General features: G+C 71.2%; 95 protein-coding genes, 6 tRNA genes, 3 rRNA genes, 1 pseudogene and 1 riboswitch (2 of these 106 running past the window's edge). Of the genes and pseudogenes, 48 read left to right on the forward strand and 57 right to left on the reverse strand.

The window, feature by feature from the left end; all coding sequences use genetic code 11:
• From OG432_RS15165 to OG432_RS15175, 3 genes are all read left to right on the forward strand, one after another.
• Positions 1–1263: the 3' portion of an FAD-dependent monooxygenase gene (locus OG432_RS15165; RefSeq protein WP_328311469.1), read on the forward strand. The gene continues 267 nt to the left of window position 1, outside the view; only the last 1263 of its 1530 coding nucleotides appear in the window; its start codon lies off the left edge, out of view; its stop codon occupies positions 1261–1263.
• A gap of 240 nt (positions 1264–1503) precedes the next feature.
• Positions 1504–2730: a lipase gene (locus OG432_RS15170; RefSeq protein ID WP_328311470.1), complete on the forward strand. Its 1227-nt coding sequence runs from the start codon at positions 1504–1506 to the stop codon at positions 2728–2730.
• 46 nt (positions 2731–2776) lie between these two features.
• Positions 2777–3427 (forward strand): hypothetical protein, encoded by a 651-nt coding sequence (locus OG432_RS15175; RefSeq protein ID WP_328311471.1) that lies wholly within the window; start codon positions 2777–2779, stop codon positions 3425–3427.
• Positions 3428–3487: 60 nt separating this feature from the next.
• Here the strand turns inward: OG432_RS15175 and OG432_RS15180 are convergent, their stop codons facing one another.
• The 5 genes from OG432_RS15180 to OG432_RS15200 all read right to left on the reverse strand — a co-directional run bounded on the left by OG432_RS15180 (position 3488) and on the right by OG432_RS15200 (position 7253).
• A complete protein-coding gene (locus tag OG432_RS15180) occupies positions 3488–4030 on the reverse strand; it encodes a DUF4328 domain-containing protein (RefSeq protein ID WP_328311472.1) in 543 nt (180 codons plus the stop codon).
• Positions 4027–4173, reverse strand: a complete 147-nt coding sequence (locus OG432_RS15185; protein ID WP_328311473.1) for a hypothetical protein — start codon at positions 4171–4173, stop codon at positions 4027–4029. Before OG432_RS15185 ends, OG432_RS15180 begins: the two co-directional genes overlap by 4 nt.
• Positions 4174–4350: 177 nt before the next feature.
• Complete coding sequence (locus OG432_RS15190; RefSeq protein WP_328311474.1) at positions 4351–5610, reverse strand: GNAT family N-acetyltransferase; 1260 nt, start codon at positions 5608–5610, stop codon at positions 4351–4353.
• Positions 5611–5634: 24 nt separating this feature from the next.
• On the reverse strand, positions 5635–6600 hold the full coding sequence (locus tag OG432_RS15195) for an asparaginase (protein ID WP_328311475.1): 966 nt from the start codon (positions 6598–6600) through the stop codon (positions 5635–5637).
• Between the two features lie 59 nt (positions 6601–6659).
• On the reverse strand, positions 6660–7253 hold the full coding sequence (locus OG432_RS15200; protein ID WP_328311476.1) for an RsiG family protein: 594 nt from the start codon (positions 7251–7253) through the stop codon (positions 6660–6662).
• A 170-nt stretch (positions 7254–7423) separates the two neighbouring features.
• Between OG432_RS15200 and dtd the strand changes: the two genes are divergently transcribed.
• Positions 7424–7849 (forward strand): D-aminoacyl-tRNA deacylase, encoded by a 426-nt coding sequence (gene dtd / locus OG432_RS15205; RefSeq protein WP_328311477.1) that lies wholly within the window; start codon positions 7424–7426, stop codon positions 7847–7849.
• A gap of 3 nt (positions 7850–7852) precedes the next feature.
• Here dtd and ygfZ read toward each other — a convergent pair whose 3' ends face one another.
• The 6 genes from ygfZ to OG432_RS15235 form a co-directional block, all read right to left on the reverse strand.
• The gene (gene ygfZ / locus OG432_RS15210) at positions 7853–8818 is read right to left on the reverse strand and encodes a CAF17-like 4Fe-4S cluster assembly/insertion protein YgfZ (protein ID WP_328311478.1); all 966 of its coding nucleotides are present in this window, start codon (positions 8816–8818) and stop codon (positions 7853–7855) included.
• Between the two features lie 10 nt (positions 8819–8828).
• The gene (locus OG432_RS15215; RefSeq protein WP_328311479.1) at positions 8829–9266 is read right to left on the reverse strand and encodes a Fur family transcriptional regulator; all 438 of its coding nucleotides are present in this window, start codon (positions 9264–9266) and stop codon (positions 8829–8831) included.
• A 16-nt stretch (positions 9267–9282) separates the two neighbouring features.
• Positions 9283–9855: an FABP family protein gene (locus OG432_RS15220; RefSeq protein WP_100577809.1), complete on the reverse strand. Its 573-nt coding sequence runs from the start codon at positions 9853–9855 to the stop codon at positions 9283–9285.
• Positions 9856–10122: 267 nt separating this feature from the next.
• Positions 10123–11085: a hypothetical protein gene (locus tag OG432_RS15225; RefSeq protein ID WP_328311480.1), complete on the reverse strand. Its 963-nt coding sequence runs from the start codon at positions 11083–11085 to the stop codon at positions 10123–10125.
• Complete coding sequence (locus tag OG432_RS15230) at positions 11082–11960, reverse strand: hypothetical protein (protein ID WP_328311481.1); 879 nt, start codon at positions 11958–11960, stop codon at positions 11082–11084. Before OG432_RS15230 ends, OG432_RS15225 begins: the two co-directional genes overlap by 4 nt.
• A complete protein-coding gene (locus tag OG432_RS15235; RefSeq protein WP_328311482.1) occupies positions 11957–12847 on the reverse strand; it encodes a hypothetical protein in 891 nt (296 codons plus the stop codon). Before OG432_RS15235 ends, OG432_RS15230 begins: the two co-directional genes overlap by 4 nt.
• A gap of 142 nt (positions 12848–12989) precedes the next feature.
• Here OG432_RS15235 and OG432_RS15240 point away from each other — a divergent pair, with 142 nt between their 5' ends.
• On the forward strand, positions 12990–13355 hold the full coding sequence (locus tag OG432_RS15240) for a DsrE family protein (RefSeq protein WP_328311483.1): 366 nt from the start codon (positions 12990–12992) through the stop codon (positions 13353–13355).
• A 47-nt stretch (positions 13356–13402) separates the two neighbouring features.
• Here the strand turns inward: OG432_RS15240 and OG432_RS15245 are convergent, their stop codons facing one another.
• From OG432_RS15245 to OG432_RS15275, 7 genes and pseudogenes are all read right to left on the reverse strand, one after another.
• On the reverse strand, positions 13403–13663 hold the full coding sequence (locus OG432_RS15245) for a DUF3099 domain-containing protein (protein WP_328311484.1): 261 nt from the start codon (positions 13661–13663) through the stop codon (positions 13403–13405).
• Between the two features lie 172 nt (positions 13664–13835).
• A complete protein-coding gene (locus tag OG432_RS15250; protein WP_328311485.1) occupies positions 13836–14123 on the reverse strand; it encodes a DUF1416 domain-containing protein in 288 nt (95 codons plus the stop codon).
• A 57-nt stretch (positions 14124–14180) separates the two neighbouring features.
• Complete coding sequence (locus tag OG432_RS15255) at positions 14181–15026, reverse strand: sulfurtransferase (RefSeq protein ID WP_328311486.1); 846 nt, start codon at positions 15024–15026, stop codon at positions 14181–14183.
• An 886-nt stretch (positions 15027–15912) separates the two neighbouring features.
• A complete protein-coding gene (locus OG432_RS15260) occupies positions 15913–16662 on the reverse strand; it encodes an LmeA family phospholipid-binding protein (RefSeq protein WP_328311487.1) in 750 nt (249 codons plus the stop codon).
• Positions 16663–16767: 105 nt separating this feature from the next.
• Complete coding sequence (locus OG432_RS15265; protein ID WP_328311488.1) at positions 16768–18219, reverse strand: hypothetical protein; 1452 nt, start codon at positions 18217–18219, stop codon at positions 16768–16770.
• Between the two features lie 10 nt (positions 18220–18229).
• On the reverse strand, positions 18230–18511 hold the full coding sequence (locus OG432_RS15270; protein ID WP_328315117.1) for a MoaD/ThiS family protein: 282 nt from the start codon (positions 18509–18511) through the stop codon (positions 18230–18232).
• Between the two features lie 21 nt (positions 18512–18532).
• Positions 18533–19336 (reverse strand): annotated as a pseudogene (locus OG432_RS15275) (alpha/beta hydrolase); the annotation flags it as partial.
• Between the two features lie 246 nt (positions 19337–19582).
• Between OG432_RS15275 and OG432_RS15280 the strand changes: the two are divergent.
• From OG432_RS15280 to OG432_RS15300, 5 genes are all read left to right on the forward strand, one after another.
• Positions 19583–20347 carry a response regulator transcription factor gene (locus tag OG432_RS15280; RefSeq protein ID WP_443058391.1) on the forward strand — a complete coding sequence of 255 codons (765 nt, stop codon included), beginning with the start codon at positions 19583–19585 and terminating at the stop codon, positions 20345–20347.
• A 201-nt stretch (positions 20348–20548) separates the two neighbouring features.
• On the forward strand, positions 20549–21571 hold the full coding sequence (locus OG432_RS15285; protein WP_328311489.1) for a LacI family DNA-binding transcriptional regulator: 1023 nt from the start codon (positions 20549–20551) through the stop codon (positions 21569–21571).
• A gap of 147 nt (positions 21572–21718) precedes the next feature.
• Complete coding sequence (locus tag OG432_RS15290) at positions 21719–23023, forward strand: S1C family serine protease (RefSeq protein ID WP_328311490.1); 1305 nt, start codon at positions 21719–21721, stop codon at positions 23021–23023.
• A 159-nt stretch (positions 23024–23182) separates the two neighbouring features.
• Entirely contained in the window at positions 23183–23914 is a 732-nt protein-coding gene (locus OG432_RS15295) for a response regulator transcription factor (protein WP_328311491.1), read from the forward strand.
• A gap of 5 nt (positions 23915–23919) precedes the next feature.
• Positions 23920–25317 (forward strand): sensor histidine kinase, encoded by a 1398-nt coding sequence (locus OG432_RS15300; protein WP_443058574.1) that lies wholly within the window; start codon positions 23920–23922, stop codon positions 25315–25317.
• 751 nt (positions 25318–26068) lie between these two features.
• Here OG432_RS15300 and OG432_RS15305 read toward each other — a convergent pair.
• Positions 26069–27883, reverse strand: a complete 1815-nt coding sequence (locus OG432_RS15305; protein WP_328311492.1) for a bifunctional metallophosphatase/5'-nucleotidase — start codon at positions 27881–27883, stop codon at positions 26069–26071.
• 177 nt (positions 27884–28060) lie between these two features.
• On the opposite strand from OG432_RS15305, the gene mshD reads away from it, so the two are divergent.
• The 8 genes from mshD (at position 28061) to pstB (ending at position 37491) form a co-directional block, all read left to right on the forward strand.
• Positions 28061–28984 carry a mycothiol synthase gene (mshD, locus tag OG432_RS15310; RefSeq protein WP_328311493.1) on the forward strand — a complete coding sequence of 308 codons (924 nt, stop codon included), beginning with the start codon at positions 28061–28063 and terminating at the stop codon, positions 28982–28984.
• A gap of 247 nt (positions 28985–29231) precedes the next feature.
• Positions 29232–31457, forward strand: coding sequence for an RNA degradosome polyphosphate kinase (locus OG432_RS15315; RefSeq protein WP_328311494.1), 2226 nt, complete (start codon positions 29232–29234; stop codon positions 31455–31457).
• A 28-nt stretch (positions 31458–31485) separates the two neighbouring features.
• Positions 31486–32529 carry a CHAD domain-containing protein gene (locus OG432_RS15320; protein WP_328311495.1) on the forward strand — a complete coding sequence of 348 codons (1044 nt, stop codon included), beginning with the start codon at positions 31486–31488 and terminating at the stop codon, positions 32527–32529.
• On the forward strand, positions 32526–32972 hold the full coding sequence (locus OG432_RS15325) for an NUDIX hydrolase (RefSeq protein WP_328311496.1): 447 nt from the start codon (positions 32526–32528) through the stop codon (positions 32970–32972). The genes OG432_RS15320 and OG432_RS15325 overlap by 4 nt, the downstream gene beginning before the upstream one ends.
• A 258-nt stretch (positions 32973–33230) precedes the next feature.
• Complete coding sequence (gene pstS, locus OG432_RS15330; protein WP_328311497.1) at positions 33231–34373, forward strand: phosphate ABC transporter substrate-binding protein PstS; 1143 nt, start codon at positions 33231–33233, stop codon at positions 34371–34373.
• A 135-nt stretch (positions 34374–34508) separates the two neighbouring features.
• A complete protein-coding gene (pstC, locus tag OG432_RS15335) occupies positions 34509–35507 on the forward strand; it encodes a phosphate ABC transporter permease subunit PstC (RefSeq protein WP_328311499.1) in 999 nt (332 codons plus the stop codon).
• Positions 35508–35559: 52 nt separating this feature from the next.
• Complete coding sequence (pstA, locus tag OG432_RS15340) at positions 35560–36636, forward strand: phosphate ABC transporter permease PstA (RefSeq protein WP_328311500.1); 1077 nt, start codon at positions 35560–35562, stop codon at positions 36634–36636.
• 78 nt (positions 36637–36714) lie between these two features.
• The gene (gene pstB, locus OG432_RS15345) at positions 36715–37491 is read left to right on the forward strand and encodes a phosphate ABC transporter ATP-binding protein PstB (protein ID WP_328311501.1); all 777 of its coding nucleotides are present in this window, start codon (positions 36715–36717) and stop codon (positions 37489–37491) included.
• A 476-nt stretch (positions 37492–37967) separates the two neighbouring features.
• Here pstB and OG432_RS15350 read toward each other — a convergent pair whose 3' ends face one another.
• Together OG432_RS15350 and OG432_RS15355 are read right to left on the reverse strand one after the other, a co-directional pair.
• The gene (locus OG432_RS15350; RefSeq protein ID WP_328311502.1) at positions 37968–38966 is read right to left on the reverse strand and encodes an inorganic phosphate transporter; all 999 of its coding nucleotides are present in this window, start codon (positions 38964–38966) and stop codon (positions 37968–37970) included.
• A 7-nt stretch (positions 38967–38973) separates the two neighbouring features.
• A complete protein-coding gene (locus OG432_RS15355; RefSeq protein ID WP_053729022.1) occupies positions 38974–39594 on the reverse strand; it encodes a DUF47 domain-containing protein in 621 nt (206 codons plus the stop codon).
• Between the two features lie 263 nt (positions 39595–39857).
• Between OG432_RS15355 and OG432_RS15360 the strand changes: the two genes are divergently transcribed.
• Positions 39858–40283, forward strand: coding sequence for a metal-sensitive transcriptional regulator (locus OG432_RS15360; RefSeq protein ID WP_328311504.1), 426 nt, complete (start codon positions 39858–39860; stop codon positions 40281–40283).
• A gap of 124 nt (positions 40284–40407) precedes the next feature.
• On the opposite strand, the gene OG432_RS15365 is transcribed toward OG432_RS15360, so the two are convergent.
• Positions 40408–40608, reverse strand: coding sequence for a hypothetical protein (locus OG432_RS15365; RefSeq protein ID WP_328311505.1), 201 nt, complete (start codon positions 40606–40608; stop codon positions 40408–40410).
• A gap of 151 nt (positions 40609–40759) precedes the next feature.
• On the reverse strand, positions 40760–41551 hold the full coding sequence (locus OG432_RS15370; RefSeq protein ID WP_328311506.1) for a hypothetical protein: 792 nt from the start codon (positions 41549–41551) through the stop codon (positions 40760–40762).
• 636 nt (positions 41552–42187) lie between these two features.
• Between OG432_RS15370 and OG432_RS15375 the strand changes: the two genes are divergently transcribed.
• Positions 42188–43774 (forward strand): FAD-binding oxidoreductase, encoded by a 1587-nt coding sequence (locus OG432_RS15375; protein WP_328311507.1) that lies wholly within the window; start codon positions 42188–42190, stop codon positions 43772–43774.
• Positions 43775–43846: 72 nt separating this feature from the next.
• On the opposite strand, the gene OG432_RS15380 is transcribed toward OG432_RS15375, so the two are convergent.
• From OG432_RS15380 to OG432_RS15390, 3 genes are all read right to left on the reverse strand, one after another.
• Positions 43847–44551: a phosphatase PAP2 family protein gene (locus tag OG432_RS15380; RefSeq protein WP_328311508.1), complete on the reverse strand. Its 705-nt coding sequence runs from the start codon at positions 44549–44551 to the stop codon at positions 43847–43849.
• 202 nt (positions 44552–44753) lie between these two features.
• Positions 44754–45746: a bifunctional lytic transglycosylase/C40 family peptidase gene (locus OG432_RS15385; RefSeq protein ID WP_328315119.1), complete on the reverse strand. Its 993-nt coding sequence runs from the start codon at positions 45744–45746 to the stop codon at positions 44754–44756.
• A 109-nt stretch (positions 45747–45855) separates the two neighbouring features.
• On the reverse strand, positions 45856–46833 hold the full coding sequence (locus OG432_RS15390; protein WP_328311509.1) for a trypsin-like serine peptidase: 978 nt from the start codon (positions 46831–46833) through the stop codon (positions 45856–45858).
• 415 nt (positions 46834–47248) lie between these two features.
• On the opposite strand from OG432_RS15390, the gene OG432_RS15395 reads away from it, so the two are divergent.
• The 6 genes from OG432_RS15395 (at position 47249) to OG432_RS15420 (ending at position 54759) form a co-directional block, all read left to right on the forward strand.
• Positions 47249–47557: a hypothetical protein gene (locus OG432_RS15395; protein WP_053729027.1), complete on the forward strand. Its 309-nt coding sequence runs from the start codon at positions 47249–47251 to the stop codon at positions 47555–47557.
• A 192-nt stretch (positions 47558–47749) separates the two neighbouring features.
• Complete coding sequence (locus OG432_RS15400; RefSeq protein ID WP_328311510.1) at positions 47750–48613, forward strand: hypothetical protein; 864 nt, start codon at positions 47750–47752, stop codon at positions 48611–48613.
• Entirely contained in the window at positions 48603–49982 is a 1380-nt protein-coding gene (locus OG432_RS15405; RefSeq protein WP_328311511.1) for a hypothetical protein, read from the forward strand. Before OG432_RS15400 ends, OG432_RS15405 begins: the two co-directional genes overlap by 11 nt.
• Entirely contained in the window at positions 49979–51526 is a 1548-nt protein-coding gene (locus OG432_RS15410; RefSeq protein ID WP_328311512.1) for an SCO6880 family protein, read from the forward strand. The genes OG432_RS15405 and OG432_RS15410 overlap by 4 nt, the downstream gene beginning before the upstream one ends.
• A gap of 19 nt (positions 51527–51545) precedes the next feature.
• Complete coding sequence (locus OG432_RS15415) at positions 51546–52973, forward strand: ATP-binding protein (protein ID WP_328311513.1); 1428 nt, start codon at positions 51546–51548, stop codon at positions 52971–52973.
• A gap of 1 nt (position 52974) precedes the next feature.
• Positions 52975–54759, forward strand: coding sequence for a type VI secretion protein (locus OG432_RS15420; protein ID WP_328311514.1), 1785 nt, complete (start codon positions 52975–52977; stop codon positions 54757–54759).
• Positions 54760–54815: 56 nt separating this feature from the next.
• Here OG432_RS15420 and OG432_RS15425 read toward each other — a convergent pair whose 3' ends face one another.
• From OG432_RS15425 to OG432_RS15445, 5 genes are all read right to left on the reverse strand, one after another.
• Positions 54816–55370: a GNAT family N-acetyltransferase gene (locus OG432_RS15425; protein WP_328311515.1), complete on the reverse strand. Its 555-nt coding sequence runs from the start codon at positions 55368–55370 to the stop codon at positions 54816–54818.
• A gap of 147 nt (positions 55371–55517) precedes the next feature.
• Positions 55518–55634 (reverse strand): 5S ribosomal RNA (rrf, locus tag OG432_RS15430).
• 90 nt (positions 55635–55724) lie between these two features.
• Positions 55725–58849 (reverse strand): 23S ribosomal RNA (locus tag OG432_RS15435).
• Positions 58850–59137: 288 nt separating this feature from the next.
• Positions 59138–60663 (reverse strand): 16S ribosomal RNA (locus OG432_RS15440).
• The 16S, 23S and 5S rRNA genes sit together here, the layout of an rRNA operon.
• 690 nt (positions 60664–61353) lie before the next feature.
• The gene (locus tag OG432_RS15445; RefSeq protein WP_328311516.1) at positions 61354–61920 is read right to left on the reverse strand and encodes a MarR family winged helix-turn-helix transcriptional regulator; all 567 of its coding nucleotides are present in this window, start codon (positions 61918–61920) and stop codon (positions 61354–61356) included.
• Between the two features lie 187 nt (positions 61921–62107).
• Between OG432_RS15445 and OG432_RS15450 the strand changes: the two genes are divergently transcribed.
• Positions 62108–63388, forward strand: a complete 1281-nt coding sequence (locus OG432_RS15450; protein WP_328315120.1) for an MFS transporter — start codon at positions 62108–62110, stop codon at positions 63386–63388.
• A gap of 30 nt (positions 63389–63418) precedes the next feature.
• Here OG432_RS15450 and OG432_RS15455 read toward each other — a convergent pair whose 3' ends face one another.
• Complete coding sequence (locus OG432_RS15455) at positions 63419–65053, reverse strand: ATP-binding SpoIIE family protein phosphatase (protein ID WP_328311517.1); 1635 nt, start codon at positions 65051–65053, stop codon at positions 63419–63421.
• Positions 65054–65190: 137 nt separating this feature from the next.
• The gene (locus OG432_RS15460) at positions 65191–66549 is read right to left on the reverse strand and encodes an NAD(P)/FAD-dependent oxidoreductase (protein ID WP_328311518.1); all 1359 of its coding nucleotides are present in this window, start codon (positions 66547–66549) and stop codon (positions 65191–65193) included.
• 336 nt (positions 66550–66885) lie between these two features.
• Here OG432_RS15460 and OG432_RS15465 point away from each other — a divergent pair, with 336 nt between their 5' ends.
• Complete coding sequence (locus tag OG432_RS15465; RefSeq protein WP_328311519.1) at positions 66886–67698, forward strand: TetR/AcrR family transcriptional regulator; 813 nt, start codon at positions 66886–66888, stop codon at positions 67696–67698.
• 213 nt (positions 67699–67911) lie between these two features.
• Complete coding sequence (locus tag OG432_RS15470; protein WP_328311520.1) at positions 67912–69975, forward strand: sigma-70 family RNA polymerase sigma factor; 2064 nt, start codon at positions 67912–67914, stop codon at positions 69973–69975.
• A gap of 57 nt (positions 69976–70032) precedes the next feature.
• On the opposite strand, the gene OG432_RS15475 is transcribed toward OG432_RS15470, so the two are convergent.
• Positions 70033–73245 (reverse strand): BTAD domain-containing putative transcriptional regulator, encoded by a 3213-nt coding sequence (locus OG432_RS15475; protein ID WP_328311521.1) that lies wholly within the window; start codon positions 73243–73245, stop codon positions 70033–70035.
• 70 nt (positions 73246–73315) lie between these two features.
• Positions 73316–75454, reverse strand: coding sequence for an asparagine synthase-related protein (locus tag OG432_RS15480; RefSeq protein WP_328311522.1), 2139 nt, complete (start codon positions 75452–75454; stop codon positions 73316–73318).
• An 801-nt stretch (positions 75455–76255) separates the two neighbouring features.
• On the opposite strand from OG432_RS15480, the gene OG432_RS15485 reads away from it, so the two are divergent.
• From OG432_RS15485 to OG432_RS15500, 4 genes are all read left to right on the forward strand, one after another.
• Positions 76256–77671: an MFS transporter gene (locus OG432_RS15485; protein ID WP_328311523.1), complete on the forward strand. Its 1416-nt coding sequence runs from the start codon at positions 76256–76258 to the stop codon at positions 77669–77671.
• A 109-nt stretch (positions 77672–77780) separates the two neighbouring features.
• Positions 77781–78983: an L-2-hydroxyglutarate oxidase gene (gene lhgO, locus OG432_RS15490; protein ID WP_328311524.1), complete on the forward strand. Its 1203-nt coding sequence runs from the start codon at positions 77781–77783 to the stop codon at positions 78981–78983.
• A 273-nt stretch (positions 78984–79256) separates the two neighbouring features.
• The gene (gene trmB / locus OG432_RS15495) at positions 79257–80081 is read left to right on the forward strand and encodes a tRNA (guanosine(46)-N7)-methyltransferase TrmB (protein ID WP_328311525.1); all 825 of its coding nucleotides are present in this window, start codon (positions 79257–79259) and stop codon (positions 80079–80081) included.
• Positions 80082–80128: 47 nt separating this feature from the next.
• The gene (locus OG432_RS15500; RefSeq protein ID WP_328311526.1) at positions 80129–81655 is read left to right on the forward strand and encodes a PrsW family intramembrane metalloprotease; all 1527 of its coding nucleotides are present in this window, start codon (positions 80129–80131) and stop codon (positions 81653–81655) included.
• Positions 81656–81696: 41 nt separating this feature from the next.
• Here the strand turns inward: OG432_RS15500 and OG432_RS15505 are convergent, their stop codons facing one another.
• The 8 genes from OG432_RS15505 to OG432_RS15540 all read right to left on the reverse strand — a co-directional run bounded on the left by OG432_RS15505 (position 81697) and on the right by OG432_RS15540 (position 88365).
• Entirely contained in the window at positions 81697–82641 is a 945-nt protein-coding gene (locus tag OG432_RS15505) for an aldo/keto reductase (protein ID WP_328311527.1), read from the reverse strand.
• Between the two features lie 115 nt (positions 82642–82756).
• On the reverse strand, positions 82757–83179 hold the full coding sequence (locus OG432_RS15510; RefSeq protein WP_328311528.1) for a hypothetical protein: 423 nt from the start codon (positions 83177–83179) through the stop codon (positions 82757–82759).
• A gap of 109 nt (positions 83180–83288) precedes the next feature.
• Positions 83289–83549 (reverse strand): LuxR C-terminal-related transcriptional regulator, encoded by a 261-nt coding sequence (locus tag OG432_RS15515; protein ID WP_328311529.1) that lies wholly within the window; start codon positions 83547–83549, stop codon positions 83289–83291.
• A gap of 202 nt (positions 83550–83751) precedes the next feature.
• Positions 83752–84852 carry a M23 family metallopeptidase gene (locus OG432_RS15520; RefSeq protein WP_328311530.1) on the reverse strand — a complete coding sequence of 367 codons (1101 nt, stop codon included), beginning with the start codon at positions 84850–84852 and terminating at the stop codon, positions 83752–83754.
• A gap of 12 nt (positions 84853–84864) precedes the next feature.
• Positions 84865–85035: riboswitch (cyclic di-AMP (ydaO/yuaA leader) on the reverse strand.
• Between the two features lie 289 nt (positions 85036–85324).
• Positions 85325–86446, reverse strand: coding sequence for a PP2C family protein-serine/threonine phosphatase (locus OG432_RS15525; protein ID WP_328311531.1), 1122 nt, complete (start codon positions 86444–86446; stop codon positions 85325–85327).
• A gap of 451 nt (positions 86447–86897) precedes the next feature.
• On the reverse strand, positions 86898–87683 hold the full coding sequence (locus OG432_RS15530; RefSeq protein WP_328311532.1) for a MerR family transcriptional regulator: 786 nt from the start codon (positions 87681–87683) through the stop codon (positions 86898–86900).
• A 110-nt stretch (positions 87684–87793) separates the two neighbouring features.
• Positions 87794–87867 (reverse strand) — tRNA-Met (locus OG432_RS15535).
• A gap of 69 nt (positions 87868–87936) precedes the next feature.
• Complete coding sequence (locus OG432_RS15540; protein WP_328311533.1) at positions 87937–88365, reverse strand: ArsI/CadI family heavy metal resistance metalloenzyme; 429 nt, start codon at positions 88363–88365, stop codon at positions 87937–87939.
• A 99-nt stretch (positions 88366–88464) separates the two neighbouring features.
• Here OG432_RS15540 and OG432_RS15545 point away from each other — a divergent pair, with 99 nt between their 5' ends.
• The 4 genes from OG432_RS15545 to OG432_RS15560 are packed head-to-tail and all read left to right on the forward strand — an operon-like array spanning position 88465 to position 90869.
• The gene (locus OG432_RS15545) at positions 88465–88863 is read left to right on the forward strand and encodes an ArsR/SmtB family transcription factor (protein ID WP_328311534.1); all 399 of its coding nucleotides are present in this window, start codon (positions 88465–88467) and stop codon (positions 88861–88863) included.
• Positions 88860–89954, forward strand: coding sequence for an ACR3 family arsenite efflux transporter (gene arsB / locus OG432_RS15550; RefSeq protein ID WP_328311535.1), 1095 nt, complete (start codon positions 88860–88862; stop codon positions 89952–89954). The genes OG432_RS15545 and arsB overlap by 4 nt, the downstream gene beginning before the upstream one ends.
• Entirely contained in the window at positions 89947–90366 is a 420-nt protein-coding gene (locus OG432_RS15555; RefSeq protein WP_328311536.1) for an arsenate reductase ArsC, read from the forward strand. Before arsB ends, OG432_RS15555 begins: the two co-directional genes overlap by 8 nt.
• A gap of 29 nt (positions 90367–90395) precedes the next feature.
• Positions 90396–90869: a GNAT family N-acetyltransferase gene (locus OG432_RS15560; RefSeq protein WP_328315121.1), complete on the forward strand. Its 474-nt coding sequence runs from the start codon at positions 90396–90398 to the stop codon at positions 90867–90869.
• A gap of 357 nt (positions 90870–91226) precedes the next feature.
• Here the strand turns inward: OG432_RS15560 and OG432_RS15565 are convergent.
• From OG432_RS15565 to OG432_RS15585, 5 genes are all read right to left on the reverse strand, one after another.
• Positions 91227–91299 (reverse strand) — tRNA-Lys (locus tag OG432_RS15565).
• A gap of 191 nt (positions 91300–91490) precedes the next feature.
• Positions 91491–93035 (reverse strand): amino acid permease, encoded by a 1545-nt coding sequence (locus OG432_RS15570; protein ID WP_328311537.1) that lies wholly within the window; start codon positions 93033–93035, stop codon positions 91491–91493.
• Positions 93036–93194: 159 nt separating this feature from the next.
• Positions 93195–95483, reverse strand: a complete 2289-nt coding sequence (locus tag OG432_RS15575) for a DEAD/DEAH box helicase (RefSeq protein ID WP_328311538.1) — start codon at positions 95481–95483, stop codon at positions 93195–93197.
• 198 nt (positions 95484–95681) lie between these two features.
• Positions 95682–96227, reverse strand: a complete 546-nt coding sequence (locus OG432_RS15580) for a hypothetical protein (protein WP_328311539.1) — start codon at positions 96225–96227, stop codon at positions 95682–95684.
• A gap of 212 nt (positions 96228–96439) precedes the next feature.
• Positions 96440–96790 (reverse strand): metallopeptidase family protein, encoded by a 351-nt coding sequence (locus tag OG432_RS15585; protein ID WP_328311540.1) that lies wholly within the window; start codon positions 96788–96790, stop codon positions 96440–96442.
• Between the two features lie 247 nt (positions 96791–97037).
• Here OG432_RS15585 and OG432_RS15590 point away from each other — a divergent pair.
• The 3 genes from OG432_RS15590 to OG432_RS15600 all read left to right on the forward strand — a co-directional run bounded on the left by OG432_RS15590 (position 97038) and on the right by OG432_RS15600 (position 97326).
• A tRNA-Glu gene (locus OG432_RS15590) sits at positions 97038–97110 on the forward strand.
• 38 nt (positions 97111–97148) lie between these two features.
• Positions 97149–97223, forward strand: a tRNA-Asp gene (locus tag OG432_RS15595).
• Positions 97224–97249: 26 nt separating this feature from the next.
• A tRNA-Phe gene (locus tag OG432_RS15600) sits at positions 97250–97326 on the forward strand.
• A gap of 104 nt (positions 97327–97430) precedes the next feature.
• Here the strand turns inward: OG432_RS15600 and OG432_RS15605 are convergent.
• From OG432_RS15605 to OG432_RS15615, 3 genes are all read right to left on the reverse strand, one after another.
• Positions 97431–98270 (reverse strand): cytochrome c biogenesis CcdA family protein, encoded by an 840-nt coding sequence (locus tag OG432_RS15605; RefSeq protein WP_328311541.1) that lies wholly within the window; start codon positions 98268–98270, stop codon positions 97431–97433.
• Positions 98267–99079 (reverse strand): DsbA family protein, encoded by an 813-nt coding sequence (locus OG432_RS15610; RefSeq protein ID WP_328311542.1) that lies wholly within the window; start codon positions 99077–99079, stop codon positions 98267–98269. Before OG432_RS15610 ends, OG432_RS15605 begins: the two co-directional genes overlap by 4 nt.
• 86 nt (positions 99080–99165) lie before the next feature.
• A complete protein-coding gene (locus tag OG432_RS15615; RefSeq protein ID WP_328311543.1) occupies positions 99166–99591 on the reverse strand; it encodes a hypothetical protein in 426 nt (141 codons plus the stop codon).
• A gap of 84 nt (positions 99592–99675) precedes the next feature.
• On the opposite strand from OG432_RS15615, the gene hrpA reads away from it, so the two are divergent.
• The 3 genes from hrpA (at position 99676) to OG432_RS15630 (ending at position 104253) form a co-directional block, all read left to right on the forward strand.
• Positions 99676–103596, forward strand: coding sequence for an ATP-dependent RNA helicase HrpA (gene hrpA / locus OG432_RS15620; protein ID WP_328311544.1), 3921 nt, complete (start codon positions 99676–99678; stop codon positions 103594–103596).
• Between the two features lie 90 nt (positions 103597–103686).
• Positions 103687–103761 (forward strand) — tRNA-Asp (locus tag OG432_RS15625).
• Between the two features lie 318 nt (positions 103762–104079).
• A complete protein-coding gene (locus OG432_RS15630; protein WP_328311545.1) occupies positions 104080–104253 on the forward strand; it encodes a DUF6274 family protein in 174 nt (57 codons plus the stop codon).
• A 389-nt stretch (positions 104254–104642) separates the two neighbouring features.
• On the opposite strand, the gene bldC is transcribed toward OG432_RS15630, so the two are convergent.
• Together bldC and OG432_RS15640 are read right to left on the reverse strand one after the other, a co-directional pair.
• Positions 104643–104849: a developmental transcriptional regulator BldC gene (gene bldC / locus OG432_RS15635; protein WP_003949541.1), complete on the reverse strand. Its 207-nt coding sequence runs from the start codon at positions 104847–104849 to the stop codon at positions 104643–104645.
• Between the two features lie 485 nt (positions 104850–105334).
• A complete protein-coding gene (locus OG432_RS15640; protein ID WP_328311546.1) occupies positions 105335–106177 on the reverse strand; it encodes a hypothetical protein in 843 nt (280 codons plus the stop codon).
• A gap of 164 nt (positions 106178–106341) precedes the next feature.
• Between OG432_RS15640 and OG432_RS15645 the strand changes: the two genes are divergently transcribed.
• Both OG432_RS15645 and OG432_RS15650 read left to right on the forward strand, forming a co-directional pair.
• Positions 106342–107439 (forward strand): Leu/Phe/Val dehydrogenase, encoded by a 1098-nt coding sequence (locus tag OG432_RS15645; RefSeq protein ID WP_328311547.1) that lies wholly within the window; start codon positions 106342–106344, stop codon positions 107437–107439.
• Positions 107440–107719: 280 nt separating this feature from the next.
• Positions 107720–107983 carry a DUF3073 domain-containing protein gene (locus OG432_RS15650; RefSeq protein WP_267058462.1) on the forward strand — a complete coding sequence of 88 codons (264 nt, stop codon included), beginning with the start codon at positions 107720–107722 and terminating at the stop codon, positions 107981–107983.
• 166 nt (positions 107984–108149) lie between these two features.
• Here the strand turns inward: OG432_RS15650 and purM are convergent, their stop codons facing one another.
• Both purM and purF read right to left on the reverse strand, forming a co-directional pair.
• Positions 108150–109244, reverse strand: a complete 1095-nt coding sequence (purM, locus tag OG432_RS15655; protein ID WP_328311548.1) for a phosphoribosylformylglycinamidine cyclo-ligase — start codon at positions 109242–109244, stop codon at positions 108150–108152.
• A 34-nt stretch (positions 109245–109278) separates the two neighbouring features.
• The gene (gene purF, locus OG432_RS15660; protein ID WP_328311549.1) at positions 109279–110805 is read right to left on the reverse strand and encodes an amidophosphoribosyltransferase; all 1527 of its coding nucleotides are present in this window, start codon (positions 110803–110805) and stop codon (positions 109279–109281) included.
• A gap of 289 nt (positions 110806–111094) precedes the next feature.
• On the opposite strand from purF, the gene OG432_RS15665 reads away from it, so the two are divergent.
• Both OG432_RS15665 and OG432_RS15670 read left to right on the forward strand, forming a co-directional pair.
• Positions 111095–111187: a putative leader peptide gene (locus OG432_RS15665; protein ID WP_328311550.1), complete on the forward strand. Its 93-nt coding sequence runs from the start codon at positions 111095–111097 to the stop codon at positions 111185–111187.
• Between the two features lie 98 nt (positions 111188–111285).
• Complete coding sequence (locus OG432_RS15670) at positions 111286–112692, forward strand: sulfatase-like hydrolase/transferase (RefSeq protein WP_328311551.1); 1407 nt, start codon at positions 111286–111288, stop codon at positions 112690–112692.
• Between the two features lie 36 nt (positions 112693–112728).
• Here the strand turns inward: OG432_RS15670 and OG432_RS15675 are convergent, their stop codons facing one another.
• Together OG432_RS15675 and OG432_RS15680 are read right to left on the reverse strand one after the other, a co-directional pair.
• Entirely contained in the window at positions 112729–113526 is a 798-nt protein-coding gene (locus tag OG432_RS15675; RefSeq protein ID WP_328311552.1) for a maleylpyruvate isomerase family mycothiol-dependent enzyme, read from the reverse strand.
• A gap of 10 nt (positions 113527–113536) precedes the next feature.
• The gene (locus tag OG432_RS15680; protein ID WP_328311553.1) at positions 113537–114175 is read right to left on the reverse strand and encodes a TetR/AcrR family transcriptional regulator; all 639 of its coding nucleotides are present in this window, start codon (positions 114173–114175) and stop codon (positions 113537–113539) included.
• 181 nt (positions 114176–114356) lie between these two features.
• Between OG432_RS15680 and OG432_RS15685 the strand changes: the two genes are divergently transcribed.
• On the forward strand, positions 114357–115099 hold the 5' portion of the coding sequence (locus OG432_RS15685) for an MFS transporter (RefSeq protein WP_328315122.1). Its footprint extends 742 nt past the window's final position; only the first 743 of its 1485 coding nucleotides appear in the window; the start codon lies at positions 114357–114359; its stop codon lies beyond the right edge, outside the window.

Consider the following 115099-nt stretch of genomic DNA (forward strand, 5'->3'; position numbering starts at 1 on the left):
CTGCCCTGGCGGTCGGTGCCGCAGGTGGTGATCGAGGAGCTCTTGGAGCGCCATCTGGCCGCGCGCGGCGTGCACATCCGACGGAACCACGACCTCGTCGGCCTCACCCAGGACGACGCCGGAGTCCCCGACGCCGGAGTCACCGACGCCGGAGTCACCGCGAACGCCGTCACCGACGCCGGAGTCACCGCCACGTTCGCCGACGGCACCACCGTGCGCTCGCGGTACCTCGTCGCCGCCGACGGCGCCCACAGCACCGTACGGTCGCTGCTGCGGGCCGCGTTCCCCGGTGAGCCCGGCACCTTGACGATCATCGCCGCCGATGTGCGGCTCGGCGGCGCCGATCCGTCCGCCTCCCACACCTGGACCGAGGACGGGCACTGGGCGGCGCTGTTCCCGCTCGGCACCGACCCCGAGGGCAGGCCGCTGCGCCGGCTGGTCCTCGGCGGGCCGGGCCAGTCGCTGCCGAGGGAGACCCCGGTCACCGAGGACGACATACGCCGTGGCCTGCGCACCGTGTTCGGTACGCAGACCCACCTGCTCGAACTGCGCTACGCCCGCCGCATCACCAACGCCTCGCGCCAGATCGAGCGGTACCGGCACGGGCGGGTGTTCCTCGCGGGGGACGCCGCCCATGTCCACCTCCCGCTCGGTGCGCAGGGCATGAACACCGGGATCCAGGACGCGTTCAACCTCGGCTGGAAGCTCGGCGCGGCGGTGCGCGGCCGGGCCCCGGCCGGCCTGCTCGACACCTACCACGCGGAGCGGCATCCCGCCGGGGCCGCGGTCCTGCGCAACGTACGGGCCCAGAGCCTGCTCATGGACTGGGCGGGGACCCGTGAACCGGACGTCCTCGCCGCCCGGGAGATCTTCACGGACCTGGCCCGACTGCCGGACGTGCGGCGCCATCTCGCCGGTCTCATGTCCGGGATGGCCACCCGCTATCCGATGCCGGGCAGCGAACTCCATCCGCTCGTCGGCCTTCCCGCGCCGGACCTGGACCTCGGCGCGTCCGGCCGGGTGCACGAACTGCTGCGGTCCGGACGCGGCCTCCTCCTGGACCCGGCCGGCACGTACGCCCAGGCCGTCGTCCCCTGGTCGGACCGCGTGGACCGGGTGGGCGAGGCCGGCCTGGCGGGCAGCGACACCGGCACCGGCGCCGAGCCCATGCTCATCCGGCCGGACGGGTACGTGTGCTGGGCGGGCGCGGGCGGCGCCCGCCCGGAACCGGCACTGGCCCACTGGTTCGGCGACCCCCGCTGAGCCGACGGCCGAAGGGCCCTCGCCGGCACCGAGGGCGACGGTGGACGGTGGGGTGATCACCAGGGCGGCGCGGGGGGCCTGCACCAGTGCGCGAGGGGCCCGGTGACCGTGAGGCTACGGGTGTCCGCCCGGCCCTCCGTGAGGAAGCACTCCATGAAGATGTACGATCCCAACTCCCCCCATCCATCGCCCAGTTCGCCCACACGGCGTCGCGGGCCCCGGCGCCGCACGGGACTCCACGTGGCAGCCGTCTGCTGCGGCCTGCTGTTACTCGGCCCGGCCGTCGCCACCGCCGCGCCCGCCCCACGCCCGCCGGCTCAGCAGAACGAGCGCGGCCGGGGCGCCCTGGTCTCCGCCGAGAAGCTGTACACGCTGGCCACGCCGGAGGCCGTGACCGCCGAACTGGGCGCGGCCGGGTTCGGGTCGGACGGGGTGCGGTACGGCGTGGTCGCGTACCGGCTGCTCTACCGGACCGTCGACCCGCACGGCGTGCCGACCACGGCGAGCGGCCTGCTGGTGCTGCCGCTCACCCGCGCGGAACGCCTCCAGACGGTCTCCTTCGCGCACGGCACCGCCGTCGACAGGAACGACGCGCCGTCCATGCCCGGCGGCCGGTTCGGCTCCGCACCGGCGATCGCGCACGCCGCTTCCGGCGCCGCCGCGGTCGCCCCGGACTATCTGGGCATGGGCGAGGGGCCGGGACCGCACCCGTGGATGGACATCGGGTCCGAGACGACGGCCTCCCTCGACCTGCTGCGCGCGGCCCGCGCCTTCGCGCCCCGCGCCGGCCACACGCTCGACCGCTCCGTCATGGTCACCGGGTTCTCCCAGGGCGCATCGGCCGCCCTCGGCCTGGGCCGGGCCCTCACGGCCGGGCAGGACGACTGGTTCCGGCTCACGGCGCTCGCCCCGGTCAGCGGCGCGTACGACTTCGGCGGCACGGAGCTGCCCGCGCTGCTCGGCGGCCGGCTCGACGCCAAGTCCGGTGTGGTGTACGCCGCGTACACGCTGATCGCGTTCAACCGGCTGCACCACCTCTACGACCGCCCCGACGAGGTGTTCCGCGCCCCGTACGCCGACACCGTCGAGGCGCTCTTCGACGGCGGCCACACCGGCGAACAGGTCATGGCCGGCACCCCGGACACCCTGGACGAGCTGCTGACCGACCACGCCCGCGCGCTGCTCGCCCACCCCGCGGGCGCCCTCGCCGACGCGCTGCGCACCACCGACGCCGTCTGCACGGACTGGACGCCGAGCGCCCCGGTACGGCTCTACGAGGCGAGCGGCGACGAACAGGCGGTCACCGCCAATACCGACCGCTGCCGCGCCGCACTGGCCGGGAACGGCGTGAGCGTCCCGGTCGTCGACGTCGGCGCCCTCGACTACCAGGACTCCCGGCACCTGGGCTCCGACGTGGCGTCCGTACCGTCGATCGTGCGCTGGTTCAGCGAGCTGCGCGGAGCCTGACCGGCCCCGGCGGCCCGTGCCCCGAAGGCGGGTGGACAATGAACGCGTGCTGATCATGGAAGCCGTCCTGGAGACGTACGACGTCGGGGACTTCACGCTGTGGCCCGTCGCCGCGCCGCGCCCGGACCGCCTCCTGCCGCTCTCCGGCCGGATGTCGCCGGAGGAGGTCGGGGCGGCGATGGCGGTTCTTGCCGCGTACCACTGCGACGACGAGGCCGACGACGTACCCGACGCCGAGGCGGATGCCGAGGCCGATGGGGGGCGGGCCGCCGTCCGCGCGCTGCGGCACCTGCTGAGCGTCGATGTCGTGACGGCGCCTGGCGGTCTCGCCCTCACGGACACCGCCGCCGGCATCACCATCGCCCCCGGGTGCTGCTTCGGCCTGGAGAACTGGCGCGACTGGTCCGGGCTCGGCCAGGACCAGGAGGTCTGGCTGGGTCACGACACCGTCGCACGCGTCGAGCGGCTGGGCGATCTGGTGCGGGTGTGGCCCGACACGACCCCGCCGGCGCCCGCACCCATCGCCCTGCGCCCTGCGGAGTTGACGGAGCTGCTCGGCGGCGTACGCGAACAGCTCACGGCGTTCCTGTCCCTCGCCCACGCATGGACCCGCGACCACGCCCCCGACCTCGCGCCCGCCCTCGTCACCAAGCTCGCGGAGGACCTGAACGTCCGGGGGCCGCTGACGCGAGCCTGATCACGTCGCTTACGGTGCAAGGGAGTTGACCCGCAGCCGGTTGACCCGGGGCCGGCCCGGTCAGGACGACGCGGACGGACCCTCAGCCGCCTTCACGTCCTGCATCGCGGTCAGCCTCCGGACGAAGACGATCGCGAGGATGGCTGCCGCGGCGCCCAGCGCGTCGGAGAAGATCATGAAGTCGGTCGCACGCCGGAGCTCGTCCAAGGTGTCGGCGTTCCTGCTCAAGGCCCAGGCCGCCCGGCCGATCAGCAAGCTGGTCATCCACACGCCCCACCAGACCGTGAGCGGCCGCTGGGAGACCGCGCGCCACGAACCGTCCGGGGCGGTCTGGGCGCTGGCCGTCCAGATCTCGCCGGCGACCTGGTACGGGATCCACAGGTTGGCGATCGGGATGAACCAGCCGCCGATGGTCCAGCCCCTGCCGCGCGTGCACACGTCGGCGGCCAGGACGTCGGCGTTGGTGCGGACGCGGTGGAACCAGATGATGAAGACGGCCGCCGTGGCCAGCAGGGCGAGCGTCTGGAGGTTGCCGGCGTTCGCGTAGAGCGCGTCGGCGTGGCGGACGTCGGCTCGGCTGTGCGACCACGGATCACCGATCACGCCGTGCTGGACGAATCCCCGTACACGGCGAGGACGTAGACGGCGGCCGTAACCGCCAGCAACACACTGGCGGCGGTGGCCAGGCCCTGCGCAGGGCGCAGGGCGGTGGTGGGTGGCGGCATGGCGGCAGGCTGGTACTGCATGATCGAGAACCCCCCCGGGTCTTGAGCGACAGCCCTCGCTACGGCGCGGGACCGGAGGGAAGTAAAGCCTCCCCGCGCGGGCCCGTCAAAGAGATTCGGCGGGGCGAAACCCCCGGCAGGACATGCGGTCGGAGCATGCGGCCAGGGCTGCCGTCAGGGCTGCGGCCGGGGCCGCGGTCAGAACATGTCCGGGCACCACGGCCGGCCCTCCGTCCGGAAGAGGGCGTCCGCGCGGGCGGCCGCCCCCGACCGTTCCTCCGTGACCCGGCCGAGCGCCAGCAGCCGTGCCACCGACTCGTCGCCCAGGTAGAGGGAGGCCAACTCCTTTGCGTTCAGGGTCAGTTCGGCGCTGCGGGTGGTGGGAGTGCACCGGGCGCCCGTGCCGCTCGCCTCCAGGAGGTAGCGGCCCGCCGCCGGGCCGGAGTCGTCGATGACCTCCAGGACGAGAGCGCCCTCGGCGGCGTACGTGCGCGCCTCCAGAACCCGTACGACGTCGAGCAGCCGCAGCCACAGGAAGTCGGCGTGGGTGACGATCCTGGCCGCGCGCGGGTTCGGGAAGTACTGCGGGAGCAGGTCGTCGGGGGCGCGGTAGCCGGTGCGCACCGTGCGGATCCAGTCGATGGAGCACACGTAGTGCCACAGCGCGCGGTCGGCCTGGGGCGTCAGACCGATGAGGCCCTTCACCGTCGCCGCGTTCTCGGGCAGCTTGGCGTCGCTCCACCGCTCGTCGGCCGTGTACGCGACGATCCCGGCCGGGTCGCCGTCCGCCGTGCGGTACACCGCGAAGAAGGGCTCGGTCCAGGGGCCGTCACGGCGGGAGGCACCGGTGGCCAGGTCCCACCAGCGCCGGTCGCGGCTGATCGCACCGGCCCGGGTTGGCCGGAACTGTTCGAACACCTCGGGGCCGAGCTTCGCCGCCTCCGCCGGATCCACCAGATCCACGCGCCCGCCGTCGGCCGGGCGCGACCAGTTGGGGTCGAGCCCGGTGCGAGCCGTGTCGATCTCCCACTCGGTGAGCCAGGTCGCCGGGCCGTACCCGTACCGGCCGTAGATCGGGTACTCGGCGGCGATCAGCGTGGACGCGACCTCGCCGCGCTCCCTGGCCGCCGAGAGATCGGCCGCCATCATCCGGGTCAGCAGGCCGCGCCTGCGGTGGGTGGGCGAGACGGTGACGGCGCTGATCGCGCTCACCGGCAGCGCGGAGCCGCCGGGCACCGTCAGCTCCTGCGCGAAGGACCGGAACGTGGCCACGCACCGGCCGCCGTCGAAGCCGGCCTGCACCCGGTCGAGGTCGCTGTTGGCCCGCAGGTCACGCGTGTACTGCTCGCTCACCACCGGCGGCCGCAGGAAACCCACCTGGACCGCCTTGAGCCAGTCGGCGAACTCGGCTTCGGTGACGGTACGGACCTCGATGTCGGGCGTGGCCGGGGCGCTCATGGCGGCCACGCTAAGCGGACCGGCTCAGAATGTCGCCCGAATTTCGCCGACCTCCGCGGCCCCGCCGAGCAGCGGCGCCCGGCCGATCCGGTCCACCACCGGAGCGTCCACGCCCATCAGGCGCAGCGCACGCGCCAGGATCGGGCCGAGCGCGCGGATCGCACCGTCGTCGACCTTGAAGGCGAGCGCGCGGCCGTCCGCGAGGGCGACGGCCTGCACGGCCTCGGCGCCCATCTTCGACAGCGTCCCCGGCACCTCGCGCATCAGCCAGGTGTCGGGCCGCCGCGTGCCGGCCACGTACTCGGGGTGGGAGCGCATCGCCGCGGCGACCCGGCCCTCGACGGAGTCCGGCTGCGCCGTCGCGAAGGTGCGGAAGGCGCGGGCGAGGCCGGTGAGGCTGATCGCCATCAGCGGCGCCCCGCACCCGTCGGTGCCGACCGAGGCGACCGGCTCGCCGGCCGCGGCCTCGACGCTCTCGTGGACCAGGCGCTGGAGCGGGTGCGCCGGGTCGAGGTAGCCGGCGAGGCCCCAGCCGTTCTGCTTGCAGGCCGCGAGCATCGCGGCGTGCTTGCCCGAGCAGTTCATGGTGAGCCGCTCGCGGACGTGGCCGGCGGCCAGGTACGTCTCGGCCTCCGTGGTGTCCAGCGGCAGGTCGGGCGGCGTCTGGAGGTCGTCCGGGGTCAGCCCGTGCTCGGCGAGCATCTTGCGGACGAGATCGAGGTGGAAGCCCTCGCCGGAGTGGCTCGCCGCCGCGATGGCCAGGCGCTCACCGGACAGATCGAGCCCGGCCCGCAGCACGGCGGCGGCCTGCATCGGCTTGTTGGACGAGCGGGGGAAGACGGGTGCCGCCGGGTCGCCCAGCGCGAACTCGACGCTGCCGTCGGCCGCGAGCACCACCAGCGAGCCCCTGTGATGGCCCTCGACGAATCCGGAACGGACGACTTCGGCGAGGACCGGGGGTATCGGGGACGTCGAGGACACGGCGGTCATGGGGTGCGGCCTTCCGGACGGGTGACCCGCCCCGGAGGGATCGCTTCCGCGCGGACGGGTCAGATGAGCAAATCGTCTACTTGTGCTTCCCCATCACGGTACCTGCGGGCGATCTCCGCGCTGCAATCGTCGGCGGTCCGCTGGAGCTGCTGCCGGCGCCGCGAGACCTGCTGCTCGTAGCGGATCAGGCGCCCGGTCGCGGTGTGCAGCTCTTCGTCCGTACGGGCGGCGAGGTCGGAGAGCTCGATCTCGGCGTCCATCTCGGCGGCGAGGACGCGGTACTCCTCGCTGCGCGGCGCGGAGAGCGTGACGTGGCGGGCCGATGCCCGGTGCGAGGACGGCGCGTCGGTGAGGATCTCGGCGAGCCGCTCCACCACCGGCGCCTGCGGCCCGGTGCGCCGGGCGAGCTCGGCCCGCAGGATGTCGATCCGGCCGTGCAGGAGCCGGCGCACGTAGCTGAGGTCGGCCTCGTCGCGCTGGGCGTCCCGGCGCAGCACGCGCAGCTCGGCGAGCCGGAGCGCGGCCAGGTCGTGGTCGCGCTGGGGCGGCAGGGCGCCGCCGGCCCACTGCGTGGCGGGTCGTACGGCGGGACGCGGGCTGGTCCGGGTCAGCGATACGGGACCGGGCGAGCGCCCGGCGCCTGATGCGTTCATGCGTCTTTCCGTCCCCTCGACCGGTGCATGGGTTCTCCCCCGGGCCCGAAGGGGCGTGGGGGAAGCACCGCCTGTACGCATCGTGCCACTCCGGGTACGGCACGTGCAGGTGCACTGCACCCGTTCAGCCGCTCGGAATCCGGACGCGCCCGTGGCATAGGTTGGGGCGCATGCGAGCGGTGGTGCAGAGGGTCGACGGCGCGAAGGTCGTCGTGGCGGGCGAAACGGTCGGGGAGATCACGGGCGAGGGCCTCTGCGTCCTGGTCGGAGTCACCCACGGGGACACCGAGGACAAGGCGGCGCAGCTCGCCCGCAAGCTGTGGTCGGTTCGCATCCTTGAGGGCGAGAAGTCCTGCTCCGACGTGAATGCACCCTTGCTGGTGATTTCGCAGTTCACCCTCTACGGGGACGCCCGCAAGGGCCGCCGCCCCACGTGGAACGCGGCCGCCCCGGGCGGGGTCGCGGAACCCCTGGTCGACGAGGTCGTGGCCCAACTCCGTGCGCTGGGCGCCCGGGTGGAGACGGGCCGCTTCGGCGCGGACATGCGGGTGTCCCTCACCAACCACGGCCCGTTCACGATCGTCGTCGACGTCTGAGCCCTACGGCTCGACCACGACCTCCTGGGCCGCCGCCGTGTTCCCCGCCAGCAGCTCCGCGTCGACCGGCACGTTGCGCTTCACCAGGGCGAGCGCGATCGGACCCAGCTCGTGATGGCGGGCCGATGTGGTGATGAAGCCGAGCTGACGCCCCTCGGCGCCGTCCGCCGCGAGCCGCACCGGCGTACCGGAACCGGGCAGCAGCACCTCGCTGCCGTCCAGGTGCAGAAAGACCAGGCGGCGCGGCGGCTTCCCCAGGTTGTGGACGCGCGCGACCGTCTCCTGACCCCGGTAGCAGCCCTTCTGGAGGTGGACGGCCGAGCCGATCCAGCCCACCTCGTGCGGAATCGTGCGGTGGTCGGTCTCGAAGCCGAGCCGCGGCCGGTGCGCCTCGACCCGCAGCGCCTCGTACGCCAGGATCCCGACGAGCGGGCCTGCCTGCGCCGCGTACTTCTCCAGGTCGGCGCGCGGCAGGAACAGATCGCGGCCGTACGCCGTCTCGCGCACGGCCACCCCGTCCGGCACCTCGGCGATGGAGCCGGCCGGCAGGTGCACGACCGCGAACTCCTCGGTGCGGTCGGCCACTTCGACCCGGTAGAAGAACTTCATGGACTCCAGGTACGCGATCAGCTCACCCTGGGTGTCGGGCTCGACGTGGATCCACACCGTGGCGCCGTCGTCCACCAGATACAGGGCGTGCTCGACGTGTCCGTTCGCGGACAGGACCAGCGCCTCGGTGGCCTGCCCCGCGGGCAGGTCGCTCACGTGCTGGGTGAGGAGCAGGTGCAGCCAGCTCAGCCGGTCGTCGCCGGTGACGGTGAGGACCCCGCGGTGCGAGAGGTCGACGAGACCGGTGCCGCCGGCGAGGGCGCGCTGCTCACGGAACAGGTCGCCGTAGTGCGCCGCGACACCTTCGTCGCGCCCTTCGGCGGGAACGGCGCCGGCCTGGGACAGCAGAGGGCTCTTCATGCAGGCAAGCCTACGACTCGGCGTCCGAAGCCTTCTTCGCGCACTGCGCACAGCGTCCGAAGATCGCGAAGTGCTTCATGTCCGTCTCGAAGCCGAAGGTGTCCCTGAGCTTCGCGGTGAAGTCGGCGGCCGCGGACACGTCGGCCTCGATCACCTCGGTGCAGTCCCGGCACACCAGGTGGATGTGGTGGTACCGGTCGGCCAGGTGGTAGGTGGGGGCGCCGTGGCCCAGATGGGCGTGCGAGACCAGACCCAGCTCCTCCAGGAGCTCCAGGGTCCGGTACACGGTGGAGATGTTCACGCCGCCCGCCGTCTTCCGCACCTGGGTGAGGATGTCGTCGGGCGTCGCGTGTTCCAGTGCGTCCACGGCCTCCAGGACGAGCTGTCGCTGGGGCGTCAGGCGGTAGCCGCGCCTGCGGAGGTCGCTCTGCCAGTCGGTGGTCACCACGCTCCCAGCGTAAGACCTACTTGAAGAAGGCGATCCCGTCGTCCGGAAGATCACCGAGTCCGCGGGCCATGTCCGCGACCTCTTCCGGCGTGACGACCTTCTTGAGGTGCGCCGACATGTAGGGACGGAGCTCGACCTCGGGGGTCGCCTTCTCGCCGACCCACATCAGGTCGCTCTTGACGTAGCCGTAGAGCCGCTTGCCACCGGTGTACGGGCCGGAGGCGGCGGTGCGCGCCACGGCGTCCGTCACGAGGTCGATCTGCGGCTTCTGGTGGGCGAGCTCGCCGTACCAGATCTCGACGATGCCCTGGTCGCGGACCATGACGACCTCGACCTTGCGGTCCTTGTCGATGCGCCAGTAGCCCGACTCGGACTCCAGCGGCTTCACCTTGTTGCCCTCGGCGTCCAGGATCCAGGAGTGCGAGACGTACTCCAGGAAGTCACGGCCGTCGTGGGAGAAGGTCACGGACTGCCCGAAGTTCGCCTTCTCGGCGCCCGGGAAATCGGTGACGCCCGCGCCTTCCCACGTACCGAGGAGGAAGACCAGGGGAACCAGGTCGGGGTGGAGGTCGGACGGAATCTCGATCATGAGGGCTGCGATCTCTTCGTTGCGGTCGAGGTGAGCGTCGGGGCTTAGCGCTGGCCCTGGTACAGCTTCTTCACGGTCAGCCCGGCGAAGGCGAGGACGCCGACGCAGACCAGGACAAGGAGGGTGGAGAAAACAGCCTCAAGCACGGGGGGCTCCTCGCATGAGCGGGTGTAGGGGCGGTCAGGGCCGGCCCCCAGCCTAATGGGTGGGGGCCGGGCCCTCTCTGTGAGGTACGCCGCCGGTGGCACGGCCGGGTGCCGGGGCGGATCAGTCCAGGAGCTGCTCCTGGAGGACCGTGGTCTGGTGGAACGGGACCGCGGCGGCGGAGCCCTTCCTCGACTGGACGACCAGCGCGACGATGTCGCCCGCCTCCAGGTAGGCGTGACGGACCTGGACGGGGCCGGACGGTGCCGCCTCCACGTACACGTCGTGGCGCACGTCCGGGATGTCCTCGTCGGACAGGTAGCCGTCGTCGATCGAGGACTCTCCCTCGACGTCCTTCAGCAGCCGCGGCGCGACGCCTGCGTTGGCGAAGTCCGCGTTGGTGAAGGCGTCCCGGTAGGCGGCGGTGTGGAAGCGCACCAGGTAGATACGGGTGGCGGTGCCGTCCGGCATGGTCCAGCCGCGGGCGGCGATCTGTCGGAGGCCGCCCTCGGCAAGGTCCTGGCGCACGGTGGACAGGCTGCTGTCGCCGGCGAACTCCTGGAGGAACCGGTCGACGGAGATCCGGCTCTTGTCCCCCTTGAGCGTCGGATCGGGCGTACTGCCGGCCGGCGCGGGCAGGAGGAGCTGCTCCAGGTCGGCGTAGTGAATCTCGCCGTGGTTGTCGGAGGCGAACGGCAGCGGCGCCCCGGCGGGCAGCGCGGGCCTGGTCAGCGTCGGATAGTCCCAGCGGCCGTCGTCCTTGGTCGCGAGACCGGGCACGTCGGTGCGCTCGCGCGTCGTGATGCCGTACGCGACGCCGCTCCCCAGCACCCCGAACACGACGACGGCGGCGGTCCAGCGCAGGACGGCCCGCAGCACGCGGCGGTCCTTGGGCGGGGGGCCGGCGGGGCTCGGCTCGGCGGGGCTCGGCTCGGCGGACGGGGGCTCGGCGGGCAGCTCGACGGAAGGCCGCTCGGCGGGGCTCGGCTCGGTGGGGCTCGGCTCGGTGGCGCTCGGCTCGGTGGCGCTCGGCTCGGCGGGGCTCGGCGGGGCCGTGGTCTCGCTCCGCTCGGTCAGGTCACTCACACGGACTCCCCGGGGGACTTGACGTAATCGAGCTGCTCGCGCAGCAGCCCGGCGGCCGCGCCGGTGTCCAGCGGGGCGGCCCCGTAGGTGTACGCGCTGACCATGATGTCCCCCTCGTAGGCGGTGCAGACCATCGCGTCGAGCGGCACCTTGTCGCGCTTGGGCAGCAGATAGCACGCGGCATTGGGATGCCCGTCGATCTTCGGTCCCGCGCGGAGTTCCTTGAGGGCGTGCGCGAGCTGGCCCTGGACGTCATGCAGGCTCTTGATCGCCTGCGTGTTCTCCATCTGGGAGAGCCGCATCTCGGTGACGGCCTTGCCGTCGCTGTAGCTGCGCAGGGCGATGCCCTTGACCTTCAGCCGGTCGACGGCTTTGTCGCTTTCCTTCCGCTCGTCGGCCGACAGCCCGCGGCCGCCCTGCTTCATGAGCGCGACGGCCTGCTGGGCGCCGAGGACCGCGTCATTGCCGAACTCCTCGATGTCCGGGCCGGGTACGTACTTCAACGGCACCGGCAGCTGCTTGCCGCCGAGCCCCGGCAGGGGGGTGTCGCCGGGCCTGGGCTCCGGCGCCTTCGTCGGCGTGGTGGGCTTCGCCAGGATGACCGTCGGAGCAGTACGGTCCGCGTCGCCCAGCTCGTCCAGCGCCCAGACGGCACCACCGGCCACGAGCAGGAGCGCGACGGCCCCCGAGACCAGCGGAACGAGCCGGTGCCCGCGACGAGGGGAAGCCGCCGGGTCCGCGGTGCCGGGGGTGCCGGGGGTGCCGGGGGTGCCGGGGGTGCCGGGGGTGTCGGGGGTGCCGGGGGTGCCGGCGACCGGAGCCTCGGGGGACGGGGCCCGGACCTCGGCGGTCCGGGCGTCTTCTTCGTTCTTCACAGGCGCTCCAACTGCTGCTTGGCCAGGGCCTGCAGGGCGGACTCCGGGACGGCTCCGGAGAAGTCGTCGTACTCGATCTCCATGACGATCCCGTCGCGCCAGGCGTAGGCCACGCCCTCGTACATCGGCTTGTAGCCGGGCTCGGTGTTCGGCTTGTCGAATACGTACGTACGCCCCTCGGTGTTGCCCGGGATCGGCTTCCCCGGATTGCCGGCGTACTTCTTGTCCGGCAGGTAATCCTGCTGCTCCTGGACGTACCGCTTGGACGGGACTGCGTCGTCGTCGTGGAACTGGGTGAGCACGACGGTGACGTACGCATGGCCGTCCAGGGACCAGGACGTCCTCGCGCGGCGCCGGAACCCGTCGCGCAGGGTGCCCGTGAACCCCGCATCGGGGTGCTCGAAGAGGGCCGCCATACCCACCAGGTCCTCCCAGCGGGGCTTCTCCTCGGACTTCGCGGCGTCCGGCTTCGGCACGAGGAGGCGGCGCAGGTCGCCGTCCGACTTCTCGTCCCAGCGATTGGCGGAGACGGTGCGGGCCGTCGTGTTCTTGCCCGCCGGTGTGGTCCGCGACTCCGCCAGATCCTGCCGCGCGAGGGGCGCCAGCGGGGTGGGCTGCCGCTGGTACTGCACGACGTACCCGGTGACCGTTCCGGCCACCACGCCGAGCACGGCCGCCGCCGCGATCAGCCGGACGACGCGGCCCGGGGGGCGGCGCCCGGGGGCCTGGGCGGCGGGGCCGGTGACGTCACCTTCGACTGCCGCCGGGTCTGATGGCCCCGGCACGGGCGTACCCGGCACGGACGGGCCATGCTCGGGCGTACCCGACTCGGGCGGCCCTTCGAGGGCGGGCCCGGACGTGCCGGACTGCCCTTCGGTTGAACTCACTTCTCCCCCACAAGACTTGACTCGTCGTGAGTCGTTCGACTCGGCTTGCCCGGATTTGCGGCACAGCCGCCGCCATGCGCGGCACACAGCAGACTCACTGCCGCGCGGGGAGGTTGCGGCGCGGCGGATTACAGTTCGGCATATGCCGAAGCAGAAGCTCGTGATCAAGGTGACCGCCGGGGCCGACGCGCCGGAGCGGTGCTCGCAGGCCTTCACCGTGGCGGCGGTGGCCGTCGCCAGCGGGGTGGAGGTGTCGCTGTGGCTGACCGGTGAGGCGTCCTGGTTCGCCCTGCCGGGCCGGGCCGCCGAGTTCGCCCTGCCGCATGCCGCGCCGCTGCCCGATCTCATCGAGTCGGTTCAGGCGGGGGGACGGATCACCCTGTGCACGCAGTGCGCGACCCGCCGCGACATCACCGAGCAGGACGTCCTGGAAGGCGTACGCATCGCGGGGGCGCAGGTCTTCGTGCAGGAGATCATGGCGGACGGCGTACAGGCGCTCGTGTACTGAGACCTTTGCGTTGAGCGCGTGTACGGAGCCGGGCTGCGGACCGGGGACTACGGCCGGCGCTTCTTGCCGTCCAGCTCGTCCCACCACTCGTCCGACTTGGGGTCGCCCGACGGGTCGTCCCACCAGCGGTCCTCGGGGCCGCGCCGGTTGGCGACCATCGCGGCGATCGGCGGGATGACCATGGCGACCACACACATCGCCACCGCCGCCGGGACCGACCACAGGCGCACGAAGCCCCAGGCGGACACGAAGAGCAGAATGCAGCCGCCCATCATCCAGAAATAGCCGCGCCGACGCCGGGCCAACATGAATCCAGCGTACGACGGCGGGGCCGGACCCGATACGGCGAAGCCGGGCCCGTACGACACGGGCCCGGTACGGCGCGAAGGGCCGCACCCCATCTCCAAGGCGTCCAACCCCGGGGTGCGGCCCTTCGGCCGGTACTGCGGTGGTGCGGTGGTGCGAGGGTGGTGCCGTCGGTCAGACGGCGATGGCGACCTCGGCGAGGCCGCCGGTCTGGGCGACGACCGTACGGTCCGCGCTGCCGCCCGGCACCAGGGCGCGCAGGGTCCACGTGCCCTCGGCCGCGTAGAAGCGGAACTGTCCGGTGGCCGAGGTCGGGACCTCGGCGGTGAACTCGCCGGTCGAGTCGAGCAGGCGCACGTAACCGGTGACGGGCTCGCCGTCTCGGGTCACCTGGCCCTGGATCGTGGTCTCACCGGGCTTGATCGTCGAGGCGTCGGGGCCGCCGGCCTTCGCTCCACACATGGGTTCTTCCTTACGGTCTACGGTCTGGGGGCTGTGCGGGGGGGCTGGGAGCCCTGGTTACTTGTTGGCGCCGAGCTCGATCGGCACGCCGACGAGCGAGCCGTACTCGGTCCACGAGCCGTCGTAGTTCTTGACGTTCTCCTGGCCGAGCAGCTCGTGCAGCACGAACCAGGTCAGGGCCGAACGCTCACCGATGCGGCAGTACGCGATGGTGTCCTTCGCCAGGTCGACCTGCTCGTCCTCGTACAGGGCCTTGAGCTCGTCGTCCGACTTGAAGGTGCCGTCGTCGTTGGCGTTCTTCGACCACGGGATGTTGCGGGCGGACGGGACGTGGCCCGGACGCTGCGACTGCTCCTGCGGGAGGTGGGCCGGGGCGAGCAGCTTGCCGGAGAACTCGTCGGGCGAGCGCACGTCGACGAGGTTCTTGTTGCCGATCGCGTTCACGACGTCGTCGCGGAAGGCGCGGATCGAGGCGTCCTGCGGCTTGGCCTTGTACTGGGTCGCCGGGCGGCTCGGCACCTGGTCGCCGTCCACGAGGTCGCGGGAGTCGAGCTCCCACTTCTTGCGGCCGCCGTCGAGGAGCTTCACGTCCTGGTGGCCGTAGAGCTTGAAGTACCAGAAGGCGTACGAGGCGAACCAGTTGTTGTTGCCGCCGTACAGGACGACGGTGGTGTCGTTGCCGATGCCCTTGGCGGAGAGGAGCTTCTCGAAGCCCTCCTGGTCGACGAAGTCGCGGCGGACCGGGTCCTGGAGGTCCTTGGTCCAGTCGATCCTGATCGCGTTCTTGATGTGGTTCTTCTCGTACGCCGAGGTGTCCTCGTCGACCTCGACGATGGCGACCTTCGGGTCGTCGATGTGGGCCTCGACCCAGTCGGCGTCTACCAGGACGTCGCTGCGGCTCATGTTGTTCTCCTCCGGGGCAGTGTGCGGGGGCGGCGATGCGGGTGTGCGGGTACGCGGCTGCGGCTCGCGCATGCGGCACGGGGTGGGGCTGGGCGGCCTTCGGGCAGCCAAGTGGCCCGGGAAACGCGGGAGTTGAGCGTCCCGCTCAGAAGGGGCGACAGAGCATGGCGGCGACGCGGCACAGGTCTACTGCCCGCCGCTTCGTGAGGTCCGCCTGTCGCTTCATGCGTCCGATCGTAGGGACGCGTGCGGGGTGTGTCACCGGTGTGTCACATGATGAGACTCGATCATCCACATGTTGATACGAGTCTGCCCTTCCGGCCGGGGTCCGTCCCCTCGGGGCCACGCCCCGGGGCTCCCGCATCTGCCCTGCGGACCCCACCGTCTCACCATCCGGTCAAGGGCCCACGCGGGGCCTCCCTCACCCGCCCGTGCGGCTACCCGAGGGTGCGCCTCCCTGGGGCTCCGCCCCAGACCCCGACGCGTTTTCCCACCCTCCCGCCCGTGCGGCGAATTGAGAGGCTCGGCCCCCGGGGCTCCGCCCCAGACCCCGTTCGCGCCTGAAGGGCGCTCGTCCTCAAACGCCGGACGGGCTGAGGATGTCCATGCGGGCCGGCACCGAGTGGTTAAGGGGCGCGGGGAACTGCGCGAGAAGCGGGCACGGCCCGCACCCGAAAACCGGCCCTTCAAGGGGCGCGGGGAACTGCGCGAGCAAGCGAGCACGGCCCGCACCCGAAAGCGGGGTTCAGGGGCGCGGGGAACTGCGCGGCCAAGCCGTCCACCGGCCCGCGGACGAAGGCGGGGTTCCACGGGGCGCGGGGAAGTGCGCAGGTGGAAGCGGGTTCGGGGAGCCCGGGGCCGGTCGCGGGGAGCGGGGTGGTGGGGGTCAGCCCGCCAGATGGACTTCCGTGCCCTTGCCCGAGAAGCGCAGCCCCGCCTCCGACGCCGTCACCTTGTCCAGCTTGATGCTCGACGGCATCCCCTCGATCTTCAGGTCGTAGTCGACCGCCTTACGGAGCCGCTGGTCGAACCCCGGCACCGGCAGCTTCGGCAAGGACTCCGCGCGCAGCTGCACCGCCCCCGACCCGTTCAGCGCGACCGTGCTGTACGCCGACACCTTCTGCCCCTGGATCAGCGACTTGATGGAGGCCGGCAGCGTCACGCCCTGCCCCTCCAGGAGGTCGGTGAGCGGGCCCGACACCTTGACCTGGCCCTTCGCCGCGCGCTCGGCCCCGGCGTACCCCACCGTCGCCCCCTTCGGCGCGGCCTTCGACAGGTCCGCGTACGAGATGTTCGCCGCGCCGTCGGCCCGCCCCGCCACCACCGACGAGAAGCTGCTGTCGATCCGTACCGCGTACAGCTCGGCCGTCACCTCGGTGACGTTGACCGAGTGGCCGCCCGCCGTCGCGGTGACACCGGACAGCGAGACGTCGACCTCGTCCAGCTCCTTCGCGAGGACCTGCGTCAGGAACGGGAAGCCCTTGATGTCGACGTCCGGCGCCGACCCGAGCCGCTGGCTGCTCTGGATCTTGTCGGCCGCCTTCGACTCGGCGATGTTCACCGCGATGCGGTCCACGGCGACGAAAATTCCGCCGAGGACGATCGCGACGATCAGAAGTATTCGCAGTGCCCGCATTGCCTACGTGTCCCCCACCAGTCGGCCGCCATTCGGCAGCCACTCGGCCGCCACTCGGTCCTTCGATCTTCATCGAACGACGAACGTGAGCCTAGCTCCGGTTCCCTACGCCACGGCGCGCCCGATGAGATACAGCACAGGAACCGCCGCGGTGAGCGGCAGGGCCACACCCGCCGTCATGTGCACGAACCGGGACGGATAGTCGTACGAGGCGACCCGCAGCCCGATCAGCGCGCACGCACCGGCCGCGAGGCCGAGCAGCGCGCCGGGTGCGCCGATGCCCGTCAGGCCGCCGACCGCGATGCCCGCGCCCGCCGCCGCGAGCAGCGCGACCGCCACGGAGGCCGGCGCCGGCAGGGGCAGGGCCCGTGCCAGTACGGCGACGGCCACGGCCGCGGCGCCGACCGAGACCGCGTGCGGCGGCGCCGCGAGAGCGCCGCCGGCCAGGATCGCGAGCGCCGCGGAGGCGACGGTCGCCATCAGGCCGTACATCCGCTCGTCGGGGTCGGCGTGCGAGCGGAGCTGCAACACGAGGGTGAGCAGCACCCAGACGCCGAGCGTGCCGAGGATCGCGGCGGGGCCGTCCTCCCGGCCGAGCGCGAGCAGCGCCACGTCGGCGACGAGACCGCCGGCGAACGCGAGCGCGATGCCCTGCCGGGCCGGCCACATGCCGTTCAGCCGGAACCAGCCCGCGGCCGTCACGGCCTGGAGCGCGATCAGGGGGACCACCAGGGCGTACGGCCCGACCGGCGCCGCCACCGCGAGGAGCAGGCCCAGGACGGCGGTCAGCGCCGCGGGCCGCATGCCGGGCGCGATGACCGGGGAGCGTCCCTCCGCGCGGGCCCGCTGGGCATCGGTGATCCGCGCGTTGCCGACCGTGGTGGGCGGGCTGTACGCGGGGCCCGCGGCCGCGCCCCCGGCGGAAGCCTGCGCCTGCGGCCCGGAAGCCGGGGCCGGGGCCGCTGCGGGCTCGTACGACGGAGCCGCGGCCGGCGCCGGCGCCATCGGCGCCTCGGGTGGCAGCGGCACGGACGTCGTGCCCGTGCCGTGCGACGGCGCCTCGTGGCCGGAACCACCCGGCACGCCGTACCCCGGCACGCCGTCATCAGCGTGACCGCTCCGCACGCCGTACCCCGGCGCACCGTCCTCGGCGGCACCGCCCGGCACGCCGTACTGCGACACCCCGTCCCGCACGGCGCCTGCCGGCATCCCGGCGTACGCGCCGCCCTGCGGTGGCAGGTAGGCCGTCTCCTCGACACCGGCCCCCAGGCCCGCCTGCCGCGGCGGATACGCCGTCTCCGGCGCACTCTCCTCCCACGGCTGCGCGTGGCGCGGCCGGTAGGGGGCGGGCTCCGGCGGCTGCTGGGCGGGCGGGACGGTGGGCTGGTACTGGGTGTCCCAGGTCTGGCCCTCCCAGGTCTGCGTGTACTGCTGCTGGTCCTGGTACGGCTCGTACGGGAACGGTGGCTGCGGCTCGGGCCGCGGCGGCACGGGCTGCCCGTACTGGTCGTACTGGGGCTGCTGCTGCTGATGGTGGTACGGGTACTGCTCGCTCATGACGTGGGGGTCACCCTCCTGCGAACGGCGGGAGCACCTCGACCGTGCCGCCCTCGGCAAGGCGTACGGTCTCATGCTTCCGCTTCCCGACGGGGTCACCGTCGACCAGGAAGGAACACCGCTGGAGTACGCGCGTGAGCTCTCCGGGGTGCCGTTCGCGCACCGCGTCGAGGGCCTCGGCCAGCGTCCGGGCGGCGTACGGTTCCTCGGCGACGCCCGCGGCGGACTTGGCCGCGGCCCAGAAGCGGATGGTTCCCGCTGCCATGGTGAGGCTCCTTTCGTCGCCCTCCATGATGGGCCACGCGGCGGGCCGCGCGGCGGTCAGCCAGTCGCCGATCCGCCGCAGGAGCTCGTCGGCGGCCGCGTTCTCGGCGTGGCCCATGCCCTCTTCCAGCCACAACTGCGCAGGTCCGGCCGCCGCCAGCATGCGCGGATGGTCCACGGGGAAGTACGGGTCGCGGTCGCCGTGCACGATGAGCAGCGGCGTCGGCGCGATCAGCGGGACGGCCTCGACGGGCGAGAGCGGCACCGGGTCCCAGTCCTCGGTGTGGATGCGGGTGGCGAAGCCGATCCGGCCGACGAGGCGTCCGGCCCGCCGGGTCACCAGCCAGTGCACCCGGCGCATCGCGGGCGTGCCCCGGTAGTACCAGCGGGCGGGCGCGCTGACCGCCGCCACTGCTTCCGTGCGCCCCCGGTCGCTCCCCCGGTGGGTCGCGGCATGCCGCAGCACCACCGACCCGCCCATCGAGAAGCCCACGGTCACCACTCGTTCGTACCCGAGTGATCTCGCCCACTCGACGGCCGCCGCGAGGTCGAGCACCTCGCGGTCGCCGACGGTGGAGCGGCCGCCGGATCCGCCGTGCCCGCGGAAGGAGAAGGTGATCACGGCCGCGTACTGGGCGAAGACCCCCGCCGCCCTGCGTACGGCGGGCCGGCCGGCCGCTCCGGTGAAGCCGTGCGCGACCACGATCGCCGTGTCGCCCGGCCCCTTCGCGCAGGGCTCGTAAACCGCCTCGATCCGGACACCGTCGGAGGTACGCAGGGTGGCGCGCCGGGGGCCGGGAGTGATCGAGGAAACAGCTGAAGTGTGAAATCGGCCCTCTGCTCCGGCATTCATGTGGGCTATTCTCCTGGGCAGAGGATCCGGGCAACGCAGCCCCCGGGTCCTTTTGTGTTTCCCCGTCGTTGTTACGGACGGGTGAACAAACGCTCACAAACGGGCCGGCGGGCCAGGCCCGGCAGGACCGACCGTACGAAGCAGTGCCGCACCACCCCCGAGCTCTCACCGAGCAGGAGGAACAGACGTCATGGGCGAGCGAACCGTGCACGATACGAAGCGGACCATTCGGGTAGGAGGAGAGCGATGAGCTCCCTACTGCTCCTGACCAATGCCCTTCAGCCGTCGACGGAGGTGCTACCCGCCCTCGGCCTGCTCCTGCACAGCGTGCGTGTGGCGCCCGCCGAGGGCCCCGCCCTCGTCGACACCCCGGGCGCCGACGTCATCCTCGTCGACGGCCGCCGCGACCTGCCGCACGTGCGGTCGCTGTGCCAGCTCCTGCGCTCCACCGGCCCCGGCTGTCCGCTGATCCTGGTCGTGACCGAGGGCGGCCTCGCCGCCGTCACCGCCGACTGGGGCATCGACGACGTGCTGCTGGACACCGCGGGCCCGGCCGAGGTCGAGGCCCGGCTGCGGCTCGCCACCGGCCGCGCGCAGGCCGTCTCGGACGACTCCCCGATGGAGATCCGCAACGGCGACCTCTCGGTCGACGAGGCCACGTACAGCGCGAAGCTCAAGGGCCGGGTCCTGGACCTGACCTTCAAGGAGTTCGAGCTGCTCAAGTACCTCGCCCAGCACCCGGGCCGGGTCTTCACGCGCGCCCAGCTGCTCCAGGAGGTCTGGGGCTACGACTACTTCGGCGGCACCCGCACGGTCGACGTCCACGTGCGGCGGCTGCGCGCCAAGCTCGGCCCCGAGCACGAGTCGCTGATCGGCACCGTGCGCAACGTCGGCTACCGCTTCGTGACGCCCGAGAAGCCCGAGCGTTCCTCCGAGGACGCCAAGGCGAAGGCGGTCGTGGACGCGGCCACCGCGGAGGCGAAGCAAGCGGCGGCCCGCTCCAAGCGGTAGCGGATCCCCGGACCGGCCGGTCCAGCGGGGTCTGACGGGGTCCAGCGGCGTCCGGACAGGGGCCGGCGGGATCCGGCGGGGGGCCGTCGCACGGCTCCCCGCGCCCCGTCGGCCCGGGGACCGGGCGGGTAGATCACACATGGGGTACGACCTGCGATACGGCCTGCCCAGAGACGGGTCACCCCGCGTAGACTGCCGCGCGTGGCCAAGGTGACGCGGGACGACGTGGCACGACTTGCGGGTACTTCGACCGCCGTCGTCAGCTATGTCATCAACAACGGACCCCGGCCGGTCGCCCCGGCCACGCGCGAGCGTGTCCTCGCCGCGATCAAGGAGCTGGGGTACCGGCCCGACCGGGTCGCGCAGGCCATGGCGTCGCGGCGCACCGACCTCATAGGAATGATCGTCCCGGACGCGCGCCAGCCGTTCTTCGCGGAGATGGCGCACGCCGTCGAACAGGCCGCGTCCGAGCGCGGAAAAATGGTCCTGGTCGGCAACTCCGACTACGTCGACGACCGTGAGGTCCACTATCTGCGGGCCTTCCTCGGCATGCGGGTCGCGGGGCTCATCCTGGTCAGCCAGGGTCCCAGCGAGCGGGCCGCCGCCGAGATCGACGCCTGGGACGCCCGGGTGGTGCTGCTGCACGAGCGGCCCGAGGCGATCGACGACGTGGCGGTGGTGACCGACGACATCGGCGGCGCCCAGCTCGCCACCCGCCACCTGCTCGAACACGGCCACGCGTACGTCGCCTGCCTCGGCGGGGTCGAGTCCACCCCGGCCGTCGGTGACCCGGTGGCCGACCACGTCGAGGGCTGGCGCCGGGCCATGCTGGAATCCGGCCGCTCGCTCGAAGGACGCCTCTTCCAGGCCCCGTACAACAGGTACGACGCCTACAAGGTGGCCCTGGAGATCCTCGCCGGGCCCCAGCGGCCCCCGGCCATCTTCTGCTCCACGGACGACCAGGCGATCGGCGTGCTGCGGGCCGCCCGCGAGCTGCGCATCGACGTGCCCGGCGAGCTGGCCGTGGCCGGCTTCGACGACGTCAAGGAAGCGGGCCTGACCGACCCGCCGCTGACCACGATCGCCTCCGACCGGCCGGCGATGGCGCGGGCCGCGGTGGACCTGGTCCTCGACGACGGGCTGCGGGTCGCGGGCTCGCGCCGCGAACGTCTCAAGCAGTTCCCCTCGCGGCTCGTCGTACGCCGGTCCTGCGGCTGCGGCTGACCCGCCCGGGAGGCCGCCCCCGAGAGGCCCCGAAAGACCGCTGTGCCGGACGCCGCGAGGCGTCTTTATTTCGGGCAAACGCGGTTCTGCCGGGCTTCTTACCCCGTCCTCAGACTGCTCTCATCAACGGTGGCGAAGGTCATAGACATGACCGAGAGCCCCCGCCACAGCGGCGAGTACCCCGAGCAGCAGCCGATCCACTCTGACGAGTCCTGGCAGCGAGCCAAGGACGACGCCCGGCGAGAGGCCGAGGCCCACGCGGCCGCCTACCCGCCGCCTCCCCCGTACCGGCCGGCCACCCCGCCCGCCCCGGTGAACACCGGTCCCGCCGCCACCGGATGGCCGGGCGCCGGCGCGCACCCCGAGCCCGCGACCACCGCCCACTCCTACGACGGCGGCCACGACGGCGGCCACGGCGGCGGTGACGGCACCGCCCGCTTCGCCGGCGGCGAGGCGGGCGACCCGAAGCCGCGCCGCGCCAAGCGGTCGGTCGGCCTCGTCGCCGCCGTCGCCATCATCGCGGCGGCGATAGGCGGCGGCACCGCGAGCCTCGTCGAGCACTACGTCAAGAACGACGGCACCTCGGTCAGCGCCGGAGTGAGCGGCACCAACGCCTCCAACAGCACCAACGGCACGGTCTCCGGGGTCGCCAAGGCCGTCATGCCGAGCATCGTCGAGATCAACGCGACGTCCAACGCGGGCGAGTCGACCGGTGCCGGCGTGATCGTCACCGCCGACGGCGAGATCATCACCAACAACCACGTCATCTCCGGCTCGACCTCGGTCAAGGTGAAGCTCAGCAACGGCAAGAGCTACACCGCGAAGGTCGTCGGCACCGACCCCGACAAGGACCTCGCGCTGATCAAGCTGAACGGGGCGAGCGGCCTCAAGCCCGCCTCCCTCGGCGACTCCAGCAAGATCGCGGTCGGCGACCAGGTCGTGGCCATCGGCTCCCCCGAGGGCCTCACCGGCACCGTCACCAGCGGCATCGTCTCCGCACTCGACCGCGATGTCACCGTCGCCAAGGAGCAGGGCGACCAGGGACAGGGGCAGGGGCAAGGCCAAGGGCAGGGCCAGGGCCAGGGGCGTGGCGGTGGCGGCTGGCCGTTCGAGTTCGGCGGGCAGCAGTTCAACGGCGACACCGGCTCCTCCAAGACCACGTACAAGGCGCTCCAGACCGACGCCTCGCTCAATCCGGGCAACTCCGGCGGCGCGCTCATCGACATGAACGGCAACATCATCGGCATCAACTCCGCGATGTACTCGCCCAGTTCGAGCAGCGCGAGCGGTTCGTCGGCCGGCAGTGTCGGGCTCGGCTTCGCCATCCCCGTCAACACCGTCAAGTCCGACCTCTCCAGCCTGCGCGGCGGCGGCAGCGGCGGCGCCGACACCGGCGGCAGCGGCAACCAGGACGGCGGCGGCTCCGGCGGCGCCTTCAGCGGCAGCTACTGACGGCCGGCAGCTACTGACGACCGGCAGCTACTGACGACCGGTCACCACCGATACCTCGGACACCCACCGGCGCGGGGCAGCGAGCCGTCCCGCGCCACACCGTCCGCGTGCGAGGCTGGTGTTCCGAGCCGGCAGAGAGACAGAAGAAGGAACCCGCTCATGAGCCCCGCCGAGGACGAACCGCAGCGCATCCTGATCGTCGACGACGAACCCGCCGTCCGCGAGGCGCTGCAGCGCAGTCTCGCCTTCGAGGGGTACGGCACCGAGGTCGCCGTCGACGGCCTCGACGCCCTCACCAGGGCGGAGGCGTACCAGCCCGAACTGATCGTCCTGGACATCCAGATGCCGAGGATGGACGGGCTCACCGCGGCCCGCCGGCTGCGCGCGGGCGGCTCCACCACGCCCATCCTGATGCTGACCGCGCGCGACACCGTCGGCGACCGGGTCACGGGGCTCGACGCGGGCGCCGACGACTACCTGGTCAAGCCGTTCGAACTCGACGAACTCTTCGCCCGCATCCGTGCGTTGCTGCGCCGCAGCTCGTACGCGGCCGACGCGGGCGCGGCCGGTCAGGACACCGGGAACGTGCTGACGTTCGCCGACCTCAGGATGGACCTGTCCACCCGCGAGGTCACCCGCGGCAACCGCCTCGTCGAGCTGACCCGCACCGAGTTCACCCTCCTGGAAATGTTCCTCACCCACCCCCGCCAGGTGCTCACGCGCGAGCAGATCCTCAAGGCGGTCTGGGGCTTCGACTTCGAGCCCTCCTCCAACTCCCTCGACGTCTACGTGATGTACCTGCGCCGCAAGACCGAAGCGGGCGGCGAACCGCGGCTCGTGCACACGGTGCGGGGCGTGGGGTACGCGCTCCGGCCGGGCGGCGCCGAGTGAACCGTCTGGTCCGCCGCTACCGCGCGATGCCGCTCCGCTCCCGCCTCGCCATGCTCGTCGCCACGGCGGTCGCGGTGGCGGTGGCGGCGGTCTCGGTGACGTGCTGGCTGCTGACCCGCGCCCAGCTGGGCGCCGAACTCGACACGACACTGCGCAACACCGGCGCGCCCAGCAGCCTGGTGCAGGGTGCGCTCCAGTCCTGCATGTCGCAGGGCAGCCTGCCGCCGGGGCAGAAGCCGTTCGCGTACATCCAGGTCGTGCTGCCGGACGGCACCCGCTGCGTGGCCCCGGACTCGCCGCCTGTACGCGTCATGCCGCAGGACGTCGCGGTGGCCCGCGGCCTCAAGACGGAGAGCCTGCACAGCAGCACCACCGACGGCGGCATGGACGTACGGGTGCACACCCAGCGCCAGGAGTTCGCCGGGCGGTGGGCGACGGTCTCGCTGTCCCGCCCGCTCACCGAGGTCGACTCCGCGCTCAAGCGGCTCGCCCTGCTCCTGACCGGTCTCGCCGGCATCGGGGTCATCGCGGCCGGCGCGGCGGGACTGTGGGTCGCGCGGACCGGTCTTCGGCCCGTGGACAAGCTGACCGGGGCCGTGGAGCACGTGGCCCGCACCGAGGACCTGACGGTGCGCATCCCCGTCGAGGGCGAGGACGAGATCGCCCGGCTCTCCCGCTCGTTCAACGCGATGACCGCCGCGCTCGCCTCCTCCCGCGACCGGCAGGCACAGCTCATCGCGGACGCCGGGCACGAGCTGCGGACACCGCTCACCTCGCTGCGCACCAACATCGAGCTGCTCGCCCGGAGCGAGGAGACCGGGCGGGCCATTCCGCCCGCCGACCGGGCGGCCCTGATGGCGTCCGTCAAGGCGCAGATGTCCGAACTCGCCGCCCTCATCGGGGACTTGCAGGAGCTGTCGCGGCCGGACGCGGTGCGCGAGGGGCCCCTCGAAGTGGTCGGTCTGCACGACATCACGCGGGTCGCACTCGACCGGGCCCGGCTGCGCGGGCCCGAGCTGACCATCACGGCTGAACTCGCGCCGTGGTACGTGCGGGCGGAGCCTGCGGCGCTTCAGCGGGCGGTGGTGAACGTCCTGGACAACGCGGTGAAGTTCAGCCCGCCGCACGGGGCGATCACGGTCGTCCTCGACCGGGGGGCGCTGACCGTACGCGACCAGGGGCCCGGCATTCCCGCCGAGGACCTGCCGCACGTCTTCGAACGCTTCTGGCGTTCGCCGTCGGCGCGGGCGCTCCCCGGGTCGGGGCTCGGCCTCTCGATCGTGGCCCGCACGATCCAGCACGCGGGGGGTGAGGTGGCTCTCGCCCCGGCGGACGGCGGCGGCACCCTGGCCACCCTGACCCTCCCAGGCGCCCCAACCCCGCCCCCCTCCACAACCCCCTGAGGCTCCGCCCCAGACCCCGTTCGCGCCTGAAGGGCGCTCGTCCTCAAACTCCCCCAAGGCCTCAAGGGCCAGGGGGGACCCCCATGACGGGCTGAGGATGCCGAGGATGGACACCCTGCCCAGGGCAGCCCACCCAGGGGCGCGGGGCTGTGACATTGCGCGGCTCCGCCACGGCGGGCGCGACCGCCCGGCACCGGGTGCCCCACAAGGGGCGCGGGGAACTGCGCGAGAAGCGGGCACGGTCCGCAGCCGAAGGCCCTGGGGCTCCGCCCCAGACCCCGTTCGCGCCTGAACGGCGCCCGTCCTCAAACTCCCCCAAGGCCTCAAGGGCCAGGGGGGACCCCCATGACGGGCTGAGGATGCCGAGGATGGACACCCTGCCCAGGGCAGCCCACCCAGGGGCGCGGGGCTGTGACATTGCGCGGCTCCGCCCCGGCGGGCGCGACCGCCCGGCACCGGGTGCCCCACAAGGGGCGCGGGGAACTGCGCGAGAAGCGGGCACGGCCCGCAGCCGAAGGCCCTGGGGCTTCGCCCCAGACCCCGGTTCGCGCCTGAAGGGCGCTCGTCCTCAAACTCCCCCAAGGCCTCAAGGGCCAGGGGGGACCCCCATGACGGGCTGAGGATGTCCGTTCCGCCCGGCGGCCAAGTAGTCCAGGGGCGCGGGGAACTGCGCGGGCAGCCACCCGCGGCCCGCTGCCGAACCGCGCGAAAGCTCCCCGCCCCCAGCCCGCCCCGCAGGGGCACGCGCGGCCTACCGCAGGACCGTGATCCGCCCCGGCGCCGGAGGCGAAAGCGGCGTGGACGCCGACGAGTTCGACGCGAGGTAGGCGTCGAAGACGTCCAAGTCCGACGCCCCGACCACCTTGTTCGTGCCGACCAGCGCCGGGAACCCGTCGCCCCCGCCCGCCAGGAACTCGTTCATCGCGACCCGGTACGTCTTCGCGGGGTCGATCGCGACCCCATTCAGCCTGACCGTGTCGACGACGACCCGCGCCGCCCCCGTCTTCGTCAGGTCGAGCGTGTACGTCAAACCCTTCGAGATCTGGAGGATCTTCGGGTCGGCCGCGTTCACCCCGCTGACCTGCTGCTGGAGCGCGGAAAGAAGCTGCGCCCCGGAAAGGTCGACCACGTTCATCATGTTGGTGAACGGCTGCACCGTGAACGCCTCGCCGTACGTGACGACGCCGTCCCCCTCACTCCCGCCCGCCTTGAACACGAGGTCGGAGCGGATGCCGCCGGGGTTCATGAGGGCGAGCTGCGCGCCGCCCTTGTCGGGGGCGGAGAGCCCGGCCAGTTGCGCGTCCGCGATCAGGTCGCCGAGCGGCTTCTCGGGGGCGTCCGAGCCGCGACCGTTGATGTCGGCGGAGATGTAGCCCTGCGGACGGTTGGCGACCGGCGCCGCCAACTTGCCCCATCGGGCGATGAGTTGGGTCATGTCCGCGGCCTTGGGCTGGTCACGGCTGACGATGTGGTTGCCCGAGCTCGGCGACTTCGCCGCCGTGCGCACGATGTCGTTCGTCCGCCGGTCGTACGTCAGCGTCGTGTCCGTGTACAGCTTGCCGAACGACGCCGCCGAGGTCACCATGCGCGGGTTGCCCGCCGGGTCCGGGATGGTGCAGACGTACGCCTGGTGGGTGTGGCCGGTGATCAGGGCGTCCACCTTGGGCGTGATGCCCTTGGCTATGTCGACGATCGGGCCGGAGATCCCGCTGCCGGGGCCCTGGCTGTCGCAGCTGTCGTTGTAGGCGCCGCTCGACGGCATGCCGCCCTCGTGGATCAGCGCGACGATCGACTTGACGCCCTGACGGTCGAGTTCCTTGGCGTACTTGTTGATCGTCTCGACCTCGTCCGCGAACTTGAGGCCCTTGACGCCCGACGCGGTCACGACGTTCGGGGTCCCTTCGAGGGTCACCCCGATGAAGCCGAACTTGACGCCGTTCTTCTTCCACACCGTGTACGGCTTGAGGATCGGCTTGCCGGTCTTCTCGTTCGTCACGTTGGCCGCGAGGTAGGGGAAGTCCGCGCCGCGGAACTTCCTGCCCTTCTCGTAGCAGCCCTCGGTGGGGTGGCAGCCGCCGTTCTGCATGCGCGCGAGCTCGGTGGCGCCCTCGTCGAACTCGTGGTTGCCCACGGCCGTGACGTCCAGCTTCAGCTTGTTGAGCGCCTCGATGGTCGGCTCGTCGTGGAAGAGCCCGGACAACAGCGGGCTCGCGCCGATCATGTCGCCGCCGGCCGCGGTGATCGAGTACGGATGGCCCGCGCGCGCGGTGCGCAGCGAGGTGGCGAGGTACTCCATGCCGCCGGCCGGCACGGACGCGGTGGTCCCGTCGGGCCGGCGCTCCGTCACCGCGCCGGCCGAGCCCGCCGGGGGTTCGAGGTTGCCGTGCAGGTCGTTGAAGGAGAGCAGCTGCACATCGACGGTGCGGTCCGGCTTCGGGTGGTGTCCGTGGCCGCGGTCGTGCGCGGTGGCGGGCATCGCGGCGACGAGCGCCCCGACCGTGGCAAGTCCTGCGGCCCCCGCCCACATTCGTGTGGCGGCACGCTTCCCGTGGGATTTCGCTGGCATGTGGTCTGTGAGTCCCCTGTGAGTGTCCGGTGAGGTCCCGGCGCAGCCTATGGTCAACGCGCGTAGCGCAACAGGGGTTCGCGGGTCACGAGCTGGTTGCCGTGGGCCGCGTACGGCTCACGCCACCCGACCGCGCGCGACCCGGCTCGCGGGGCGGCCCGCCGTACCCTCGTACCCATGACAGACGCACCCTCCCCCACCCCGTCCACCCGCGACATCCAGACGCTCGACGAGCTCGGCCCCGCCCAGGCCCAGGCCGTTCTCGAGCTCCTCGCCGAAGCCGCCCGCACCGACGGACAGCAGGCCGTTTCCGAGCAGGGGCGGCTGCGGTTGCGCGGGGGCCGGCGCGAGGGCGTGCGGCATTTTCTGCTGACCGTGGACGGCACGCTCACCGGGTACGCCCAGGTGGAGGACACCGACCCCGTCGAGGCGCCCGCCGCCGAGCTCGTCGTTCACCCCGCTCAGCGCGGCCACGGGCACGGCCGCGCGCTGGGCAGCGCCCTGCTCGGCTCGACCGGCAAGCGGCTGCGGGTGTGGGCGCACGGCGGGCACTCCGCCGCGCGCCATCTGGCGCAGGTGCTCGGGCTGACCCTCTTCCGTGAACTGCGCCAGCTGCGGCGCCCGTTGAACGAGGCCGACATCGCCGAGCCCGGCTGGCCCGCGGGCGTCACCGTGCGCACGTTCACGCCGGGCGAGGACGACGCGGCCTGGCTCGCGGTCAACGCGGCCGCCTTCGCCCACCATCCCGAGCAGGGCTCCCTCACCCAGCGCGACCTCGACGACCGCAAGGCCGAGCCGTGGTTCGACCCCAAGGGGTTCTTCCTCGCGGAGAAGGACGGCGAGCTCGTCGGTTTTCACTGGACCAAGGTGCACGCCGAGGAGCGGCTGGGTGAGGTGTACGTCCTGGGCATCCGGCCCGACGCGCAGGGCGGCGGGCTCGGCAAGGCGCTCACGGCGACGGGCCTGCGCCACCTCGCGGCCGAGGGCCTGCCGACGGCGATGCTCTACGTCGACGCCGACAACACGGCGGCCCTCGCGGTCTACGAACGCCTCGGCTTCGTCACGCACGAGGTGGACCTGATGTACCGCGCCGAGTCCTGAGCCGCCGCGCACGGGCCCCGCGGGCGGCTCCCCCCGGGCGCCGGCGACCCCCGGGGGCCCGGGTCCGCTCTCCCGCGCGCCATGTCCTCGTAACCAGCCATTCAGACACGCTTGCGACGCTCACGCAATGAAGCCGCCGGCGCCCGCCACCCGGAACGGACCCGTTCCCCCGCCCAGAGCCCCCCGGGCGCTCACTCCCGCCCGCTCCGACGCGCTGGACGGGGCCGTCGCGCGGAACAATGGGGGCATGAGCCAGCAGCCCAGCGCCGAGGACACGCTCAAGACCGCCCAGCCGTCCGTGGCCTCCATAGCCGCGCACCGCCCGCACACGCTCGCCGCCGTCGCCTCCGATCTGGAGCCGGACATCGACGCGGACCTCGACGCGTACGAGGACGAGAGCGAGGGCGACGAGCTGCCCTCGGGGCGCTTCCTCGACCGCGAACGCAGCTGGCTCGCGTTCAACGAGCGCGTCCTGGAGCTCGCCGAGGACCCGGCGACCCCGCTCCTCGAACGGGCGAACTTCCTGGCGATCTTCGCCTCGAACCTCGACGAGTTCTTCATGGTCAGGGTCGCGGGCCTCAAGCGCCGCATCGCCACCGGCGTCGCCACCCGCTCCGCGTCCGGCCTCCAGCCCCGCGAGGTCCTCGACCTGATCTGGACCCGGTCGCGCGAGCTCATGGCCCGCCACGCCGCCTGCTACCAGCAGGACGTCGCCCCGGCGCTCGCCGACGAGAACATCCACCTGATCCGCTGGCCGGAGCTGACCGAGAAGGAACAGGCCCGCCTCTTCACCCTGTTCCGGCAGCGGATCTTCCCGGTGCTCACGCCGCTGGCGGTGGACCCCGCACACCCCTTCCCGTACATCTCGGGGCTGTCGCTCAACCTCGCCGTGGTGGTGCGCAACCCCGTCTCGGGCCACCGCCACTTCGCCCGCGTGAAGGTGCCGCCGCTGCTCTCGCGCTTCCTGGAGGCCTCGCCGCAGCGCTACGTCCCGCTGGAGGACGTCATCGCCGCGCACCTGGAGGAGCTGTTCCCCGGGATGGAGGTGCTCGCGCACCACATGTTCCGGGTGACCCGCAACGAGGACCTCGAAGTCGAGGAGGACGACGCGGAGAACCTGCTCCAGGCCCTGGAGAAGGAACTCATGCGGCGCCGCTTCGGACCGCCGGTGCGTCTGGAGGTCGAGGAGTCCATCGACCCGTACGTACTGGACCTGCTCGTACGGGAGTTGAAGGTCTCGGACGCCGAGGTCTACCCGCTGCCGGGGCCGCTCGACCTGACCGCGCTGTTCGGGATCTCCGCGCTCGACCGGCCGGAGCTGAAGTTCCCCAAGTTCGTCGCGGGCACCCACCGCGACCTCGCCGAGGTCGAGTCCGCGTCCGCGCCCGACATCTTCGCCGCGCTGCGCGAACGCGACGTGCTCCTGCACCACCCCTACGACTCCTTCTCCACCTCGGTGCAGGCCTTCCTCGAACAGGCGGCGTCCGACCCGGACGTGCTGGCCATCAAGCAGACCCTGTACCGGACCTCGGGCGACTCCCCGATCGTGGACGCCCTGATAGACGCCGCCGAATCGGGCAAGCAGGTGCTGGTCCTGGTGGAGATCAAGGCGCGCTTCGACGAGCAGGCCAACATCAAATGGGCCCGCAAGCTGGAGGAGGCCGGCTGCCACGTCGTGTACGGGCTCGTCGGCCTCAAGACGCACTGCAAGCTGTCCCTGGTCGTGCGCCAGGAGAACGACATCCTGCGCCGCTACTCGCACGTCGGCACCGGCAACTACCACCCCAAGACGGCCCGCCTGTACGAGGACCTGGGGCTGCTGACCGCCGACCCGCAGGTCGGCGCCGACCTCTCCGACCTCTTCAACCGTCTTTCGGGATACTCCCGCCGCGAGACCTACCGGCGCCTGCTCGTCGCCCCCAAGTCCCTGCGGGACGGCCTGATCGCGCGGATCAACAAGGAGGCCGCCCACCAGCACGCCGGGCGCCCCGCCTACGTCCGCATCAAGGTCAACTCGATGGTCGACGAGGCCGTCATCGACGCCTGTTACCGGGCCTCGCAGGCCGGGGTGCCCGTCGACGTCTGGGTCCGCGGCATCTGCGCCCTGCGCCCCGGGGTGACCGGGCTCTCGGAGAACATCCGGGTCCGTTCCGTCCTCGGCCGCTTCCTCGAACACTCCCGGGTCTTCGCCTTCGGCAACGGCGGCGAACCCGAAGTGTGGATCGGCAGCGCCGACATGATGCACCGCAACCTCGACCGGCGCATCGAGGCACTGGTCCGGGTCGCCGACCCGGCCCACCGCGCGGCCCTCGGCCGGCTCCTGGAGACCGGCATGGCGCCGACCACCGCGTCCTGGCACCTGGGCGCCGACGGAGGCTGGACCCGGCACGCGGCCGACGCCGACGGGCTGCCGCTGCGCAACGTGCAGGAGATGCTGATAGACGCCCGGAGGCGCCGGCGTGCAACGCCCTGAGAACGTGAGGGGAACCGTGCCAGGAACCGTGACGGGAGCAGTGACGGGAGCCGTGACGGGACAAGGTCCCGCCGGCGAGCCGCTCGCCCACTACCTCCACGCGCAGGCGGGCGGGTTCCTGCGCGGCCTGCGCCTGCACCGCGAGGCGGGCCCCGACGGCGACCTCGCGGAGGGCGCGGCCCGTGCGATGTGCGCGGCCACCCGCCGCATCGGCGCCACCCTGCACACCTTCCGGCCACTGCTCGACGCGGCCTGGGCCGACCGGCTGAGCACCGAACTCGCCTGGCTGAGCTCGACGTTGGGCGGCGAGCACACCTGCGCCGCCCGCCTGGCCCGCCTCCTCGACGCCCTGCACCGGCTCGCCGGCGGTGGCCCGACGCCACCGCGCGCCGAGGGGGGCACCCCGGCGACGGGCACCCTCGCGGTGGGCGCCGCCCGCGCGGGCGCCCTGCTCGACCGGCAGCTGACACCGGCGCGCACCCGGGCCCACTCGGCGGCCCTCCAGGCGCTCGGCTCCTCCCGGTTCCACGCCGTGGCGGACGCGGTCGCGCTGCTCGCGAGCGAGGCACCGCTCGCCGTGGCCGCCGCGGCCCCGGCGGCGGAGGTCCTGACGCCGGCGGCGCTCGCCGCCGAGGAGCGGCTGGCGCGGGCGGTGGCCGAGCTGCCGCTGGCCCGCGCGGCCCGGCCGTACAACGCGGAGGCCCTGGTCCAGCAGAGCGAAAGCCAGGACCACCCCTGGCACCAGGTGCGGCGCCTGCTCCGGCTGCACCGGTACGCCCAAGAGGTGCTGCATCCCGAGCCCGCGGGCCGCCCGCTCGACGAGCCCGGCGGGGACGCCCGGCTGCCGGGCGCGGGACGGGCCCTGGACCGCCACCGCGACGCCGCCGAGGCCGCGGCCGCCGCGTCGGCCGCCGCCCGCACCCCGCGCATCGCCCCGGCGACGGCGTACGCGCTCGGTGTGCTGCACGCCGATCAGCGCCACGAGGTGGAGGCGGCCCGTTTCGCCTTCCAGCGGATCTGGCAGCCTGTGGCGGTGACGACAGCACCCGCGGCGACCACGGCCGCGTCATGAGCACCGCACCCGGCACGACCGTCCTCGCCGCGGGATGCGTCCTGTGGCGCCGCGCCGGCCGGCACGACCCGCGCGACCACGCCGGCGGGGGCATCGAGATCTGCCTCGTGCACCGGCCGAAGTACGACGACTGGTCGCATCCCAAGGGCAAGTTGAAGCGCGGCGAGGAACCGCTCGCCGGAGCGCTGCGCGAGGTGCTCGAAGAGACCGGGTTCACGTGCGTGCCCGGGGTGCGGCTGCCCACCGCCCACTACACGGACCACCTGGGCCGCCCCAAGCGCGTCGAGTACTGGGGCGCCGAGGCGGGCGAAGGGCATTTCGCACCCAGCACGGAGGTCGACCGGCTCCTGTGGCTGACCCCCGCGGCGGCCCACCACCGTCTCACCGAGCCCCGCGACCGCCAGCTGCTGCTCGCGCTGCTCGACGCGCCGCACCCCGCCTGACCTCAGACAACGCACCCGCCCCTGGCGTACCGGGGGCAGAACCGGTTCTGTACGCCGCCTGAACACGAACGGGTAACGGTCGGCACCGCACTGCCCGCCGAGGTTCACCTTCCGTTAACTCTTCCCCGCCGACGGCTTCACCTGTTCTGCCTAATTTCGGCCTTACACGGTGCACGGCATCCCGCCCTCACCGCCCATCCAACGCACGCCGCCGTAGAACGAACGGAACCCGGCGGCTCCCGGAAGGAACACCCGAAAGTGAAGCTTCAGCGCAAGAACCGGCTCCGCGCCACCGCCCTCGGCGTCATCGCCGTGTCCAGCGCCCTGGCCCTCACGGCGTGCGGCAGCGACAACAACAGCGGTGGCGGGAGCACGGGCGGCACGGGCGGCACGGCCTCCGGCGCCGCGTCCAACGTGAAGTGCGACGGCGCCAAGGGCCAGGTCCTGGCGTCCGGCTCCTCCGCGCAGAAGAACGCCATGGACCTCTGGGTCAAGAACTACATGGCGGCCTGCAAGGACGCGCAGATCAACTACAAGTCCTCCTCCTCCGGCGAGGGCATCGTCGCCTTCACGCAGGGCACGGTGGCCTTCGCCGGCTCCGACTCGCCGCTCAAGCCGGAGCAGGTGGCGGACTCCAAGAAGGTCTGCAGCGGCGGCCAGGGCATCAACCTCCCGATGGTCGGCGGCCCGATCGCGATCGGCTTCCACGTCGAGGGCGTCGACAGCCTCGTCCTGGACGCCCCGACCCTCGCCAAGATCTTCAACGGCAAGATCACCAAGTGGAACGACGAGGCGATCGCCAAGCTGAACCAGGGCGCCAAGCTCCCGGACCTCGCGATCCAGGCGTTCCACCGCTCCGAGGACTCCGGCACCACCGAGAACCTCACCAAGTACCTGAGCGCCACGGCCAAGTCCGACTGGACGTACGCGCCCGCCAAGAAGTGGGCCGCCCCCGGCGGCCAGGCCGCATCCGGCTCCGCCGGCGTCGCCGCCCAGGTCAAGCAGACCAACGGCGCCATCGGCTACTTCGAGCTCTCCTACGCCTCCTCCCAGTCGATCAAGACCGTCGACATCAACACCGGCGCCTCCGCCCCGGTCAAGGCCAACTCGGCGAACGCCTCCACGGCCATCGCCGCCGCGAAGATCGCCGGCACCGGCAAGGACCTCGCACTGAAGCTGGACTACACGACCAAGGCCGACAACGCCTACCCGATCGTCCTCGTGACGTACGAGGTCGCCTGCGACAAGGGCAACAAGGCCGCCACCCTCCCCGCGGTCAAGTCCTTCCTCACCTACGCCGCGAGCGCCGACGGGCAGAAGCTGCTCACCGACGCCAGCTACGCGCCGATCCCGGCCGAGATCAACTCCAAGGTCGTCGAGACCATCAACTCCCTTTCGTAAGACCGCAGTTGAGCCGCCGGGACGAAGACCCGGCGGCCGCGTGGGGTGGGGGCCCCGTCCGGCCCCCACCGCACACCATCCGGTGCACCGCCGCCAGGGGACCCGTCAAGTCCCCGCCCACAGACCGGAAAGACCATGGCTTCTTCCATAGCAACGGACACGCCTCCGCCACCCGCTCCCGCCCCGGCAGCGCGCCGCAAGCAGTCCACCGGCCGCGCGGGCGACAAGATCTTCCTCGGGCTCTCCCGGGGCTCGGGCATCTTCCTGCTCGTCGTCATGGCGGCCATCGCCATCTTCCTGAGCATCCGGGCCGGCATCGCGATCTCGAAGGACCAGGGCAACTTCCTGACCACCTTCGACTGGAACCCGGCCGGCGACCCCCCGGCGTTCGGCATCGCCGTCCTGCTCTTCGGCACCGTCGTCAGCTCGGTCGTCGCGATGGCCATCGCCGTCCCGGTCGCCGTCGGCATCGCCCTGTTCATCTCGCACTACGCGCCGCGCAAGCTGGCCGCACCCCTCGCGTACGTCGTCGATCTGCTCGCCGCCGTGCCGTCGATCGTCTACGGCATCTGGGGCGCCCTGTTCCTCGTGCCCTACCTCGGCGGCCTCAACGACTGGCTCGACACCTACCTGGGCTGGACCGTCGTCTTCGAGAAGACCGAGGTCGGCGTCGCCCGCTCCATCTTCACCGTCGGCATCCTGCTCGCGATCATGATCCTGCCGATCGTGACCAGCGTCAGCCGCGAGGTCTTCCTCCAGGTACCGCGCATGAACGAGGAGGCCGCCCTGGCCCTCGGCGCGACCCGCTGGGAAGTCATCCGCCTGTCGGTGCTGCCCTTCGGCCGCTCGGGCGTGATCTCCGCCTCGATGCTGGGACTTGGCCGCGCGCTGGGCGAGACGATGGCCGTCGCCACGGTCCTCTCCCCGAGCTACGTCCTCTCGGCGCACCTGCTCAACCCGGGCGGCGGGACCTTCGCACAGAACATCGCCGCGAAGTTCGACGAGGCCAACCAGCTGGGCCGCGACGCGCTGATCGCCTCCGGGCTTGTCCTGTTCGTCCTCACCCTGCTGGTCAACGGCGGCGCCCGCATGATCATCGCCCGCCGCAAGGAGTACTCGGGGGCGAACGCATGAGCCCCGCGATGCCCCGCAACCTCCGTACCGCAGACTCCGAAGGGAGCCCGGCATGAGCCACGCAGCCGTTCAGGACGCCCGGCCGGCCGCCCCGGCACCCCGCAAGGACAGCCTCAGCCACCGCTCCCTGCCCCGCGGCGCCGGCGCCGGCTTCGCGGCGGCCGCGATCGTCCTCGCCGTGGGCATCGGCCTCGCCTTCGACCTGCACAGCAAGGTCCAGTGGGGCCTGATAGCGGCCCTCCTGTTCATCCTCATCTCGTACGCGGTCACCACGACCGTGGAGAACAAGCGGCAGGCCAAGGACCGGGTGGCGACCTCCCTGGTCTGGGTCTGCTTCATCCTCGCCGTGGTCCCGCTCCTCTCCCTCCTGTGGACGACGATCAGCCGCGGCACCAAGGTCCTCGACGGATACTTCCTGACCCACTCGATGGCCGGCGTCCCCGCCTTCGAGCGGGGCGGCGGCATCTACCACGCGCTGATCGGCACCCTGGAGCAGATCGGCATCGCCACCCTGATCTCCGCGCCGCTCGGCCTGCTGACCGCGGTCTACCTGGTGGAGTACGGCAAGGGCGTGCTCGCCAAGGCCGTCACCTTCTTCGTCGACGTGATGACGGGCATCCCGTCCATCGTCGCCGGCCTGTTCATCCTGACCCTGATGCTGATGTTCGACCTCCAGCCCTCGGGCTTCATGGGCGCGCTCGCCCTGTCGATCCTGATGATGCCGGTCGTGGTCCGCTCCACCGAGGAGATGCTCAAGCTCGTACCGAACGAGCTGCGGGAGGCCTCGCTCGCCCTCGGCGTACCGAAGTGGCGCACCATCCTGAAGGTGGTCATCCCCACCGCGATCGGCGGCATCACCACGGGCTTCATGCTCGCGGTCGCCCGCATCGCCGGCGAGACCGCCCCGATCATGCTGCTCGTCTTCGGCAGCCAGCTGATCAACACCAACCCCTTCGAAGGCGCCCAGTCCTCGCTCCCCTTCTACATCTGGGAGCAGTACCGGGTCGGCAGCGACGCGTCGTACGACCGCGCGTGGGCGGCCGCCCTGGTCCTGATCGCCTTCGTCATGATCCTCAACCTGGTGGCTCGCGGCATCGCCCGCTGGAAGGCCCCCAAGACCGGTCGCTAAGGCGACATCGTGCGGCTCCGCCGCAGGGGGCCACATCAGCGACCTCTCTCGTACGTCTCGAAAGAAGCAGTGATTCCCATGGCCAAGCGAATCGACGTATCGGGCCTCTCCGCCTACTACGGCGCCCACAAGGCGATCGACGACATCTCGATGACCGTCGAGCCGCGCTCCGTGACCGCCTTCATCGGCCCGTCCGGCTGCGGCAAGTCCACGTTCCTGCGCACCCTGAACCGCATGCACGAGGTGACCCCGGGCGGCCGCGTCGAGGGCAAGGTCCTCCTCGACGACGAGAACCTGTACGGCTCCGCGGTCGACCCGGTGGCGGTGCGCCGCACGGTCGGCATGGTCTTCCAGCGCCCCAACCCCTTCCCCACCATGTCGATCTTCGACAACGTGGCGGCGGGGCTGCGTCTGAACGGCACGTTCAAGAAGAGCGAGCTGGCCGACGTCGTCGAGAAGTCCCTCAAGGGCGCGAACCTCTGGAACGAGGTCAAGGACCGGCTCAACAAGCCGGGTTCGGGTCTCTCCGGCGGGCAGCAGCAGCGCCTGTGCATCGCGCGGGCCATCGCGGTCGAACCGGACGTCCTGCTCATGGACGAGCCCTGCTCGGCGCTCGACCCGATCTCCACCCTTGCCATCGAGGATTTGATCGGGGAGCTGAAGGAGCGCTTCACGATCGTGATCGTGACGCACAACATGCAGCAGGCCGCCCGCGTCTCGGACCGTACGGCGTTCTTCAACCTCGCGGCGGTCGGGCAGCCCGGCAAGCTGGTCGAGATCGACGAGACCGAGCGGATCTTCTCCAACCCCTCCGTGCAGGCCACGGAGGACTACATCTCGGGCCGCTTCGGATAGGCCCGAGCCTCATGCCGTCTGCGGTGCTGCATGGCGGTGCCACCGCAAGACGAAGGGCCCGCCCACCCCAGGGCGGGCCCACCCCAACCCCCTGGGGCTCCGCCCCAGACCCCGTTCGCGCGTTCGCCCACCCCACCCGCCCGTGCGGCAACTTGAGGGTGCGTCCCCCTGGGGCTCCGCCCCAGACCCCGTTCGCGCCTAAAGGGCGCTCGTCCTCAATCTCCCCCAAGGCCTCAAGGGCCAGGGGGGACCCCCATGACGGGCTGAGGGTGTCCATGCGGGCCGGCACCGAGTGGTTAAGGGGCGCGGGGAACTGCGCGAGAAGCGGGCACGGTCCGCACTCAAAAGCGGGGTTAAGGGGCGCGGGGAACTGCGCGGCCAGCCCACGCCGGGCCCGCACCCGTGCACTCTCGGACAGCCGAGAACGCCCGAAACCCCGCCCCCGGCGCAGCCGGAAGCGGGGTCGGAAGCCGCGGCTAGCTGAAGAAGACGTGGACCACGAGATAGCTCAGCGCAGCGACCAGCGCTGCCGCCGGCATCGTAATGAACCACCCCAGGATGATGTTCTTCGCAACACCCCACCGCACCGCGTTGACCCGCTTCGTCGCCCCCACACCCATGATCGCCGAAGTGATCACATGCGTGGTGGAGATCGGCGCCTGGAACAGGAACGACGACCCGAACATGATCGACGCCCCCGTCGCCTCCGCGGCGAACCCCTGCGGCGGATCCAGTTCGATGATCTTCCGCCCCAGCGTCCGCATGATCCGCCAGCCACCCGCGTACGTACCGAGCGACAGCATCGCCGCACACGCGAACTTGACCCAGATCGGAATCTCTCCGCCGGCGTCCTGCACATCCGCGATGACCAGCGCCATCATCACGATGCCCATCGTCTTCTGCGCGTCCTGAAGGCCGTGGCCGAGCGCCATGCCGGCCGCCGAGACCGTCTGCGCGATACGGAACCCGCGCTTGGCCTTGTGCGGGTTGGACTTGCGGAACAGCCACAGGATCGCGCACATCACGAGATAGCCGACGACCAGACCGATCACCGGTGAGATGAACATCGGGATGACGATCTTGTCGAGCACCCCGGACCAGTACACGGTCGTACCGCCCGCGAGCGCCGCCCCCACCATGCCGCCGAACAGCGCGTGCGAGGACGAGGAGGGCAGTCCGAAGTACCAGGTGACCAGGTTCCAGATGATCGCGCCGACCAGCGCCGCGAACAGGATGCCCATCCCCTTGTTGCCCTCGGGCGTGGAGATGAGCCCCTCGCTCACCGTCTTGGCGACGCCGCTGCCGAGGAAGGCACCGGCGAGGTTCATCACGGCGGCCATCGCGAGCGCGGCCCGCGGGGTCAGCGCCCGCGTCGACACGGAGGTCGCGATGGCGTTGGCCGAGTCGTGGAAGCCGTTCGTGTACGTGAATCCGAGCGCGACGCCAATGGTCACGATCAAAGCAAAGGTGTCCATGACCGGGTCAGGACTCCTTGACGGCGATGGTCTCCACCGTGTTCGCCACGTGCTCGAACGCGTCCGCCGCCTCTTCGAGTACGTCCACGATCTGCTTGAGCTTGAGCACCTCGATGGCGTCGTACTTGCCGTTGAAGAGGTGGGCGAGCAGCTTGCGGTGGATCTGGTCGGCCTGGTTCTCCAGACGGTTGACCTCGATCCAGTACTCGGTCAGGTTGGACATCGTCCGCAGGTTCGGCATGGCCTCGGCGGTCAGCACGGCCGCCCGGTTGAGGACCTCGATCTGCTGCTCGACGCCCTTGGGCAGTTCTTCCACGTTGTAGAGGACGACCAGGTCGACGGCCTCCTCCATGAAGTCCATGATGTCGTCGAGGCACGACGCGAGGTTGTAGATGTCCTCGCGGTCGAACGGCGTGATGAAGGAGGAGTTCAGCTGGTGGAAGATCGCGTGGGTGGCATCGTCCCCCGCGTGCTCCGCTGCCCGCATGCGCTCCGCGATCTCGGCCCGGGACGCGGAATCCGCTCCGAGCAGTTCCATGAGGAGCTTCGAGCCCGTGACGATATTGTCCGCGGATGCGGAGAACATGTCGTAGAAGCTCGTCTCCCTGGGGGTCAGACGAAAGCGCACGTGGGGTCCTCGGAGTGCTTGGGATTCGGTCAGGCTGATGCTAGGCGCATCATCCGGCCACGGCTAACCGGCGTTCTTCAGTGTCGCCCATCAGGCACAGTGATCAGCACGGACCCCCGCCCGGGATTCGAAAATTCGTTACCCTATACCCACGAGGGGTATCGAACCCCTTGTCCTGCACGGCAGGCGACCCGGCCCTCGGTCGGCATCCGGCCTGCACATGGCAACAGACAGACGATGACAGCAGACAACGGGAGGACGCGATGACGACCACCGAGGCGGCCGGCCCCCCGGTCGAGGACCCTTCAGCCCTTCCGAACCCCGGCCCTTCGGCCTCCGCGGCCTCCGTGGACTCCGCGGCCTCCGCGGCCTCCGCGGACCGAGTGGTGACCGATCACGACCGCGGGGTGCACGGCTACCACAAGCAGAAGGACGAACACCTCAAGCGGCTGCGGCGCATCGAGGGCCAGATCCGCGGCCTGCAGCGGATGGTCGACGAAGACGTCTACTGCATCGACATACTCACCCAGGTCTCCGCGTCGACCAAGGCGTTGCAGTCCTTCGCACTCCAGCTCCTGGAGGAGCACCTGCGGCACTGCGTGGCCGACGCGGCGGTGAAGGGGGGCGACGAGATCGACGCGAAGGTGGAGGAGGCGACGAAGGCGATCGCCCGCATGATGCGCACCTAGGGTCCTTCGTTTGGATCAGGCCGGGCTCGCGGGGTCTGATCCCAACCAAAGACCCCAACCCCACCACCGGACCGCGCCCCCACCACCGGACCGCGCCCCGGCCGGCGTCCGCGGCCCCGGGGTGCTACCGGGGCTGCCGGGGTGGCCAGGGGGCCTCGACGGGATGGGTGGGCGGGGCCACGTTCAGGACCTCGTCGATCAGGGCGGGGCTGAGCCGGTCCCCCTCCGCGGCGGACGCCGCGATCATCAATTCCCCGCACAGTTCGATCTCGACGAGGGCCACGTGGTCCTGGACGGTCACACCGCGAAGCAAAGCCACGCACATCACCCCTTCCTCGACCTCTTCCCATCGTCTGCCGGCCGCGCGCTCGCCGTCGTCGGCTTCCTAGCGTAGGGAGAGGGGCACGCACCGCGCATGGCACGGACGGACCATTTCCGCCACCACCGCCCCACCTGAGCGGACCATTTCTGGCTGATTACGGCTGGATCTTCCCGTCGAAGATGTCCCGCGCCGCGGGAAGCCGTACCGTCGCGTCCGTCCCGAACCCGTACAGCAGGGTCGTCGAGGCCACCGCCACGGGCCGGCCCCGGTTGACGTAGCTGAACCGGTGGCGCACCTTGCACAGCCGTCCCGCCTCGTCGAGGTACGCGTCGAACGGCACCGCGCCCTTGGAGAACCCTTTCGCCACCGTCGCCGGCAGCGCGGCGCTTCCCCGGTAGTGGCGCACCTTCACCCCGGCCAGCTGCTCCTCGCCGACGTACGTCACGCCCTGGGCGTCCCGCAGGAGTTCGGCGGCCGTGTACGGGTCGGTGACGCCGCCCGTGACCAGGTTGCCGTCGGCGAGCGAGGCGGTGTCGAGGCGCACCCACTTGTCGGCGGGCACCCCGGCGCCCCGGTTCTTCATGTAGAGCGCGCCCGGCGCGAGGAGCTCGGTGATCGGCCGGCGTTCGTCCACCCCCCTGGCGTCCGCGGGCAGCGTCACCGTCAACTGCCCGGACCGGTGCCGGAAGTCGTACGTCCCCTCGCCGCGGATCGTCACGCGGGTGCCCCCGGTGGCCATCTCCATGGAGGTCGTGACCCGCGACGTGCCCGCCGCCACCAGCCGGCCGGCGGCCGTCCGTACCGTCGCCGCCGGATCGGCCGGGGCGCCGCTCGCGATCTCGGCGCTCCGCGCGCCGCATCCGGCGGCGGTCGCGAGCACGCCGCCGACCGCCACGGCCGCCACCATCGCGCCCGCTCGCCGGGCTCCGTTCCGCTGCACCACCATCGCCGCCAAACCCCCAACGCCCACTGGCCTAGCCCCTCCCTCCTAACGACCGCAATGGGGCCGCCGTCACGCACTCCCGCAGTACGGTGGTCCGGTGCCCCACCAGACCACCGTCACGGAACGCGGAAGCTTCGCGATCGCCCGCTGCGGCTGCGGCTGGCTCGGCCCGGCCCGGCGCAGCCGCGACAGGGCCCGAACGGACGCCGAATCCCACACCGCCACGCACCCCCACCCACCCCCCACCCGCCCCCACAACTGACCCCTGGGCCGCGCACCGCAGAGGGCGCCCGCGCAGTTCCCCGCGCCCCTCAACCACTCGATGCCGGCCCGCATGGACACCCTCAGCCCGTCATGGGGGTCCCCCCTGGCCCTCAAGGCCTTGGGGGAGATTGAGGACGAGCGCCCTTAAGGCGCGAACGGGGTCTGGGGCGGAGCCCCAGGGGCCCAGCCTTCGAGTGCCGCTCGTGCGTGGCTGGTCGCGCAGTTCCCCGCGCCCCTGACGGGGCTCGGCAGAGGCATCCTCAGCCCGTCATGGGGATCCCCCCTGGCCCTCAAGGAGAGGGCGTCCGGCCGGTTCGGGGGGCTGGGGCGCGGGGAAGAAGCAGCGCAGCGCCCCATCCGCCCCCGGGAGCCCCCATGCGCCGCCGCACCCTCCTGACCGCAACCGCCGGCACCGCCGCAACCGCCCTCGCCGCCTCCGCCTGCGGCGGCACCGCGCACCCCGGGCCCGCGCCGACCCGTACCGCGCCGACCGGGCCCGCGACGGCCCACCCCTCGTCGCCGAGCCCCTCGGCAACCCCCGCCCCCGCCGACTGGAACGCCCTCGCCCACTCCCTCGAAGGCAAGCTCGTCCGCCCCGGCGACGCCGACTACGCCGCCGCCCGCCAGCTCTACAACACCCGCTTCGACGACCAGAAGCCCGACGCCGTCGCGTACGTGGCCCACGCCGGCGACGTACAGGAGTGCCTCGCGTACGCCCGCGCCCACCACACCCCGCTCTCCGTGCGCAGCGGCGGCCACGACTACGCGGGATGGTCATCGGGCACCGGGCGCCTCGTCATCGACGTGTCCCGGCTCGACTCCGTCTCCTCCGACGGCACGATCGGCGCGGGCGCCCGTCTCCTCGACGTCTACACCGGGCTCGCGAAGAGCGGCCGTACGATCCCCGGCGGCTCCTGCCCCACCGTCGCGGTCTCGGGCCTGACCCTGGGCGGCGGACACGGCGTCACGGCCCGCGCGTACGGGCTCGCCTGCGACAGCCTGACCGCCGTCGACCTCGTCACCGCCGATGGCCGGAAACTGACGGCGAGCGAGAAGCAGAACCCGGATCTCTTCTGGGCCCTGCGCGGCGCGGGCAACGGCAACTTCGGCGTGGTCACCGGCCTCACCTTCCGCACGCACGCCGCGCCGCAGGGCGTGACGGCCTATCTGACCTGGCCCTGGCGCCAGGCACGGGCGGTGGTCGGCGCCTGGCAGGAGTGGGGCCCGGACCAGCCCGACGAGATCTGGTCCGCCGCCCATCTGGCCGCCGGGGCCGGCGGCGGCGCTCCGACCGTCACCATCGCCGCGTTCTCGCTCGGTTCGTACGGCGATCTGCAGAACGCCCTCGACCGCCTCGCCGACCGCGCGGGCGCCCCCGCCTCCTCGGTGTCCCTGCACCGCACCGGCTTCCAGGACGCGATGCTGCTGTACGGAGGCTGCTCCACCTACAGCCAGGCCCAGTGCCACCTGCCCGGCAAGACCCCGGGCCGCTCCCCGCAGGGGGTGCTCCAGCGCGAGACGTACGCCGCGAAGTCCGACTTCCACACCAAGGCGCTGCCACCCGACGGCATAGGTCAACTCCTCGCCCGCGCGGAGGAGTTCACCCGTATCCCGGCTTCCGACAACGGCGGCGCCGGCACCATCGTGCTCACCGCGCTCGGCGGCGCGATCAACCGGGTCGCCCCGGACGCCACCGCCTTCGTCCACCGCACCTCGCGGGTGCTCGCCCAGTACATCGCGGCCTGGCGGCCGGGCACGTCGGGTGCGACCCAGCGGTCCTGGCTGACCCGCACGCACGACGCGATGCGCCCGTACGTCTCGGGCGCGGCCTACCAGAACTATCCGGACCCGGCACTCACCGACTGGCGCACGGCCTACTACGGCGCGGCCGCACCGCGCCTGACGCAGCTGAAGAAGCAGTACGACCCGGGCAGGCTCTTCGACTTCCCCCAAGCACTCTGACCCGTACCCCCGTTACCGCTCACACCACCCGCACCGCCCGCGCGGCCCAACCCACCGGCACCGAACCGGCGTTCACGCCGCCAGGTCGCGCTCGGCGGAGCCCGGCCGTTCGACCGCGCCGCCGGCCGCGGCCGGAACCACCGTCAGCGCCCGGCGCGAGTGCACGAGCAGGCCGAGCCGTCGCGAGCGGGCCACGGCCGCCACCACCGGCGTGAGCAGCAGCTGGGCGAGTGGGGCGAGGAGCAGCGTGACGGCGGTGCCGAGCGCGAAGCCGCCCACGACGTCGGTCGGGTAGTGCACGCCCATGTAGACCCGGCAGAACCCTTCGAGCAGGGCGAGGCCGAGCGCGATCAGGCCGAACTTGCGGTTGGCGACGAAGAGTCCGGCGCCGATCGCCATGGCGAGGGTGGCGTGGTCACTGACGAACGAGAAGTCGTTCTTGCCGCCGACCAGGACGTCGAGCCCCTTGTGGTCGAGGAAGGGCCTCGGCCGTCCCACGAAGTCGCGGATCGGAATGTTGACCAGGACGGCGATCGAGGCGGCCAGCGGGGCCCAGACGATCCCGGCGACGGAGGTGACCGCGGACTGCCGGTCCTCCGCGCGCCGCACGCTCCACCAGCACCACAGCACGACGAGCACGAGGCCGAGCAGGATGCCGTACTCCCCGACGAAGGCCATGACGCGGTCGAGCCAGGACGGGGCGTCCTTGGCGAGCCCGTTGATGTCGTAGAGCAGGCCGACATCGGGATTCGCTCCGTCGAATGCGAGTCCAGCCATGCTGCGGCCCCTTGCCTTGATCCGTCCTGCTACCAACCCCCGTGGTCAGTACGTACATCAGTCACTGTCCAGGGAACGCCCTGCACGGCCGCCGCGTTCCACTCTCCACCGAATGATCACTTCGACGTTATCGAAGAGAGACTCATCGTCCCAGCTCAGGGCCATGGCTTCACGGAGAGTTCAAGCCACCGGAGGGGCGTGTTCAGGCCCCCGGCTTGAGGGTCGGCAGCGCGGCCGCGCCGTCCTTGGTGACCCGGGTCGCACCGAAGTAGTCGGGTGCGTCGATCTTGTCGAAACGGATGACGGCGCCAGTATAGGGAGCGTTGATCATGTACCCGCCGCCCACGTAGAGCCCCACGTGGTGGATGGCCCGCGAGTTGCCGAGGTCGGTCGAGAAGAAGACCAGGTCACCGGGGAGCAGCTCGTTGCGCGCGGGGTGCGGGCCCGCGTTGTACTGGTCGTTGGCGACACGCGGCAAGGTGATTCCGACGCTCTGGTACGCGGCCTGCGTCAACCCGGAGCAGTCGAACCGACCGCCCTGCTCGGCCGTTCCCTCCCCACCCCACAGGTAGGGCGTGCCGAGTTTCTGCTGCGCGTAGTAGATGGCCCCGGCCGCCTGCTGCGAGGGCTGCACCCGGCCGACGGGCGCGGCGAAGCTCTTCTCCAGGGAGCGGATCGTCTTCACGTACCCCTGGGTCTCCGCGTACGGCGGAACACCGTTGTACTTGATGACGGCGTACGCGCCGGCGTTGTAGGAGGCCAGCATGTTGTCGCTCGCGTCGCCGGGTACGTCCTTGACGTATTTGGCCAATTCGCAGTCGTAGGAGGCGGCTGACGGAATGGCATCCGCGGGATCCCAGATGTCCCGCTTGCCGTCGCCGTTGCCGTCGATGCCATGGGTCGCCCAGGTGGCGGGCATGAACTGGGCGATGCCCTGCGCGTTGACCGGGCTGACGGCGGTGGTCTTCCAGCCGCTCTCCGAGTAGAGCTGGGCGGCGAGCATCGCGGGATTGAGCGCGGGGCAGTAGGTGCCCCACTTCTGCACGAGCGGCTGATAGAGCGCCGGCACCGCGCCCTTGGCGAGCCCGACCGCGCCGCCCGCGGCGGAGGCGAGCCCGGCGGCGGCCGAGTACGTACCGACAACGAGCAGCGCGACGAAGCTCAGGCACACCCCGAACCCGATCCCGCCGACCATCCAGACTCTGCGCACCCCTCAACCCTCCCCCATCGAGGCGCGGTTCACCGCCACTTCGCCCGCACTCGTGTCGGGCCCCCGCTCATTCAGCCATGAATCCGGCGCGCCGTCACGGCAACAGGCAGGCACAGACCAGTGCCTGAACCCCCGCCATCCTGGCGGCCGCACCGGCCGCGTCGTCCCCGCCACTCCCGCCACTCCCGTCGCCCCCGCCACTCGCGTCGCCCCCGCCACTCGCGTCGGCGGCACCGGCCGCGGGCGCTGCCGACGGAGCGGTCGAGGGCGCGGGTGAAGGGGCCGCCGGCTTCGGAGTGCCCGCCGCCTCCGCGAGTTCGTAGAGCGACTTGGTGACCGGCCCGAAGACGATGCTGTACGACACGTCGGGGTCGTCGCCGCCGAACTCGTACCCGCCGATCACCCCCGCCACCGCCCCGCCCTCCACGACCCAGGGGCTGCCGCTGGTCCCGCCGGGGAAGGCGGGACAGTCGATGCGCTGCTGCGTGTCCCCGTACGCCACCGACGTGTTCGTGCAGACCTGCGGCACCTCGGTGTCGGACGGGTACCCGGTCACGGTCGCCGGCCCGCCGGTCGCCCGGCCCGTGTACAGCGGGGCGCCGCCCACCACGTCCTCGACCCGCTTGCCGCCGTCCGAGCCGGGCCCGAGCACCGCGAAGGCCACGTCGCTGTCCTGGTCGCCGTCCTCGTTCCAGCCGTCGGCGGCGTAGACGGACTCCACCGGCCACGTCCCGTACGGCGCCGAACCGTCCCGGTAGGCGGGCGCGAACACCGTCCCTCCGTCCTGGGAACCGTCCGTGGACAGGCAGTGCGCGGCGGTCACGATGAGGTCCCGGCCCGCGCTGTGCACCACGGACGCGGTGCAGAAGTGCCCGCCGTCGAGGTCCCCCTTGAACAGCGCGCCCACCCGGGCGTCGGCCGCCGTGGCCGGCGCGGTCGTGGTCTGGCCCTTCGACGGCGCGTCATGGTCGCCGTACGTCGGTATGGCCAGGAGAACGGCCGCCGCCGACAGGGCGCTGAACCTTCCGCGCCGCGTCGCGAACTTCCTCCCGGAGATGCCAGTGCGCTTCATGCGTGCGGCTCCTGGTGGTCGGCGGGCCTGCTTGCGGGGACTGCGAGACACTCTGACTCTTGCCTGCCCCGCTGAGAACGACCATGAAGCTTTTCTGAGAAGTTTCTATGAACCGGCCCGGCGCCTTCCGAAGCGGCTGACCAGCCGCTCCGCCGCCGACACGACAAGCGGCCCAAGGGTGTAACAACGACAGTCATTGCCCGGAGTCACCCTCCGTGATACACAGAGTGACCATACGCGTTTCCGCATACACCGGTTCACCGCAGGTCAGGGCGGTGAACCGGTACTGCCGTGCGGGGGCGGGTAAAGAGAGGCGCGAAGGCGTCCTCCTCCGGCGGTTTCATCAGCGAAGATAGAACCTGACCCATGCCGTGCGGCAGGGGCTTCGAACTACCCGACAGGGGCGGTGAGTTACATGTACCTGGCAGCCGGAAAAGGCGACATCACCACCATCATCGGCGGAATCGCCCCCAACTGGGGGCCGTTCGGGACGCTCGGCAACGAGGCCCGCATCATGGTCGAGGTGGTGATGGCGGTCGCCATCCTCCTCTGCCTCGGCATCGCGGTATGGGGTGCGGCCAAACAGCGGATCGGAGCGACGGCGCTGCGCGACACCTTCAGCGCCGAACAGGGCAAGGGCCTGATCGTGGCGGGCCTGACCGGCGTCTTCATCATCGGATCGCTCGGCACGCTCTTCACCATCGTGTACGGAATGGCCGTCTGACCACCCGTCAGGCGAGCCACTGTCCCTCCCGTACCTCCCACACCATCCGTCCGTCGTGCCCACCGGCAGAGGTTGCGTCCCCCTGATGTCGAGTCACCACACCGCGCCCGCGCGGGAACCAGCACGGCTACCGTCGTACTACGCGGGGTCGTACTACGCACCGCACACGGTCGAGGTCGAGGGGGCGCAGGCATGAGTTTCGACGACGAGCCGGGCCACGGCGGAGGCGACCCGGGCGCCGCCGACGACCGCTTCAGCACGCTCGGAGGCACCCGCCAGACCCGCACGCGCCTCCCGGAGGCCCCCGGCGACGCCTACGGCGCCACCCGCCGCCCCCCGCGGACCTCCCGGTCCCTGGTGATGGTGGTCGGCGTCGTGGTCCTCCTGGTCGCGGCGATCGCCTTCGCGAACCGCGGCGGCGACGACACGGGCACGTCCCCGGACAACGCCGCGAAGCCCGGCGGAGCCGGGTCGACGGCGGCCACGGGCACGAAGCCGGTACCGGGCAAGCAGGCGGGGATCGCGTCCGGTTTCCCGCAGAGCGAGCAGGGGGCGCAGTCGGCTGCGGCGAATTACGCGGTGGCGCTGGGTTCGGAAGGCATGTTCAGCACCAGCACCCGCAGCGACATCGTGCGGGCTACCCATGATCCATCCGTTGTGGAGAGCCTGCTCAGTAGCCTGGGCCAGGCATACAGCCCGGGTTTCCTCAAGAACATCGGCCTGAACGACGACGGCTCCGCGCCCGCAGGACTCACCTTCGTCTCACGCACCGTTCCGGTCGGTACGAAGGCGACTCAACAGGACTCCGCTTCCGCGACGGTTGACGTCTGGTGCACCGGCCTTGTCGGCCTGGCAGGCGCCGGGTCCACCAAGCCGGTGACCCAGACCTGGTTCACCATCACCGAGAAGCTCAAGTGGATCGACGGAGGCTGGAAGATCGCGTCCTCCTCTCAGACAGAGGGCCCCACCCCCGTCAGCGGCGACAATCGTGCCTCCACTGCCGACGAGATCGCCAAGGCCGTTCAGGGATACGGAGGCTTCACCTATGCCCGGTAGGCGGCGTCCACTCTCGTACTCCCTGCTAGCAGTACTGCCGCCCTCGGTGGTGCTGTTCGCCTCCGGCGCATGGGCGGCACCCAGCCCCACCCCTACACCGAGTGGAAGCCCCAGTCCCAGCCCCAGCGGCAGCAGTAACCCCTGCGACCTCATCGTCGGCCTCGCCAAGGACTACTGCGAGAGCGGCAGCAAGGGCGGGTCCAAAGCCACCACACCGGACACCGCCGGTGCCTCCGACCCCCTGTCCTCCCTCGCAAAAGGCTGCGCCGACGCCGCCGTCTGGGTCGTCGACACGCTCTCCAAGTTCGTGAAGACCGCCGCCAAGGTGGACTTCACCGACCCGGCCTTCCTCGGCCGGTACGCCATCGTCTTCGCCGCCGCCACGATCCTCACGCTCGTCCTGTGGCTGCTCGCCGTGGCCAAGCGCGCCATTCGCGGGGTACCTCTGTCGACCGCGATCTCCGAAGCCGTCGGCTTCCTCTGGCTGACCGTGCTCGCCTCGGCGTTCACCCCGCTCATCCTCTACACCGTCGTCAACGCCACCGACGCGGTCACCGATGTCATCGCCGCCGGCACCGGCGACCAGACCGACGTCTTCTTCGGTTCGTTCTCGGCCGCGCTCAAGAAGGGCACGGACATCGGCGGCGGCCCGATCATGCTGATCGTCGTCTCTCTGGTCACCATTCTCGCCGCCGGCGTCCTCTTCCTGGAGCTCTACATCCGCGCCCTCCTGCTGTACGTGGGGGCGCTGCTCGGCGTCGTCGTGTACTCGGGGCTCGTGGACAAGAACATGTGGGGCCACGTCCGCCGCTGGGCCGGGATCATGATCGCGATCATCATGGTGAAACCCATCATCGTGATCGTCCTCAGCCTCGCCGGCGCCCTCTCCGCAGGCAAGGGCCCCGACTCCTTCTCGGCCGTAGTCTCCGGCCTCGCCATCATCCTGCTCGCGATCTTCGCCTCGGCGATGATCTACCGCTTCGTGCCCGGCTTCGGCGACGAGATCGCCTCCGCCCGCACCAACCGCAAGCAGGCCACCGACGGCGCCCAGGCCGCAGCCCTCGTCTCGTCGCCCGCCGCGCTCGTCTCCCAGGGCATCAAGACCCACAGCAGCCGGGGCAACCAGGGTGGAGGCGGAGGCGGCGCCGCCCAGGGCCGCCCCGCCAACCCCCTGTCCGGTGGCATGGCCGCGCACAGCAGCCGGGGCTCCGGCGGCGCGACCGGCGGCGGAGTCGGCGGCGGAACTGTCCCCTCCGCCGCACCTCCGCCGCGCAGCGGCAACGGGCCGACGTCCGGCACGCCGCACACCCACCGCCGCAACTCCGGCGGTACCGCAGGTAACAAGAACACTGGAGGTGGAGGGCGTTGACGACCCAGTCCCAGCCGGTCGCGCCCCGCCGCACGTATCTGATCGGCCGCGCCAGGCCATCGGCCGTCGTCGGCAAGAACCGGGAGACCGGCGAGATCGCACTGATCATCGGCGGCGCCTTCCTCGGCATGATGTGCGGGCTGCTCGTCCCGGTCCTGTCCCTGCGCATCGTGCTCCTGATGGGCTTCCCGTTCCTGGCGCTCGCCGCGGTCTACCTGCCGTACAAGCACCGCACGTTCTACAAGTGGTTCGAGATCAACCGCAGTTACAAGCGCTCGCTGCGCCGCGGCACCGCCTACCGCTCGGGTTCCCCCGAGGCCGGCGTACGGCTCGACGGGCGCGAGATCGAGGTCGGGCCGCCGCCCGGGATCGGGCACATCACCTGGCTCGCCGCGCCCTTCGGCCCCGATGAGATCGCCGTCCTGCTGCACGCCGACCGGCGTACCGTCACCGCCGCGATCGAGATCGAGGGCCCCGGCGTCGGCCTGCGCGACAGCGAGGACCAGGAGGCGCTTGTCGACCGGTTCGGCACGCTGCTCAAGCACGTCGCCAACGGCGACGGCTTCGTGACGCGCCTTCAGATGCTGGCCCGCACCCTGCCCGCCGACCCCGACGCCCACGCCAAGGACGTCGCCCAGCGCGGCGACACCAAGGCCCCCGAGTGGCTCCAGGACTCCTACGAGCAGCTCCAGTCGATGGTGTCCACCTCCAGCGAGCAGCACCGCGCCTACCTCGTCGCCTGCATGCAGTACAGCCGCGAACTCGCCGCCGAGGCCAACGCGATGGCCCGCGCCGCCAACCCGCACGGCCGCAAACTCGACCGCGACGCCGGCCTCGCCGTCGTCATGGCGCGCGAAGTCACCGACATCTGCGCCCGGTTGGCGGAGGCCGACATCCGGGTGCGCCAGCCGCTCGGCCAGAGCCGGCTCGCCTCCCTCGTGCACTCCATGTACGACCCCGACCACCCCATCGACCACATCCAGGCCATGACCAAGCGCAACGCCTGGCCGGCCGAGCTCGACGCGATGGAGCCCACCTTCCTCCAGGCCAAGACCCGTGAGTCCTCCACGCGGGCGCCCTGGTGCCACGCCACGGCGTGGGTGAAGGAGTGGCCGATGACCCCGGTCGGCGTCAACTTCCTTGCCCCGTTGCTCGTCCACACCCCGGACGTGATCCGCACGGTCGCCGTCTGCATGGACCTGGAGCCGACCGAGGTCGCCATCGAGCGCATGCTCACGGAGAAGACCAACGACGAGGCCGAGGCGTCCCGCGCGGCCAAGATGAACCGCACCGTCGACCCCCGCGACATCGCCGCCCACGGCCGTCTCGACCAGCGCGGCGAGGACCTCGCCAGCGGCGCCGCCGGCGTCAACCTGGTCGGCTACATCACGGTCTCCTCGCGCTCGCCGGAAGCACTGGCCCGCGACAAGCGGACCATCAGAGCCTCCGCAGGCAAGTCCTATCTGAAGCTGGAGTGGTGCGACCGCGAGCACCACCGGGCCTTCGTCAACACCTTGCCGTTCGCGACCGGAATCCGCCGCTAGTCGAGAGGCCGTACCCGCCATGCGAGATCCGCTGTCTCTCATCACCGACGCCTTCACCGCCCTGCTCTTCGGCAAGGTGGAGACCACCCGGCTGCCCGTCCGCACCTCCACGGGCCAGGCCCAGGCCGTCTACCTGCCGACCGCCGCCCCCGGCCTCGGCGACTCCGGCGTGATCATCGGGCGCGAGGTCTACAGCGGCAAGGGCTACATCTACGACCCCTTCCAGCTGTACGGACAGCAGCTCCCGGCCCCGCACTGGCTGGTGCTCGGCGAGTCCGGCAACGGCAAGTCGGCGCTCGAGAAGACGTACGTCCTGCGGCAGTTGAGGTTCCGCGACCGCCAGGTCGTCGTGCTCGACGCGCAGGGTGAGGACGGCGTCGGCGAGTGGAACCTCATCGCGCGCGAGCTGGGGATAACCCCCATCCGGCTCGACCCGATGACCGCGATGGACGGCGGCATCCGGCTCAACCCCCTGGACCCGGCGATCACCACGACCGGCCAGCTCGCACTGCTTCGAACGATCATCGAAGTGGCGATGGGTCACGGCCTGGACGAACGATCGGGCTTCGCCCTCAAGGTGGCGCACGCCTACGTCAACGCCACCATCACGGACCGCCAGCCGGTCCTGACCGACATCGTGGAGCAACTCCGCCACCCCGAGGCCGAGTCGGCCGAGGCGATGAACGTCGACATAGAAGACGTACGCGCCTGGGGCCTGGACGTCGCCCTCGTCCTCGACCGCCTGGTGGACGGCGACCTGCGCGGCATGTTCGACGGCCCGACGACGATCGGCATCGACCTGGACGCCCCCCTGATCGTCTTCGACCTCTCGCACATCGACCGCAACTCGATCGCGATGCCGATCCTGATGGCGATCGTGGGCGTCTGGCTGGAGCACACCTGGATCCGCCCCGACCGGAAGAAGCGCATCTTCCTGGTCGAGGAGGCCTGGCACATCATCAACAGCCCCTTCGTGGCCCAGCTCTTCCAGCGCCTGCTCAAGTTCGGCCGCCGGCTCGGCCTGTCCTTCGTGGCCGTCGTCCACCACCTCTCCGACGTCGTGGACGGAGCGGCGGCCAGGGAAGCGGCCGCGATCCTGAAGATGGCCTCGACCAGAACGATCTACGCGCAGAAGGCGGACGAGGCGAGGGCGACGGGCCGGGTCCTCGGCCTGCCACGCTGGGCGGTGGAGATCATCCCGACCCTCACGCCCGGCATCGCCGTATGGGACGTGAACGGCAACGTCCAAGTGGTCAAGCACCTGATCACGGAACGCGAACGCCCGCTGGTCTTCACCGACCGCGCCATGACGGAGTCCGCGGCCACGGACGGCATCCTCGCCTCGGAGCTGGACTCCCAGCTCGAATCGGAGACGGAACGCCGCGCGGCCATGATGGAGCGACAGCTGTCCGCCGCCCCCGACTCCTCCGAGTCCACGGTGGCCTGACATGAGCGGAACCGGAGCACCGAGAGACAACCAGCGCGGCATCCCGGACTCGCTCCTGGTCGGCCTGCTGGCCTTCCTGCTCGGCCTGACCGTGCTGGTGTGGACGGCCACGGGCCTGGGTGGCCTCTTCACCCATGGCGCGTGGCCGCCAGGCGTATCGTTCACGCAGAGCCCGATGGCCCTGCGCGCCCTGGTCACCGCCCCGCACGACCTCCCGGCGGCCTGGCCCGACACCCCGCCCCTCTCGCTCCCGGGCTACGGACTGTTCTGGGGTCTGCTCATCGGCGAACTGCTCATCGCGATCGTCCTGACGATCTTCGCGCTCGGCACGTTCACGCGGTGGCGGGCGGTACGGGCGAGGACGAGGGCCGCCGGCCGCCCCGCCGGTACGAGCCCCGCCACCACCCAGCCGGCCGCGGGAACCCCGCTCACGGCTCCTCACCCCGCCCAGCCGGTACAGCAGGCAGCGCCAGCCGCGCCGGTTCAGTACGCGCAGCCCGCCCATCCCGCGCAGCCTCTGCAACCCGTACAGCACGCCTATCCCGCACAGGCGACGCAGCCCGGCGCCCCCGAGCAGCCCCAGAGCCCGTACGCCCCAACTCCGTACGCCCAGAGCCCGTACGCCCAAGGGTCCCCGCAGCCGGAGCACGTCCAGGCTCCGCAGCCTGCGCAGGCGCAGGCACAGGCGGGCCAACTCCCGCCGACCGCACGGGAGTCCGCCCTCCCCTCTGCGTGGCCCGTAGGGACGGTGGAGCCGACGGATTCGGCGACCACGGCAGGCTCGGCGGGCTCGGTTGGCTCGGTTGGCTCGGTTGGCTCGGCGGAGCACCTCCCCGTCCCCCGCGCCGAACAGCTCTCCGCCTCGCGTCTGTTCTTCGGCCCTCCCGACAGCAGAAGACCCAGGGCGATCCAGGCGATCCAGGATGCGGACGGCGCGGTCCTCGTGGTCACGTCGGACCCCGTCCTGTGGGCAGAAACCAAGGACGCCCGCGCCAAGCTCGGCCCGGTGCACGTCTACGACCCGACCCACCGCTGCGACACCCCGGCCCGCCTGCACTGGTCACCCACGGCCGGCTGCGCGGATCCCGACACCGCGGCGGCGCGGGCGGTCGCCCTGCTGGCCCCTGTACGCCCCCAGGCCCGCGTGGACGCCGCCATGGCGGACACCGCGGAGACCCTCCTGCGCTCCTGGCTGCACGCCGCCGCCCTGGAGAGCCGCGACGGCCGGGCCACGAAGCAGTTGCACCGCTGGGCCCAGGGAACGGCCGCCCACGAGGCCGTACGCATCCTGCGCACCCACCCCAAGGCGCAGAGCGGCGGAGCGGGGCTCCTGGAGTCCGCTCTCACCGCGCATCCCGAACGACGTGAGATCGCACAGGAGTTGACGGCTCGCGCCCTCTCCTGTCTCTCCTCGATCCACATCCGCGACGCCTGCACACCGAACCGAGCGGATTCGCTCGCCCTGGAATCATTTGTGAACGAGGGGGGCACCCTCTATGTGGTGGGCGAAGCGATCGAGGATCCCCGGTCCGACCCCGCCGCGATGCCCCTGCTCACGGCGCTCACCTCAGACGTGGTCGAGCGCGGCCGCCGCATGGCCGAACGGTCATCTGACGGTCGCCTCGACCCACCAATGACGCTCGTCCTCGACGACGTCGCGGCCGTGGCTCCGCTTCCCCGCCTCCCGGAGCTGCTGTCGAACGGCCAGGACCAGGGCATGCCGCCCCTGGTCCTGCTCCGCTCCCCCGAACAGGCCAGGGCCCGCTGGTCCGAAGCCCTGGTCTGAGGCAGGCAGCCCTGGCCCGAGGCGCGTACGCCGGCACCTGCGAGCGTGCACCAGGATCAGGCAGCCCGTACGAGCTCCATCTCCAGGTCGACGCCGCCGGCCTTGTTGTCGAGCGGGGCGACAAGCCCCGTCGCGACGAAGCCGATCTTGCGGTAGAAGCCCTGGGCACGCGGGTTGTCCTGGTGGACGTAGAGCCTGACGCGCTCGACGGGCGGCGCCTCCAGCGTCCAGGCCCAGTCCACCGCGGCCTCGAAGAGCCGCTCGGTCAGGCCGACCCCACGGTGTTCGGCGCGCACGAACACACCCACCAGATGCGCCTGCGGTGCGGTGATCTCCGTGCCGAAGATGTCCCTCTCACCGACCGCTTCCACCAGCACGACGACCGTGCCCACCAGCTCGCCGTCCGGCGTCTCGGCAACGAACTGCCGGGCCGAGGTGCCGTGCGAGACCCCTGCGGTCCGCTCCTGCCAGAACGAGTCCGGGCGGGCCAGAGCCTGCTCCGTGGTCTCCAGGAAAGCGACAGGCGCAACCGGGTCGGCCAGCGCGACCAGGCGCAACTCCTTCATCCGCAGCCATTCATCGGCACGGACGGGGCGAATCAGATAGTCCATGCGCTCATGCTGACCAGGGCTTCGACGACCCGCAAGGTGTTTTCCCCCGCCGGCCGGGGGCCACTTGGCGCCGGCCCGAAAACGCGAAAAAGCCCCGCACCGTGACCGTATTTCTACGATCTGGTGCGGGGCTTTCCCCTAAAAATTGTTCGGCGGCGTCCTACTCTCCCACAGGGTCCCCCCTGCAGTACCATCGGCGCTGAAAGGCTTAGCTTCCGGGTTCGGAATGTAACCGGGCGTTTCCCTAACGCTATGACCACCGAAACACTATGAAGTTGAACTCGACCAGCACACACCCAAAGAGGCATGCGGGAGTTCATTGCTTCAGAACAAACACAGTGGACGCGAGCAACTGAGGACAAGCCCTCGGCCTATTAGTACCAGTCAGCTCCACCCGTTACCGGGCTTCCACATCTGGCCTATCAACCCAGTCGTCTACTGGGAGCCTTACCCTCTCAAGGAGGTGGGAACACTCATCTCGAAGCAGGCTTCCCGCTTAGATGCTTTCAGCGGTTATCCTTTCCGAACGTAGCCAACCAGCCATGCCCTTGGCAGGACAACTGGCACACCAGAGGTTCGTCCGTCCCGGTCCTCTCGTACTAGGGACAGCCCTTCTCAATGTTCCTGCGCGCGCAGCGGATAGGGACCGAACTGTCTCACGACGTTCTAAACCCAGCTCGCGTACCGCTTTAATGGGCGAACAGCCCAACCCTTGGGACCGACTCCAGCCCCAGGATGCGACGAGCCGACATCGAGGTGCCAAACCATCCCGTCGATATGGACTCTTGGGGAAGATCAGCCTGTTATCCCCGGGGTACCTTTTATCCGTTGAGCGACGGCGCTTCCACAAGCCACCGCCGGATCACTAGTCCCGACTTTCGTCCCTGCTCGACCCGTCGGTCTCACAGTCAAGCTCCCTTGTGCACTTACACTCAACACCTGATTGCCAACCAGGCTGAGGGAACCTTTGGGCGCCTCCGTTACTCTTTAGGAGGCAACCGCCCCAGTTAAACTACCCATCAGACACTGTCCCTGATCCGGATCACGGACCGAGGTTAGACATCCAGCACGACCAGAGTGGTATTTCAACGACGACTCCACAACCACTGGCGTGGCCGCTTCAAAGTCTCCCACCTATCCTACACAAGCCGAACCGAACACCAATATCAAACTGTAGTAAAGGTCCCGGGGTCTTTCCGTCCTGCTGCGCGAAACGAGCATCTTTACTCGTAGTGCAATTTCACCGGGCCTATGGTTGAGACAGTCGAGAAGTCGTTACGCCATTCGTGCAGGTCGGAACTTACCCGACAAGGAATTTCGCTACCTTAGGATGGTTATAGTTACCACCGCCGTTTACTGGCGCTTAAGTTCTCAGCTTCGCAACCCCGAAAGGTCACTAACCGGTCCCCTTAACGTTCCAGCACCGGGCAGGCGTCAGTCCGTATACATCGCCTTACGGCTTCGCACGGACCTGTGTTTTTAGTAAACAGTCGCTTCTCGCTGGTCTCTGCGGCCACCCCCAGCTCAGAGAGTAAATCTCATCACCGGTGATGGCCCCCCTTCTCCCGAAGTTACGGGGGCATTTTGCCGAGTTCCTTAACCATAGTTCACCCGAACGCCTCGGTATTCTCTACCTGACCACCTGAGTCGGTTTAGGGTACGGGCCGCCATGAAACTCGCTAGAGGCTTTTCTCGACAGCATAGGATCATCCACTTCACCACAATCGGCTCGGCATCAGGTCTCAGACTATGTGTTGTCCGGATTTGCCTAGACAACGTCCTACACCCTTACCCCGGGACAACCACCGCCCGGGTTGGACTACCTTCCTGCGTCACCCCATCGCTTACCTACTACCACCTTGGGTCAGCGGCTCCACCACTCCCCTCAACTCCGAAGAGATCAGGGCGGCTTCACGGCCTTAGCATTAATGGGCTCGATATTGGGCGTTTCAAAGCGGGTACCGGAATATCAACCGGTTGTCCATCGACTACGCCTGTCGGCCTCGCCTTAGGTCCCGACTTACCCTGGGCAGATCAGCTTGACCCAGGAACCCTTAGTCAATCGGCGCACACGTTTCTCACGTGTGTATCGCTACTCATGCCTGCATTCTCACTCGTGAACCGTCCACCACTAGCTTCCGCTGCAGCTTCACCCGGCACACGACGCTCCCCTACCCATCCATACAGGCGTTGGCCCTATGTGTATGAATGACACGACTTCGGCGGTACGCTTGAGCCCCGCTACATTGTCGGCGCGGAATCACTTGACCAGTGAGCTATTACGCACTCTTTCAAGGGTGGCTGCTTCTAAGCCAACCTCCTGGTTGTCTCTGCGACTCCACATCCTTTCCCACTTAGCGTACGCTTAGGGGCCTTAGTCGATGCTCTGGGCTGTTTCCCTCTCGACCATGGAGCTTATCCCCCACAGTCTCACTGCCGTGCTCTCACTTACCGGCATTCGGAGTTTGGCTAAGGTCAGTAACCCGGTAGGGCCCATCGCCTATCCAGTGCTCTACCTCCGGCAAGAAACACACGACGCTGCACCTAAATGCATTTCGGGGAGAACCAGCTATCACGGAGTTTGATTGGCCTTTCACCCCTAACCACAGGTCATCCCCCAGGTTTTCAACCCTGGTGGGTTCGGTCCTCCACGACCTCTTACAGCCGCTTCAACCTGCCCATGGCTAGATCACTCCGCTTCGGGTCTAGAGCGTGCAACTCAATCGCCCTGTTCGGACTCGCTTTCGCTACGGCTTCCCCACACGGGTTAACCTCGCTACACACCGCTAACTCGCAGGCTCATTCTTCAAAAGGCACGCAGTCACGACGCACTGAGTAAACTCAATGCGCGACGCTCCCACGGCTTGTAGGCACACGGTTTCAGGTACTATTTCACTCCGCTCCCGCGGTACTTTTCACCATTCCCTCACGGTACTATCCGCTATCGGTCACCAGGGAATATTTAGGCTTAGCGGGTGGTCCCGCCAGATTCACACGGGATTTCTCGGGCCCCGTGCTACTTGGGTGTCTCTCAAACGAGCCGTTGATGTTTCAGCTACGGGGGTCTTACCCTCTACGCCGGACCTTTCGCATGTCCTTCGCCTACACCAACGGTTTCTGACTCGCCTCACAGCCGGCAGACTGTGAAAGAGAGATCCCACAACCCCGCATGCGCAACCCCTGCCGGGTATCACACGCATACGGTTTGGCCTCATCCGGTTTCGCTCGCCACTACTCCCGGAATCACGGTTGTTTTCTCTTCCTGAGGGTACTGAGATGTTTCACTTCCCCTCGTTCCCTCCACATACCCTATGTGTTCAGGTATGGGTGACAGCCCATGACGACTGCCGGGTTTCCCCATTCGGAAACCCCCGGATCAAAGCCTGGTTGACGGCTCCCCGGGGACTATCGTGGCCTCCCACGTCCTTCATCGGTTCCTGGTGCCAAGGCATCCACCGTGCGCCCTTAAAAACTTGGCCACAGATGCTCGCGTCCACTGTGCAGTTCTCAAACAACGACCAACCACCCATCACCCCACCAGAACCTGGTGAGTGCACTGGGGCCGGCGACCGAAGACCAGCGGGCAAAGCCCGTGCCTTCAGATACCCAACAGCGTGCCCGGCCCTCTCCATCGCACCGACCCGCATTCCACGCTCCGAAGAGCAGTACTAGCGGCCCGAATTGACCAAGAGTGCCGAATAGTCAACGTTCCACCCATGAGCTGACCGTGCAGAACATTTGTCTGCAGACGGTGCTGTGCTCCTTAGAAAGGAGGTGATCCAGCCGCACCTTCCGGTACGGCTACCTTGTTACGACTTCGTCCCAATCGCCAGTCCCACCTTCGACAGCTCCCTCCCACAAGGGGTTGGGCCACCGGCTTCGGGTGTTACCGACTTTCGTGACGTGACGGGCGGTGTGTACAAGGCCCGGGAACGTATTCACCGCAGCAATGCTGATCTGCGATTACTAGCAACTCCGACTTCATGGGGTCGAGTTGCAGACCCCAATCCGAACTGAGACCGGCTTTTTGAGATTCGCTCCGCCTCGCGGCATCGCAGCTCTTTGTACCGGCCATTGTAGCACGTGTGCAGCCCAAGACATAAGGGGCATGATGACTTGACGTCGTCCCCACCTTCCTCCGAGTTGACCCCGGCAGTCTCCTGTGAGTCCCCATCACCCCGAAGGGCATGCTGGCAACACAGAACAAGGGTTGCGCTCGTTGCGGGACTTAACCCAACATCTCACGACACGAGCTGACGACAGCCATGCACCACCTGTATACCGACCACAAGGGGGGCACCATCTCTGATGCTTTCCGGTATATGTCAAGCCTTGGTAAGGTTCTTCGCGTTGCGTCGAATTAAGCCACATGCTCCGCTGCTTGTGCGGGCCCCCGTCAATTCCTTTGAGTTTTAGCCTTGCGGCCGTACTCCCCAGGCGGGGAACTTAATGCGTTAGCTGCGGCACCGACGACGTGGAATGTCGCCAACACCTAGTTCCCAACGTTTACGGCGTGGACTACCAGGGTATCTAATCCTGTTCGCTCCCCACGCTTTCGCTCCTCAGCGTCAGTAATGGCCCAGAGATCCGCCTTCGCCACCGGTGTTCCTCCTGATATCTGCGCATTTCACCGCTACACCAGGAATTCCGATCTCCCCTACCACACTCTAGCTAGCCCGTATCGAATGCAGACCCGGGGTTAAGCCCCGGGCTTTCACATCCGACGTGACAAGCCGCCTACGAGCTCTTTACGCCCAATAATTCCGGACAACGCTTGCGCCCTACGTATTACCGCGGCTGCTGGCACGTAGTTAGCCGGCGCTTCTTCTGCAGGTACCGTCACTTTCGCTTCTTCCCTGCTGAAAGAGGTTTACAACCCGAAGGCCGTCATCCCTCACGCGGCGTCGCTGCATCAGGCTTTCGCCCATTGTGCAATATTCCCCACTGCTGCCTCCCGTAGGAGTCTGGGCCGTGTCTCAGTCCCAGTGTGGCCGGTCGCCCTCTCAGGCCGGCTACCCGTCGTCGCCTTGGTAGGCCATTACCCCACCAACAAGCTGATAGGCCGCGGGCTCATCCTTCACCGCCGGAGCTTTTAACCCCTCAAAATGCTTTGAGGAGTGTTATCCGGTATTAGACCCCGTTTCCAGGGCTTGTCCCAGAGTGAAGGGCAGATTGCCCACGTGTTACTCACCCGTTCGCCACTAATCCACCCCGAAGGGCTTCATCGTTCGACTTGCATGTGTTAAGCACGCCGCCAGCGTTCGTCCTGAGCCAGGATCAAACTCTCCATGAATGTTTACCCGTAATCGGGTGCACACATCACGTAAGAGCGGGACGGAACCACCGGAATAAGGCGGCCCGTCCACAGCGTCCTCGCTGTGTAATCGCCTGCCGGCCACAAGGACCGACAGGACTTTTCAAAGGAACCTCGCTCCACCGAAATGGAGACGGGGTTGTCAATCTGGCGTTGACTTTTGGCACGCTGTTGAGTTCTCAAGGAACGGACGCTTCCTTTGTACTCACCCTCTCGGGCTTTCCTCCGGGCGCTTCCCTTCGGTATTTCGTGTTTCCGACTCTACCAGACGCTTTCGTGTCCGATTTCCTCGGTGCCTTTCAGGTTCTCCCTCTCGGGTTCCCCTTTCCGGCGGCTCCGACTCTATCAGATCCTTTCGGGCCCGATTCCCGGTCTCCCGGAGCCAAGTCGGCTTGTCTTCCCGGCTGTTGGGCCGTTCCGACTCCCGAACCCTAGCGGACTTTCCCGGCAACCCGTAATCGGGGCTTCCGGGCCTGATCGAAATGAATTCGGCATGCCGAAAACACTCCCGATCGGGAGGTCGTGCTGAGTTGGGTGGCCGCAGAGTCTGCGGCGGACGGTCGTTGCAGAACCGTATCGGCTCCGCGACAACTCGAAGAACCTTACGGATCGGGACGGGGCGTGTCAACCCCCGCCCCGGCTCCTGTCCACTGGTTTTTTCAGCGGGGCTCAGTCGAGGTCCGTGAGGCGGCCGCCGGCGTCCGGCTGGGCGTGCTCCACCCTGCGCAGGAGGCGGATCAGCATCTCGCCGAGCACCCCGCGCTCCTCCGAGGTGAGGTCCTGGAGCAGGTCCTCCTCGAAGTCGCTGGCCATCCGCATGGCCTCCAGCCACTTCGTACGGCCCTCGTCGGTCAGCTCGACGATGACGCGGACCCTGTTGTTCTCGTCGCGGTCGCGCGTCACCAGGCCCTCGCCGGCCATCCGGTCGATGCGGTGCGTCATGGCGGCCGGCGTGAGGCCGAGGCGCTTGGCCAGTTCGCCGGGGCCCAGGCGGTAGGGCTCACCGGCGAGGAGCAGGGTCTTGAGCACCTCCCACTCGGCGTTGCTGATGCCGAGTGCGGCGACCTGGCGGCCGTACGCCACGTTCATGCGGCGGTTCAGGCGGCCCAGTGCCGAGACGACCTTCTCCACCTGTGGGTCGAGGTCGCGGTACTCGCGCTGATACGCGGCGATCTGTTCGTCGAGGGTCGGCTCCTGGGGGCCGTCGGACCCGTCGGGCTCGGTGGTCTCAGCCATGTCGCGAGTATGGCACGGCGTTCGTTGGCGTCTAAGTCCTTGAGTGTGTATTGTTAAGGATCTAATTTTAGTGTTGAAGTCTTCAGATCTGAGCCCTTCACGTTCGAGCCCTCCGGCTCACGTCCTCATGCTTCCGGCTCACGGTCTTCGGGCTTCCCTACTCAAGGTGGTGAGTGTGACCAAGGCGATGGGTGCAGCGATGCGCCGGATCCAGGCGGGCAACGCGCTGAGCGCGTTCGGACTCGGGTTCACCGTTCCGTACCTCTATGTGTACGTGGCCCAGGTGCGGGATCTGGGTGCGACCACGGCCGGTGTCGTGCTCGCCGTCTTCGCCATGGCCGCGCTCGCCGTGCTGCCCTTCACCGGTCGCGTCATCGACCGGCGCGGGCCGCTGCCCGTGCTCGTCGGCGCGGCGCTGCTCGCCTCGGCCGGCGCGCTCGGCCTGGGCTTCGCCTCCAACGTGCCCGCCGCCGTGGCCTCGGCCGCCCTGCTCGGCGCCGGCACCGCCGTGATGCAGCCGGCGCTCGCCACGATGATCGTCTGGTGTTCCGGTCCTGCGACCCGCACCCGCGCCTTCGCCCTGCAGTTCTTCCTGCAGAACCTCGGGCTCGGCATCGGCGGGCTCATCGGCGGCCAGATCGTCGACGCGAGCCGCCCCTCCAGTTTCACCCTCCTCTTCTCCATCGAAGCGGCGATGTTCCTGGTGCTCGCGGCCGTCGCCGGTTCCGCGAAGATGCCTCGCTCGGTGGTCGTACCGGACGCGCGTCCCCTGGGTGAGCAGGGCGCCGGCGGCGGGATCCGGGCGATCCTCAAGCACCGGGCGATGGTGCAGTTGTGCGTGCTCGGGTTCGTGCTGTTCTTCGCCTGCTACGGGCAGTTCGAGTCGGGTCTCTCCGCGTACGGCACCGAGGCCGCCGGGATCGAGCCCTCGACGCTGGGCGTCGCGCTGGCCGCCAACACGGCCGTCATCGTGGTCGCGCAGTTCCTGGTGCTGAAGTTCGTGGAGCGCCGCCGGCGCAGCCGCGTCATCGCGTCGGTCGGCCTCATCTGGGCCGTCGCGTGGATCGCGGCCGGTTACGCCGGGCTCGGGCACGGCAGCCAGGCCATGGCGACCGCCGCCTTCGTTTCCACGTACGCGTTGTTCGGGCTCGGCGAGGCGATGCTGTCGCCGACCGTGGCGCCGCTCGTCGCCGATCTGGCGCCGGAGTCGATGGTCGGGCAGTACAACTCGGCGTTCGCGCTGGTCAAGCAGCTCGCGCTGGCCATCGGGCCGGCCGTCGGCGGGCCCATGGGTGCCGCGCTGCACGGCCCGTACATCGTGACGTTCGTGCTGTTCTCGCTCGGGATCACCTTCCTCGCGCTGCGGCTCGGCAAGAGGCTGACGCCCGCGCAGGACCACCCGGCGCTCGCGGCGACGTCGCGCGTGGTCGCGGTGCACCTGCCGGAGCAGGCGCCCGCCAACGCCTGACCCTGACCCGGCCCGTTCGCCCTGTCCTGCCTAGCCGGGCAGGGCGAACTCGCACCACACCGCTTTGCCGCCGCCCGGTGTGCGGCGCGAACCCCAGGACGAGGCGATCGTGGCGACGATCGAGATGCCTCGTCCTGCTTCGTCCCCGGGGTCGGCGCGGCGCCGGCGCGGCAGGTGGTCGTCGCCGTCCGTCACTTCGATGATCAGGCGCCGGTCGGTGCGGCGGAGCCTGAGCCGCATCGGCGGGGTGCCGTGCTGGAGCGAGTTGGCCACCAGCTCGCTCGCCGCGAGAACGCCGAGGTCGCGCAGTTCCACGGGGAAGCGCCAGGAGGCGAGGACACCGGAGGCGAACGCGCGGGCGCGCGGCGCCGCTTCGATACCGCCGAGCAGATCGAGCGCCGCGTTGTGGAAGAGCTCGGCGGCCGGACCCGTGCGGGCGGGGTGCTGGCAGACCAGGACCGCCACGTCGTCGTCGTGTTCCGCGGTCACCCCGAGCGAGCGGAGCAGCCGGTCGCACACCACCTGAGGGGTGCCGACCGCGCCGGACAGCGCCCGCGCGAGGGCGGCCACGCCCTCGTCGATGTCCTCCCTGCGGCGCTCCACCAGGCCGTCCGTATAGAGGACGGCGGTGGCTCCGGGCGGCAGGTCGATCGTGCCGGAGGTGTGCAGCCAGCCGCCGGTCCCGAGCGGCGGGCCCGTGGGGTCCTCCGCCTGGTGGACGGTGCCGTCCTCGTGGCGTACGAGGATGGGCAGATGGCCCGCCGACGCGTACACCAGGCGGCCCTCGTTGGGGTCGTGGACCGCGTAGACACAGGTCGCGATCTGACTGGCGTCGATCTCGGCGGCCAGGCCGTCCAGGAGCTGGAGCACCTCGTGCGGGGGCAGGTCGAGGCGCGCGTACGCCCGGACCGCGGTGCGCAGTTGACCCATGACGGCGGCGGCGCGCACGCCCCGGCCCATCACGTCGCCGATGACGAGCGCGGTGCGGCCCGCGCCCAGGGTGATCACGTCGTACCAGTCGCCGCCGACCGCGGCGTCGGTGCCGCCGGGCTGGTAGGTGGCGGCGACGCGCAGGTCGTCGGGCTGTTCCAGCTCCTGCGGGAGCAGGGAGCGCTGGAGGGTGACGGCCGTTTCGCGGTGGCGGCGCTCGCTGGCGCGCAGCCGCTCGGCGGCCTCCGCGTGGTCGGTGACGTCGGCGGCGAAGACCAGGACGCCCCCTTCCTCCTGGCCGGGGACCTCCACCGGGCTGCACGTCACCGTGTAGGAGCCGGCGCCCTGGATCCTGCGGGACTTGACCGTGCGGGGCTTGCCGCTGCGCAGCACCTGGTCCATGAGCGGGAGCAGGCCGAGCTCGGCGAGCTCGGGCGAGGCCGTGGCGGCGGGTGCGCCGAGCGGCCGGGTGCCGAAGGCCGCGGCGTACGCGTCGTTGACGTACGCCACGCGGTGCTCGGGACCGGTCAGGAGCGCGACGAGGGCGGGGAGCTGGCCCAGGATGTCGCGCACCGAGAGGTCGTCGAGGTCCGGGGGCTCGGTCACCTCGTCCGGCCAGGGCTCCGGCTGCGGGCCGGATGCGCCGCGGGCCGCGGGCACGGAGCCCCGGTCGGTCCGTGCCGCGGCGCGGCGTTGCGTACCGGGGAGCCGGGCGCTCCAACGCGTGAAGTTCACGGTGTTCCAAGCCTCGTGTGTTGCTGCGGGTGCGGTGCTGCCGGTGCTGGTGCGGGGGTGGATCGCTGGATCACTCTGTGCAGGCGTGGGCCCACCTATGGTCACACGCCCAGTGTGACGGACCGCACTGACAGCCGTCAGTTGTCGTGCGGGGCGGGGCCCTTGGCGGGCGGCCCGCCGCCCGCGGCGATCTCGAACTCGGCGCGCGGGTGTTCAAGGGAGCCGAGCGAGACGATCTCGCGTTTGAACAGCCCGGCGAGGGTCCATTCGGCGAGCACGCGGGCCTTGCGGTTGAAGGTGGGGACGCGGCTCAGGTGGTAGGCGCGGTGCATGAACCACGCCGGGTAGCCCTTGAGTTTACGGCCGTAGACGTGGGCGACGCCCTTGTGCAGGCCGAGGGACGCGACCGAGCCGGCGTACCTGTGCCGGTACTCCGTGAGGGCTCCGCCCCGCACCGCCGCGGCGACGTTCTCGGCGAGCACCTTGGCCTGGCGCACGGCGTGCTGCGCGTTGGGCGCGCATTCGGCGCCCTTGTCCTCGGCGGTCAGGTCGGGGACGGCGGCCGCGTCGCCGGCCGCCCACGCGTGCTGGACGCCCTCGACGCGCAGTTCGGCGGTGCACCGCAGCCGGCCGCGCTCGGTGAGCGGCAGGTCGGTCGCGGCGAGGATTGGGGCGGGTTTGACGCCCGCGGTCCACACGACGGTCCGGGTGGGGAAGCGGGCGCCGTCGCTGAGGACGGCGACCCGGTTCTCGCAGCTGTCGAGCCGGGTTTCCAGGCGTACGTCGATGTTGCGGGCGCGCAGCTCGCGGATCGCGTACGTGCCCATTTCAGCGCCGACCTCGGGCAGGATCCGGTCGCTGGCCTCGACGAGGATCCACTTCAGGTCCTCGGGCTTGATGTTGTGGTAGTACCGCGCGGTGTAGCGGGCCATGTCCTCCAGCTCGGCGAGCGCTTCGACGCCCGCGTAGCCACCGCCGACGAAGACGAAGGTGAGGGCGGCGTCGCGGATGGCGGGGTCGCGGGTCGAGGAGGCGATGTCCATCTGCTCGATGACGTGGTTGCGCAGGCCGATGGCCTCTTCGACGGTCTTGAAGCCGATGGCGTGGTCGGCGAGGCCGGGGACCGGCAGGGTGCGCGAGATCGAACCGGGCGCGATGACGAGTTCGTCGTAGGGCAGCTCGACGGCGCCGGTGCCGTCCTCGGGCGAGGCCAGGGTCGTGACGGTGGCGGTGCGCCGGGCGTGGTCGACGCGTTCGGCCTCGCCGATGACGATCCGGCACTTGTCCAGGACCCGGCGCAGCGGGACCACGACGTGGCGCGGGGAGATGTTGCCCGCCGCCGCTTCGGGCAGGAACGGCTGGTACGTCATGTACGGGTCGGGGGCCACCACGGTGATCTCGGCGGTCCCGCTCCTCAGCTCCGTCTTGAGCCTTCGTTGCAGACGCAGCGCCGTGTACATCCCGACGTATCCGCCGCCGACCACGAGAATGCGCACAGGTTCTGTCACCTCCCCATGACGCAACGGGCCCCGGGCTTTGTCCACAGGCCTGACAAATTGTGTGACTGGAAGGCAGTCCTGTGGCGGGTCGCCCGTTCCACCCAGCGGAACGGAGAAAGCGCAGGCCAGTCGGTGGGTGACACGTGCTGGACAGGGCCGATTCGGTCCGGTGGAGGTCCTTGGTCCGATCGGGCGGCACGCCAGGCGGAAGAACCCCTTCTGAATTGAGTCCGGCTCAACTATGTTCGTAACTCGTCGGGGTTTCGGGTGAAAGACCCGCCCGGCTGTCAGGGCGGGGAGTCTCCGGGGGGAGACGTTATTACCGGGGGAACCATGCACATTCAGGACTCTCATTGGCAGACGGCCGTCGTCGCCGCATCCGAGGGAAACGGCCGGCTCGGCGCGGGTCCCGGCGTCGGCGGGTCGCGTTCCGCGCCGCTGCGGGTGGACGCCCAGCGCAACCTGGAGCACGTGCTGCGCGCGGCGCGCGAGGTGTTCGGCGAGCTCGGTTACGGGGCTCCGATGGAGGACGTTGCGCGCCGGGCCAGGGTGGGTGTGGGCACCGTCTACCGGCGGTTCCCGAGCAAGGACGTCCTGGTCCGCCGGATAGCCGAGGAGGAGACCTCGCGCCTGACCGACCAGGCCCGCACGGCGCTCGGCCAGGAGGACGAGCCGTGGTCCGCGCTCTCCCGCTTCCTGCGCACGTCGGTGGCCTCGGGCGCCGGGCGGCTGCTTCCGCCGCAGGTGCTGCGGGTGGGTGCGGACGGCGAGGACACCGAGGGCGTACGGGCCGACGCGCCGCAGCCCGAGGGCGCCCGCGAGGGGTTCGACGAGGCGCGGGTGCCGCAGCAGCGCCAGGTCGGCGCGGCCGAGCAGGGGTCCGGCTGGGGCCGGATCGTCGAGCAGCGCTCGGCGCCCGAGCAGGAGCTGGGCGACGCGGGCGCGGCCGAACTGCTCGACGTGGTCGGACAGTTGGTGGACCGGGCGCGGGCCGCGGGTGCGCTGCGCGGTGACGTGACCGTTGCCGATGTGCTCCTGGTGATAGCCACGGCGGCGCCGTCGCTGCCGGATGCCAACCAGCAGGCCGCCGCTTCCGCGCGGTTGCTCGACATCCTGCTCGAAGGGCTCCGCTCGCGCCCGTCCTGAGCGTCAACCGCCGTATGCGGCGCGTGGTTTGGTGGCGGCGGTCAGCACCGTCAACGAGCCGTTGGGCCGTCCCCGAAAGGGTGATGGCTAGTGCTCGGGTGCGGTAAGTCTCCCCGGATGAGTGGTTGCCGCGCTTGAGGCTCGGCTCCGCTTGTGCTCTGTGGCACGCTTGCCCGGTGGTCGGGTCTGAGCGTGCTTACGGGAGCTTCCGCTATGGGCGTTGAAGAGCGGGACGAGTCGCGCTCGGGCGGCGGCGGTCCGGAACCGGGCGGGTCCGACGGGGCGCGCCCGCCGCGGCAGGTGCCCAACCAGGGCGGCCCAGGCCACCTCGCGCCGGGCGGCGCCGGCTCCGGCACGCCGGGCGGTCCCGTGTCCTTTCCGGGGCAGTCCGTCGGCGGTCCGGGTCCGGACCGTCCGAGTGCGGGTGAGCCGTCCCTGTCCGAACTCGGCGGCACCGTACTGCCCGGCCCCTGGGGGCCCATGGACGGTGTCGGCGATCCCGGCGCGAGCGTGCCGCCGCAGCGCGAGGGCGGGCTGCGCGAGGGCGTGGCCCTGGAGATCGCCGAGGTCGGGCAGTCCGACGCCGGCCTGATCCACGCGATGCGGGCCGGCGACGACAGCGCGTACGAGGAGCTGTTCCGCCGCCACTGCGACGCGGTGCGGCGCTACGCGCGCAGCTGCTGCCGTGACGCGCACACCGCCGACGACCTGACGGCAGAGGTCTTCGCGCGGACGCTCCAGGCGGTGCGCGGCGGCGCCGGGCCCGAACAGGCCGTGCGCGCCTACCTGATGACCACCGTGCGCCGGGTCGCCGCGTCCTGGACGCGGACCGCCAAGCGGGAACAACTCGTCGACGACTTCGCGGTCTTCGCGCAGCAGTCCGCGCGGGCGTCCGACGTGTCCGACGACGACACCATCGATCTGGGCGCCGATGTGCGGGCCATGCACGAGGCCGAGCAGACGCTGGCCATGCGGGCGTTCCGCTCGCTGCCCGAACGCTGGCAGGCGGTGCTGTGGCACACCACCGTCGAGGAGGAGTCGCCCAGCGAGATCGCGCCGCTGTTCGGGCTCACCGCCAATGCCACGGCGGTGCTCGCGAGCCGGGCCAGGGAAGGCCTCAAGCAGGCCTACCTCCAGGCGCACGTCTCCACCGCGCTGACCTCCGGCGGGGACTGTGCCCGCTATGCCGACCGGCTCGGCGCGTACGCGCGGGGCGGGCTTCGGATGCGGGCCGAGCGGGGCCTGAGCAAGCACTTGGAGGAGTGCGCGAAGTGCCGGGTCGCGGTCGTCGAGCTCAAGGACGTCAACGCCGGGATCCCCGCGCTGCTCCCGGTCGCGGTCATCGGCTGGTTCGCCGCCGGGTTCTCGCTCAAGGCGGCCGGAGTGGTCGCGGGTGGCGCCGCGGGCGCGGCGGGCGCCGGTGCGGCGGCCGCGGCGACGGGCGGCGGTTCGTCCGGCGGCGCGGCGGGAGGTGCCGCGGCGGAAGGGCTCGGCGCCCCCGCCAAGGCGGGCATCGCGGCGGCGGTGGCCGTGGCGGTGGCGGCCGGTGTCGTGTTCGCGCTGACCGGCAACGACTCGCCGTCGCCGAAACCCGACGCGAAGCCGCCCGCGGTGGCGCCCGTCGTGCCGCACGAGCAGCCGCCCCCCGCGCCCGAGCCGCCCGCGCCACCCGCGCCGAAGCCCACGCCGCCGCCCAGGCCCGCGCCGAAGAAGCCGGTGGCCAGGCCCGCCTCGCCCCCGCCCCAGCCGCCCACCCGTCCCAGGCCCACGCCACCTCCGCCTGCGCCGCCGCCCAAGCCCGCCCCGCCGAAGCCCACGCCCCCTCCCCCGCCGCCGCCCGCCCCGACCGTGTACCAGGTGAACCGCCTCCAGTACGGCGTCCTCGGCGACGGCACCAAGCCGGAGGTCCGGCTCGGCGACTCCAGCTGGCTGTGGCAGCGCTCGGGCATGCGGATCGGTGACCGGCGCTTTCCGCACGGCGTGACCGTGCACGGCCGCTCCTCGATCACCATCGACCTCAACCGCCAGTGCCGCACCTACGACGCGTACGCGGGCGTGGACCGTCTGACGATGGGGCTCGGGGTGGTGCGGTTCTCGGTGTACGGCGACGGGGCCCTGCTGTGGCGCTCGCCCGTGCTGCACGGCGGTGACCCGGCGGTGCCGGTCCACGCCGACCTTTCGGGCCGCACGACGATCCGGCTCGTCGTCGAGCCGGAGGGCCCGTTCGGATCCGCGGCGCTCGCCGACTGGGCGCAGTCGCAGATCGGCTGCCGGTAGCGGGACCGGCGGAAAGCCCGGCCGGCGACGGCCCGGCGCCGGCCCGCCCGGCGGCGCTCAGGTGCGGGGTGGCGGCGCGGCGCTCAGCTTGTCGGGTGCCGGTTCGGCGCCGGTCACCGCGTCGAGCAGGAGCGGGATCTCGGGCGGGGTCAGGCCCGCTCCGGCCGCGCGTTCCGCCGCGTACCGCTCGGGTGTGAGCGCCTGGCGGGACCGGCCCACGATGGACTCCTCGATCGCCGCCTCCGGCACGGAACGCGGGATGCCGGCGCGCCAGGCGGTGGCCGCGGCGAGGATCCGTACCGCGCGGGCGTGTTCACCGAGGTCGACCAGCAACTGGGCGCAGCGCTCGGCGAGATGGGCCACGACGAGCTCGGTGCACTGGGCGCCGGCCGCCGTGCGCAGGGCGTCGGTCATGCGCACCAGACCGGGCATCGGGCCCGACTCGACGGCGGTGACCCGGGCGTCGAGGGCGTCGAGCAGCGCGATGAAGTGCGCGGGCTGGCCCTGGGGTCCCGCCGCGGAGAAGTCGAGGGCCTGCTCGCTCAGGGCGACGGCGGCCGCGGTGTCGCCGCGGTCCAGGGCGATGGTGGCGAGCAGGGAGTGGACGTACGGCAGGGCCTCGACGACCCGATGGCGCCGGGCCTCCGCCGCGGCCTCCAGGAGGCACTTCTCGGCCGCGTCCAAGTCGCCTTCGCGGTAGCAGAGTTCGCCGACCCGGGCGGTGAGGAAGGGGGCCTCCTGGTGGGCGCCGACCTCGCGGGACAGCTGGAGCGCCTCCTCGTAGGCGGGGCGGGCCAGCTCGGGCAGGCCGCGGGTCATCGCGGCCTCGGCGGCCGCGCCGGCCACCTGGGCGCGCATCCAGCGGTCGCCCACCGTGCGCCCGAGCTCGCGCAGCTCGGCGAGGTCGTCGTCGACGCCCTCGAAGCCGCCCGGGGTGTCGATGGCCATGTGGGTGCGGAACATCAGGCTCACCCCGGTCGCCCAGTCGTCGCCGTGACGGCGGCAGTTGGCGACGACCGAGTCGATCGACTCGCGCACCATGCCGGGCGGGTCGGTGCGGAACGTCGCGAACGGCCAGAGCAGGCCGGGGAAGCGGGCCGCCTGCGGCCCCCCGGCCTCGAAGGCCCGGCGGATCTCGGCGAGGCGCTCCTGGACCGCGGGGTCGGCGAAGCCCTGGTCGCGGTCGACGTCGGAGAGCAGGAAGAAGCGGAGCAGGTCGAGGTGGAGGCGCGGCCAGTACCGGGGGTCGTCGTCGGCGGGTGTGGGTGAGAGCCGTGCGGCGGCCAGCGCCCAGTCGGCTCCTTCGGTGCGGTAGTTGCGCAGCCACCAGAACCAGCCCATGTCCAGGGCGAGTCGGGTGGCGGCGTCCTCGTCACCGGTGGGCGGTGTCGTCGTGCGGCGCAGCACGGCACGGATGTTGTCGAGCTCGGTCTCCAGGCGGCCGATCCAGGGGAGCTGCTCGTGCGAGCGGACCAGGGGTTCGGCCCGGCGGACCAGTGCGCCGTAGTGCGCGGTGTGGGCCAGGGCCGCCTCGCGCAGCACGGCGGGGGTTTCGGCGGCACGCTCGGCGGCGTATTCGTGGATGGTCTCCAGCATGCGGTAGCGCATGCCGCTGCCGTCGTCCATGGGGACCGCGATGACCAGGGACTTCTCGACGAGGGCCGCGAGGTCGTCGGTGGCGCCGCACACCTCTTGGGCGGCCGCGAGGTCCCAGCCGCCGGCGAAGACGGAGGCGCGGCGCAGGACGTCGCGTTCGGACGCGTCGAGCAGGCCCCAGGACCAGTCGACGACGGCCCGAAGCGTCTGCTGGCGCGGCAGGACGGTGCGGCCGCCGCCGGTCAGGAGGCGGAAGCGGTCGTCGAGGCGGTCGGCGATCTGGCGCGGGGTGAGCAACCGCAGCCGGGCGGCGGCCAGTTCGATGGCGAGCGGCAGCCCGTCGAGGCGGCGGCAGATCTCGGCGACCGCTTCGGGGTCGGAAGCGGGGTCGAAGTCGGGGCGTGCGGTGCGGGCGCGTTCGGCGAACAGGCGATGGGCCGGGGCCGGCGGCAGCGGCTCCACGGGGCGGACCGCCTCGCCGGGCACACCCAGCGGTTCGCGGCTGGTGGCGAGGATGCGCAGCCGCGGGCAGCGGGTGAGGAGCGTCTCGGCGAGGCGGGCCGCCGCGTCGATGACGTGCTCGCAGTTGTCGAGGACGAGCAGGGTCCCCGGGCGGCGCGAGAGGTCGTCGACCAGGCGGGCGGTCGGGTCGTTGTGGGCGGGCTGGCCCTCGCGCGCCAGCAGGGTCGTCTCGCGCAGCCCGAGCGCGGAGACCACGGCGCCGGGCACGGCTCCCGGCTCGTCCAGCGGGGCGAGTTCCACGAGCCACGCGGACAGTCCGGACGCCGACGCGGCCCGCTCGGCCAGACGGGTCTTGCCGGTGCCGCCGGGGCCGGTGAGGGTGACCAGCCGCGAGGCGGCCAAGTCGGCGCGGATCACGTCCAGTTCGGGTTCGCGTCCCACGAACGAGGTCAGGCGGGGACGGAGGTTGCCCTCGGCGGAGCCCGCGGACGCAGGCGCGTCGTGCAGCAACTCGGCGTGCAGTGCCGTCAGTTCGGGCCCGGGGTCGGTGCCGAGGGAGTCGGCTAGGGTGCGGCGGACCTTCTCGTACGCGGTGAGGGCGTCGGCCCGGCGGCCCTGTGCCCGCAGCGTACGGATCGACTGGGCGTGCAGGGTCTCGTCGTAGGGGTGCGCGGCGAGCAGTTCCGCGAGTTCGGGCAGCAGCCCGTCGGTGGCGCCGCGCCGCAGGTCCGCCTCGATGCGGTGGCGCAGCGCGGTCAGGCGCTGCGCTTCGGGGCGCACGGCGGCGTGCCGTTGGGGGAGGTCGGCGAGGGCGGGGCCGCGCCACAGGGCGAGGGCGGCGCGCAGGGTGTGGGCGGCGGCCTCGGGGTCGCCCGCCGCGAGCTGGGCCGCGCCCTCGGCCGCGCGCTCGTCGAACTCGTACAGGTCGACCGCCCGCCGCTGCGCGGCCAGTCGGTAGCCGGCGGGGACCGACTCCACGGCCTGCCGGCCGATCGCGCGGCGCAGGCGGCCGACCAGGGCCTGGAGGGCGGCGGGCGCGTCCTGCGGGGGATCGTCGGCCCATACGTCGTCGATGAGGTCCGGCACGGACACGGGGCGGCCCGGGTGCAGGGCGAGCGCGGTCAGCAGGGCGCGCACTCGGGGCCCGCCCAGGGGTATGGCGGTGCCGGTGTCGTCGTGCGCCTCCGTGGCGCCAAGGATCAGGTACCGCACGCGTTCATTATGGCGGGGTGGCCCGCGTCAGCGCCGGGCGCGCGCGTCGGGGCCGGGGCGTCGGAGGGGTTCAGGACCGCAGGGTCGGACGGTTCGGCGGGGCGACGCCGCCGGCGACGGCCCGCTGCCTCGGTGCGGCCGACCCCGTCCAGCAGGTGCCGCGCCTGGCCAGCAGGCGGCGCAGCCACAGCTCGGTGGAGATGAGGTCGGCGAGGCCGTCCAGGGGCAGGGGTTCGCCCGCCGCCGCCGCGCGGACGGCCTTGCGGACGGTGCGGGCCTCGATCAGGCCCGCGTCGGCGAGCAGCGGCGCTTCGAAGAGGGCGACCAGCGGGTCCGCCGACTGGCGCAGGCCCGCGCGGGCGGCGGCCGTCGATGGCGCGTGGGAGGGGGCGCCCCAGCCGGGCGGCAGGTCGCGCACCCCGGATGCGGAGAGCACCGTACGCAGGATGTCGGCGCGGGCTCCGGGCTGGACGCGCAGGGATTCCGGCAGGGCGCGGCAGGCGCGGACGACCTGGTTGTCGAGGAACGGCGCGTGCAGGCGCTGGCTGCGCACCTCCGCGGCCTGTTCCAGGATGCGGTGGTCGCAGGCGTACCGGGCGAGGGCGGCCGACGCGCGGGCCTCGCCCGGCCGTTGCGTGGGGGCGGGCCGGGTCGCCGACGCCATCAGCCGAACCGATACTTCCGCGAGCGCCTCCCCGGTGAGCCAGCGGGCCGCCGGGCCCGGCCGGGTCCACGCCAGGGCGGCCAGGGAGTTCGACAGGGGGCTCGCGGCGTCGTCGAAGCGGGGCTCGCGCAGGGCGTCGGCGGCCGATTCGATGCCGGTGCGGTACGGGGTGCGGGCGAGGCGGCGGGCCGCGCGGTAGACGGTGAGCGGGACGAAGAGGGAGTTGGCCGAGGGGCCGCCGGCCTTGGCCAGGGCGGTCGCGGGGCGCAGCAGGTGACGGCGCTGACGGTCCATCAAGAGATCGGCCAGGCGCGCCGGATGGGCGTCGAGGACCTGTCGGGCGCCGCTGCCGGTGAAGTGGTCGGCGCTGCCCGACAGGAGGCGTCTGCGGTGGCGCGGGGCCGCGATGAGGGACGGGCCCGGCTCGTCGGTGAGCGGGCCTTCGAGGTCGGCGTAGGGCAGGGATTCCTCGGCGCCCGTCACCACCACGTGGTGCAGCCGGGGGTTGGCGGCGATCGCGCCCGCCCGTTCCAGTTCGGCCCGGCGGCCGGGCACGGTGAGGTCGTTGAAGGTGACGGCGAGCAGGCGTTCGCCGGCGCCGGTGCCGTGGCCGAGGACGGTCCCGGGAACGCCCGGCAGCCCGGCCGCGAGCAGGGCGAGGGTGGCGGAGGCGGGGCCGCCGGAGAGGTCGGCCCCTATCCCGGGGGCCGGGCCGCCGCGGGCCGCGCGCCGCTCGGCGGGGCCCATGCCGGGGACCGGGCCGGGGTCGGGGGGCAGGGTCTCGGGGGCGTGCCGGGGTGCGGTGAGCCGGGCCCTTACGGCGCCGACGAGGGCGTCGCGCACCCCGTCCACGGCGGCGGCGGGCGGCAGTTGGGGCGCGGCCACCGCGAGCGAGGCGAAGGGTTCGTATCCGGTGATCTCGCGCGAGCCCTCCCGCAGGACGAGGGCGTGGCCGGGCGGGATGCGGCGCACGCCCGCGTACGGCGTGGAGTCGCCGAGCGCCTCGGGCACGTCGGGGCAGGCGAGCAGGGCGGCCAGGTGGCCGATGTCGAGCTGGGCCTCGATGAGGTCGGCGAGCGGAAGTGCCGCCGTGCCGTAGGCCGTTCCGCCGGCCCAGGGGGTGTAGAAGACGGGGCGCGCGCCGGCCAGATCGCCGACGACCGTGATGCGGCGGGCCACTTGGGCGACGGCCGTGTAGCTGCCGGGCCAGGCGGAGAGGTGGCGCAGCGCGCCGCCGCGCGCGGCGAAGAGGCCGACCCTGAGCTCCTCGTCGGTGGCGGCGCAGCAGCCCAGTACGGCGAGCCGGGTGTCGGCGCCGACGCTGACGGTACGGATCTCGTCGGGCCGCCAGTCCCCCACGGCCCACAGCGGATCCGGGTCGCCCCACAGGAGTTGGGCCCCCACCGGGTGGACGGTGCGGCCCTCCTCGGGCTCGCCGACGGCTCCCGCGGTGCCGTGACCGGCCGCGAAATGGGCGGCGCCCGTCCCGTAGGTGCCCGTGCGGAAGCTTGCGGCGACGCTGCTCCACCCCACCAACCACCGCATCGCGCCTCCACAGGCTGTGGACAACTCGTGGACAACCCCGGACCCGGCCCTGTCCTGACACCCTGACACACCGTCAGGCAGTGCCGCGGCGGCGCCCCTCGGGGCGCTCCACGGAGATCCGAAGGGGCCGGGACCCCATGCTGCCACGACAACCGGCCCCACGAGGGGCTACGGGTTGCGGGCGCGACAAGTGAATTCACTCCGGGGCGTGGCCGATTGGCGACGTTCCCGGGACGTACGGGACAGGGCCGCGGTGATCGGCCAGGCCGCCACAACCCCGGAAGAGAGGGTCGATATTCAGCCATTCTCGCGAGGCCCGGCCGCCGTCACACCCGTCTCGGGGGGCCCACAACACACAGTCCGGGAGGCGCTGTTCGCCTCCCGGACCGGTCCGCCGCCCGCGGGGATTGAGGCGGCGGTGTCCCCCAGCCCGCCGGATCCACGCAGCGGGCCGACCCACGCACCACACATGGAAGCGGTCGCCCGGGAGACCGGCGAGAGCGCACGGCCGGGCGCACGGCCACACGGCAGGAGCGCGGCGGCGGCCGTCCCCGCCTCACCCCCGGCGCAACGGCCCGGCACACCGGCCGCCCGCGCGGACCCCGGCGCCGGTCCGTACGGAAAACAATCTCGCCATACGGAAGACCGCCTCTTAACGGTAGGGATGCGGCGAACTACGCTGTGTTTACTGCTGTTCCTCCCGAGTGGCATATTCCCGAGGGTTCGGCCACATGCCTTTGCGGCCGACGAACCGGACACCACACCGCCCGGGGGAACGCCGTCTGTGTCGAGGGGTGGCGCATGTCCAGGGAGCAACGCGGGCCGAACGAGAAGCTCGGCACCGTTCTCGCCCTCGCGGGAATCAGCAACGCGGGCCTCGCCCGCCGGGTCAACGACCTCGGCGCGCAGCGGGGCCTGACCCTTCGCTACGACAAGACCTCCGTGGCCCGGTGGGTCTCCAAGGGCATGGTGCCCCAGGGCGCCGCGCCCCATCTCATAGCGGCGGCGATCGGTGCCAAGCTGGGCCGGCCCGTCCCGCTGCACGAAATCGGCCTCGCGGACGCGGACCCGGCCCCCGAGGTCGGGCTCGCCTTCCCGCGCGACGTTTCGGAGGCGGTGCGCTCGGCGACCGATCTGTACCGGCTGGATCTGGCCGGGCGGCGCGCCGGCGGCGGCATCTGGCAGTCCCTCGCGGGCTCCTTCGCGGTCAGCGCCTACGCCACACCCGCCTCCCGCTGGCTCATCACCCCGGCCGACTCCTCGGTGGCCCGCAGCACCGACCTCACCGACCTGCCCCCGCTGAAGGTCGGCCACAGCGATGTCGCCAAACTCCGCGAGGCGGCCGAGGACGCCCGCCGCTGGGACTCCAAGTACGGCGGCGGCGACTGGCGTTCGTCCATGGTGCCCGAGTGCTTACGCGTCGACGCCGCACCGCTGCTGCTCGGCTCGTACAGCGACGAAGTGGGCCGCGCCCTGTTCGGCGCGACCGCCGAACTGACCCGGCTCGCCGGGTGGATGGCCTTCGACACCGGCCAGCAGGAAGCGGCGCAGCGCTACTACATCCAGGCGCTGCGCCTCGCGCGCGCCGCGGCCGACGTGCCGCTCGGCGGCTACGTGCTGGCCTCGATGTCGCTCCAGGCCACCTACCGCGGCTTCGCCGACGAGGGCGTCGACCTCGCGCAGGCCGCCGTCGAGCGCAACCGCGGGCTCGCCACCGCCCGCACCATGTCCTTCTTCCGCCTCGTGGAGGCGCGCGCCCACGCCAAGGCCGGCGACGGACACCCCGCCGAGGCCGCCCTGAAGGCCGCCGAGGCCTGGCTGGAGCGCTCGCGCGACGGGGACAGCGACCCGTCCTGGCTCGGCTTCTACTCCTACGACCGCTTCGCGGCGGACGCCGCCGAGTGCTACCGCGACCTGAAGGCGCCCCGCCAGGTGCGCCGCTTCACCGAGCAGGCGCTCTCGCGACCCACCGAGGAGTTCGTCCGCTCGCACGGGCTGCGCCTCGTCGTGAGCGCGGTGGCCGAGCTGGAGTCGGGCAATCTGGACGCGGCGTGCGCGGCCGGCACCCGCGCCGTGGAGGTCGCGGGCCGCATCTCGTCGGCCCGCACCACCGAGTACGTACGCGATCTGCTGCACCGCCTGGAGCCCTACGGGGACGAGCCGCGCGTCGCCGAGCTGCGCGAACGGGCGAGGCCGCTGCTCGTGACCCCCGCGTAGGGCCTCCACCGGACGTTTACCGGGATTGTCAGTGGGTCAGTGCAGTATGTGGTGAGGGGGTCCGGGGTCGTCCTCCGGGAAAGACGCGACCGGGGTGGGAGGTGCCTGGGTGACGACGACGTACGACTGCGATGTGCTGGTGGTCGGCGGCGGGATCGTAGGCCTGTCGACGGCGTACGCGCTGACGCAGGCATCACCCGGCACGCGTGTGGTGGTCCTGGAGAAGGAGAGCGGCCCGGCCCGCCACCAGACGGGCCGCAACAGCGGGGTCATCCACAGCGGCATCTACTACAGGCCCGGCTCCCTCAAGGCGCGCTTCGCGGTGCGCGGCGCGGCCGAGATGGTCGAGTTCTGCGCGCGGCACGGCATCGCCCACGAGGTCACCGGCAAGCTGATCGTGGCCACCGAGCGCGCCGAGCTGCCACGGCTGCACGCCCTGGTCCAGCGCGGCCGCGAGCACGGCATCCCGGTGCGCGAGCTGGGCCCGGCGCAGATAGCCGAGTACGAGCCGGAGGTGCGCGGCCTCGCCGCGATCCACGTCGGCACGACGGGGGTGTGCGACTACGCGGCGGTGGCGGCCCGCCTGGCCGAGCTGTCCGGCGCCGAGGTGCGCTACGGCGCGGAGGTCGTCCGCATCGACCGGCGCCCCGCGCTCGGCGTCGCCGTGCGCACCGCCGACGGTACGGTGCTGCGCGCCCGCGCCCTGGTCAACTGCGCGGGGCTGCACTGCGACCGGGTGGCGCTCCTCGCGGGCGACGACCCGGGAGTGCGGATCGTGCCGTTCCGCGGCGAGTACTACGAACTGGCCCGGCCCGGCCTGGTCAAAGGCCTCGTCTACCCGGTGCCCGACCCCGCGTTCCCCTTCCTCGGCGTCCACCTCACCCGGGGTGTCGACGGCTCGGTCCACGTCGGCCCCAACGCGGTGCCGGCCGCGGCCCGGGAGGGCTACGACTGGGGCACGGTGCGTCCCCGCGAACTGGCCGGCACGCTCGCCTGGCCGGGCACCTGGCGGATAGCCCGGCGCCACTGGCGCTACGGCGCGGGCGAGCTGCACCGCTCCCTGTCCAAGCACGCCTTCACCGACGCGGTCCGCAGGCTCCTGCCCGCCGTGGAGGCGGCCGACCTGCGCCCCACCCCGGCGGGCGTCCGCGCGCAGGCCGTCCTGCGGGACGGCACGCTGGTCGACGACTTCCTCATCCGCGGGGCTCCCCGCACGATCCACGTCCTGAACGCGCCGAGCCCGGCGGCGACGGCGTCGTTGCCGATCGGAAGGGAAATCGCGGACCGAGTCCGCCCCCTCCTGACCACCTAGCCCCCGCATGCCGCAACCGGCGCCCCCCGGCCCCGAAAGCCCGCGCCGCCCCGCGGACAGAAGCGGGTCCAGGGGCGCGGGGACGTGCGCGAGACGCGGGCACGGTCCGCAGACGAAAACCGACCGTGCAAGGGGCGCGGGGAACTGCGCGGCCAGCCGTCCACGGCCCTCGGGCGAAGGGGCGTCAGGGGTGCCGGGCCGGCCCGGGGTGGAGGGGCGTGAGGCCCTCCAGGAAGGACGTCGCCGCACCCGACCCCGTAGAATCGCCGCATTGTGTCTGAGCAGCCCCACACCCCAGAAGACCCCGCCCGCCCAAGCCAGGTCCTTCCGCGCGACAAAGCGCCGCGCTTTCCCGGCGGCCCCGCCGCCGACCCGGCCGGCTCGCACCACGAACGCCGCATCCGCAGCTTCCAGCCCCGCCGCAGCCGCGTCACCACCGGCCAGGGCGAATACCTGGAGCGCCTGTGGCCGGTGTGGGGCTTCGACATCGACGGGCTGCGCAGGGTCGACCTGGCGGCGATGTTCGACGGGCTCCCCGTGGTCCTGGAGATCGGCTTCGGCATGGGCGAGGCCACCGCGCAGATGGCCGCCGACGACCCCGCCACCGGCATCCTCGCCGTCGACGTGCACACCCCCGGCCAGGGCAACCTCCTCGGCCTCGCCGAGCGCGGCGGTCTGAGCAACGTCCGCGTGGCCAACGGCGACGCGATCATCCTGCTGCGCGAAATGCTGGAGCCCGAGGTCCTGGACGGGCTCCGCGTGTACTTCCCGGACCCGTGGCCCAAGGCGCGCCACCACAAGCGCCGCCTGATCCAGCCCGAGTTCCTCTCGCTCGCCGCGACCCGGATGAAGCCCGGCGCCGTACTGCACTGCGCGACGGACTGGGAGGACTACGCCGAGCAGATGCTGGAAGTCCTCGACGCGCACCCCGACTTCGAGAACACGGTGGAGGGCGGCGGCTACGCGCCCCGCCCCGCGTTCCGCCCGCTGACCCGGTTCGAGGGGCAGGGCCTCGACAAGGGCCACGTCGTGCACGACCTGCTGTTCCGCCGTGCCGAACACACCCGCCCCACCGCCACCGGCGCACACAGCGGGTAGTGCGGGCGCCGTCGCGCATTGTCAGTGACCCTCGTTAGGGTCGTCCCGTGTCCTTCGAGTCGCTTCCGCATCGCCCGCACCCCGGGCAGGCGCCCCCGCAGCCCGGCCAGGCCGTCGCGGCCCGGCCGGTCCCGGCGTGCGCGGACGAGCCCCGGTTCGACGCGGTCCCGCCGGACCGGACGAAGTGGCGCTACCGGCCGCGCCGCGACTTCTGGCGTTCCAAGGCCCTGCGCGCCGGCGCGCTGATCACCCTGCTCGCCCTGTGCGGCCTGGTCATCCTCGCGCTCGTGCGGGAACAGACGGGCACGGAGGGGTTCCTGGTCGGGCTCGGCCTCGCGGTGCTCCCGGTGCCCCTGCTCGGCGCCGCGTTCCGCTGGCTCGACCGCGTCGAGCCGGGCCCGTGGCGCAACCTGTTCTTCGCCCTGGCGTGGGGCGCCTGCGCCGCCGCCCTGGTGGCGATCATCGCCAACTCGTTCGCGACGCGCTGGATAGCCACGGCCACCGCCGACCCGTCGTCGGCCGACCACTTGGGCGCGAGCGTCATAGCGCCGATCGTCGAGGAGAGCGCGAAGGCGGCTGCCGTCCTGCTGCTCTTCCTCTTCAGGAGACGCGACTTCAACGGGATAGTCGACGGCGTCGTCTTCGCCGGGTTCACCGCGACCGGCTTCGCCTTCACCGAGAACATCCTGTATCTGGGCAACGCGTTCGGCGAGGACCAGGCCAGCCACAGCGCGGGCCTCACCTCGACGACGGCCGCCACGTTCTTCGTACGGGTCGTCATGTCGCCGTTCGCGCACCCCCTGTTCACGGTGCTGTCCGGCATCGGCTTCGGCATGGCCGCGCTCGCACCGCCCGGCAGGCGGCTGCGCCGCGTCGGCCTCCCGCTGCTCGGCCTGGTGCTCGCGATGGGCATGCACGCCCTGTGGAACAGCTCGACACTGTTCGGGGTGTACGGCTTCTACATCGTGTACGGGGCCGTCATGGTGCCGGTGTTCGGGCTGCTGACCTGGCTCGCGGTCTGGAGCCGGCAGCGCGAGCTGCGTACGGTCGCGGCCGAGCTGCCCGCCTACGCGGCGGCCGGCTGGCTCGGGCCCGCGGAGCCGCTCGCGCTGTCCTCGATGCGGGCCCGCGCGGCGGCACGCGACTTCGCGCACCACCGCTTCGGCGGGAAGGCCGCGGCGCGTGCGGTCGCCGAGTACGAGGCGTTCGCGACCGCGCTCGCGTTCCTGCGCCACCGGGCGTACCGGAGCGCGGGCGCCACCGGCCCCGGGCCCGATTTCGCGGCCCGCGAGCAGGAGCTGCTCCACCATCTGTGGGAGCGCAAGCCGGTCGCAGGCCCGGCGCTGCTGTACGCGGCGGGAGCGACGGGCCGCATCTGGATGCCCCCACAGCCTGGCCCGCCGCACCCCTACACCCAGCACGCGCAGTACCCCCAGCACACGCCGTACGGCACACCCACGCAGTACGCCCCGCAGCCGCGGTACGGCACGCCCCCTCGGTACGCCCCGTACGGACAGCCGGGCCCGGCGGCGGGGCCGGCCCAGTACGCCCCGCGCAATCCCTACCTGCGCTGACGGCCGGGGCCGGGGGCCGGCGCCGGCCCTGTGAGGAGGGCCTACGCGGAGGCGGCCGTCAGCTCGGAGATCTGCGCGTCCGTCAGTTCCAGGTCGGCGACGGCGAGCAGCGCCGGGAGCTGCTCCACGGTGCGGGCGGAGGCGATGGGCGCGGCGACGGTGGGCCGGGCGGCCAGCCAGGCCAGTGCGACGGTGGCGATCTCGGCGTCGTGCTCCTGGGCGATCCGGTCGAGCGCGGCGAGCACCGTGCGGCCCCGCTCGCTGTCCAGGTGCTTGCCCGCGCCCTCGGCCCGCGCGCTGTCCACGGGCCGGCCCGGACGGTACTTGCCGGTGAGGAAGCCGGAGGCGAGCGCGAAGTAGGGGACGGCGGCCAGACCGGCCCGCGACGCGGTGTCCTGGAGCGCGCCCTCGTAGGTGCCACGGGAGACGAGGTTGTAGTGCGGCTGGAGCGCCGCGTACTTGGCGAGGCCCTCGCGGTCGGAGAAGTCGAGGGACTCCTGAAGCCGCTCCGGAGAGATGTTGGAGGCGGCGATCGCCCGGACCTTGCCGTCCTTCACCAACTGGTCGAGGGCGGTGACGATCTCCTCGACGGGGACGGAGGTGTCGTCGAAGTGCGTGTAGTACAGGTCGATGTAGTCGGTCCCGAGGCGGCGCAGCGACTCCTCGGCGGCGGCCTTGATCGTGGTCGCGGCGAGGCCCTCGTACCGGGGGTGCGAGCCGACCTTCGTGGCGATGACCATGCCGTCCCGGTTGCCCCGGGCGGCCAGCCACTTCCCGATGATCGTCTCGGACTCGCCGCCCGAGTTGCCCGGAGCCCACTTCGAGTAGGCGTCGGCGGTGTCCACGAAGTTGCCCCCGCCGGCGGCATAGGCGTCGAGCACGGCGAAGGACTGGTCCTGGTCGGCGGTCCAGCCGAAGACGTTGCCGCCGAGAGCGAGAGGGAAGACGGCGAGGTCGGAGCCGCCGAGCGCGCGAAGAGAAGTCATGGCGACCCCAACCCCCGTACTGCGCCGCCTATTCCGCCTCCGCGTGCCTGCTTCCGGCTCCGCGTGCCTGCGCGGCAGCCCCGGTGGGCGGCGACGACGGAACAGTCGGGTCGGACTATCCGCAGTGCACGCCGTACCAGTTGCCACCGCCGATGACCTCGCCGTTCGAGTGCATCGGCCCGTTGCCTACGGTCGCCTCCAGGTTCAGGCACTTTCCGTTCGTGTTGGTGATCTTCACCGGCCCGGCATAAGAAGCGTAATTGCCGAGGTCACCGTCGTGCTGAACCCAGTCGGAGGTCCAGATGTCCACCCCGAGCTCGTACGCCTTCCCGGCGTATTTCGCGGCTACGGTGACCGCGCAGTCGGTGCCGTTCGACGCACTGGAGTAGAAGAGATAGGTGTGGCTCAGCGTCTCACCCGCCGAGTTCCTGCTCGTATACGAGTCCACCTGGGAGCCGGGGCATCCCCAGTTGGCCGCGGAGGCGGACGGCGCCGCTCCGAATATCACGCCCGATGCGACGAGCCCGACCGTCGCCATCCATGTAGCCGTACGCTTTCTCATGAGCACTCCCGGGAGTTCGGTGATGACGCGAGGCAATCTAGTCGAGGAATCCTCGATTCACTCGGCATCAATTCCCATGACGTAATTACGCCACCGACCGCAGACCTCGCCGCTGCGCGGCGCACGGCCGAGGCCCCAGCCACCCCAGCTCCTGGGCCCGCGCGCCGAGAGCGAGCCGACTGGCCACCCCCGCCCGGTCCATCAACTTCTTCACATGGCGCTGGACGGTGCGGTGACTCAGCCCCATGACTCGTGCGACGCGGGCATCCTCATATCCCTGGTACAAGAACCAAAGAATGCGGAGTTCCGTTTCGGGGACTGCGAGAGGCGTGTCCTTGTTTTCCATGTTCCCCCCAGGGAATGCAAGACGTGGACCCCGACAAGGCCGGGGCCACGCTAGCGCAGGGAGCAATGACAGGAACTTTGCCGATGAAATGAGGGTCACGGATTGATTCGATTGCGCCGCGAATGCCGGATGAGTCCACCCAGCGAATTCCACTCACCGAAATCCCCCGGAGTTCCGCCCCGGACCCCTGGGGGTCGCCCCCTCAGGGATGCAGCCCCTTGGACTGGAGCCACGTCATGGGGTCGATGCCCGTGCCGGACGGGGTGTGCACCTCCAGGTGGAGGTGCGGGCCCGTCACGTTCCCGGTCGCGCCGACGCGCCCGATCACGTCCCCCGTCGACACCTTCTGCCCCACGCTCACCGCGAGCGACGACTGGTGGCAGTACCAGAGCTCGCTGCCGTCATCCAGCGTGATGACCGTGCGATACCCGTACGCACCCGCCCATCCCGCCGACTTGACCGTCCCGGAGTGGACCGCCTTGAGCGGCGTGCCCGTCGGCGCCGCGAAGTCGAGGCCGGTGTGGTGGCCCGAGGACCACATCGAACCGGCCTCGCCGAACGTGGAGGTGAGGGTGTACGAGCCGACCGGCAGGGAGTACGCGGCGGCCAGCACGGCCAGCCGCTCCGCCTCCGCCTTCTTCGCCGCGGCCTCGTCCGCCGCCTTCTTCTCGGCCGCGGCCTTGGCCTCGGCGGCGTCCTGCTTGGCCCTGGCCTCCGCGGCCGCCTTCTCCGCCGCGGCCTTCTCGGCGGCCGCCTTCGCCTCGGCGACGGCCCCGGCCCTCTGCTGCTCGGCCTGCCGCAGGATGCGGGCGCGCAGCGCCTCCCCCGCGTCGGTGGCGCCCGCCTCGGCCTCGGTGGTGGTGAGCCCGGCCATGCTCAGTGGCGCGGCGGCGAACCTCCGGTCGGCCCTGGCCGCCGCGGTCTCGTGGCCGTCCGCGTCCGCGGCGTCGGCCGCGCCCCCATTCCCGCCGCCGTGCGGGACGAGGCTGCCCACGCCCGGCAGCGAGCCGAGGTCGGGCAGGTTGTCCGTGAGGGAGTCGGGCAGGGATATGGAGACCGGGGGCTTGGTCTGCGCGGTGGCCATGCCGCCGGCGCCGACCGCCGCGATGACACCGACCCCCAGGACGGTGGAGCTGCGGGCGAGCCCGCCGCGCTGCTTGGCGACTCTGTGCCGGCCCCGGAGCGGTCGTACGGACTCCTCGGTCGGGTCCCACTCCTCCCAGCTCTCGTCCTCGCCGGGCGCGTCCCCGTACAGCACCGCGGAGGGGGCGGGGGTGTCGAGGGCAGGCTCGTTGGACGCCATGGAGAGGCGCTCCTTTCCTTCCGTCTCCGCCTACCGGTAGCGGTGGGGATCCCCCCTGGCCCTTGAGGCCCGGGGGGAGGGTTCGGAGCAGGAAGGTCTCCTACGAGCGCCCATGACGGACGTCCGATTCACCCCAAGTTGGTGGTTCCCCGGTTCCCTTTCGGGATTCGGCGCATGCGCACGGTGCCGCCTTTGCGGCGGCTGGGACGGCCGCGCTGCGTTATCGAACGTTAATAGACAGCGGGACCGGATTCCAAGCCGTTCCCACTGATCGTTAACGACCTTGGCCCGGACTTAGCGGCGATTGCCGGGGCAAACCGGGCCAGTTGACGGCCCCTCACTGTCTCCTCCGTCACGCTCGCTTAAACATCCACATCCTGACGGTGTGTCAATTGTTATGCGCAGCGAGACCTTTCGGGCACCCACGGTGAACACCCGCCCGCGGTGAACGCCCGCCCCCGTGCCGCCTCCCCTACTTCACGATCTTCACCGTGCGGCGCCGGTCGGGCTGCCCTTCGGCCGGGCGGGCCACCGCGAGCAGCGCCATGTCGTCGCTCGCGCCGCCGCCGGTGTAGCGGCGTACGTCGTCGACGAGCGCGTCCAGCACCTCGTCGGGCCCCGGGAAGATGGCGCCCCGCAGACGCGCGCCGGGGTTGTAGAACACCCCCCGGTCGTCGCGCGCCTCGGAGAGCCCGTCGGTGTAGAGCAGCAGCGTCGTGCCGGCCGGGAAGGGGCGGACTTCGGCGCGGTCCGGCCACACACCGAGGTCCGACATGCCGAGCGGCAGCGCGGGCTCGGCCGGCATGACCGCGTCGAGGGATCCGTCCGGGTGGAGCAGGAACGGCTCGGGGTGGCCCCGGTTCACCAGGCGTACGGTGCCGTCGCCGCGCGGGATCTCGGCGAGCAGCGCCGTGGTGAACCCCTCGACGGCGTCGAGCCGGTCGCGCCGGGTGCCCTCGCGGGCCAGCGCCCGCTCCAGGCGCTGGGTCACCGCCTCCAGGGAGGACTCCTGCTCGGCGGCCTCCCGGAACGCGCCGATCACCACGGCGACGGCCTCCACCGCCTGGAGTCCCTTGCCACGGACATCGCCCACGATGAGCCGGACCCCGTACGGGGTTTCCTGCACGGCGAAGAGGTCCCCGCCGATGAAGGCGTCCGCCTGAGCGGCCTCGTACCGCGCTGCCACGTGCAGTCCGCCGATGCGGGACGCGGGCGTGGGCAGCACGGCGCGCTGCGCGGTCTCCGCGATGACCCGGGCCGATGCCAGCTGTTCGCCGCTGCGGCGCAGGATGCGGTTGATGACGAGGGCGAGTGCGCTCACCGTGAGCACGGTGAACAGTTCGCTCGCGCCTTCGCCGAGGTCGGGGAGGTCGTGTATGAACCAGAGCGCCACGACGGCGGCGACCGAACCGAGCCCGACGGCCGCGGTGCCACGCTCCGAGTAGAACGGGGCCGCGGCGACCGGCGCGCCCGCGAACAGCGCGGCGGCGGTCAGCTCGGGCGGGGTGGAGGCATCGAAGGCGAAGCCCACGAGAACCAGGAGCACGGGTAGCGCCCGTACCAGGCGCCCTTCGCCTTCTGCTCGCTGCCGCACCAGTCCAGACTGGCCCCTGCCGAGCCCGATGGCGACTCGGGCGCGCCCAACGGGGTGCCGGCCCGGCCGCGCGGGCCCCTCGGGTCGTCAACGCAGCCGGCACCGGTGGGGTCCCGGGCGGCCCCGGGCGCAGCTTCCTCTGGTGTGGCGGTGGTGGGCGTCCTGATCGGGTACGCAGGGCAGCTCCGCCCAGCCGCCGCGGTTGAGGCGGCACCCCGCGGGGAGCGTCGAGGGCCGGGCGGGCACCATCTCGACGGTGAGGGGCACGGACACGGGCATGGTCCCGCCCGGTTCCCGGCACCCGCTCAGGACCAGCGCGCAGAGGACGCCGAGGGCGCAGAGGACGAGCGGGAGCAGCGGCACGGCAGGCACATCCCGCCGCGCCGCTGCTCCCGTACGCCGCCGACCCGCAGCAGCCGTTTCCGTGTGCTCACTCATCGTGCAGGTGAGACTACTCCGCGCATCCGCCCCGCCCGGCCGGGCCGTCGGTGAGGTGGCGCTCCGCGTATACGGCGAGGGCGTCCCGCACGAACACGGCCGTGCCCTCGCCGTGCCGGTCGTAGGTGGCGGCGAAGCGCGGGTCGTCGACGTACATCCGGCCGAGCCCGGTCACGTACGACCTGCCGATGTCCGTGGTGGTGGACAGCCATGCGACGTGGCGCCGGGCGATGTCCTGGGCCGCCTCGCCGTCGACGGCGGCGCCGTCGGCGCACGCCCGGCCCCAGTCGCGGGCGATGTCGTCGTGCTCCCGCCGGAATCCGTGCCTCTGTTCATCGGTGAGCGAGCGCCACCAGCGGTCGCTCTTCTCGTAGGCGGCCCGCCCCCAGCGCCGGCTCACCTCCTCCTCGTACCGCGTGTGGTCGAACCCGTCGAACACTTCCTCGGCCATGAGCTCCTCTCCCTCCTCGGTCTTGTGCAAGGTGGTCCGTACGGAGGCGATCTGCCGCGCGATGCGTTCGCGCTCCTGTTCGAGCAGGCGCAGATGGGTCCGCAGGGCGGCCGCGGGATCGCGTTCCCCCTCCAGGACCTCGCCGATCACGGGCAGCGAGAGGCCCAGCTCCCGGAGGAGCAGGATGCGCTGGAGCCGGACGAGGGCGTCCTGACCGTAGTAGCGGTAGCCGTTGCTTCCGATCCGGCTGGGGGCGAGCAGGCCGAGTTCCCCGTAGTGACGCAGGGTCCGGCTCGTCGTCCCGGCCTTCTTGGCGATCTCCTGGATCGACCACTCCTTGCCGTTCACACCGGCCACGCTAGATCTTGACGTTGCGTCAAGGTCAACCACGGATCGCGGGAGTCCGGGCACGCGAAGAGGCCCGGCACTTGAAACAAGTGCCGAGCCTCTTCGTTCAGTAGCGGGGACAGGATTTGAACCTGCGACCTCTGGGTTATGAGCCCAGCGAGCTACCGAGCTGCTCCACCCCGCGTCGGTAAACACAACTGTACGGCATGGACAGGGGTGCTCCGAACCATTTCCGCGGCCGACCGATCGCGACCTACCGGCCCGCGCAGCAGGCGTCACCGGCCGTGCCGGGGTCGGCGCTCTTGCCGAGGGTGTCGGCGTCGGCCTTGACGACATAGACCTCCCACGGCTCCTTGCCGGGTCCGTGCACCCACACCTTGTCCTGCAGGGCATAGCAGCACGAGGTGTCGTTCTCCTCGAAGGTGGCGAGGCCGGCATCCTTGAGCCGGCCGGCCGCGGCCGCGACCTGGTCCGTGGACTCGACCTCTACGCCCAGGTGGTCGAGGCGGGTCTCCTGTCCGGGTTCGCCTTCGATCAGGACGAGCTTGAGCGGCGGCTCGGTGAGGGCGAAGTTGGCGTATCCCTCGCGTCGCTTGGCCGGTTCGGTGCCGAACAGCTTCGAGTAGAAGGTGACCGACGCTTCGAGGTCGCTGACGCGCAGGGCGAGCTGTGCACGGGACATGGCGGGGACTCCATCCATCTGAATCGATGTCTGTCGATGTCTGTCGATGTCTGTCGATGCAACGTTGCGCCTTGTATCGACACCTGTCAACATAGAAGGATGTCGAAACAAGAGCTCGTGGTACTCGGCCGGACCGACGAGACCGGCACCTGTTGCCCCGGACTGCTGACCGCCCCCCTCGACGAGGGACAGGCCGTAGAACTGGCGAAGGTGTTCAAGGCCCTGGGCGACCCGGTGCGGCTGCGCCTGCTCTCGCTCATCGCCTCGCGCGCCGGCGGCGAGGTCTGCGTCTGCGATCTGACCCCCGCCTTCGACCTGTCTCAGCCGACGATCTCGCATCACCTCAAGCTGCTTCGGCAAGCCGGCCTCATCGACTGCGAGCGGCGCGGTACGTGGGTCTACTACTGGCTGCTGCCCGAGATGACCGACCGTCTCGCCGGCCTCCTGACCCGCCCGGCCGGCGAGCCCCTGCCCGCGCCCGCCGAGGTGACCGCGTGAGCGTCGCCCCCGAGCGGGCGGTCGCCGGCCGTTTGTCGTTCCTCGACCGCTACCTAGCCGTGTGGATTCTCGCCGCGATGGCACTCGGCCTCGGGCTGGGCCGCATCGTGCCCGGCCTCGGGGACGCGCTCGCCCAGGTCACCATGACCGGCGTATCGCTGCCGATCGCGCTCGGCCTGCTCGTGATGATGTACCCGGTCCTCGCCAAGGTGCGGTACGACCGGATCGACACCGTCACCCGCGACCACCGGCTGCTGCTGCCCTCGCTGCTCCTGAACTGGATCGTCGGGCCGGCGCTCATGTTCGCGCTGGCGTGGCTGCTCCTGCCGGACCTGCCCGCGTACCGTACGGGCCTGATCATCGTGGGGCTGGCGCGCTGCATCGCCATGGTGATCATCTGGAACGACCTGGCCCGCGGTGACCGCGAGGCTGCCGCCGTCCTGGTCGCGCTGAACTCGGTGTTCCAGGTGATCGCGTTCTCGGCCCTCGGCTGGTTCTACCTGTCCGTGCTGCCCGGGTGGCTCGGCCTTGAACAGGCCGGGCTCGACGTGTCCGTGTGGGAGATCGCCCGAAGCGTGCTGATCTTCCTCGGCGTCCCGCTCGTCGCCGGCTACCTCACGCGCCGGATCGGCGAGAAGGTCAGGGGCCGCACCTGGTACGAAGCGGAACTGATCCCGCGCCTCGGCCCGTTCGCCCTGTACGGGCTGCTGTTCACGATCGTCGTCCTGTTCGCGCTGCAAGGCGACGCGATCACCTCACAGCCGCTCGACGTCGTCCGTATCGCGCTGCCGCTGCTCGTGTACTTCGCGATCATGTGGGCCGGCTCGATGGGAGTCGGCCGCGCCGTGGGCCTCGACCACCCGCGGGCGACGACGCTCGCGTTCACCGCCGCGGGCAACAACTTCGAGTTGGCCATCGCGGTGGCCATCGCCACGTTCGGCGCCACGTCCGGGCAGGCCCTCGCCGGCGTCGTCGGCCCGCTCATCGAGGTACCGGTGCTGATCGGCCTCGTCCACGTCGCGCTGTACGCCCGCCGCTTCTTCACCACCGCTCCCCTGCCGCTGACCGAGGAAGACCCCGCCCATGCCTGACGCCGCCCTGCCCTCCGTGCTGTTCGTCTGCGTCCACAACGCCGGCCGCTCCCAGATGGCCGCCGCGTTCCTCACGCACCTTGCGGGCGACCGGGTGCAGGTCCGGTCCGCAGGGTCCGCCCCCGCCGACACGGTGAACCCCGCCGTCGTCGCCGCCATGGCCGAGGTCGGCATCGACGTCTCGGCCGAGGTGCCCAAGCTGCTCACCGTCGACGCCGTGCGGGCATCCGACGTCGTGATCACCATGGGCTGCGGTGACACCTGTCCCGTCTTCCCCGGAACGCGGTACCTCGACTGGCAGTTGCGCGACCCCGCCGGGCAGGGCGTCGAGGCCGTGCGCCCCATTCGCGACGGGATCGAGCGGCGGATCCGGGCTCTGATCGGCGAGATCGCGCCCGCGAGTCGGTCGTGAGCGCGACCGGTGGCGTGCGCATCGTGCCCATGGGGGCCGAGCACGCCGAGCAGGTCCTCGCGATCCATCAACTCGGCATCGACGAGGGCAACGCGACGTTCGAGACCGCGGCACCGACGTGGGAGCGGTTCGACGCCGCCAAGCTGCCCGCTCACCGCTCGGTCGCCGTCGACGCCACCGGCAAGGTGCTCGGCTGGGTCGCGGTCGTGCCCGTGTCGGACCGGTGCGCGTACGCCGGCGTGGTCGAACACTCGGTGTACGTCCACCCTGCCGCACGCGGCCGAGGCATCGGCGGCGCCCTGCTGCGCACGCTGATCGCCTCGACGGAGGCGGCGGGCATCTGGACGGTTCAGTCCGGCGTCTTCCCCGAGAACACGACCAGCCTCGCCCTCCACGAGCGGGCGGGGTTCCGCGTGATCGGCACGCGGGAGCGGATCGGGCGGCATCGCGGGGTGTGGCGTGACGTGGTGCTGATCGAGCGCCGCAGCCCCGGGATCGAATGAGCTGGGCAGAGCCCCGGCCGGCCCACCAGCCATGCCGTTGCCCGCGACCCATCCCGTCGGCCCGGCGTTCGTGATCTGGCGCGACCTCTGGGCGCGGCACGGATCTGATCCCGTTGTGCGAAGTGGCTGGACCGTGCACGGCGTTCAAGCACGCGGCCCGGCGCCCGGAGAACGGGACAGGACACCGACCGCTGACGCGGAGCGCCCATGCCGCCGGCCTCGAGCCGTGGCGGGGGGGCACTCTTCGAGCACTCACATGGGCCGCAAAGCGGTCAAGACGAATCCGGCCCGACCGGAAGTCTCCGGTCGGGCCGAGGAATCACCAGGTCAGACGGATATCGCTACCCCTCCGACCGGTAGGCCATGTCGGACTCGAACCGACAACCAACGGATTAAAAGTCCGCTGCTCTGCCAATTGAGCTAATGGCCCTTGGCGAGTCACCCCTGAGCATAGCCGGACGCCGCCCGGCAGCCGATCGGGTATCGGTTGCCGGGCCCGTCGCGGGCCGGGGCGCGGGGCTCGGGACGGGGCGGACGCGGGCCGGGGCGCGGGGCTCGGGACGGGGCGGACGCGGGCCGGGGCGCGGGAGTCGGAGGCCGGGGCGCGGGCCCGTTCCGGGTTCAGGCGCGGGGTTGCGTGGGGGACGCCGGGCGCAGGAACCAGTGCCTCGCCGAGGCCACCCACCACACCGTCGCGAAGCCCAGGACCGCCAGGACAGCGATCGGCGCGTAGTTGAAGGTTTCCCAGGTGACCGGGGAGACCTGGGGCAGCATGAACAGGACTGTGATGACCGCCACCCAGGCCACCGCCACGATGCCGATCGGGCGCGACCAGCGGCCCAGGTGCCACGGGCCCCGGGCGAACGCGTCGCCGCGGAACAGGCGCAGCAGGGTCGGGATCACGTACGCGATGTAGAGGCCGATCACCGCGATCGAGGTCACGGCCGCGTACGCCGTCACGTTGATCAGGTACGGGAGGCCGAGGACCAGCGCCGCGCCCGCCGCGAGCCAGACCGCCGCGACCGGCGTGCGGGTGCGCGGGCTCACCGTGTGCCACACGCGGGAGAAGGGCAGCGCGCCGTCGCGCGAAAAGGCGTAGATCATGCGGGAGTTGGCGGTCACGGAGGCCATGCCGCAGAAGAGCTGCGCGCCGATCACCACCAGGAGGAGCAGCTTTCCGCCCGTCGCGCCGAGCGAGTCCAGGAGGATCTGGGCGGGGGGCGCGCCCGTGTCCGAGTTCAGCTGGGTGTCGTACGAGCCGATCGCGTACGTGAAGCCGAGGAGCAGCACGAAGCCCGCTATCCAGGACGTCCAGATGGAGCGGACGATGCCGCGCGGGCCGGCCGTCGAGGCGTCGTGGGTCTCCTCCGTCATGTGCGCGGAGGCGTCGTACCCGGTGAAGGTGTACTGCGCCATCAGCAGGCCGATCAGCACCACGTACACGCTGTTGGTGAAGCCCGTCTCGTTGACGAAGTCGGTGAAGACGAACGAGGTCGAGCGGTGGTGGTCGGGGACCAGGGCCAGGGCCGCCACGATGGCCGCCACGCCCAGCACGTGCCACCACACGCTCACGCCGTTGAGGAACGCCACGATGCGCACGCCGAAGGTGTTCAGGAGGCCGTGCAGGAGCAGGATCGCCGCGAACAGCAGGATCGTGCGGGCCGGGGTGACCCCGAAGCCGAACTGGAGGTTCAGGTACGCCCCGAGGAACGAGGCCGCGCCGAAGTCCACGCCCGCGGTCACCGCGATCTGGCCGAGGACGTTGAACCAGCCCGTGAACCACGCCCAGGCGGCGGCCTGCCGGGGCGGGGCGAGGCGGTGGGCCCAGAAGTACAGGCCGGCCGAGGTCGGGTAGGCGGAGCAGATCTCGGCCATCGCGAGGCCGACGATCAGGGTCATCAGGCCCACCGCCACCCAGCCCCACGTGATGAGGGCGGGGCCGCCGGTCTTCATGCCGTACGCGTACATCGTCAGGCAGCCGGAGAGCACCGAGATGATCGTGAAGGAGACGGCGTAGTTGGAGAACGCCGACATGCGGCGCGCGAGGACCTGCTTGTAGCCGAGCTGTGCCAGGCGTTCCTCGTCAGAATCCGGTGTGCCCGGACCAGGACCCGGCGTCCCCGGCCCCGGGGTTTCCCCGCTCGTGGTGCCGACGTCATTTGTCATGCCCCCAGCGATTCCCTCGGCGCCCCCGCACCATGCGCCGATCGGCGGCCGGTTTCGAGCGGTCCCGGATGCGGGACCCACGCACAGGGGCCCGTACGCCACCGAGCAGGTGGGGTACGGGCCCTGATGAATCGTCAGGCGACGGAGCCGCCTGTGCGATCAGCCGTTGCGCTTCCAGCGGGGCTTGTCGTCGCGGCGGCCGAAGGAACCGGTGTTGGTGCCGGTGCCGCGGTGCTCGTCACGACGGCCCTGGGGACGGTCGTGGCCGGAGCGGAAGCCGCCGCCCGAGGGACGGTCGTCACGGCGGTCGCGGTTGAACGGACGGTCGCTGCCACCGCGGTTGAAGCCGCCGGAGGGGCGCTCGTCACGACGGTCGCGGTTGAAGCCGCGGTCGCCGCCGCGGTCGTCGCGGTTGAAGCCGCCCGAGGGACGGTCGTCGCGGCGGAAGCCGCCACGGTCGCCACCGCGGTCGTCACGGTTGAAGCCACCCGAGGGACGGTCGTCGCGACGGAACCCGCCCGAGGGACGGTCGTCGCGGCGGAAGCCGCCACGGTCGCCACCGCGGTCGTCACGGTTGAAGCCACCCGAGGGACGGTCGTCGCGACGGAACCCGCCCGAGGGACGGTCGTCGCGGCGGAAGCCGCCGGAGGGACGGTCGTCACGGCGCTGGAAACCACCGCGGTCGCCGCCACGGTCGTCACGGCGGTCACGGTTGAAGCCGCCCGAGGGACGGTCGTCGCGACGGAAGCCGCCACGGTCGCCACCGCGGTCGTCACGGTCGCCACCACGGTTGTCGCGGCGTTCGAAGTTGCCCCGGTCGTCACGGCGCTGGAAGCCACCGCGGTCGTCGCGGGCCTCCGACTGGGCCGGAACGGCAGCGGCGGCGGCAGCGGCCGCGACCTCTGCCTCGGCCTCGGCGACGACCTCGGCGACCGCGGTCTCCGGGTCCTCGCCGCGCTCGCGGGCGGCACGGGCGACCAGGCGGTCGGCCTCCTCGCGCAGCTCGCCGGCCCGGCGGGTCAGGCGCTCCAGCTCCTTGGTGAGCTCGGCGACCTCGCGCTCGGCCTGCTTGGCCGAGTTGTTCGCGGAGTCGGCCTGGACCTCGGTCAGCGAACGGGCGCCGGTGATCTCGGCGACCTCCGGGTCGAACGCGCCGGCGCTCTGGATGATGTGGCGCGAGGCGTCGACGCCCGCGTCCTCCATCAGCCGGAAGATCTGGCGGCGCTGGTGCGGCAGCGAGAGCGACACGACGACACCGGACTTGCCGGCGCGGGCGGTACGGCCCGAGCGGTGCAGGTAGTCCTTGTGGTCACCGGCCGGGTCCACGTTGAGGACCAGGTCGATGCCGTCGACGTGGATGCCGCGGGCGGCGACGTCGGTGGCGACCAGGGCGTTGACGTAGCCCTTCTTGAAGTCCTCGAGGACGCGGGTACGGGCGCCCTGCGTCATGCCGCCGTGCAGCGCGTCGGCCTTCACGCCCGACTCGCACAGCTGCTCGGCGATGCGGTCCGCGCCCAGCTGGGTGCGGACGAAGATGATCGTGCGGCCCTTGCGGGCGGCGATCGCGGCGGTGACCGGCGCCTTGTCCTTGGGCTTCACGACCAGGACGTGGTGGGTCATCGTCGAGACGTTGCCCTGCGCGCTGTCGACCTCGTGCGTGACGGGGTTGGTCAGGTAGCGCTTGACCAGCGTGGAGATCTCGTTCTCCATGGTGGCGGAGAAGAGCATCCGCTGGCCGCCGCCGGGGATCTGGTCGAGCAGCTCGGTGACCTCGGGCAGGAAGCCCAGGTCGGACATCTGGTCGGCCTCGTCGAGGACGGCGACCTGGACGTTGGCGAGCGAGCAGGCGCCGCGGTTGATGAGGTCGCGCAGCCGGCCCGGCGTGGCGACGAGGACGTCGACGCCACGCTCCAGGGCGTAGATCTGGTTGCTCATCGACGTACCGCCGCAGACGACCTTCATCTTCAGGCCGAGCACGTCGCCGTAGGGCTGGAGGGCGTCCGCGACCTGCATCGCGAGCTCACGGGTCGGCGTGAGGATGATCGCGCGGGGCTTCTTCTTCTCGGTGGAGCCGCCGGCCAGCGTGGCCAGGGTCGGCAGACCGAAGGAGAGGGTCTTGCCGGAGCCGGTGCGGCCACGGCCGAGGATGTCCTTGCCGGCCAGGGCGTCCGGGATGGTCGCGGCCTGGATCGGGAAGGGGGTGGTCACGCCGTTCTGCGCGAGCTTGCGCACGACGCCCTCGGGCAGACCGAGCTCCGCGAAGGTCACGGTGGGCTCGGCGTTCTCGGTGGGCTCGTCCGCCTCGGACTCGGCGATCTCGACGACCTCGATGACCTCGGAGGCCGCTACGGCCTCGACGACGTCGTTCTCGCGGGCCTCGACGGCGCCGACGGTGTCGTTGTTCTCGTTCTCGGGCAGGACGGAGTGGTCAGTGCTGGAAATGGACATGCGAAATGCGAAACCTTCCGGAGTCTCGGCACGCGCCCGTCAACTCCGTGAATTCGCAATTCGACCGCCTCAATGCGGTCAGCCACGGCTAGGGAGAGTACGCGCCACACGGCGCTCTTCTGTGTCGGCGCCGGGCAATGGGATCAAACGATCTACTACCATACGCACCCCCACCCCCCTAAGGCAAACCGAGTCCGCCTAAACCGGCCCCACCTGCGGTGATGCGCTCGGCTCCTGATCGATCGGGGCCTGATTGCGACGCATCGCGCTGTTGTGCGTGTCGGCCCCCGGCGTCGTGGACGGCGAGGCCGGCGGAGGGGTCGGGACCGGGGGCGGCGACGGCGAGGCCGGCGGCGGGGGCGGATCGGAGTGGGTCGGCGTCGGGGCGGGCTGCGAGGCGCCCTGCGAGGGCTTGGCCGAGCCGCCCGTACCGCCGCCCGGCTTCGGGTGGCCGCCCGCCGAAGGCGTCGCCGCCCCCGGCGCCGACGGGCCGCTGGGCCTGGCCGGTCCCGACGCCGCGCCGGACGCCTTCGGGTCGTGCTTGCCGGTACGCCCCTTGCCCTCGCTCACCCCGCCCTTGCCCTCGTCGGGCCTGGCCGCCGCCTCGCCGTGCTGCCCGGCGGAGACGGACGGCCTCGGCCTGCCCTCCTCGTCGCTCACACTCATGCAGCCCGCCGACGCCGTGAGCACCAGAACGGTCACGGCCAGCTCGGCCAGGCGGGCAGGGGTCGTCAACTGGCGCACGGGGGCACCTCCGGAACACGGGAGCAGCGGGGTCGTACGTTCCAACTCCCGCGCCCCCACGGGGGACACGCCCGGTCCGCACCCGGCTTGCGCCCGACATCCGTCCGAGCGCGGCGGCGCGGCGGCCCGGCGGACTCGGTTCCGGCTCCGGCCCCGACTCCGGCTCCGACTCCGACTCCGGCTCCGACTCCGACTCCGACTCCGACTCCGGCTCAGCCGTAGCCGAGGGCGTGGAGGCGGGCGTCGTCGATGCCGAAGTGGTGGGCGATCTCGTGCACGACCGTCACTTCCGTCTCGGCGACCACTTCTTCGCGCGACGCGCACATGCGCAGCGTGGGCCCCCGGTAGATGGTGATGCGGTCGGGAAGCACGCCGGCGTACCACTCGCCGCGATCGGTGAGCGGGGTTCCCTCGTAGAGCCCGAGCAGCTCGGGGTCGTCCGTGGCGGGCTCGTCCTCGACGAACACCGCGACGTTGTCCATCAGCCTCGTCAGCTCGGGCGGGATCCGGTCCAGCGCCTCGCCGACCAGTTCCTCGAACTCCTCGCGCGTCATCTCCAGCACCTGCCCATTGTCGGTCAGGCACCGCCCTACGGCTGTGCGGCGTCGCACCGGCCCGCCCGCCACCCGGTGCGGGACGGTCGTGACGCCGGGGCCCGCGAGCCACGCGACGGCGCCGAAGGGCCCAGCTCAGCAGGGCACTCCCGGGGTTCGCACGGCGTCCCGGGAAACCGTTTTGGCGATACCTCCCCGCATCCCATATGCTTCTCACGTCCCCGACGCGCTGCAAAGCGCCCAGGCGGGCCAATTAGCCCTCATCGTCTAGTGGCCCAGGACGCCGCCCTTTCAAGGCGGTAGCACGGGTTCGAATCCCGTTGGGGGCACGCACAATCCTGTGCGAGACTTGGTCTCGCGCAAGCTTGGTCCTGTGGAGCAGTTTGGAGTGCTCGCCACCCTGTCAAGGTGGAGGCCGCGGGTTCAAATCCCGTCAGGACCGCTGCGATTCACTTCGGTGGATCGCGTGGCTGGGTAGCTCAGTTGGTACGAGCGATCGCCTGAAAAGCGATAGGTCGCCGGTTCGACCCCGGCCCCAGCCACCAGAGAAAGCCCCGACCTTCCCGGTCGGGGCTTTCGTCGTACCCGGCGCGAACGCGGCCCGGGGCGGAGCCCCAGGGGTTGGGGCTCCGGGGCGAGGGGTCAGGGGTCAGGTGTCCTCCGGTTCGCGGGCTCGTGCCCGCCACCCCCGTACGCCCAGCGTGACCGCGGCCGCCGCCGCGACGGCCGTCAGCAGCGCCCAGTTCGGGACCGCGTCGCCGAGCCCCCGCGTCCACTCCTCCACCGCGTACGAGTCGTCCACGTTCAGCAGTCCGGGCAGGGCCGTCGCTCCGTCGTACGCCAGGAACAGGGCGCCGAGCGCGATGAAGAACAGGCCCGACAGGCAGGAGGTGGTGTGGAGTTCGAGGCGGCCCAGCTTCACCACCCTGCCGCGCAGCCACCCCCGGCCGCCCAGTTCGAAGCGCTCCCACAGCAGGGCGAGCAGGAACAGCGGGACCGCCATGCCCAGCGCGTACACCGCCAGCAGCAGGCCGCCGTAGACCGGGCTGCCGCTCACCGCCGCCACCGTCAGGACGCTGCCCAGGATCGGGCCCGCGCAGAACCCCGCCAGGCCGTAGACCGCGCCGAGGGCGTAGACGGAGAGCGCCGTCGTGGGGCGGATCCGCCCCGAAAGCTCCGTCATGCGGCGGCTCGCGAATCCCATGCCGAGGATCTGGGCGACGCCGAGCGCGATGATCAGCCAGCCGCCGAAGAGCACCAGCTGGTCCCGGTGGCCGTAAAAGAGGCGGCCCGCGTACGAGCCCGCGGCGCCCAGCGGCACCAGGGTGGTGGCCAGACCCGCGTAGAAGATGCCGGTGCGGGCGAGCAGCTTGGTGCGGCCGGCGATCGAGTACGCGAAGAACGCGGGCAACAGCAGCGCGCTGCACGGGCTGAGCAGCGCGAGCAGGCCGCCCAGGAACGCCGCGAGGTAGCCGATGTTCGCGGTCACTTCTTCCCCGTCCCGCCCGCCGGCCCGGCCGCCGCCGCCGCCGCGTCGATGGTCCGCGCGAACGCGTCCATCGGCTGGGCGCCCGCGATCGGGGTGCCGTTGATGAGGAAGGAGGGGGTCGAGGTCGCGCCGAGCCCGTACGCCTCCTCCTGGTCCTTCTTCACCGCCGCCTTCGCCGCGTCGCTGTCGAGGTCCGCCGCGAAGCGCGACGCGTCCGGCACCCCGGCCTCCTCGGCCAGCGCCTTGAGGCGGTCACCGCCGAACCCCTTCTCCTTGGAGCCCTGCGCGTACGCCGCCGCGTGGAACTGCCGGAACCTGCCCTGCTGCCCGGCGGCCCACGCCCCGCGCGCGGCCGCCTCCGACTCGGCGCCGAAGATCGGGAAGTTGCGCCACTCGATGCGCAGGGTGCCCTTGTCGACGTACTTCTTCACCAGCGCGGGTTCGGTGTCACGGGCGAACTTCCCGCAGTACGAGCACTTGAAGTCGGCGTACTCGATCATCACGACCGGCGCGTCCGGGCGGCCCTGGGCGAGCGGGTCCTTGGCGTCGCGCCGGGCGAGCCCGGCCAGTTCGGGGTAGCCGCCGGCCGTCGGCGCGGAGGTCGAGGCGGCGTCGTTGACGGTGGGCTTCGCGTCGGGGGAGGTCGCCCGGTAGGACGCCATTCCCAGCACACCGGCGGCGACCAGCACGGCCGCCCCGATGAGGAACGGCTTGCGGGACTTGGCGGGTGCGCCGGGTTCGGCGGCGGCACCGGACTTGGCGGTGGCCTTCGCGCCGGACTGCGCGGCGGGCTTCGTGTTCTTGGGCATGCGAGGACTCCGGGTGCGTGCGCGCACCCCTGCGAAGGGGCGCGTACAAGGAGGGGACGGACGGTCGCGGAGGCGGAACCGGCCTTCTAGACCCTGAGCACCGAGAGTTCGACGGGAGTGGGCGCGCCGCGCGCGGGCCCGCGGACCGGCGGGTTGCGGTGGGCCGCGTACAGCGCCCCCAGGGCGGCGGGCGCGACCCTGTCCTCCAGGACCGGGGCCTGGTCATGCGCGGTACGGGCCCGGACGGGCGCGGCGGGGTCGGAGTCCTGGTGCCGGCCGCCCTGCTTGCAGCCGGGCGCACCCGAGTGGGCCCCGAAGACGGGCGGCGTACTGGAAGCACCCACTGCCACGGCCCCCGCACCGGCCGGCGCGGCGGACACGACGGGCGCGGCGGACACGACGGGCGCGGCCGAAGCCGGAAGCACCGCCCCGCAGAGCACCATCCCGAGCACCCCGAACACCGTCAGCAGCGCCGCGGCGAGGCGGCGGCGCGGGTCTCGGGTGCGGGGCATGCCCGAAATGGTACGGGGTGGGCCCCCGAGCGTGACGAAATGCGTTCGCCACTCGTCCTCGGCGGGTGAGATCCTGAACCAGGTATGTCTACTTCCTTCGCCGATCTCCAGACGCTCCTCGACGGGGCTTCGCTGCGCGACGCCCACCGCCTGGGCCGCCGTCTCGAAGGCGCCCGCCGCATCCGCAAGCCCGAGGCCCGTCAGGCCGTGCTCGACGAGATCGCCGCCGAGGCCCGGAAGTCCGCCGAGCGCATCGCCCGGCGGGCCGCCCGCGTGCCCGAGGTGACCTACCCCGAGCAGCTCCCGGTCAGCCAGAAGAAGGACGACATCCTTCAGGCGATACGCGACCACCAGGTCGTGATCGTCGCGGGCGAGACCGGCTCGGGCAAGACCACCCAGATCCCCAAGATCTGCATGGAGCTCGGCCGTGGCGTGCGCGGCATGATCGGGCACACCCAGCCCCGCAGGCTCGCGGCCCGCACGGTCGCGGACCGCATCGCGGAGGAGCTGAGGACCCCGCTGGGCGAGGCGGTCGGCTGGAAGGTCCGCTTCACCGACCAGGTCGACCAGAACGCGACCTTCGTGAAGCTGATGACCGACGGCATCCTGCTCGCCGAGATCCAGACCGACCGCGAGCTGCGCGCCTACGACACGATCATCATCGACGAGGCCCACGAGCGGTCCCTCAACATCGACTTCCTGCTCGGCTATCTGGCCCAGCTGCTGCCCAGGCGCCCCGACCTGAAGGTCGTCATCACCTCGGCGACCATCGACCCCGAGCGGTTCTCGCGGCACTTCGGGGACGCCCCGATCGTCGAGGTCAGCGGCCGTACGTATCCCGTCGAGGTGCGTTACCGACCGCTCCTCGAAGAGGACAGCGAAGATTCCGACCGCGATCAGATCACCGCGATCTGCGACGCCGTGGACGAGCTCCAGGCCGAGGGCCCCGGTGACGTCCTGGTGTTCCTGTCCGGCGAGCGCGAGATCCGCGACACCGCGGACGCGCTGATCAAGAAGAACCTCCGCTCCACCGAGGTGCTCCCCCTCTACGCGCGCCTCTCGCACGCCGAGCAGCACCGCGTCTTCCAGCAGCACAGCGGCCGCCGGATCGTGCTCGCCACCAACGTCGCCGAGACCTCGCTGACCGTCCCCGGCATCAAGTACGTCATCGACCCGGGCACCGCCCGCGTCTCGCGCTACAGCCACCGCACCAAGGTGCAGCGCCTGCCGATCGAGCCGGTCTCCCAGGCCAGCGCCAACCAGCGCAAGGGCCGCTGCGGCCGTACGTCCGACGGCATCTGCATCCGGCTGTACTCCGAGGACGACTTCGTCACGCGGCCCGAGTTCACCGACGCGGAGATCCTGCGGACGAACCTGGCGTCCGTCATCCTCCAGATGACCGCGGCCGGGCTCGGCGACATCGAGAAGTTCCCGTTCATCGACCCGCCGGACCACCGCAACATCCGCGACGGCGTCCAACTCCTTCAGGAACTGGGCGCGTTGGACCCCGCGGAGAAGGATCCGAAGAAGCGGCTCACCCAGCAGGGCCGCAAGCTCTCGCAGCTTCCCGTCGACCCGCGCCTGGCCCGTATGGTCCTGGAGGGCGACCGCAACGGCTGCGTGCGCGAGGTCATGGTGATCGCGGCCGCGCTCTCCATCCAGGACCCGCGCGAGCGTCCCAGCGAGAAGCAGGCCCAGGCCGACCAGCAGCACGCCCGCTTCAAGGACGAGACCAGCGACTTCCTGGCCTTCCTCAACCTGTGGCGGTACGTGCGCGAGCAGCAGAAGGAGCGCGGCTCCTCCAGCTTCCGCCGGATGTGCAAGCAGGAGTACCTGAACTTCCTGCGCATCCGCGAGTGGCAGGACATCTACTCGCAGCTGCGCACCGTCGCCAAGACGATGGGCATCCACCTGAACGAGGAGGACGCGCCCGAGCAGTCGGTGCACACCTCGCTCCTCGCCGGTCTCCTCTCCCACATCGGGATGAAGGACACCGACAAGAACGAGTACCTGGGCGCCCGCAGCGCCAAGTTCGCGATCTTCCCGGGCTCGGCGCTGTTCAAGAAGCAGCCCAAGCTCGTGATGTCCGCGGAGCTGGTGGAGACCTCGCGGCTGTGGGCCCGGGTCAACGCGAAGATCGAGCCCGAGTGGATCGAGCCGCTCGCCCAGCACCTCCTGAAGCGCACGTACAGCGAGCCGCACTGGGAGAAGGACCAGGCCGCGGTGATGGCGTACGAGCGGGTCACGCTGTACGGCGTGCCGATCGTGGCCAACCGCAAGGTCAACTACGGCCGCATCGACGCCGAGGCCTCGCGCGACCTGTTCATCCGCAACGCCCTGGTCGAGGGCGACTGGCGCACGCACCACAAGTTCTTCGCGGACAACCGCAAGCTCCTCACCGAGGTCGAGGAGCTGGAGCACCGCGCGCGGCGCCGCGACATCCTCGTCGACGACGAGACGCTGTTCGACTTCTACGACCAGCGGGTGCCCGACCACGTCGTGTCGGGCGCGCACTTCGACTCGTGGTGGAAGCACAAGAAGCACGAGGAGCCCGAACTCCTCGACTTCGAGCGCGAGATGCTCATCAACGAGAAGGCCGGCGCCGTCACCAAGGACGACTATCCGGACTCCTGGCGCCAGGGCCCGCTGAAGTTCCGGGTGACCTACCAGTTCGAGCCGGGCGCGGACGCGGACGGCGTGACCGTGCACGTGCCGCTCCAGGTCCTGAACCAGGTCACCGACGAGGGCTTCGACTGGCAGATCCCGGGCCTGCGCGAGGAGGTCGTCACGGAGCTGATCCGCTCCCTGCCCAAGCCGATCCGCCGACACTACGTCCCGGCACCCAACTACGCCTCGAAGTTCCTGGAGCGGGCGGTCCCGTTGCAGGAGCCCATGCCGGTGACGCTGGCCCGGGAGCTCCAGCGGATGGTGGGCGTCCCGCTCACGGCGGACGACTTCGACCTCGCGCGCGTACCGGACCACCTCAAGATCACGTTCAGGATCGTCGATGAGCGGCGCCGCAAGCTCGCGGAGGACAAGGACCTGGAGGCGCTGAAGCTCCAGCTGCGCCCGAGGGCCCGCCAGGCCCTCTCCCAGGCCGCGGCGGCCACCGCGGGCCCCACGGGCGAGTCCATCGAGCGCTCGGGCCTCACGGACTGGACGATCGGCACCCTGACGAAGGTCTTCGAGACGCGCAGGGCCGGCCAGCCCGTGAAGGCCTTCCCCGCGCTGGTGGACGCGGGCGAGACCGTCTCCGTACGGCTCTTCGACACCGAGGCCGAGCAGCAGCAGGCGATGTGGCGCGGCACCCGGAAGCTGATCCTGCTCAACATCCCGGTGAACCCGGCCAAGTTCGCCTCCGACAAGCTCACCAACCAGCAGAAGCTCGCCCTGTCGCGCAATCCGCACGGCTCGATCCAGGCGCTCTTCGACGACTGCGCGACGGCCGCGGCGGACAGGCTGATCGCGGACCACGGCGGCCCCGCGTGGGACGAGGCGTCGTTCCGCACGCTGTACGACAAGGTCCGCGCCGACCTGGTGGACGCCACGGTGCGCACGGTCGGCCAGGTCCAGCAGATCCTGGCCGCCTGGCAGGCCTGTGAGCGCCGCCTGAAGGCCACGAACAGCCTGACCCTGGTCGCCAACGTGGCGGACGTACGCACCCAGCTGGCGGCGCTGGTACCGCCCGGCTTCGTCACGCTCACCGGGCTCAGGCGGCTGCCCGACCTGATGCGCTACCTGGTCGCGGTGGACCGCCGGCTCCAGCAGATGCCGACGGCCGTCCAGCGCGACACCACGCGCATGGAGAAGGTCCACGAGATGCAGGACGAGTACGCGTGGCTGCTCGAACAGCTGCCGCGCGGCCGGCCCGTTCCGCGGCAGGTCCTGGACATCCGCTGGATGATCGAGGAACTGCGGGTGAGCTACTTCGCGCACGCGCTCGGCACGGCGTTCCCGGTCTCGGACAAGCGGATCGTGAAGGCCATCGACGCGGCGGCGCCGTAGCGCCGACCTCGCTGTGAGTGAGTTCGACCTGACCCGCTGACCTGCTGTAGAGTCTCACTCGCAGCCAAGCACCAACGGGCTGCGAAACAAGGTCCTGTGGAGCAGTTTGGAGTGCTCGCCACCCTGTCAAGGTGGAGGCCGCGGGTTCAAATCCCGTCAGGACCGCAGTAGATCAGGGCCCGCATCCCATGCCGGATGCGGGCCCTGACGCATGTCCGGAGCCCCCGAGGTCGCGCCCCGCGGCGGAGCCGCGCATCGGCACGGCAAATCCCGTCAGGACCGCACCAACGCACGGCCCCCTCCCCGCGCCGGATGCGGGCCCAGACGCCTGTCCGGACAGCCCCCGGGGCCGCCGCCTGCCCTGCTGGCGCGCGCGGAGGCCCGCGCCCCTCGGATCCGGGCCTTCTCGGCGTCTTGACGGGGGCACTCGCCGCGGGTACCCCTGCAAGGAAGGGGAGCGGGGGCTGCCCCAGGAGGTGGCGCATGACGGCATCGTCGAGGCACGAGACGCGCGCTCTGCTGCGTGCCCATCTGTCGGCCGCTCTGGGCTATCGCCACCTCACCCGGCACTGCGCGGTCTGCCACCGCCTCCTGCGGCTCGCCATGGAGGTTTCCGAGCCCGTACGGCCCGAGGACGAAAGTCCCCCCAACCGGTGACCATTGGCGGCGTCCCGGCGCTCAGCGCGGTGAAAGGCTCTGGGTGGAGGGGACTTGGGGGCATGTGACGGGAGTCACGAAATGAGTTTCTGGAACGAGTGAACTTACACCTCTCCTACAACGCCCCGATTTAATATGTGCAATTGCACCACCCCGGAGGGTGTGGCCCGCGAGGAGCCGCGGCACCCCCCGGCGGAGCCGCCGCGAGGCGGCCGGGGGAGGTGCCGGATGTGCCGGACAAGGCCGGACATAAAAAAATCGCGCTGGACCCGGCGGAGTCCAGCGCGATCGATGACGCGACCCGTTGGGGCGGGCGGACGTCATGTGGAGCTATAGGCGGGCTCGGCCGGGGTGGGGGCCCCGGAACGCCCGGACTATTGGGGTGTTGTTCAGGCCTCGCTGCGCTGCTGCGGAATACCCGCCAGCAGTGCGCGGACCTCTGCCTCGCGGTACCGGCGGTGTCCACCCAGGGTGCGGATGGACGTGAGCTTGCCGGCCTTCGCCCAGCGGGTCACCGTCTTCGGGTCCACGCGGAACATCGTGGCAACCTCAGCCGGGGTCAACAGCGGCTCGGCATCAGGGGTGCGAGCGGTCATGAGCGGCCTCCTCGGGAGAACCGAACCTTCTCGGTTCTTTCCTCTAAATTCTGCACCTTGACCCGCGTTGCCCGAAATGGCGGACGCGAGCCGAGTCGGTTATAGGACGAACGGCTTGTCCTCGGCACTACAACTACACCATCCGTCCAGCCACGTCGGCCAAACCGATGGAATTGCCCTCCCAGGTGTTCATCAGCGACGGAAGCCGATGGACCATGCCATAGCGGACAGTCACGCCACAGTGACGATCAGTCACAGAGCGATCAGGAGTCGTCAGACCCCCCATAGCGAGCAATACCGAGCAATCCACCCGTAGTTGGGCGGAAGGGATCCTCCCCGGACCCCTTGTCCTATTTTGGCACGACAGTGGGGTCTGGACGCAAGGGCGAGATAAGTGCGTTCCGTCACGCTTGGGGGAAAGGCCCGGATCAGGACCTACGTCCTGAAGCGGTGACGCCCGGGGCCGGAGAACCGGCCGCAGGGCCTCAGTTGGCCATCCGGCGCTCCTTGACGGCCCGCCAGCGCTCCGTGAAGCGGCCGTAGGCCTCCTGCACACCGGCGTCGTTCCCGGCCCGCAGCGCGGCGATCCCCTCGGCCACGTCCGCCGCCGAGCGGTCCGCCTCCAGACTCCTGTGCGGCAGGACGTGCACGAGGCCGCCGTAGTCGAGCTCGACCATCGAGCGCGGATGGAACTCCTCCAGCCACCGCCCCACGTCCACCAGGCCCTCGGTCAGCGGCCCTTCGTCGATGTGGTCCCGCACCGTCCGCAGCGCCCGCGCGAGACGCCGCCGGGCCTGGACCATCGGTGTGCGGTAGCGCAGGACGGGCGGGCGCGAGCCCCCGCCCGGTGCATACTCGCGCTCTTCGTCCGAAAAGACCGTGAACCAGGTCACAGGGACGTGCCAAACACTGGTCAAGATCCACGGCCGGGCGTCCGGGTTCCTCTCCCGCCACCGCTCGTAGTCCGCCGCCGCCTGCCGGCGCACCACCGGAGGAATCAGCGCGTCGAGCACGGGCTCGGGGAACTGCCCCGCGAGGCCTTCGAGCGCCTGCCAGCGACGCAGCCGCGTCCGCCAGGGACAGACGCACACCACCCCGTCGACCTCCGCCACGAACGCGTCGCCGCTCTCGTGCACCGGCACCGCGACGGGCGGGGTCGGCACCAAGTCGGCCAGCGCGCGCCGGAGTTCGTCCTGGGCATCGGGAGTGCGCCCGCGCTCGGCATAGCTCGCCCAGTGGCCGCGCTCGGGTTCGGGAAAGGCGGCCAGGGGCTCGTACACCCGCAGGTAGGACGCGTACGGAACGATCACCGAGGACACCACCGCCATGCCTCGCATCGTCCCACGGGCGTGCGCCCCGTCGTCCGCACGGGGGTGATCCTCGGCACTGGGCCTGATCTACGGGCGCGTAGGACTTAACCTGCTCCCGAACCGGGCCCGCCCCACCCACAGGCGGGCCGTCAACCACCGCTTCGTACTTGGGAGTCACCACCGTGACCGATGTGACCGGAGCCGATGACGTACTGCACACCCTCTTCCGCTCCGACCAGGGCGGACACGAGCAGGTCGTGCTCTGCCAGGACCGAGCCACCGGGCTCAGGGCCGTCATCGCCATCCACTCCACCGCCCTGGGCCCGGCCCTCGGCGGTACGCGCTTCTACCCGTACGCCACCGAGGCGGAGGCAGTCGCCGACGCCCTCAACCTGTCGCGCGGCATGTCGTACAAGAACGCCATGGCCGGGCTCGACCACGGCGGCGGCAAGGCCGTGATCATCGGCGATCCCGAGACGATCACGGCCCCGGAGAAGGAGGCGCTGCTGCTCGCCTACGGCCGCTGCGTGGCCTCGCTCGGCGGGCGTTACGTGACGGCGTGCGACGTCGGCACCTATGTCGCCGACATGGACGTCGTGGCGCGCACCTGCCAGTGGACGACCGGCCGCTCCCCCGAGAACGGCGGCGCGGGCGACTCGTCCGTCCTGACCGCGTTCGGCGTCTTCCAGGGCATGCGGGCCTCGGCCCAGCACCTGTGGGGCGACCCCACGCTGCGCGGGCGCACGGTGGGCGTCGCCGGCGTCGGCAAGGTCGGGCGGCACCTGGTGGGGCATCTGCTCGCCGACGGGGCCGACGTCGTGATCACGGACGTGCGCGAGGAGTCGGTACGGGCTCTCACCGAGCTGCACCCCCAGGTGAGGGCCGCCGCCGACACCGACGCGCTGATCCGTACCGAGGGGCTCGACATCTACGCCCCGTGCGCGCTCGGCGGCGCCCTGAACGACGAGAGCGTTCCGGTGCTCACGGCGAAGGTGGTGTGCGGCGCGGCCAACAACCAGCTCGCGCACCCGGGCGTCGAGAAGGATCTCGCGGACCGCTCGATCCTGTACGCACCCGACTACGTCGTGAACGCGGGTGGCGTGATCCAGGTCGCCGACGAACTCCACGGGTTCGACTTCGACCGCTGCAAGGCCAAGGCGGAGAAGATCTTCGACACCACGCTGGCCATATTCGCTCGTGCGAAGGAGGACGGCATTCCGCCGGCCGCCGCGGCCGACCGGATCGCCGAACAGCGCATGGCGGAGGCACGTCAACACTGAGCCTTCGGAGGGCCCGTCGGCCGCGCTGAGAGACATGACTCACGCCGGTCGGCGGGTCGCACCCCCAGAAGAGGTTAAAATCGCGGTTGACCAGCGAGGACGGGGCGCTTTGTTGGTTCTGCCAAGTGGCGCGTCATGCGGGCGGCGTACCGTATGGCCGCGGAAGCAGGTACCGTTGAAGCCCTACGGACGCGGTCTCTCCATGGAGAGACCGTTCCGGATCATGAACGCGTGTCAAGACTCTGGGGCCGTCGAGCCCCGTCACCGAGGGGGTCGAGCCATGGGGCGCGGCCGGGCAAAGGCCAAGCAGACGAAGGTCGCCCGCCAGCTGAAGTACAGCAGCGGCGGGACTGACCTGTCGCGTCTGGCCAACGAGCTGGGCGCATCTACTCCGAACCCGACAGTGAGCCAACCGCCGAACGCGGAGCCACTGGAGGACGAGGAGGAGGACGACCCGTACGCCCGCTATGCGGAGCTGTACGGGAATGACGACGAGGACGAGGACGAAGAGTCCGGCCCGTCGTCGCAGCGCCGCGGCGCTTGACTTCGCTGATCCCGCTTTCCGCAGCACCGTACGTTGTCGCTGCTCTGAGCACACCGACCCGGTCCGGGGCCTTCGCCCCCGACCGGGTTTTGTGCTGCCCCGGGAAGTGCGGAGTCCGGGCGGGAACCCCGCCCGGAGGTGCGGCGGGGTCCCGACAGGGGCTGCCTTACGCGGCGTAGTCACCGGTGAGCTCGGCGCCGTCGCGGTGATCCCCGCGCCCCACGATCTCTCCGGCGACCCAGGCGTCGACGCCACGGTCCGCGAGGGTTTGGAGTGCCACGTCGACCGAGCCCTCGGGCACGATCGCCATCATGCCGACGCCCATGTTGAGCGTCTTCTCCAGTTCGAGCCGCTCCACGTTGCCCGCGGTGCCGACGAGGTCGAAGACCGCGCCCGGCGTCCAGGTCGAGCGGTCGACCGTGGCGTGCAGGTGGTCGGGAATGACCCGGGCCAGGTTGTTGGCAAGACCGCCGCCGGTGATGTGGCTGAAACCGTGCACCTCGGTGGTGCGGGTCAGGGCCAGGCAGTCGAGCGAGTAGATCTTGGTGGGCTCCAGGAGCTCCTCGCCGAGCGTGCGGCCGAACTCCTCGACGTGGCCCTCCAGGCTCATCCCGGCGCGGTCGAAGACCACATGCCGGACGAGTGAGTACCCGTTCGAGTGAAGTCCGGAGGACGCCATCGCGATGACCGCGTCGCCCTCGCGAACACGGTCGGCGCCCAGGAGCCGGTCGTACTCGACGACTCCGGTGCCGGCGCCGGCCACGTCGAAGTCGTCGGGGCCGAGCAGGCCCGGGTGCTCGGCGGTCTCGCCGCCGACCAGCGCGCAGCCGGCGAGGACACAGCCTTCGGCGATGCCCTTGACGATGGCCGCGACGCGCTCGGGGTGGACCTTGCCGACGCAGATGTAGTCGGTCATGAACAGCGGCTCGGCGCCGCACACGACCAGGTCGTCGACGACCATGCCGACGAGGTCGTGCCCGATGGTGTCGTACACGCCCATCTTGCGGGCAAGATCGACCTTCGTGCCCACACCGTCGGTGGCCGAGGCGAGCAGCGGGCGCTCGTAGCGCTTGAGGGCGGAGGCGTCGAAGAGTCCGGCGAATCCGCCGAGGCCGCCGAGGACCTCGGGGCGCTTCGTCTTCTTCACCCACTCCTTCATCAGCTCGACGGCGCGGTCGCCCGCTTCGATGTCGACGCCCGCGGCTGCGTAGCTGGCACCAGTGCCCGCGTGCGGAGCACGCTGATTGAATTCAGCAGGCATGTGACTGGGAACTTTCGTGTCGTACTGCGGTGTCTTACGGGCGGCGCAGGGCGTCGGCGGCCGCGGTCGCGGCGGGGCCGGATGCCAGCTCGGACTCCAGGAGCTGCTTGCCGAGCAGCTCGGGGTCGGGAAGCTCCATCGGGTACACGCCGTCGAAGCAGGCGCGGCACAGGTTGTCCTTGGGAATCGTCGTCGCTTCGATCATCGCGTCGGTCGTGATGTACGAGAGCGAGTCGGCGCCCATGGACGTGCCGATCTCCTCGATGGTCATGCCGTTGGCGATCAGCTCCGCGCGGGTCGCGAAGTCGATGCCGAAGAAGCAGGGCCACTTCACCGGCGGGGACGAGATCCGGATGTGGACCTCGGCGGCGCCTGCCTCGCGGAGCATCTTGACCAGGGCGCGCTGGGTGTTGCCGCGGACGATCGAGTCGTCGACGACCACCAGGCGCTTGCCCCGGATGACTTCCTTCAGCGGGTTCAGCTTGAGCCGGATACCGAGCTGGCGGATGGTCTGCGAGGGCTGGATGAACGTACGGCCGACGTAGGCGTTCTTGACCAGGCCCGAGCCGTACGGGATGCCGCTGGCTTCTGCGTATCCGATCGCGGCGGGGGTTCCGGATTCCGGGGTCGCTATCACCAGGTCGGCGTCGACCGGCGCTTCCTTGGCGAGTTTCCGTCCCATCTCCACTCGGGAGAGGTAGACGTTGCGGCCCGCGATGTCGGTGTCGGGGCGTGCCAGGTAGACGTACTCGAAGACACAGCCCTTGGGCTTCGCTTCTGCGAATCGCGAGGTGCGCAGGCCGTTCTCGTCGATGGCGACGAGCTCGCCCGGCTCGATCTCGCGGACGAAGCTGGCGCCGCAGATGTCGAGCGCGGCGCTCTCCGATGCGACGACCCAGCCGCGCTCCAGGCGGCCGAGCACCAGCGGGCGGATGCCCTGCGGGTCGCGGGCGCAGTACAGCGTCTGCTCGTCCATGAAGACCAGCGAGAAGGCGCCCTGGACCTTCGGAAGGACCTTGGCGGCCGACTCCTCGATGGTCAGGGGCTTGCCGTCGTCGTCCGTCTGGCCCGCGAGCAGCGCGGTGACCAGGTCGGTGTCGTTGGTGGCGGCGACCTGGGTGGCCCGGCCGTTCTCCTTGGGCAGCTCGGCGACCATCTCCGCGAGCTGCGCCGTGTTCACCAGGTTGCCGTTGTGGCCGAGCGCGATCGAGCCGTGGGCGGTCGCCCGGAACGTCGGCTGCGCGTTCTCCCACACGGAGGCACCGGTGGTCGAGTAGCGGGCGTGACCGACCGCGATATGACCTTGGAGGGAACCGAGAGAGGTCTCGTCGAAGACCTGGGAGACAAGTCCCATGTCCTTGAAGACGAGGATCTGGGAGCCGTTGCTGACCGCGATGCCCGCGGATTCCTGGCCCCGATGTTGGAGGGCGTAGAGCCCGAAGTAAGTGAGCTTCGCGACCTCTTCACCCGGAGCCCAGACACCGAAGACGCCGCAAGCGTCCTGGGGGCCCTTCTCACCGGGGAGCAGGTCGTGGTTGAGTCGTCCGTCACCACGTGGCACGCCACCGAGTGTAGGCGAGATCGACCACTGGTCCGAATTGGGGATACGGACAGCTGGGCACGATGGCCCTTTTTGTAGGTTTCGCGCCTCGCCCCTTCGGAGTCGGCCCCCGCGCCCCTCGATGCGGCATCGTCGCAGGTGGGCCGAGGCGCGTCGACGGCATTCGCGGCGTTTGCACCTGCTCGCGGTGACGGATTGCGACCGGCCGGTGTGTGACGGAGTTCGCTCCGGTCCCGCAGTTCGGGCGCTCATTGACAGGTACCTGTGCGCTGCGTGAGGCTCCTGCACCATGCAGCCTCTGAGTGACCTCTCGGTCACGCTCGTCGAGCGCCGGCACGTCGACCTGGTCCGTGTCGCCAGCGCCATCTGTCGCTGCGCGTAAGTACGCCCCAGACCCCGCCCCCGACTCCCCCGCCCGCACGGGCCGGGCCGTGACGTCCTGAGGGGCCGTTCCTCCACCTCTTCCTCTGGAGCCCTTCCGTGCCCTCGCACACCCGAAAGCTGTCCCGTCGCGCCTTCGGCGGCGCTGTCGGAGCCACCGCCGCGGCCGCCGCCGTCGGGCTGCCCGCCACCGAAGCCGAAGCGGCCCCCGCCCCGGGGGAGCGGCCGTTCCGTGCCGCCCCGGGACGCCACTCCGCGCGCCCCAACATCCTGTTCATCCTCGGCGACGACCTCGGCTGGGCCGACCTGTCGTCGTACGGGGCGCCGCACATCCGCACCCCCAACCTGGACCGCCTGGCCCGCCAGGGCGTGCGGTTCACCGATGCGTACTCGGGCTCCGCGACCTGCTCGCCGACCCGGTTCAGCCTGTACACCGGGCGCTTCCCGGGACGTACGAAGGGCGGCCTCGCCGAGCCGATCGCGGACCACAGCGTGGGCCTCGACCCAACCCACCCCACGCTCGCGTCCCTGCTGCGCGGCGCCGGTTACGCGACCGCCCTGATCGGCAAGTGGCACTGCGGCTACCTCCCCGACTACTCGCCCACCAAGTCCGGCTGGGACGAGTTCTTCGGGAACTTCGGCGGCGCCCTGGAGTACTACTCCAAGCTGGGCCTCGCCGGGGAGTACGACCTGTACGAGGGCGACGCCGAGTACAAGGACCTGCGGTACTACACCCGGATCCTGACCGAGCGGGCGAGCGAGTACGTGCGCCGCGAGCACGACCGGCCCTGGCTGCTCAACCTGAACTTCACCACCCCGCACTGGCCCTGGATCGCCGACGGCGACACCGAGGAGAGCGCGGAAGTCGTACGGCGCATCAAGGCCGGGGAGCCGGGCGCGCTGTTCCACTACGACGGCGGCTCGGTCGCGAAGTACACCGAGATGGTGGAGGACCTCGACCGGTCGGTCGGCACCGTGCTCGACGCGCTCAAGCGCTCCGGGCAGGAGCGCGACACCCTGGTGTTCTTCGCCTCGGACAACGGCGGCGAGCGCTTCTCCTACAACTGGCCGCTGAGCGGCAACAAGGCTTCGCTCCAGGAGGGCGGCATCCGCGTCCCCACGATCGTGCGCTGGCCGTCCCGGATCGACGGCGGCCAGGTCAGCCACGTGCCGAACTTCTCGCCGGACTGGACCGCGACCCTGCTCGAACTCGCCGGGGCGCGCCCGCACCCCGCCTATCCGCTCGACGGCACCAGCCTCGCCGGGTACCTGCTGCGCGGCGAGCGGCCCCGCGAGCGGGACCTGTTCTGGCGGGTGCGCGGCGAGCGGGCCCTGCGGCGCGGGGACTGGAAGTACTACCGGGGCCAGAGCGGCAAGGACCAGTTGTTCAACCTCGCCGCCGACCAGCGAGAACAGGCGGACCGCGCGGCGGACGACCCGGCCCGGCTCGCCCAGCTCCGGGCCGCCTGGGAGAAGACGGACGGGACGCTCCTCAAGTACCCCTGAGTCCCTCGGTGACGACAAGCACCCCTGGGCCCCTGGTCACGACATCACCGGCAGCACCGCCGCCAGGTCCGCCCGCTCGCCGCTCGCCGCGACCTCCGCCGCGTCGAGCGCCTCGGCCCAGCCGGTGCGCCCGGTGGCGAGGCGGACCCAGGTGAGCGGGTCGGTCTCGACCACGTTGGGCGGGGTGCCCCGCGTGTGCTTGGGGCCGGCCACGCATTGCACCACCGCGTACGGCGGGATCCGCACCTCGACCGAGCCACCGGGCGCCTTCGCGGCGAGCGCGTCGGCGAGCAGCCGGGTGCACGTGGCGAGCGCCTGCCGGTCGTGGGGGACGGCCAGTCCGGGCAGCGCGTGGTTCAAGTCGTCGGTGTGGACGGTGAGTTCGACGGTCCGGGTCACCAGGACATCGGCGAAGGTCATCGCGCCGAACCGGGTCGGCAGGAGGCGCTCGTCCGCGGTGGTCACGAAGAGCTCCGCGGTGCGGGTGGCCCGCTCCTCGAACAGCGCGTCGAGGTCGTCGACGGAGGCCGCCAACTCCCTTGCGTGGTCTGCCACTTCAGCCTTCTTGGTCTCCGTCGCGGACGCCCAGTCCAGCAGCGCGAGCTCCTGCTTGAGCGGCTGGGGCTCGGCCAGGCGGGTCTCCAGCATGCCGAGCGCCGTCGTGAGGTGGACGGCGAGCTCGCGCACCGTCCAGTCGCCGAGCCGCGTCGGCCGGGCCAGCTGCTCGGGCGTGAGCGTGCGGACGGCTTCGCGTACGTGGCCGAACTGGGCGAGGACGGCGGACCGGACCTTCGCCGGGTCGTATCTGCGGGTGCGCTTCTTGGCCGGAGGCATGAAACCGAGCCTACGCCGGGCCGGGGTAGCCCCCGAGACCGTTCTCGACCTGCGCGAACGCCCGCTCCGCCCGCTCCGCGGCATCGGTGGCGACCCACCGTGCGGACTCCCCGCCGAGGATGCGGCGGTGGTGCTCGTTGATGAGCGCGTTGCGGGCGCCGGTCAGCTGGGCGGCCGCGACCGCGGCGAGCATCGGATCGCCGCCCTCCGCCGCGAGCAGCTCGGCCAGTTCCCGCTGCGCCTCGCCGAACGCGAGCGCCGCGCGCTGGAGCAACACCGGGGTGTTCTGGACGAGTTGGCGCGCCTGAAGGGAGCGCGGTTCGTCGTTGAGGCCGATCGAGGGGTCGCGTACCTCGACCATCGCCAGGAACTGCCGGCGCACCGCGGCCACCGCGGACTCGCCGTCCGCGCGGTCGCGCACGGCCCGTACGACATCCCCGACGTGGTTCATCATCGGCGCGATGACGAGGTCTTCCTTGGTGCCGAAGTAGTTGAAGACCGTCATCTTCGAGACGTCCGCCGCGGCCGCGATCTCCGCGACGGAGACGTGGTCGAAACCGCGCTCGGTGAACAGGTCCAGCGCGGTGCGCCAGATCCGCATCCCGGTCTCCCGCTTCTTGCGTTCGCGCAGGCCCTCACCAGCAGTCATGCGCATCACTGTACCAGGATGAAATTTAAGCCCAGATGAAATATTGACTCGGTATATTTTCTGATCCATGGTGGTGCCCATGACGAAGACCTCGAAGAAGTCCATGCGCACGAACCCGGCCGCTCCCAACACCAACCCGGCCGCCCCCACCAAGGCCGCGGCCGACGCCCCCGCCCCCCTCATGACCAGGACCCAGACCGTCATCGGCTTCATCGTCTGCATCGCCACGGTCCTGCTGGCCGTGCTCGACACCAACATCGTGTCGGCGGCGACCGTGCCCATCGCCCGCGACCTCGATCCCGTCCACGGGGTCGACAAGATCCCCTGGCTGATCAGCGCGTTCGCGCTCGCCTCGGCCGCGGCGCTGCCCCTGTACGGAAAGCTCTGCGACAGCCTCGGCGCGAAGAAGGTCTTCGTCGGCGCCGTCGCCTCCTTCCTGCTCGGCTCGGCGTTGTGCGGCGCCGCCCAGTCCATGACCGAACTGATCGCGGCCCGCGCCCTGCAAGGACTCGGCGGCGGCGGCCTGATGAGCGTCACGATGGTGGTGCTCGCCCAGCTCAGGACCCCGGGCGGCGGCAGCGGCGGCAGGGCGAGCGGGGTCGGCGGGATCGTCGCGGGCACCGGCATGGCCATCGGCCCCTGGATCGGCGGAACGCTCTCCGACCACGCCAACTGGCGCTGGATCTTCTACATCAACCTGCCGCTCGGCATCGCCGCCCTGATCGGCGCGATCCTCGTACTGAAGCTCCCGGTCTCTCCCGTACGCCACCGCATCGACTACCTCGGCGCGGCCCTCGCCGCCGCCTTCACCAGCAGCCTGCTGCTCGCGACGAGCTGGGGCGGCAAGGACTACGCCTGGGCCTCGCCCCAGATCATCGGCCTGTTCGTGACCTGCGCCCTCTCGCTCGCCCTGTTCCTGCGCCG

This window comes from Streptomyces sp. NBC_00442 (assembly GCF_036014195.1).
Taxonomy (GTDB): domain Bacteria; phylum Actinomycetota; class Actinomycetes; order Streptomycetales; family Streptomycetaceae; genus Streptomyces.

Excerpts from the sequence above, each read along its gene's own strand:
- OG432_RS15405 (WP_328311511.1), top strand. The coding sequence starts at position 48,603 with ATGCCCGGTAGGCGGCGTCCACTCTCGTACTCCCTGCTAGCAGTACTG.
- pstA (WP_328311500.1), top strand. The coding sequence starts at position 35,560 with ATGAGCCACGCAGCCGTTCAGGACGCCCGGCCGGCCGCCCCGGCACCC.
- OG432_RS15610 (WP_328311542.1), bottom strand. The coding sequence starts at position 99,079 with ATGCCCAAGAACACGAAGCCCGCCGCGCAGTCCGGCGCGAAGGCCACC.
- OG432_RS15370 (WP_328311506.1), bottom strand. The coding sequence starts at position 41,551 with ATGGTGGTGCAGCGGAACGGAGCCCGGCGAGCGGGCGCGATGGTGGCG.
- OG432_RS15570 (WP_328311537.1), bottom strand. The coding sequence starts at position 93,035 with ATGACAAATGACGTCGGCACCACGAGCGGGGAAACCCCGGGGCCGGGG.
- OG432_RS15480 (WP_328311522.1), bottom strand. The coding sequence starts at position 75,454 with ATGCGGTGGTTGGTGGGGTGGAGCAGCGTCGCCGCAAGCTTCCGCACG.
- OG432_RS15195 (WP_328311475.1), bottom strand. The coding sequence starts at position 6,600 with ATGACCGCCGTGTCCTCGACGTCCCCGATACCCCCGGTCCTCGCCGAA.
- dtd (WP_328311477.1), top strand. The coding sequence starts at position 7,424 with ATGCGAGCGGTGGTGCAGAGGGTCGACGGCGCGAAGGTCGTCGTGGCG.
- OG432_RS15240 (WP_328311483.1), top strand. The coding sequence starts at position 12,990 with ATGCCGAAGCAGAAGCTCGTGATCAAGGTGACCGCCGGGGCCGACGCG.
- OG432_RS15680 (WP_328311553.1), bottom strand. The coding sequence starts at position 114,175 with ATGACTGCTGGTGAGGGCCTGCGCGAACGCAAGAAGCGGGAGACCGGG.
- OG432_RS15270 (WP_328315117.1), bottom strand. The coding sequence starts at position 18,511 with ATGGAGGGCGACGAAAGGAGCCTCACCATGGCAGCGGGAACCATCCGC.
- purM (WP_328311548.1), bottom strand. The coding sequence starts at position 109,244 with ATGCCTGCTGAATTCAATCAGCGTGCTCCGCACGCGGGCACTGGTGCC.
- OG432_RS15290 (WP_328311490.1), top strand. The coding sequence starts at position 21,719 with ATGACCGAGAGCCCCCGCCACAGCGGCGAGTACCCCGAGCAGCAGCCG.
- OG432_RS15245 (WP_328311484.1), bottom strand. The coding sequence starts at position 13,663 with ATGTTGGCCCGGCGTCGGCGCGGCTATTTCTGGATGATGGGCGGCTGC.
- hrpA (WP_328311544.1), top strand. The coding sequence starts at position 99,676 with ATGTCTACTTCCTTCGCCGATCTCCAGACGCTCCTCGACGGGGCTTCG.
- OG432_RS15375 (WP_328311507.1), top strand. The coding sequence starts at position 42,188 with ATGCGCCGCCGCACCCTCCTGACCGCAACCGCCGGCACCGCCGCAACC.
- OG432_RS15360 (WP_328311504.1), top strand. The coding sequence starts at position 39,858 with ATGACGACCACCGAGGCGGCCGGCCCCCCGGTCGAGGACCCTTCAGCC.
- OG432_RS15325 (WP_328311496.1), top strand. The coding sequence starts at position 32,526 with ATGAGCACCGCACCCGGCACGACCGTCCTCGCCGCGGGATGCGTCCTG.
- OG432_RS15415 (WP_328311513.1), top strand. The coding sequence starts at position 51,546 with ATGCGAGATCCGCTGTCTCTCATCACCGACGCCTTCACCGCCCTGCTC.
- OG432_RS15315 (WP_328311494.1), top strand. The coding sequence starts at position 29,232 with ATGAGCCAGCAGCCCAGCGCCGAGGACACGCTCAAGACCGCCCAGCCG.
- OG432_RS15540 (WP_328311533.1), bottom strand. The coding sequence starts at position 88,365 with ATGTCCCGTGCACAGCTCGCCCTGCGCGTCAGCGACCTCGAAGCGTCG.
- OG432_RS15420 (WP_328311514.1), top strand. The coding sequence starts at position 52,975 with ATGAGCGGAACCGGAGCACCGAGAGACAACCAGCGCGGCATCCCGGAC.
- OG432_RS15630 (WP_328311545.1), top strand. The coding sequence starts at position 104,080 with ATGACGGCATCGTCGAGGCACGAGACGCGCGCTCTGCTGCGTGCCCAT.
- OG432_RS15555 (WP_328311536.1), top strand. The coding sequence starts at position 89,947 with ATGCCTGACGCCGCCCTGCCCTCCGTGCTGTTCGTCTGCGTCCACAAC.
- OG432_RS15200 (WP_328311476.1), bottom strand. The coding sequence starts at position 7,253 with ATGAACGCATCAGGCGCCGGGCGCTCGCCCGGTCCCGTATCGCTGACC.
- mshD (WP_328311493.1), top strand. The coding sequence starts at position 28,061 with ATGACAGACGCACCCTCCCCCACCCCGTCCACCCGCGACATCCAGACG.
- pstB (WP_328311501.1), top strand. The coding sequence starts at position 36,715 with ATGGCCAAGCGAATCGACGTATCGGGCCTCTCCGCCTACTACGGCGCC.
- OG432_RS15575 (WP_328311538.1), bottom strand. The coding sequence starts at position 95,483 with ATGTCCATTTCCAGCACTGACCACTCCGTCCTGCCCGAGAACGAGAAC.
- OG432_RS15675 (WP_328311552.1), bottom strand. The coding sequence starts at position 113,526 with ATGCCTCCGGCCAAGAAGCGCACCCGCAGATACGACCCGGCGAAGGTC.
- OG432_RS15465 (WP_328311519.1), top strand. The coding sequence starts at position 66,886 with ATGCACATTCAGGACTCTCATTGGCAGACGGCCGTCGTCGCCGCATCC.
- OG432_RS15295 (WP_328311491.1), top strand. The coding sequence starts at position 23,183 with ATGAGCCCCGCCGAGGACGAACCGCAGCGCATCCTGATCGTCGACGAC.
- OG432_RS15545 (WP_328311534.1), top strand. The coding sequence starts at position 88,465 with ATGTCGAAACAAGAGCTCGTGGTACTCGGCCGGACCGACGAGACCGGC.
- OG432_RS15385 (WP_328315119.1), bottom strand. The coding sequence starts at position 45,746 with ATGGTCGGCGGGATCGGGTTCGGGGTGTGCCTGAGCTTCGTCGCGCTG.
- pstC (WP_328311499.1), top strand. The coding sequence starts at position 34,509 with ATGGCTTCTTCCATAGCAACGGACACGCCTCCGCCACCCGCTCCCGCC.
- OG432_RS15650 (WP_267058462.1), top strand. The coding sequence starts at position 107,720 with ATGGGGCGCGGCCGGGCAAAGGCCAAGCAGACGAAGGTCGCCCGCCAG.
- OG432_RS15380 (WP_328311508.1), bottom strand. The coding sequence starts at position 44,551 with ATGGCTGGACTCGCATTCGACGGAGCGAATCCCGATGTCGGCCTGCTC.
- OG432_RS15520 (WP_328311530.1), bottom strand. The coding sequence starts at position 84,852 with ATGGCGTCCAACGAGCCTGCCCTCGACACCCCCGCCCCCTCCGCGGTG.
- OG432_RS15260 (WP_328311487.1), bottom strand. The coding sequence starts at position 16,662 with ATGCGGGCACTGCGAATACTTCTGATCGTCGCGATCGTCCTCGGCGGA.
- OG432_RS15255 (WP_328311486.1), bottom strand. The coding sequence starts at position 15,026 with ATGAGCCGCAGCGACGTCCTGGTAGACGCCGACTGGGTCGAGGCCCAC.
- OG432_RS15665 (WP_328311550.1), top strand. The coding sequence starts at position 111,095 with ATGCAGCCTCTGAGTGACCTCTCGGTCACGCTCGTCGAGCGCCGGCAC.
- OG432_RS15390 (WP_328311509.1), bottom strand. The coding sequence starts at position 46,833 with ATGAAGCGCACTGGCATCTCCGGGAGGAAGTTCGCGACGCGGCGCGGA.
- OG432_RS15560 (WP_328315121.1), top strand. The coding sequence starts at position 90,396 with ATGGGGGCCGAGCACGCCGAGCAGGTCCTCGCGATCCATCAACTCGGC.
- OG432_RS15505 (WP_328311527.1), bottom strand. The coding sequence starts at position 82,641 with ATGACTTCTCTTCGCGCGCTCGGCGGCTCCGACCTCGCCGTCTTCCCT.
- OG432_RS15220 (WP_100577809.1), bottom strand. The coding sequence starts at position 9,855 with ATGATCGAGATTCCGTCCGACCTCCACCCCGACCTGGTTCCCCTGGTC.
- OG432_RS15350 (WP_328311502.1), bottom strand. The coding sequence starts at position 38,966 with ATGGACACCTTTGCTTTGATCGTGACCATTGGCGTCGCGCTCGGATTC.
- OG432_RS15305 (WP_328311492.1), bottom strand. The coding sequence starts at position 27,883 with ATGCCAGCGAAATCCCACGGGAAGCGTGCCGCCACACGAATGTGGGCG.
- OG432_RS15470 (WP_328311520.1), top strand. The coding sequence starts at position 67,912 with ATGGGCGTTGAAGAGCGGGACGAGTCGCGCTCGGGCGGCGGCGGTCCG.
- OG432_RS15395 (WP_053729027.1), top strand. The coding sequence starts at position 47,249 with ATGTACCTGGCAGCCGGAAAAGGCGACATCACCACCATCATCGGCGGA.
- OG432_RS15400 (WP_328311510.1), top strand. The coding sequence starts at position 47,750 with ATGAGTTTCGACGACGAGCCGGGCCACGGCGGAGGCGACCCGGGCGCC.
- OG432_RS15515 (WP_328311529.1), bottom strand. The coding sequence starts at position 83,549 with ATGGAAAACAAGGACACGCCTCTCGCAGTCCCCGAAACGGAACTCCGC.
- OG432_RS15365 (WP_328311505.1), bottom strand. The coding sequence starts at position 40,608 with ATGTGCGTGGCTTTGCTTCGCGGTGTGACCGTCCAGGACCACGTGGCC.
- OG432_RS15640 (WP_328311546.1), bottom strand. The coding sequence starts at position 106,177 with ATGGCGGTGGTGTCCTCGGTGATCGTTCCGTACGCGTCCTACCTGCGG.
- OG432_RS15190 (WP_328311474.1), bottom strand. The coding sequence starts at position 5,610 with ATGAGCGCCCCGGCCACGCCCGACATCGAGGTCCGTACCGTCACCGAA.
- ygfZ (WP_328311478.1), bottom strand. The coding sequence starts at position 8,818 with ATGAAGAGCCCTCTGCTGTCCCAGGCCGGCGCCGTTCCCGCCGAAGGG.
- OG432_RS15185 (WP_328311473.1), bottom strand. The coding sequence starts at position 4,173 with ATGCAGTACCAGCCTGCCGCCATGCCGCCACCCACCACCGCCCTGCGC.
- OG432_RS15280 (WP_443058391.1), top strand. The coding sequence starts at position 19,583 with ATGAGCTCCCTACTGCTCCTGACCAATGCCCTTCAGCCGTCGACGGAG.
- OG432_RS15485 (WP_328311523.1), top strand. The coding sequence starts at position 76,256 with ATGTCCAGGGAGCAACGCGGGCCGAACGAGAAGCTCGGCACCGTTCTC.
- OG432_RS15425 (WP_328311515.1), bottom strand. The coding sequence starts at position 55,370 with ATGGACTATCTGATTCGCCCCGTCCGTGCCGATGAATGGCTGCGGATG.
- OG432_RS15265 (WP_328311488.1), bottom strand. The coding sequence starts at position 18,219 with ATGAGCGAGCAGTACCCGTACCACCATCAGCAGCAGCAGCCCCAGTAC.
- OG432_RS15250 (WP_328311485.1), bottom strand. The coding sequence starts at position 14,123 with ATGTGTGGAGCGAAGGCCGGCGGCCCCGACGCCTCGACGATCAAGCCC.
- OG432_RS15615 (WP_328311543.1), bottom strand. The coding sequence starts at position 99,591 with ATGCCCCGCACCCGAGACCCGCGCCGCCGCCTCGCCGCGGCGCTGCTG.
- OG432_RS15510 (WP_328311528.1), bottom strand. The coding sequence starts at position 83,179 with ATGGCGACGGTCGGGCTCGTCGCATCGGGCGTGATATTCGGAGCGGCG.
- OG432_RS15450 (WP_328315120.1), top strand. The coding sequence starts at position 62,108 with ATGGGTGCAGCGATGCGCCGGATCCAGGCGGGCAACGCGCTGAGCGCG.
- bldC (WP_003949541.1), bottom strand. The coding sequence starts at position 104,849 with ATGACCGCTCGCACCCCTGATGCCGAGCCGCTGTTGACCCCGGCTGAG.
- OG432_RS15445 (WP_328311516.1), bottom strand. The coding sequence starts at position 61,920 with ATGGCTGAGACCACCGAGCCCGACGGGTCCGACGGCCCCCAGGAGCCG.